Source organism: Mesorhizobium sp. M8A.F.Ca.ET.207.01.1.1 (assembly GCF_004794715.1).
GTDB lineage: Bacteria > Pseudomonadota > Alphaproteobacteria > Rhizobiales > Rhizobiaceae > Mesorhizobium.
Window position 1 is genome coordinate 506,247 of record NZ_SRUS01000001.1, and the last position, 108,588, is coordinate 614,834.

Genomic DNA, 108,588 nt, shown 5'->3' on the forward strand with positions numbered 1-108,588 from the left:
TTCGAAGACTTACAAGGACCTGCTGTATGGTGATGTGCATCAGCGGATCCGGGCTTTCCTCAGCATATCGCGGCACGACGACTTGTATTTCGCGCAAGATGTCTGCCTGAAATACGCACGGCACGACGATCCAGACGTGCGAAACATTTCCATCACTGGGTTGGGTCATGTCGCGCATCCATGGCGCTATCGACATAGGTTCCGTCCGGGAACTGGTAAGCGATCTTCGGCACGCCGGGCGCGACCACGGTTCCATCGAAGATATGTTTAGCGACATCATGATCTTGGTCGCGCAGCAGGGACGGCGAGCGGCCCTGATGTTCCACGCCTGCGCGTGAGATAAATCTTAAAATTTACGGCCATTGGCCGTACATTGTCGCCAGGAGACGAAGATGACTTCACCCGCTTTGAATACACCTCGCAGCCGCGTCCGTAGCGAGCGTTTGGAAGCGCGCCTCACGGCCGATCAGAAAAATCTTATCGAGCACGCAGCCGCACTTCAGGGCCGGACGGTGACGGATTTTGTGCTGACCAGCATCCAGGAAGCAGCCCGCCGAGCGATCGAGGAGCATCAGCGCCTCGATCTTTCCGTCCGCGATAGTCGCGCCTTCGTGGATGCTTTGATCAATCCGCAACCCGTGAATGATCGTCTGCGTGAGACGGTGCGCCACTATCGTCAAGCCACCGGTACCTAAAGGTGAGCAGTTCGGCCGAGGGGGCTCTTCGGGTCGAAGTGCTTGATCTGCAGCACGACAGGACATCTTTCGAGAGCGGCATAGAGGCGCTCGATCGGTATTTCAGGGTGCAGGCCGGGCAGGATGCGCGCAAGAACGTCGCGGCACCCTTTGTTCTTGTTTTGCCGGACGGGTCCGTGGCCGGGTATTACACGCTGTCCGCAACCGCCGTAGCCATCGGCGAATGGCCTGCCCAAACCGTTCGCAAGCTTCCCCGCTATCCGCTCATTCCGGCCACGTTGCTAGGACGCCTCGCTGTCGACAGGCGGCATCGGGGGCAGGGCTACGGCCGATATCTCCTGGCTGACGCTCTGTCCCGTTGCGTCAGGAGCGAGATTGCTTCGTTCGCGATTGTGGTCGATGCCAAGGACGAAAATGCACGCGGTTTTTATCAACGCGAGAGTTTTCTGCCATTCCCGGATCAGCCGATGAAGTTCTTCGGGCCAATGACCGACATCGCAGAGCTGTTCAAATGAGGAAGTGACTGTGATGGAAAGCGGGAACTCCAAAGAGCAAGAGCGGCTCACGCGGGAAGCATTGGCCGATGTGAATGCCGGCCGTGTGGTGGATCACGAAGCCGTTCGTGCATGGGCTGAAAGCCTTGGTACGGACTGCCCGGCCTCGACACCTTGCCCAAAGAGGCGATAGGCCTGACCCACCTCCCAGCAATCTTCCGCTTGCGATCAATCCGGCTTCGGCCTAAGTCACCGGCAACCCCCGGAGACATTTATGGCTGGCACATCCCAACACGGCAAGGCGTTCATCCGTCCCAAGACGAAGGCGCACCTGCTCATCATCGAAGCGCGGTTCCATGACGATCTGGCCGACGCCTTGCTCGACGGCGCCACCAACGCGCTGGACGAAGCCGGCGCCAGCTATGACGTCGTCACGGTTCCCGGTTCGCTCGAGATTCCGGCCGTCATCACCTTCGCGCTGGACGGCGCCGGCGAAGGCGGCACGCATTATGACGGCTTCGTCGCGCTCGGCACCGTCGTCCGCGGCGATACCTATCATTTCGATATCGTCGCCAATGAATCCAGCCGTGCGCTCATGGACCTGTCCGTGCAGGAGTCGGTCTGCATCGGCAACGGCATCCTGACCACCGAGAACGATGCGCAGGCGTGGACGCGGGCCAAGCGCTCGGAAGGCGACAAGGGTGGCTTTGCCGCGCGTGCGGCGCTGACCATGATCGCGCTGAAGGAACAATTGGGAGCGCGATCGTGAGCGAACCCGCTTCGCCAGGACAGCCCGCGGTGCGCCACGCCAACAAGCGCGGTGCTGCCCGTCTGGCCGCCGTGCAGGCGCTCTACCAGATGGATGTCGCCGGCAGTGGCGTGTTCGAGATCACCGCCGAGTACGAGGCGTTCCGCCTCGGCAAGGAAGTCGACGGTGCGCTCTACCGCGAGGCCGACGCGCAGTGGTTTCGCGCCATCCTGACCGGCGTCGTCGAGAACCAGAAGACCATTGATCCGATCATCCGCCAGGCGCTGACCGACGACTGGCCGCTGTCGCGCCTCGATTCCACGCTGCGTGCCATTCTGCGTGCGGGCGTCTACGAGCTAATGAAGCGCGATGACGTGCCGGTCGCGGTCATCGTCACCGAATATGTCGATATCGCCAAGGCCTTCTACGAGGAAGACGAGCCGAAGCTGGTCAATGCCGTGCTCGACCGTGTGTCACGCCGCGTGCGTGGCGAGGGTCGCGGCAAGGACGCTTCGTGACCGCCATCGCCGTCGAGGCGGGCAAAGAGGCGCGGCGCACCGCGCTGATCCTCGCCGCCTCGCAGGCGATCATCGGCTCGGCGGCCCCCATCGCCATCTCCATGGGCGCATTGGCGGGGCAATATCTGCTCGGCGCCGACAAATCCCTGGCGACGGCGCCCATCACCGGCTTCAACCTCGGCGTGGCGCTCGGTGCCTTGCCGGCTGCGGCCATTATCCGTTGGCTGGGGCAGCGCGGGGGCTTCATGACCGGAACCGTCGTCACAGCGCTCGGCGGGCTGGTCGCCACCTTGGCATTGTTTCATGGCAGCTTCTGGCTGTTCGCGTTCGCGCTGCTCGTCATCGGCGTCGGCGGCGCCTTCGTCCAGCAATTCCGTTTTGCCGCGGCCGACAACGCGCCGCCGGCGTTCAAGGCGCGCGCCATCTCCTTCGTGCTCGCCGGTGGCATCATCACCGCCATTCTCGGGCCGCAGATCGTCATCTTCACCCGCGAATTGTTCGCGCCTGTCATGTTTGCCGGCTCTTTCGCCTCGATCCTGCCGCTGGCGGCGGTCGGCGCCGTCATCCTGTCGTTCCTGCGCTTGCCGGCAAAGACCGCGAGCAAGGTGGACGTTGCCGACGGCGATGCCAGACCCCTTTCCGAAATCGTCACCAAGCCGCGTTTCGTCGCGGCGCTCTTCTGCGCGGTCGGCAGCTACGCGCTGATGAGCTTCGTCATGACCGGCGCGCCGCTTGCCATGGTCGGCTGCGGCCTGTCCGAGGACGATGCGACGCTGGGCATCTCCTGGCACGTCATGGCGATGTTCGGGCCCAGCTTCTTCACCGGCTCGCTGATCCATCGCTTCGGCGCCGAGCGCGTTGTCGCCACCGGCCTGCTGTTGCTGATCGGCTGTGCCGTCGTTGCCTTGTCGGGCCTGGCGCTGTGGCAATTCTGGACAGCGTTGATCCTGCTCGGTCTCGGCTGGAATTTCGCCTTCATCGGCGCCACCGCCATGGTGGCGGCCAGCTACCACCCTTCCGAAAAGGGCAAGGTGCAGGGCTTCCACGACTTTGTCCTGTTCGGCTCAGTCGCCTGCGCGTCACTGATGTCGGGCATGGTCTACAACGCCTGGGGCTGGACGATGCTCAACTGGATGATCTTTCCGGTCGCCGTGCTTTGCTTCGTGGCACTCGGCGCGCTGAAGATTACAAGCTTGCGGCCGGCTTGACGCCTATCCGTCAGCTATGCGTCCGGCGGCAAAACCTGAAGCACCCGCGCAATGAACATGTGGAACTCAGCCATATAGTTGCGCAGGAAGTCCTCGGTGGATTCAACCGTCACCTCGCCCTCATCCGTGATCAGCCCAGGCGTGAACTGGATATAGGCTTCGGGCGCGTTCATCTGCGGCGAGTTGCAGAAACTCAAAACGCTGCGCAGGCTTTGTTGCGCGACAGCGGTCGCGATGGCACCCGGCGATGTTCCAATGACGGCGGACGGTTTGCGCGCGAATGAATTCTTGCCGTAGGGGCGACTGGCCCAGTCGATTGCGTTCTTCAGTCCGCCAGGGATCGAGCGGTTGTACTCCGGGGTAACGAACAGCACGGCCTGGACCGAGGCGATCGCCTTTTTGAAAGCCTGGGCGGCGGGTGGGAAATTGGCGTCGTAGTCGTAACTGTAGAGCGGCAGATCCTTGAAGCCGATTTCCGTCATTTCGAGCTCGGGAGGGGCAAGTTGAACGAGAGCCTTCGCGAGCTTGCGGTTGATGGACTCCCGGGCGAGGCTGCCGATGAGATAACCGACCTTGTGTATGGCCATGACACGCTCTCCGTGTTTGCCCCCGCACCCCCGCGGCATTATCCACCCGATGGCGGCCGACCGCCAGCCCGCTGTTGCCGCCGGGCCGACATCGGCGCGTACGGAACAAAAATATTGCGTCGATCCCCTTTCTTATGAAACCGTGTGCCCCGACTGGCCGTTGAAGCCATGCTCATATGCGGCCACCGCATTCCGGTTCACAGCAAGGGATTCTCATAATGTTTTCAGTCAAGGTTCTGGCCAGCGCGGCAATCGCGCTCGCCATCACGGCGGCTTCCGCGAGCGCTCAGGTCGTCGTCTCCTCGAAGATCGACACCGAGGGTGGCGTGCTCGGCAACATTATCCAGCTCGTTCTCAACGCCAACAACATCAAGACCACGGATCGCATCCAGCTCGGCGGCACGCCGGTGGTTCGCAAGGCGATCACCGCCGGCGAGATCGACATCTATCCCGAATACACCGGCAATGCCGCTTTCTTCTTCGAGAAGGCCGATGATCCCGCGTGGAAGGATGCCGCCAAGGCCTATGAGACGGCCAAGAAGCTCGACTACGACGCCAACAAGATCGTCTGGCTGTCGCCGGCGCCGGCCAACAACACCTGGGCGATCGCCCTGCGCAAGGAAGTGACCGACGAGAACAAGCTCGTCACGCTCTCGGACTTCGGCAAATATGTCGCCGGCGGCGGCAAGGTGGTGCTGGCGGCCTCCGCCGAGTTCGTCAATTCGGCGGCAGCCCTTCCGGCCTTCCAGACCACCTATGGCTTCACGCTGAAGCCCGACCAGCTGATCACCCTCTCGGGTGGCGATACGGCCGCGACCATCGCGGCGGCCGCCAACCAGACCAGCGGCGCCAATGCCGCCATGGTCTACGGCACCGATGGCGGCATCGGACCATCGGGCCTCGTCGTGTTGACCGACGACAAGGGCGTGCAGCCGGTCTACCAGCCGGCGCCGATCATCCGCGAATCCGTGCTGAAGGAGCATCCGGAGATCGAGACGCTGCTGAAGCCGGTCTTCGCCAAGCTCGATCTCGTCACCCTGCAGGAGCTCAATGGACGCGTGCAGGTGGGCGGCGAGCCGGTCAAGGGCGTCGCCGAGGACTTTTTGAAGAAGAACGGGTTCTTGAAGTAATCAGCTTGAAAGTGACGCTGGTGCGAGGCGCCCCCCTCTGTCCTGCCGGACATCTCCCCCTCGAGGGGGGAGATTGGCGGCTCCTGCGTCCCGCTTCTTTCTGCAATTCCACCGGTTGGCGAAGACTCTCGCGACTTTCGATCTCCCCCCTTGAGGGGGAGATGGCCGGCAGGCCAGAGGGGGGCGCCTCGCGCCAACGCACCTTATGACCCTCCGCTTCGACAAGCTCGGCGTCGTCATCGCGGCGATCGCCGCTTATGCGGCTTTCGCCGCGCCCTTTGCCACGTTCCGCGCCAATCGCATCGTCCCCGGGCAGGCGCGTTCGATCCTTGACGCACTGCCGGCGACCACCGGACCACTGCTTCTGGCAATCGTGATCGTCGCGGCGCTCATCGCATTGTTGAGGACGCCGCTGGCGCTGCGCCTTGCCGCCAGCGTGGTCGCGCTTGTCGCGCTGGCCCTGCTCATCGGCGTCGCCGGCACATTCCTCACTCCGGCCGGCAATACCTTTGCCCGGATCTCGCCGGCCTCCGGCTTTTGGATTCTCATCTTCGCCTTCACGCTTTTGCTCGCCGACGTGCTGAACCGGCTCAACCTGCCGCCCTCGGCGCGCGTTGGCGTGCTTGTCGTTGCGGCGCTAGCCATCGGCTTGCTGCTGATGTCGGGACGCTGGGACAGCCTCTCGATCCTCAAGGAATATTCCAACCGCGCCGACAGCTTTTGGGCCGAAGGCTCCAAACATTTGACCCTGGCGCTCGGCTCGCTGCTTGCCGCGGTGATCGTCGGCCTGCCGCTCGGCATCCTGTGCCACCGCGTCGAAAGCCTGCGGGCTGGCGTCCTCAATGTTCTCAACATCATCCAGACCATCCCCTCGATCGCGCTGTTCGGCCTGCTGATCGCGCCGCTCGGCTGGGTCGCAACCCATGTGCCGGGCGCGGCCGCGCTCGGTATCAGGGGCATCGGCACCGCCCCCGCCTTCGTCGCGCTGTTTCTCTATTCGCTGCTGCCGGTGGTGGCCAACACCGTGGTCGGCCTCGCCGGCGTGCCGCGTGCCGCCAATGACGCGGCGCGGGGCATGGGCATGACCGATCGCCAGCGCCTGTTCGGTGTCGAGTTTCCGCTGGCCTTTCCGGTGATCCTGACCGGCATCCGCATTGTCCTGGTGCAGAACATCGGTCTTGCCACCATCGCCGCGCTGATCGGCGGCGGCGGTTTTGGCGTGTTCGTGTTCCAGGGCGTCGGTCAGACGGCGATGGACCTGGTGCTGCTCGGCGCGGTGCCGACCGTGGCGCTCGCCTTTGCCGCCGCCATCATCCTCGACGCGGTGATCGAAATGACCGCCACCAAGCGCAGGGTAGAAACGGCATGATCGAGATCGAAGGCATCACCAAGCGCTATGACGCGACGACGGTCGTCGACAACGTTTCAATGGTCATCGAGCCGCGCACCGTCGCCGTCATTGTCGGCACCTCGGGTTCCGGCAAGACGACGCTGCTGCGCATGATCAACCGGCTGGTCGAACCGACGTCAGGCGTCATCAAGCTCGACGGCGCCGACAATCGATCGGTGCCCGGTTACGAACTGCGCCGCAGCATCGGCTACGCCATCCAGGGGCACGGCCTGTTTCCGCATCGCACGGTGGCGCAGAATATCGCCACCGTGCCGGTGCTGCTTGGCTGGGACAAGGCGCGCATCAAGGCCCGCGTGGATGAACTGATGACGCTCTACCAGCTCGACCCCCAGGAGTTCGGGCCGCGCTATCCACACGAACTGTCCGGCGGTCAGCAGCAGCGCGTCGGTGTGGCTCGCGCGCTCGCCGCCGAGCCCAACGTGCTTTTGATGGACGAGCCGTTCGGCGCGCTCGACCCGATCATCCGCACCAAGGCGCAGGAGGATCTGCTGGCGATCCAGAAGCGCTTCGGCACCACCATCATCCTCGTCACCCATGACATGGAGGAGGCCGTGCATATGGGCGACAGGATCGCGGTGATGGATGCCGGCAAGCTCGTGCAATATGCAAGGCCGGCCGAGATCCTGGCGAGGCCGGCCAATGCCTTTGTCGAGACGCTGGTCGGCGCCAGCGAAAGGCCATTCAGGCTGCTGTCGCTCGGGCGGGTGCGCGATGCCGTGGAGCAGGGCGGGGCCGAAGGCGAGGCGATCCCCGGCGACGCCAGCCAGCGTGACGCGCTCGCGGAACTTCTCTGGTCCGGCAGGCCGGCGCTGCCGGTGAAGGGCGCCGACGGCAAGCCGATCGGCCGCGTCACCGTGGATGGCCTGGTCAAGCGGGCGGCGAGGCCGGCATGAAAGCCTGGCTGCCTCTGCTGCTCAGGCTTGCGCTGGTGGTGTTGCTCGTTGCCTTCATCACCAGCCCGGGCTGGTTCGAGCCGTTGCTTAAGCCGCTGACCGAAAACAACGCGCCCGCGATCTACAATCAAGGCAGCCTGCTGACGCTGACGCTGCTGCATCTGCGCACCGTGCTGATCGCGACCGTCGCGGCCACCATCGTCGCTGTGGCGCTTGCCATCCTGGTAACCCGGCCTGCCGGCGCTGAATTCCTGCCGCTGTCGCGCAGCTTGGTCAATATCGGCCAGACCTTTCCGCCGGTGGCGGTGCTGGCGCTCGCCGTGCCGGCCGTCGGCTTCGGCGAGAAGCCGACGTTGATCGCGCTGTTTCTCTATGGCCTGCTGCCGATCTTCGAGAACGCGCTGACCGGGCTGACGACGCTGCCGGCCAATGTCGTCGAGGCGGCGCGTGGCGCCGGCATGACCGGCTGGCAAAGGCTCACCAAGGTCGAACTGCCGCTCAGCGCGCCGATCATCCTTGGCGGCATCAGACTGTCGGTGGTGATCAGCCTCGCCACCGCCACCATCGGCTCCACGGTGGCCGCCAGGACGCTCGGCGAGGTGATCATCGCCGGCTTGCTGTCGAACAATCTCGCCTTCATTCTGCAGGGTGGCCTGATCGTCGCGGCGCTTGCCGTGCTGATCTATGACGGACTGTCGGCGGTCGAGCGCTACGCGGCGCGGCGCATGGGCAGGGAAGCGGACTGACCATGCCCGGTGGTCGGGATCGATTTCAATCGATCTAACCGCCGGGCGATCGCGACCCACACTCGCCCGCCTGGACCTTTTGGGCGAAAGCCGGGCAAAAATCGAACAATATCTTGACGTTCGCAGCCCTGTTTCGCATACACCGATGCGAAGAGGGGGATTCCATGCACGGGATTCCGTCTTTGTCTCAACGGCCCAGGGAGGGGTTCTTTTGGGCCAACAATCGAGGAAAACCCGGCAATGACCATAATTTCCGCCGTCATCGCCTGCGGCTTGCTGTCTGTCCTTTACGCCATATGGGCGACACGTTCGGTCCTTGCGGCCGATCAGGGCAACGCGCGCATGCAGGAAATCTCCGCCGCCATTCGCGAAGGCGCGCAGGCCTATCTGGCACGCCAGTACACCACCATCGCCATCGTCGGCGTGGTCGTGCTCGTGCTCGCCTGGTGGCTGCTGTCGATCACCGCCGCCATCGGCTTCCTGATCGGTGCCGTTCTGTCGGGCGCCGCCGGCTTCATCGGCATGCATGTTTCGGTGCGTGCCAACGTGCGCACCGCGCAAGCGGCTTCCAACAGCCTTGCCGCCGGCCTCGACATTGCCTTCAAGTCGGGCGCCATCACCGGCATGCTGGTGGCTGGCCTGGCCCTGCTTGGCGTTTCGATCTACTATCTCATCCTCACCCAGTTCCTCGGCCTCCAGCCAAACGACCGCATCGTCATCGACTCGCTGGTCTCGCTCGGCTTCGGCGCCTCGCTGATCTCGATCTTCGCCCGCCTCGGCGGCGGCATTTTCACCAAGGGTGCCGATGTCGGCGGCGATCTGGTCGGCAAGGTCGAAGCCGGTATTCCCGAGGATGATCCGCGCAACCCCGCCACCATCGCCGACAATGTCGGCGACAATGTCGGCGACTGCGCCGGCATGGCCGCCGACCTGTTCGAGACCTATGCGGTGACGGTTGTCGCCACCATGGTGCTGGGCGCCATCTTCTTTGGCGGCACCGCCATCCTTGGTGCGGCGATGCTCTATCCGCTCGCCATCTGCGGCGCCTGCATCCTGACCTCGATCGTCGGCACCTTCTTCGTCAAGCTCGGTTCCAACGGCTCGATCATGGGCGCGCTCTACAAGGGGCTGATCGTGACCGGCCTGCTGTCGGTCGTTGGCCTCGGCGTCGCCACTTCGGCCACGCTCGGCTGGGGCGAGGTCGGCACCGTCGCCGGCATCGTCATCACCGGCAAGAACCTGTTCATCTGCGGCCTCATCGGCCTCGTGGTGACCGGCCTTATCGTGGTGATCACCGAATACTACACCGGCACCAACAAGCGTCCGGTCAACTCGATTGCCCAGGCATCGGTGACCGGCCATGGCACCAACGTCATCCAGGGCCTCGCGGTCTCGCTGGAATCGACGGCGCTGCCGGCGATCGTCATCGTTGGTGGCATCATCGCCACCTACCAGCTCGGCGGCCTCTACGGCACGGCGATCGCCGTCACCACGATGCTCGGCCTCGCCGGCATGATCGTGGCGCTCGACGCCTTCGGCCCGGTCACCGACAATGCCGGCGGCATTGCCGAAATGGCCGGCCTGCCCAAGGAAGTGCGCCACTCCACCGACGCGCTCGACGCGGTCGGCAACACCACCAAGGCGGTGACCAAGGGCTACGCCATCGGTTCGGCCGGCCTCGGCGCATTGGTGCTGTTCGCCGCCTATTCGAACGACCTGAAGTTCTTTGCCGCCAATGGCGACAAGTATCCTTACTTCCAGGGCATGGGCGAAATCTCCTTCGATCTCTCCAACCCTTATGTCGTCGCCGGCCTGATCTTCGGCGGCCTCATTCCCTACCTGTTCGGCGGCATCGCCATGACGGCCGTCGGCCGCGCGGCCGGTGCCATCGTCGAGGAAGTGCGCAAGCAGTTCCGCGAGGATCCGGGCATCATGGCCGGCACCTCGAAGCCCAACTATGCGCGCGCCGTCGATCTCCTGACCAAGGCGGCGATCCGCGAGATGATCATCCCGTCGCTGCTGCCCGTGCTGGCGCCGCTCGTCGTCTATTTCGGCGTGCTGCTGATCTCGGGCTCGAAGGCGTCCGCCTTCGCCGCCCTTGGCGCTTCCTTGCTCGGCGTCATCGTCAATGGCCTGTTCGTCGCCATCTCGATGACCTCGGGCGGTGGCGCCTGGGACAACGCCAAGAAATCTTTCGAGGACGGGTTCACCGACAAGGACGGCGTCAAGCACCTCAAGGGTTCCGAGGCGCACAAGGCGTCGGTGACCGGCGACACCGTCGGCGATCCCTACAAGGACACCGCCGGCCCGGCGGTCAACCCGGCGATCAAGATCACCAACATCGTGGCCTTGCTGCTGCTGGCGGTGCTCGCGCACGGCTGAGCGGGAGCCCGGAAACTTGAAATAGCTCAACGCTTGAAATCAAGAACTCGCGAGGAGCGATCCTCGCGGGTTGGACGTTGCGACCGGCCTGATTTCCTTGATCCTGACGCCGTCGATCGGCGGCGGATCGATGGCAAGCCAGTCCGATGTCACTGTCTGCCGGTCGGGTGTCCCCGTCGTCATCCAGCCATCCGGCACCGCACGGTCGTCACCGCTCATGTCCAAGCCCCAAGCCTGGCCGGTTGATATGGGTTTGCCACATCCCTGACAAGCCGGCTCCTCATTGGGAAACAAAAACCCGTGAGATCGCTCCCACGGGTTTTCGGTCGCCTGAGACATTTCCGTTCCCCAAGGTCAGGGAAGCAGGATTCTAGGGAAGCAGGAATCTAGAAATCAGGGGGTGCCGCCGGGCATGCTGGGGGCCAGCTTGCTGGCGCCGTTGATGATCTGGCTGAGGAAGTTCTGGTCCTTGCCGCCGGTCGGCGTGGTGCGCGAGATGAAGTCGAAGATCTTGCCGTCCTTCAAGCCGTAATTGGCGATCTGGGTGACGCGGCCGTCCGCACCGAAATAGACCGCGAGCACTTTCTGGTCGACGAGCCTGGGCTTGTCGAAGGCGACATAGCGTTTGCGGGTTTGCGAAATGTAATAAAACGCCTCGTTGTCGAACGTCGCCGTCGTCGATGGTGTGCCAAGCGCCAGAAGCACCTGTTCGCGGCTGGAACCGACGGGCACCGAATCGACGGCCTGCTGGTCATAGACATACCCTTGCGTGAACGTTTCGCTCGGACTGAGGTCACCGATCATCTTGTTGGTGTGGCATGCCGAGAGCGCCGATATGACAACCAGCAGCGAGATCGCGCCGGCGGGCCTGGACGAGAAGGTCGACTTGAAATTCAGCGCGCGCAACAACAATTCTCCATTATATCGCCGCAACTTGCGCTGGGCCGCAAAACCGGTAAACCAGCTTGCTTGCCGATGCAACAAGGCCAATTCAACAAACGGTCCCCGGAGACCATCCCCATGTTCCAGCGCCTTTTTGGCCGCGAACGCCACGCCAACCGCGCCATCACTGACGCGCTTTACGCACAAATCGTGGCGGCGGCGCGGCAGACTGTTTTTTATTCCCATTGGAATGTGCCGGACACGCCGCTCGGCCGTTTCGAGATGCTTTCGCTGCACATGTTCCTGGTCCAGCACCGCTTGCGCGGCGAGGACGGCGTGGCCCAGGAGATCGCGCAGGTGCTGATCGACGAGTTCTTCCTCGATGTCGATCATTCGCTGCGGGAACTGGGCATTGGCGACGTCGGTGTGCCAAAACGCATGAAGAAACTGGCGAAGATGTTCTATGGCCGCACCGCCGCCTATGATGATGCGCTGGAACGAGGCGATCATGATGGTCTGACCGCGGCACTTGCCCGTAATGTCCGTCCCGACGCCGACGCCTGGTCGGAAGCATCGCGTTTGGCAGGGTATGTCGCCGACGCCAGCCGGCAACTGAATGCGCAGCCGACCGAATCGATCGTTGCCGGCACTGTGGCATTTCCAGGAGCCAACGGAGGCTGATCGATGAAACACGCCGATATGCAAAGTCCGGTATCCTTTTTCGCCAATGTCGCCCGGCTGCCACAGAAGGGGCTGCCCGTGGTGATCGAGGCCGACCCCGCGCAACGCGCCGCGCTCGCCGAGGCGCACGGGCTGCTGTCGGTCGAAGCCTATCGCGCCGAACTGCTCGTTGCGTCGTGGAAGCGCAATGGCGTCAAGCTCAGCGGCCGTGTCGAGGCAGACATCACCCAGGCCTGCATCGTCACGCTCGACCCCGTCCAGGCACATATCGATGAGCCGGTCGAGGCGCTGCTCTTGCCCGAGGACTCCAAGCTCGGACGGCAGGGATTCGATGGCGGCGGCGAAATTCTGCTCGACGCGGATGGGCCCGATAGCCCCGAGACATTTTCAGGCGACACCATCGATGTCGGGGCGCTTGCCGAACAGTTCTTCGGATTGGCGATCGACCCCTATCCGCGCAAGCCCGGCGCGTCGCTTGATGCCGGTGACGACACCGGATCGGCGGAGAATGAATTTCAGCAAAAACTGCGATCCTTGCTGGGAAAATCCTGAAAACCTCGCCCGCGACGGAAAAGTCGGTTGTGCGACAGCCTAAAACCGCTATTTTCGCCGAGCCTTTGCGATCACTAAAACGACTTGCCGCCTAACCGTGAGATGAATACCGCGTGATCAGGATTTCCATCGATGCCATGGGCGGCGATCACGGACCAACCGTGGTCATTCCAGCGCTCATGACGGTCGCGACCCGCCGTCCCGACATTCGCTTCGTCATCTACGGACGTGAGGAACTGGTGCGCCCCGAACTCGCCAAGTTCCCCAAATTGGCCGAGGTCAGCGAGTTCTTCCACTGCGAGATCGCGGTCAGGATGGACGACAAACCGAGCCAGGCGCTGCGCCACGGCCGCTGGAAATCGTCGATGTGGAAGGCGGTCGAGGCGGTCAAATCGGGCGCCGCGGATGCATGCATTTCCGCCGGCAACACCGGCGCGCTGATGGCGATGTCGAAATTCTGCCTGCGCACCATGGCCACCATCGAACGCCCGGCGATTGCGGCATTGTGGCCGACATTGCGTGGCGAAAGCGTGGTTCTGGATGTGGGCGCCACCATTGGCGCCGATGCGCACCAACTCATCGATTTTGCCATTCTCGGCACCGGCATGGCGCGTTCCGTATTCGGCATCGCCCGGCCCACGGTCGGCCTGCTCAATGTCGGCGTGGAAGAGATCAAGGGCCAGGAAGAGGTCAAGGAAGCGGGACGCATGTTGCGCGAAGCCAACATGGCCTCGATGAACTACCATGGCTTCGTCGAAGGCGACGACATCGGCAAGGGGACGGTCGACGTCGTGGTGACGGAAGGCTTCGCCGGCAACATCGCGCTGAAGACGGCTGAAGGCACCGCCCGCCAGATAGGCGGCTATCTGCGGGCCGCGATGAGCCGCACGCTGATGGCCAAGATCGGCTATGTCTTCGCCAAGGGCGCCTTCGACCGCCTGCGCGAAAAGATGGATGTCGGCCGCTCCAATGGCGGCGTGTTCCTGGGGCTGAACGGCATCGTCGTCAAAAGCCATGGCGGCGCCGATTCGGATGGTTTCGCCGCGGCGATCGAACTCGGCTACGACATGGTGCGCAACAATCTGCTCGACCGCATCGAGGCCGACCTCGATCTGTTCCATGCGCGCAACCCGCATGCCCTGACATCTAGGAAATCCGACGTCGTTACCGACGCAAAGGAATAGGAAAGAATTTTGATCAGATCAGTTGTGCGCGGCACGGGCTCCGCGCTGCCCCGCCGCATCATGAAGAATGCCGATTTTGAAGGCATGGTCGAGACCTCCGACGAGTGGATCGCCCAGCGCACCGGCATCCGCCAGCGCCATATCGCGGCTGACGACGAGACGACGGCTTCCCTGGGCGAGGCCGCGGCGCGCGCCGCCCTTGCCGATGCCGGATTGACCCCGGACGACGTCGATCTGATCGTGCTGGCGACTTCGACGCCAAACAACACCTTCCCCGCCACTGCCGTCGAAATCCAGAACCGGCTCGGTATGCACCACGGTTTTGCCTTTGACATGCAGGCGGTGTGCTCCGGCTTCGTCTATGCGGTGGTGACAGCCGACCTCTATATCCGCGGCGGCCTGGCAAAGCGCGTGCTGGTCATCGGCTCGGAAACCTTTTCGCGCATTCTCGACTGGAGTGATCGCTCGACCTGCGTGCTGTTTGGCGACGGCGCCGGTGCGCTGGTTCTGGAAGCGGGCGAGGGGGCCGGCACGATCGCCGACCGGGGCGTCCTGGCGGCCAGCCTGCGTTCCGACGGCGCGCACAAGGAGAAGCTTTTCGTCGACGGCGGGCCGTCGACCACGGGAACGGTCGGTCATTTGCGCATGGAAGGCCGCGAGGTCTTCAAGCACGCGGTCGGCATGATCACCGATGTCATCGAGGCGACCTTCTCGGCCGCTGGGATTACCGCCGAAGACCTTGATTGGTTCGTGCCTCACCAGGCCAATAAACGGATTATTGACGCTTCAGCCAAAAAGCTCGGGATAGCAGAGCAAAAGGTGGTGGTGACCGTCGATTTGCACGGTAACACCTCGGCTGCCTCCGTACCGCTGGCGCTGTCGGTGGCCGTCGCCGACGGCCGCATCAAGAAGGGTGACCTGGTGCTCCTGGAGGCGATGGGCGGCGGCTTCACCTGGGGCGCCGTTCTGGTTCGCTGGTAAGTGGAGAACGGTCCGGTTTCGGTCCTTGACCTTGCCGGATCAATTACTTAGGCTCTGCCGCTGTTGTGCCGATTTTACGTTTGAACTGATGGGACGGTCGCATGGGGGGAAAAACACTTACTCGCGCCGACCTGGCCGAGGCCGTCTACAGAAAGGTCGGCCTGTCGCGCACTGAGTCCGCCGAACTCGTCGAGGCCGTGCTGGACGAAATCTGTGAAGCGATCGTGCGCGGCGAGACAGTGAAGCTGTCGTCCTTCGCGACATTTCATGTCCGCTCCAAGAATGAGCGCATCGGACGCAATCCCAAGACCGGCGAGGAAGTTCCGATCCTGCCGCGCCGGGTGATGACCTTCAAATCGTCCAACGTGTTGAAGAACCGCATCTTGCGTTCTCACCAGAACAGCAAGGCCAAGGGCGGCAAATAGCCTTCATTGCCCGGTTGAAAACCGGCGCGGCGATGACGGCGGGCTTGAATATTGCTTCACAAACCGCTGAAATAAGGCCCGATTCGGCGGTATGGCCGGATTGGTGTTCTGGCGTATGATCTGTTCCGCGCTGGCGGAACAAGCTCTTCTCCTCGTTGGGCGCGATCTCGTCTGAAGACCGTTCCGGGCCACGCTCCAGCGTGAGGATTTCGCCCATGGACAAGAGCCCCGACGCCTTCCGCACCATCAGCGAGGTCGCGGAAGATCTCGACCTGCCGCAGCATGTGCTGCGTTTCTGGGAGACGCGCTTCAACCAGATCAAGCCGATGAAGCGCGGCGGCGGCCGCCGCTACTACCGGCCGCAGGATGTCGAACTGATCAAGGGCATCCGCCACATGCTCTATGACCAGGGCTACACCATCAAGGGCGTGCAGAAGCTGCTACGCGAAAACGGCAATCATTTCCTGGTCGCCATCGGCAATGGCGACATGGCCGCGGTCGAGGCGATCTCGCAACGCAAGCAGGCCGACCAGGTGCCCCTGACGCCGGCCGCACAGCCGCGCGGCGGAGATGACGAACTGGTTGGCCAGCCAAGGGTCAAGCCCAGCCGCCGCTTCTTCGGCCTGGGCAAGAGCGACGAGGAAGGTCCGGTCGCGCCGGACGCGTCGAAACTCTCGCGTGACAATCGCGCGCTGCTGCAGGAGGCGCTGTTCGACCTCCTGGAATGCAAGCGTCTGCTTGACCAGGTGCGCTGACCGCGAGCACCGGGTGCTTTGACGCCTCGAAACCGGAACCGGCGGTCGGGTGAGGCGTTACGTTTCCTTCTGCAAGACAAGGAAACGCATGATGGCTTCATTTTCGACCCTTTCGGACATCGACCTCGAAAGGCAGGTCGCGGCTCTCTCGAGGGAACTCGCGGCGTTGCGCAAGGCAGTGTCAAAGCGGGGTGGCGCTTATTATGAAGACAGCCGTGATGCTGCTCTTGATACATATTCGGATCTTGCGGAGCGCCTGCGAGATGCCATGCCGGCAATCCGCAGACAGGGCAGGGTGATCGAGAAATCGGCACGCGACCATCCGGCGGCCGCCGCTGCGGTCGGCCTTGTCGTGCTCGGTCTCGTCGCCAGCCTGCTGTTTAGCCGGCGCTGACTGCCACCCCAGGACAAGGAATCCGGAGAAATGGCGGCTCGCCTTTCCAGGCCGGCCGCCACTCTCATTCATATCAGCGATTTGTAGTGCCGCTCCGGCATCTGGCACGAAGCGCGTCGGCATAGAGGCGTACGGCCCGCTTGTGCTTCCGACGCAAGAATGCGGATTGATCGAGCCGCCACAGCCGCTCGATTTCCCCGGCGATCGCCGGGTTTGTCCATGTGCCATATCCGGCGGCCGAGTAGACGGTGACCTCGCCGGCATAGAGACGATCGTCGGTGACCAGAAAATCGATACGGATATAATCGAGGTCGCCGGCTATGCCGGGCGCGATCGAGATCGCCTGGCGGACATAGGCGACGAGCCGCGCATTGACAGGCAAGGCCTGGTCCTCCCCGGGATAGTCTGGATCGCGGCCGGGCAACGGATTGGCGTCGCGGTCGAACAGCAGCGAGCGCTTGGCGTGCTTATCCTCCACCCAGACATGGGATATAACCCCGCTGCAGAGATGGACCTTGATGTCGGTGGCGATCGTCCCGCCGCTGAGTGCCAGCAGCTCCTCCACGAAAACAGCCGGTACGACAGGCCAATAGGCCCATTCGCCATTGCGCCGGCCGTAGCGTTTTTTGAGCCAGCGGCTGGCCTTGCGCACGATGGCGGCGCGATCGGGTTCGCCGTTGGAGACAAAAATGTTCATGGCGCAGCCATGGTTTGCCTTGACCACGACGTCTCCGGTCAGCAGGTCAGGTGGTAGGTCGGCAGGGTCGCGCCCGGACCAGAGCGTCTTTGGCACGGCGACATCGCGGCAGGTTTCCCGGATATGAGCCTTGGCCGCGAGCTTGTCGGTCAGCGTCACGAATAGCGGGTTGCGATCGAGGATCTTTCGCCAGAGCAAAAGCTCGTTATAGCGCACGGGCGCGGCCGGATTGGGCAGATAGCCCAGTTTCATGACAAATCGTACGACAAGGACAGGATGGCGCAGCGTCAGCCACAATCGCGCGACCGACAGGACAATGCGGTCTGTCCGGGAAAGATCGGCCTTGGCCGTCATCGGGGATACCCTGGCCTTGTTGGCGAAGCCTGATCCGGCGCAGCGTGCCGGTTGGAAGTACCCCTTGCCGTATCGCGGTTTGGCGTCGCGTCAAAGGCACTTGCTTGTTGTCGCTACAGCTGGACCGTCGCCGCCATCCGGCAGTCGGATTAGCCCGGGTCGTCCGGGCCAGGCATTGCATGACCGGAGAAGACCGGCCTCGAACAGGAAGCCAAGACCGGTCTTCTCTGGCAGTCTGGTATGCTTAGTAGGTCTTCTTTGTCATCTTCTTCATGTGGTGATGATGGTGGTGGTGATGGTGGTGATAGCGATGGTGGTGGCGATGATGGTGATGGTGATGATGATGATGATGATGATGATGCTTTGCCATCGGGGCCGCGTCCGCTCTCGTCGCGCCGACCACCGGCACCGCGAAAGCGATTGCAGCTGCAAGCCCGAGGGCCGAGAGGAGGGACTTCTTCATTGGATCGTTTCCTTCTTTCGCAGGCAGGTATCAATCGGGCCGATATCCCGACCGCCGCGAATGGAATTACGCTCCTGAATTTTTTCGTCAGTATTTCCCGACTGTAGAATTTTGTTTCTGGACTGTTGCCGGGCAAGCCGGAGGGCCTGCACCGTTGCGAGGGCGCAGGCCGAAAGCCGTGTCGTCCGTTTTGGCCTACATAGGCGGGACCACACCTTTGTTTCCCACCACGACGCGGCTGGCACTCAGCGTGCCGTCAGCCTCGCGCTGAGCGGTAACGAAAACCGTCCCGCTTGGCTTGAGATCGGCCGCCGCGGCCGGCGCGAACGTGACGACGGGCGTACCGTCGGGTATCGAGATCTTCTTCGTCTGACCATTGTCATAGGTCAACGTCACCGCCCGCCCGTTTATCTCGGTGACGTCGGCGACGGTGCCGTTGGTCATGCGGCTGTTCGGCTCAAGGTCCCAGGGGCGGTCCCCCTCGCCAGTGCCTTTCAAGGCAGCCGGAAAGACCACCACTTCCAGCGCGCCGCTGCCGCCGTCGGCCTTGGAGACAGAGGCGATGCCGAGGAAATCGCCCTGCTTGATGTCGTTTACAGACGCTTTGGCAACGCCTGACAGCTTCCAGCCGTCTTTCAGCTTGATCGCGGAAGTATCGCCGTGACGGGTTTTCACGGTCAGCAGCGACGGCTCGAAACTGACCACCGTGCCGCGCACGCGCAATGCGTCCGCCGCCTGCGCGCTGGCCACACCGACGCCGGAAAGCATGGAAATCGTGCCGAGCACGAAGAGGGATGTCTTGAGGTTCATGGGGGTATCCTTTTGGGAAAGGCTGGCTGGAACGGGATGGTTTCACGCCGGCGACATCGAGATAACGACCGGATGAAGCGAAACTGCCGGGCAAAAGCCGCTCACGCGTTCAAAACAACTTGATCGGGACAGGACGAGGCAGCCGCATGGACATCCGCTTCACGATCCCGTGACGGTCGGTTTGGCGCTTGGCAAATCGCCGGCGAGAGGGCATCTTCCTGCTCGTCTCAGGCAACATCCCATTTTGATCAAACGCTTTCAGCCAACGGAGTTGCCAATGCCCAACAATGCAAAAAGCCACGCCCTCTCCGAACCATTAGCCAACGAGATCGGGCCCGGTTACAATACCCTCAGGGCAATGCGGGAAACGCGCGGATACAGCCTCGAAGCGCTTTCCCTGACCTGCGGCCTCTCAGTCGACGAGATCGAGGACATCGAGAGCGGCCGAACGGCCGATCCGGCGAAGCTGCGTCGTATTGCGTCCGCGCTTCGTCTGCCCCAGGACGCTCCCATTGCGTCCGCACCGACACTGGCCGCACAAGGCCGGCCCCAGGCATAGGTCGGCGGCAGGCTTGCCCAAGAAACCCGCCAAGCCCGCTTGGCGGGTTTCTTGTTGATGCCGGCATTCTCCGGCAGGCCGGGCTTGCCGATCTGCAAATCGCACGTGTTTATAGGTGCGACATCCAAATCCGCGCCGATCGCATCTGCCATGCAGCGGGAACCGTGAGTTTTTCGATATGAGCCTGGATTCCGTTGGTGCCTTCTTTGCTGCTCACGCGCCTGACATCGAGGTCATTGTCACGCAAGCAAGTTCGGCGACGGTGACGCTGGCGGCGGAGGCGCATGGCGTGTTGCCGGCGCAGATCGCCAAGACCATCTGCCTTCGCGTCGGCGAGCGCACCATGCTGGTCGTGACCAGCGGCATCGCCAGGCTGGACAACCGCAAGTTCAAGGACCAGTTCGGCGGCAAACCGCGCATGCTGGACGCGCAAGAGGTTGTCGCTGCCACGAGCCATCCGGTGGGCGGTGTCTGTCCGTTCGGCCTGCCGTCACCGCTGCCGGTCTATTGCGACGTCTCGCTGCGTGAATTCGTCGAGGTGGTACCCGCCGCCGGCGCCACCAACGCTGCGGTGCGCGTTGCACCGCAGCGCATGGTTGAGCTTACTGGCGCGCAATGGGTGGATGTGTGCCAAGGTTAGCGCCGGATCCAATCAGGAGCTGAGCTGGGCAAAACGGGCAATTCGAGAATTAGCTGATGCGGCAGGGCGGACTTTTGGGGGCAAGTCCTGCTTCGTAATGGTCGGAGTGGCCGGATTCGAACCGACGACCCCTTGACCCCCAGTCAAGTGCGCTACCGGGCTGCGCTACACTCCGGACCGGTCGCGATGTATCGTGATAACCCGGCTCGGGTCAACCGATTTCCGCGATAATTATCTTGCGGCGATCGCTGGTTTGAAAGAGGCCGGCAAGACCGGCTGTAGCAGCCGCTGGTGGCGGTATTCCAGGGCGATGGCGCCCCAGATCAGGCCGAGTAGCAGGTACATGTGGCGCCAGTGGTCGATGTCGATGAAGGTGCCGAGCCCGATATTGCCGATGAAGGCGACGTAGGCGCACAGCAGGTAGGGCTGCCACGGCCGGTCGCGCAGCAGAATGCGGAACCCGGCTGAAATCGTCCAGGCGACCAGCGTCAGGAACGAGACGAAGCCGAGCCAGCCATAATCCATCAGCATTTTCAGCCAGATGTCGTGTGTGTCCTCGCCGTAGATCGTGCCGAAGACCAGCGGCCCGATGCCGAACGGGTGCTCCATGGCCATCTGGAAACCGATCGAGTAGCGGGCGAAACGGCCGAGGCGGGCGGTGTCGTAGCTCTGTTCGAGATGGGCGCGGCTGGAGAACATCTCCGCCACCCCCGGCAATTGCAATATGACGATGATGGCGACGGCCAGCAGCGACAGGGCGGCGATGGTCATGATCACCACGCGAAGGCGGAACATGCCGCTGGCGCTCTGCAGGAACAGGCAGCCGGTGAGCAGGATGGCCGAGACCGCGAACATGCCCCAGGCGCCGCGCGAGAACGAGAAGAAAATACCGGCGCTGATGATCAGCAGCGGCACGGCCAGCAGCGGCATGCGCGTGACCGGTCCGGTCAACAGCAGATAGAGCAGGTAGATGCCGGGCAGCACCAGGAACGGCCCGAACACGTTCGGGTCCTGGAAGGCACCGGCGGCGCGGTCGTATTTGGTGAACATTTCCGCGCCGGGGAAGGCGTGGAAATAGCCTGCTATGCCAAGCAGCGACGTGGCCACGGCCGAGACGACATAGGCATTGAAGATCAGCCGGTAGAGGTTCGGCTGCGTTGCGGTGACCGATGCGAAGAACACCGCGCTGAAGGCGAGAAACAGCGACACGGCGAGATAGAGCGGCGTATAGGCGAGGTCCGCCATCTGCGTCATGGAGATCATGCCGCCGATGTTCATGGTCACCAGCGGCACCAGCAGCGGCATGGCCGCGCGCGAAATCCGCAGGCCGAACAGGGCCCAGATGGCGATAAGCGCGGCCATGTAAATTTCGTAAGGCGCCGGCTCGCTGATGACGAAGCCCGACAGAAGAATGCCGAGCACGACCGCGCTCGAGGAAATCAGCGTGATCAGCTTGGCGTTGATCGCCGCGCGCGGCAGATCATGGCTGATCGCGCTCAATAGGCGTTTTCCGTATTGAGCAGCCGGATCGGCGTCAGGAACAGGATCCGCAGATCGAACAGCAGCGACCAGTTCTCGATGTAATAGAGGTCATACTCCGTCCGCATGCGGATCTTTTCATTGGTGTCCATCTCGCCGCGCCAGCCATTGATCTGGGCCCAGCCGGTGACCCCTGGCTTGACCTTGTGGCGCGCGAAATAGCCATCGACCACCTCGTTGTAGAGCAAATTGTGTGACTGCGCGGCAATGGCGTGCGGGCGCGGACCGATGAGCGAGAGCGAGCCGAGCAGCGAGTTGAAGAATTGCGGCAGCTCGTCGATCGACGTCTTGCGGATGAAGCGGCCGACACGGGTGACGCGCGGATCGTTCTTGGTCACCGTCTGCTTGGCGGTCGGGTCCGACCTGTCAGTGTACATAGAGCGGAATTTGTAGACTTCGATCACCTCGTTGTTGAAGCCGTGCCGCTTCTGCTTGAACAGCACCGGCCCCTTGCTGTCGAGCTTGATGGCGATTGCGGTGGCAAGCATCACAGGTGAGAACGCGACGATGCCGATGAGGCTGAAGATGATGTCGAAGGCGCGCTTGGCGACCGAATCCCAGTCGTTGATCGGCTTGTCGAAGATATCGAGCATCGGCACCGAGCCGATGTAGGAATAGGCGCGCGGACGAAATTGCAACGCATTGGAATGCGCCGACAGTCGGATGTCGACCGGCAGCACCCACAGTTTCTTCAGCAATTGCAGCACGCGCGATTCGGCGGTCAGCGGCAACGACACGATCAGCATGTCGATGCGGGCGATGCGGGCGAATTCGATCAGTTCCGAAATGGTGCCGAGCTTGGGATAGCCGGCGACGAGGGCTGGCGAACGCTTGTCGTTGCGGTCATCGAAGATGCCGCAGATGCGGATGTCATTGTAAGGCTGCTTTTCCACCGAGCGGATGAGCACTTCCGCCGCCTTGCCGCCACCGACGATGACGGCGCGCCGTTCCATGCTGCCATCGCGCGCCCAGCGCCGGATCAGCTTCGACATCACCAGCCTGAGGCCGAAGAGGCAGACAAAGGCAACGACGAACCAGGTGCCGAACAGCAGGCGCGAATAGTCTTGCGACATCTTCATGACGAATGCCGTCAACGCCATCAGGGCGAAGGTCCCGGCCCAGACCAGCAGGATGCGCCCGAAATTGGCGATCGGCCGCATCAGGGATACGACCTGGTAGCAATCCGTGACATCGAGCAGCACCACGGCGAGGAACGACGCGGCGGCGATCGTCAGCGGATATTGCCAGGCCAGGTAATTGAAGAATCCGACATAGTAGAAATAGACGCAAAGCCCCGAGACCAGGAGCACCGCGAATTCGACCATGCGCAGCACGCCGCTGACCATGATCGGCGACATTGTATCGCGCCGGTATTGCGACGCGACCTGTCGGGCAACGTCGTTCATGCCGCCGGGCTTGTCGCCTTCGGCAGGGCCGTCGAATTTACGGACCGCTTCTGATGAAAAGCGGTGCGCGGGGTCGATCTCGTTCATGGAACAGTCCGCAAGCTTCCCCAGGGTGATTAGCAAAAGAGAGCTAAGAAACCCTTGAAACAACCCATGGCTTTGGAAGAGCTTGGGACTAGTTTGCCAGCGCGGCGAAATACGCCTTCTCGATTTCGGCGGCCATGACGTCGGCGCCGAAGCGCGCCCTGAGCGTGGATTCATCGGGCATCAATTTGCGATAGGCGGCGAGGTCGCCCAGCGCCTGGCTCATCTTATCGGCGAGTTCGGCCGGATCCGGCCGGATCAGGGCGGGGGAGCCTGAACCGAAAATCTCCGGTATGCCGCCGACCGAGGTCGCAATCATTGGTCTTGCCGCGGCAAGTGCCTCCAGCACGGTATAGGGCATGGCCTCGGCACGCGAGGGAACGACGACGAGCGCCGCCAGGACAAAGGCCTCCCGGGCCGGCATAGGCGGCAGGAAGCGGACATTGCCTTCAAGCCCCAGGCGCTTCACCTGCTCGTGGTAGCGGGGCAGGTCGTCGCCATCGCCGACCATCACGGCACTCGGTGCTCGGCCAAGCCGGGAAGCGACGGCGGCCAGCGCATCGATGAAGATATCTGGGCCCTTGAGGTCCCGCATCATGCCGATATAGAGCAAATCAGCCGCATCGGACCCGGCGGTCACCGTCTCGAATTCGGTGGCGCGAAGTCCATTGTAGACCAGCGTGTTCGGGATCGGCGGTTCGCCTACCTTCCTGCGATAGGTCCGCCGCTCGTAGTCGGAGACGAACAGCAGACTGTCGGTGAAGCGCGCCATGAGATACTCGAGCGCGAAGAACAGCTTTCCGGGGGCTGTGTTCTCGTCATAGTGGAGAGAGCCGCCATGCGGCGAATAGAGGCGGGCTACGCGAGACCTTGATACCCGCAACAATGAGCCGAACAGACGGGCATAGACGCCACCCTTGGCGCCGTGCCCGTGCAGCACGTCCGGCCGCAATTCCTTGATGATCCTGTAGGTGCGCCGCGCCGAGGTCACGTCGCCCGGGCCGACATGGCGCTGCATTGGCGTGCGATGGATGCCGAGCGCCAGCGTGCCCTTCATCTGCTCGAACAGGCGCTCCTCGAGTTCGCCGCCGGTGGTGGAGTCGCAAACGATGCCGACCATGTGGCCGGCGGCGACCTGCGCTTCCGTCAGGTCGCGCACGTGCCGGAAAATTCCTCCGACGGGTGAGCGAAAGCAGTGGACGATCCTGAGCTTGCCCGCCACGAGGTGTCTGTTCAGAACAGGCGTTCGCGGACGTAGACGGTATCTCCCGGCAGCAGCGGATCGGAAGTGACCACGCGGCCGGTTATCACCTTGCCGTTGATGTCGCGGGTGATGTCGACGCTCTCCTGGTTGGCGCGTGGCGTGAAGCCGCCGGCGATGGCGATGGCCTTCTGCACAGTCAGGCCGGGCACATAGGAATACTGGCCGGCGGCGCCCACTTCGCCCATGACGAAGATCGGACGGTAACGATCGATCTCGACCGAGACATCGGGGTCGCGCAGATAGCCCTGCCGCAGTTTGTCGGCGATCTCCTTTTCCATCTGCTGCGCGGTGTGGCCACGTGCCGGAATGGCGCCGACGAGTGGGAAGGAGATGTAGCCGGACTGGTCGACGCTATAGCTATTGGTCAGGCCCTCCTGCTCGAACACGGTGACGCGAACACGGTCGCCGGCGCCGAGACGATACGGCTGGTCGAGGACCTCGTGAAAGGCGGCCGGCGTCGGCCGATAGCTGGAGCAGCCCGCGAGCATCGACACGGCAAGCAGTGCGCGAAAGAGGGAAGCAGTGCTTTTCATGACCGGACAGGTACCTTCGACTGGCCGCTGCGGCGTCGCAGCAAACATCTGGGATCGGGTCCGTTATCATCCTGTTAGGGTTAATGGCCGGTAAAGGAGTGCGCCGATAGCCGTTCTTACGGGCAGGTTTTGCGATTTTATCGATTTTCTCGATCGCCCGCCAGTAAACCCTAATGGAAGCTTACCGTGATCTTAACGGCTGAGTTACCATAGTTGTTTACGGTGCGTCCCGACCCAGTTTCGGAGTAGGGATGCATGTCCGTTCAGTCCGCGGCCGCAGACGTCGACGTTGATCTCAGGCAGCTCTTCGCCAGCCTGGGGCGGAACTGGCTGCGGATTCTGGTCTTCGTTCTCGTGGTGACGGGACTTGCCTTCGCGGCCGCGTCGTTCGCGACCCGGCACTACAAGGCCCAGACCCAGGTGGAGATCGCCCCGCGAGAATCCGTCTACACGCGGCCCGCCAGCAGCAACCCGGACAGCGACAAGCCGATCCTCGATGAGCAAGGCGTTGCCACCCAGGTCCAGATAATTTCGTCCAACGAAATCCTCAAGCAGGTCGCCCAGAAACTCGGCCTGTCGCGATTGTCTGAGTTCGACGAGACGATCAACATGTCGTCCCTGAGCCGTGTGCTGATCCTGCTTGGCCTGAAGAACGACCCGATGGATGTTCCGGCCGACGAACGCGTGCTGAAGAAAATGCGCGAGAAGCTCAACGTCTACGGCGTTGAAAAGACTCGCATCATTGCCATCGAGTTCTCTTCGCAGGATCCGAAGCTTGCCGCCGCCATCCCGGATGCCATTGCCGCGGCTTATATTGCGGGGCAGGGCGCGGCCAAGAGCGAATCGAACACCGCCGCCGCGGACTTCCTGGCACCCGAGATCGCCGACCTGTCCAAGCAGGTCAGGGATGCCGAAGCCAAGGTCGCGGCTTACCGCGCCCAGTCGGACCTCCTGATGGGCGGTAACAATTCCACCTTGGCCACCCAGCAATTGGCCGAGTTGTCGACCGAGTTGTCGCGGGTGCGAGCCAACCGCGCCGCGGCCGAAGGCACGGCCGAGAGCGTGCGCAAGGCACTGCAAAATGGCGGATCGCTGGATTCACTGCCGGAAGTGCTGTCTTCCGATCTGATCCAGCGTTTGCGGGAACGGCAGGTCGAACTGCGCGCCAACATCGCCGATCTGTCGACGACGCTGCTCGACAATCATCCACGTATTCGCGCGGCCAAATCACAGCTGGCCGATCTCGATGCCCAGATCCGCAGCGAAGCCCAGAAGATCATGAAGGGCCTGGCGATGCAGGCCGATGCCGCCAAGTCGCGCGAAAACCAACTCGTCGCCGACGTCAACACGCTCAAGGCTGCTTCGGCACAGGCCGGCGAACAGCAGGTCGGTCTCGACGCGCTGCAGCGCGATGCCGCCGCCAAGCGCCAGCAACTCGAACTTTACCTGACCAATTATCGCGAGGCGGCGTCGCGTCAGGATCGCAACTATGTTCCGGTCGACGCTCGCATCGCCTCGCCGGCCTCGGTCCCCTCCGAACCGTACTTCCCCAAGGTCGGGCCGATCGTCGGCGCTGCCGCGGCGGCTTCCCTTCTGCTGGCGGCGGTGTTCACGCTGCTGCGGGAACTTTTCTCGGGCCGCGCCATGCGCCCGGCAAGCGGCGCGCGGCTTGAACCGATCGACGAGGTGGCAATGTCGCCAGCCGCTTATCAGGAGCCATCCAACCGCCTGGAGCCGGCGATCGCCGACGAATTCGCCAATCGCGCCTCCGAGGCATCACGGCCCGAAACGGTTGCGCAAACACCGGCGCAGCCGCAACCTGCCGCCGAGGTCGAGCCTGTCGCCAAAGCGGAGCCTGCCGCCGAGCCTGAATCCTTGGCGAAACCTGAACCCGTGGCCAAACCTGAACCTATGGCCGAGCCTGAACCCGTCGTGGAGGTTCGGCGACCGCGCTCCGTGCTCGGCGAGATCGACGTCGAGAAGGCCGCCGAGAAGCTGATCGCCAGCGGGGCGGCGCGCGCCATATTCGTTTCCCCCGAGGGCGACGAAGCGGCGGCGTCGGCGATCCTGGTGGCGCGCGAGGTTTCCGATGCCGGCCTGCGCGTCCTGCTGCTCGACCTCACGGCCTCGGGGGCTGCCTCGCGGCCGATGCTGGACAGCGGGCTTTTCCCCGGCATCACCAATCTGCTGGCGTCGCAGGCGCAGTTCAGCGACGTGATCCATGCCGACCTCTATTCCGACTGCCATGTCATCCCGGTGGGCACCGCCGATCCGGTGCGTGCCATGCGTGCCGCCGACCGGCTGCCGATCATCATGCAGTCGCTGACGACAGCCTATGATCTGGTGGTGGTCGAGTGCGGGCCGGCCGATGCGCAAGGCATCAGCCGTCTGGGCGGGGAGGCCACCGAGGTGTTCCTGTCGATGCTGGAGGCCGACGACGAGGTGACGCAGGCCGCGGTCAAGCTGATCGAGAGCGGCTATCCCGACCTGACGCTGGTGACGCCGCTCGGCCACGAGCCGCCAGGCAATCCGGTGCCAGGGCGGCGTTCAGCAGCCTGAAAGAGCCGCCGCTCAAAGGCACGCCTGGCCTATCCCAGTTCCAGCGTCGTCACGCCGAATATCCTGTTGGCGTCAAGCCTCGGCGGCGGGCCTTTGTACATGCGCGTGGTGGTGAAGGTCGGTGAGAAGCCTGCCGCCACCAGCGCCGCGATGAAGTCCACCTTGCTGGCCGGAACGTCGATGTGAAGGTCGCCTCCTTCGCAGGCGCCTGCCAGGTCTTCGAGCAATCCCAGTGCGGTCTGCATGTCGTCGGCGAAGAGCGGGCCGATCTTGAAGCCGCTGCGGCAGGATCGCGCTACCGCGTAGCCGGCCGTTCCCCGTGGCCCGATCGCTGCCACCGCGCGGTGCGGCGGCAGCAGCCATCGCTGCAGGAAAGAATGGCGGGAGGCGGGAAAGCAGAGCGTGTCATATCTCATGATGTCGGGTACCAATTGCGCGGTCACCATGCGAGGCCGTTTGGCGCCGAGGGTCAGGGCCGCAGGGCGCCCGCTGTAACGGATGGTCTCGTAGAGCGGCCTGAACCCTTTGCTCTCGTAGTTGGCTCGTTGCTCTTCGACGCCATCGAGCCCGATGGTGCGCCCGGCCAGCCTGTTCATGCCCGCGGTCCATGCCGCCTTGCCGTAACCCTTGCCGCGCATATCCGGCCGGCAGATGTAGAGACCGACGAAACCAAAATCGTGCCCATAGGCCACGGCCGAGATCCCGGCGACCATTTCGCCGCCGGCAAAGGCGCCGATGAAACCCATGGGATCCGCTGCCTGAAACATCGCCGCATCGTCAACGCCAGGGTTCCAGCCCTCCGCGGCCGCCCAGTCGATGAGGTCAGCCAATTCTCCCAGCGACAGCGTGCGGGTGATCGGTTTCATGGTGCTTACTCGGCAGCGACTGCTCCTGGAGAGAACGATTTCAGCATACCACGATAGGGTTTGGCGAGCGGGGTCGCATAAGCACCGCGCTTCGATGTCGCGAGGCCAAGAGCCACCAGGGCCTCGGCTTGCTTCAAAGCGGCTCCGACGCCGTCAACGACAGGCAGACCGAACTCGCTCTGCAACCTGTGGGCAAGATCCGCCATGCCGGCGCAGCCAAGCACGATGGCCTCGGCGCGATCCTCCTCCACGGCCCGGGCGATCTCATCGCGCAGCTTGCCAACCGCTCCCGATGCCGGGTCATCGAGTGCCAGCACCGGAATATCGGCGGCTCGCACGCGCGCCCGACCCGACATGCCATAGCGTTGCACCAACCCCTCGACAGGCACACGCGAGCGTTCGGTGGTGGTTACGACAGTGAAACGCTGGGCAATGAAGCAGGCCATGCTGAGGGCTGCCTCGCAAATGCCGATGACGGGAATGGCGGCCATGGCCCTGGCGGCATCAAGCCCGGTATCGTCGAAGCAGGCAATGATCGCGGCCTGCGCCCCGGCACGTTCGCCGGCGGCGATTTCCATTAGCAGGCCGGGCACCGCCAGTGCCTCGTCATAATAACCTTCGATCGAGGCCGGCCCCATGGACGACGTGACGGCGACGATTTCGGTCCAGACACCGGCGACACTGCGCGCGGCGGCCGCGATCGTCTCGGTCATGCTCGCCGTCGTGTTGGGATTTACCACCAGTATCCGCACGATCACGCCCTGGTCCGGCGGCGGCCGACATAGAGGATGGCGCCTAACGTTGCGACGATCACCAGGAAGGAAAACACGGTGGTCACCGTGCCCAGCGCGTAGAGCACCGGCGTGGTGACATTGGTGGTCATGCCGTAGATCTCGAGTGGCAGTGTGTTGAAGGTTCCCGAGGTCATCAGTGTGCGGGCGAACTCATCGTAGGACAGCGTGAAGCCGAACAGGCCGACGCCGATCAGGCTTGGCGCGATCATCGGCAGCACGACATGGGCGAAGGTCTGCCAGGACGAGGCGCCAAGGTCGCGAGCGGCTTCCTCATAGGCAGGCGAGAAGCGGTTGAAGACGGCGAACATGATGAGCACGCCGAACGGCAAGGTCCAGGTCAAATGCGCGCCGAAGGCTGACGTATACCAGGCTGGTCGGAAGCCGATCTGCTGAAAGACGACGCCGATGCCCAGCGAAATGATGATCGAGGGTACCACAAGGCTGGCGACCGCCAGGTAGAACAAAGCGGTGGCGCCGCGAAACTTCTGGCGGAAGGCCAGCCCCGCCAGCAGCGAGACGACGACAGTGACGATCATCACCATGAGGCCGAGAACCAGCGAGCGCTTGAAGCTGCCGCCGAAATCGCCGACCGCCTGACGCTCGAACAGATTGGCGAACCAGTGCAGTGATACGCCGTTGAGTGGAAAGGTGAGGCCGCCGGTCTCGCCCTGGAAGGAGAGAATCAGGATCGCCGACAGCGGGCCGTAGAGGAACAGCACGAACAGCGCGAAGAACACCGCCAGCGCGTAGAATTCAAGAGTGCGTTTTTCGTGGTTCACGTCACAGCTCCCTGCGGATGTCGACGATGCGCAGGATGCCGGCGACCATCAGCAGCACCAGCACCAGCAGCACCACGGCATTGGCGGCGGCGGCCGGATATTGCAGCAGCGACATCTGGTTCTTCATCATCAGCGCGACCGATGCGCTCTGGCCGCCCGACATCACCTGCACGGTGGAGAAATCGGCCATTACCAGGGTGACGACGAAGATGGTGCCGATCGCCATTCCGGGTTTGGCCAGCGGGATGATGACGTTCCACAGCACCTGCCAGCCCGAAGCGCCGGCATCGCGCGCGGCCTCGACCAGCGAACGGTCGATGCGCATCAGCGTGTTGAAGATCGGCGTCACCATGAACAGCGTGTAGAGGTGGACCATGGCCAGCACGACCGCGAATTCCGAATACAGCAGCCATTCGATGGGCTTCGGCACCAGCCCGAGATGCACGAGCGTCGAGTTGATCAGCCCGTTGCGGCCGAGCACTGGTATCCACGAGATCATGCGAATGATGTTCGAGGTCAGGAACGGCACGGTGCAGACCAGGAACAGCACCATCTGCATGGCGGTCGTTCGAATGTGGAAGGCGAGGAAATAAGCGACCCAGAAGCCGATGAACAGGGTCAGCCCCCAGACGATGAATGCGAATTTGATGGTGTTGAGATAGGTTTTCCAGGTGACCCAGGAGCCGAGAACGTCGGAATAATTGGTGGTGAGAAAGTCCGGGTACATTGTGGCGAAGTCGTAGTCCCAGAACGACACGACGACGATCATGATGATGGGCAGCAGCAAGAAAGCGCCGAGGATCAGCGCCAGAGGTGCCGACTGCAGATAGGGCGCGACGGCGCCGATGGAGAACCGGCGTCGTCGGGCTGGTTTCGCGGCGGCGATTGCGGGGCGTTCGAGCGCGACTGTCATCAATGCTCTCGGGTTTGGCGATACGGCCGGGCCGCGTTCCCCTTCTCCAGCCAGGGAGAAGGGGTAGAGGAGGGCGCTTGTTCCCTTTACGCCGCGATGAACTCGTTCCAGCGCTTCACCATGTAGCGATCCTCGTCCATGACCGAGTTCCAGCAGGCGACCTTGCCCATGCGCTCTTCGAAGGAGCCGCCGTCACGCACGGCGCCGGCCTTTTCCATGACGGTGCCGTCGGGCGCCTTGATCTCGCCCTTGGCCGGCTTGCCTTCGATCCAGTAGCCCCACTCGTCCTCGGACATGAACTTCTTGGCCGAGACCATGTTGGCCGAGTAGTAGCCCTGGCGGTTGAGATAGCCGCCGACCCAGCCGGACGTGTACCAGTTGATGTATTCATAGGCGGCGTCGAGCTCGGCGCCCTTGAGATGGGCGGCGAGGCCAAGGCCGCCGCCCCATGAGCGGTAGCCTTCCTTGAGCGGCTGGAAGCGGCAGGGAATGCCCTTGGAGCGCACGGCGGCCACCGCCGGCGACCACATGGATTGGATCACCACCTCGCCCGACGCCATCAGATTGACGCTCTCGTCGAAGGATTTCCAGAAGGCGCGGAACTGGCCGGCTTGCTTGGCCTTGATCAGGAAGTCGATCGTCTTGTCGATCTCGTCCTTGGTCATGTTACCCTTGTCGGCATATTTGATGTTGCCGGTAGCTTCCATGATCATCGCAGCGTCCATGATGCCGATGGACGGGATGTTGAGGATCGCGGTCTTGCCCTTGAAGGCCGGGTCCATGATGTCGGCCCAGGTGGTGATGTCGCGGCCAACGAGGTCGGGGCGGATGCCCAGCGTGTCGGCGTTGTAGATGGTCGGCACCATGGTGAACCAGTTGGTCGGTGCCTTGGCGAAGGTCTTGCTGTCTTGCGCCTCGACGAAGCCGACCGTGTGCGGCGCCGTGCCTTGGGCAATGACGCTGTCGGGCGTCAGCTTGCCGGTTTTGAACAGCGGCACCAGTTCGTCGTAATATTTCAGCTTGCTGACATCCATCGGCTGCAGCACGCCGCTCGGGAACACCTTCTTGCAGATCCAGTATTCGATGTCGGCGATGTCGTAGCTGTCGGGCTGGGTCACGGCGCGCTGGGCGGCGGCATCGGAATCGGTCGCGGTCATCTCCAGCGTGATGCCGAGATCGGCCTTGCACTTGTCGGCGATGGCATTGAGGTTCGACACGCCGGTACCGAACTGGCGTAGCGTGATGTTGGACTGCGCCCAGATGGTCGGAAAGCCTGTGATGACGCCGGAACCGGCGGCGAAGCCGACGGCAGCAGCCCCCGTCTTCAGCAGCGAGCGGCGCGAAATTCCCGTTTTTGTTTCAGTCGTCTTTGTCATGTTCATTCCCCTGTCTTGTTTTGGTTTGGTCATTGAGTGTTGAGTGAAGGCGGTCATCAATTGAGACGGCCAAGAACGACCGCGTCTTGCCGGTCCCAGGCGAGCGGCACGGCGTCGCCGACGGCGGCAGGCTTTGCGAAGAAATCCGAATCGTCGACGATCACCGTGAAGTCGTCGATGCCGGCGCCGTTGACCGACAACTTTACCGAATGGCCGCGATATTCGACGTTGGAAACGATGCCGGTGAAGCCGAGGCCGGGCGCAGGCGCGTCGCCGATGCGCACATGATCGGTGCGGATGGCGATATCGATCGGCGCGCCCGGCTCTCGGCCGTGACCGCAGGCGGCGAGCGAGCCGCCGCCATTGACGTCGAAGACGACCATGCCGTCATGCTCGCCGGTGACCCGGCCGGACATGACATTGTGGTCGCCCATGAAGCGCGCGACGAAGGCCGTGGCCGGCCGTTCGAACACGTCGCGCGGAGGCGCCGCCTGTTCGATACGGCCCTCATTCATCACCACGATCAGGTCCGCCAAGGCCATGGCCTCCTCCTGGCTGTGGGTGACGTGGACGAAGGTGATGCCGAGCGAGGTCTGCAGTTTCTTCAGCTCGGCGCGCATGCGGATCTTCAGGAACGGGTCGAGCGCCGACAGCGGCTCGTCGAGCAGCAGCGCTTCCGGATCGGTGATCAAAGCCCGGGCGAGCGCCACGCGCTGCTGCTGGCCGCCGGAAAGCTGCGCGGGCCGGCGCGTCGCATAGGCCTCCATCTGCATCAGCTTCAGCATGTCGAGCGCCTTGGCACGGCGCTGTTCCTTGTCGACGCCCTTCATCTTTAGGCTGAAAGCGACATTGTCGACGAGATCCAGATGCGGGAACAGTGCATAGGATTGGAACATCATTGCCGTGCCGCGTTTTGCCGGCGGCAGGTCGGTGACAACAATGTTGCCGAGCCGGACGTCGCCTGACGAGATGCTTTCGTGACCGGCGATCATGCGCAGCGTCGAGGTCTTGCCGCAGCCGGAGGGGCCGAGCAGGCAGCAATAGGTGCCCGCCGGTATCTTCAGGCTGATGTCCTCGACGGCGGTCGTCGTTCCATAGACTTTCGAAACGGACACGATGTCGATCTCGGCGGCTTTGGACATTCAGGCTTCCCCGTTTGGCGCATTAACCAAAGCATCATGCGTGCCAATCTGGGGATGTGGGACCAAGCGTTTGAATCGTTTAAAGAAATCAGGCTATTGCCTGCTGCCTATCATCTAGGCTACTTTGTGCATTGCACAAATTATGAGCTATCGCGCGCGATCTGCACAAAAATCGTATGCAATCTTTTTCGACTTCGTGTTCACTTTGCCTCTCGTGCACGGGCGAGGACTCGCGTTAAAAGAGGGCGGGAACCATCATCGCCATGAACATCACCGATCAGATCTATTCCGCCGCCGACAGCGCCAACCAGGATCGCGCCCAGGCGATCCGCGACAGCCTGCGCGACGCCATAGTCGACCGGAGGCTGGCGCCGGGCACCAAGCTGTCGGAAGGCGAGGTCGGCACGCTGTTCGACGTGTCGCGCACCGTCGCTCGCGCGGCGCTGCAGATGCTGTCTTTCGAAGGGCTGGTGCGAACCGAGCGCAATCGAGGCGCCTTCGTTGCCAATCCATCGCCCGAGGAAGCGCGCCAGGTGTTCGCCTCGCGCCGGCTGATCGAGCCGGGCATTGCCACTGCCGCCTGCGAGCGGGTCACATCAGCCGATATTGTCGCCTTCAGGGCGCAACTCGACGAGGAGGGCCGCTTCATCGCCGAGCGCGGTCCGACGGCGCGGCGTTCCGAAATCAAGGCGTCCGGCGATTTCCATCTGTTGCTCGCCTCGGTCGCCGGCAATGCCATCCTGCAGCGCTTCATGGAGGAACTGGTTGCGCGCTCGTCGCTTGTCATTGCGCTTTACGGGCGGTCTGGCGTATCGGCCTGCGGCCACACGGAGCACACGGGTATTGTCGGTGCGCTGGAAAGCCGCGACTCCGGGCTGGTGAGCCGCTTGATGCTGCACCACATCGACCACATCGAGGCTGATCTCGATCTGCGCGTCAGGGCAGGCCCAGCGCTCCGCGAGGCTCTCAATTTCTGAGGTCTAGTGTTCGTCTTCCGTGGGAAGGGGGGGCGTCTGTCCGGCTGCCTTGCGGCGCAGCATCTTGGCTAGCTTCCAGATCGTCGGGCTGTTCTTGACAAAGGCCTTCAGCCGCGCGCCCTGGCGAAGTGCCTGTCCCAGCGCACGGCCCTTGAGCGTCAGCGGAACCAGGATCTCGAAATGCTGCGTTTCGATATCGCACCACAGCCGCTTATAGGGCTCGTCTCCGACGGAGAAATCATAGACCGCGAACCCGCTCTGGCAGGCGTTCTGGATGTTGTCGAAGAACAGGAAGTCGCCCGGGCTGGTGTTGGCGAGTTCATCCTCGGCGATCGCCCCGAACTCGCAGATCAGGCGCCGGCCCGAGCGGCTCGATCCGGTGACGGCGCGCAACTTGCCGGCGACCTCCAGCCCATGCAGCACGAAGCAAGGCTTGTCCTCGGCAAGCGCTTGCGTAAACAGCCCCCGGAAGAAGGCGCGTGTCCGGTCGTCACCGAAGACGTTGGCAATGCCCATCTTGCGGAAGCGCTGTTCCTTCATCTCGAAGAACGCGTCGAGCAGCCTCTCCACCTCGTCGGCGCTGCGCGCCTCGATGCGCCGGTGGCTGCCGACGGCCTCGAACTTGCGCGTCTGCGAACGATGCTTCTTGCGTTTGCGCTTGCCGCTGGCACGCAGCAGCAGCGCATCGAATCCACCGCTGAGGTCGACGGCCAACGAAAGGTTGGGGCTGGCGAAATGATCGAGCGATGCCAGCGGATTGGCGATGCCGTCGAGATCGGGCAGCAATCTTTCCAGCGCGATGAGATCAACATCGGGCCGGGACCCGGCGATCGCCGCGAGCATTGAGCGGATGGCTGTGATGTCGCCGCTCGCCAGCCATTGCGGTTCGGCGGCGGCGAAATTGCCATTGGCGTGGCGGCCGCCCATGAACTGGGCGACCCGCAACGGGCCGCGCTTGACCACCTCCAGCGCCACTGCGAAAGCCGGCCTGCCCTCCAGTTCGAGCGTGGCGATGAGCAGATCGGGCTTGACCTCGGCGGCCCAGGTCAAGACCCATGCCGCACTTTGCGCCGGCGCATAGAGTGCCGAACGACAGAACGCCGCATACGCCGCGAGTCCTTCGGCGGCGGCAACTGAAACCGACAGCCCCGCGGTATGCCCGGGCAGTGCGCGTGATGAAGCCTGGATCGCCGCGAGCCGCTTGCCATCAAATGACGCGGTTGCGTCAACCATACCTCAATCCTTAAGGCGTACTGATCCCGATTTGGGGGGCGCTCGGGCGTATTCCGTGCTTGGATAGCCTAGGCGCAAAAGGTGAATGAATGATCGACGGTGGGGAGGCAATCCGGAAACTGGCGCTCAACGTCGCCCGCTATACCGGCCTCGCACCGCTGGCCAGGCCGTTTGTCGGCGGCATCGGCGCCATCCTGATGCTGCACCGCGTGACGGCGACACCCGAAAAGCCCGACAGCGTCAACCGGCACCTCAACATCGCGCCCAGTTTCCTCGATGCCGTGATCGCCGACATGAGAGCGGACGGCTATGCCTTCGTCTCGATGGACGAAGCCGTGGAGCGCATCAAGGCAGGCGGCAAGGGCGGCCGGTTCGCCACCATCACCGCCGACGATGCCTATCGCGACAACATGACCGAGGCCTTGCCGGTGCTGGAGAAGCATGGCGCGCCGCTCACCATCTATGTCGCTCCAGGGCTGATCGATGGCACCGCCCACCTTTGGTGGGATGTGGTCGAGGATATCGTCAATGCCTGCGATCGCCTGACCCTGACCACACCGAACGGCCCGACCGTGATCGATTGCGCGACCCCCGTCAGGAAACATCAGGCCATCGCCCGCCTGCATGCCTATTTTACCACCGAGGTCGGCGAGGAGGACCTGCGGAGCGTGCTGCGCGATCTGGCCGCTTCGAATGGGGTCGACGCGGACGCCCCACGCCTGCGCACGCTGATGAACTGGGATGAGATCCGTACCGTCGCCGCACATCCGCTGGTGACGATGGGCGCCCATACGGTCAACCACAGCAATCTGAAGCGGCTTTCCGAGGCCGATGCGCGGCGCGAGATCGGCGCCGTCAACGACATGCTGCGAACTGAGCTTGGCGAGGAACCCCGCCATTTCGCCTATCCCTACGGCTACGCCAGCGCCGTCGGTTGCCGCGAAGTGGGCTATGCGCGCGACGCCGGCTATGCTTCCGCCGTGACCACCCGCCACGGCGTGCTGCGCGCCGAACATTCCGGTTTCCTGCATGCCCTGCCGCGCATTTCGGTCAATGGCCGCTACCAGAGCCTGCACCATATCCGCACGATGCTGTCGGGCGTGACGACGCCGCTCGCCAACGCCGGCAAGATGCTCGTCACGATCTGACGGACTGCCCGGTCCGGGCTGGGCTCAGCGCTTGGCCCTCGGCTCCAGCATCAGCCATTTGATGATGCCCATCGCCGGCAGCACCCAGAGCAGACCGCTAAGCAGGAAGAACAGGAATTGCACCAGCGCGCCCGACTCCGACAGGCGGGCGACCGCGAAGATCGACGCGACCAGCGCGTAGATGATGACCAGCGCCAAAAGCAGGAACATTCCGATAAGCTTTTTCAGTCGAATGGGCATGGCTTGGCCTCGTTGATGGCTACCGCTTAGGCCGAACGCGGGACGCGCGCAACCTACCACATCAGGCGCGACGGCGTGCCGCGCTGCGCGGTCTTGCCAGCAGGAGTGCGATGGTTCACCAATCCGCGACATTCAACCTGCCGGGATATAGCCATGGCCGCCATCACCGCCGCCGCGCCCTATCAGGCCCGCGACCGCGACCTGCACAACCGGGTACTCGTGCGCGGCTGGCTGTACGTCGTGCTCCTGGTGCTGTTCGCGCTGGTGCTGGTTGGCGGCGCCACGCGGTTGACCGAATCCGGCCTGTCGATCACCGAATGGCAGCCGATCCATGGCGTCATCCCGCCGCTCAACGACGCCGAGTGGCAGGAGGAATTCCAACGCTACCAGCAGATCCCGCAATACACAGAGCTCAACAAGGGCATGAGCATCGAGGCGTTCAAGTCGATTTTCTGGTGGGAATGGGCGCATCGCCTGCTCGCGCGCAGTGTCGGCCTGGTCTTTGCCTTGCCGCTTCTGGTCTTCTGGGCGACGCGCCGCATCGAGCGCGGCCTTGGACCGAAGCTGGTCGGCATTCTGCTTCTCGGCGGGCTGCAGGGGGCCATCGGCTGGTGGATGGTGGCCTCCGGCCTGGTCGACCGCGTGTCGGTGAGCCAGTACAGGCTCGCCACGCACTTGACGCTGGCGGCCCTGATCTTCACCGCGACCATGGTTGTCGCGCGGGGTCTCGCTCCTCACTCCGAGCCTGCGGCCGATCGCTCGACGCAGAGATTGGCCGGTTTCATCGTGCTTCTGGCGCTGATCCAGATTTATCTCGGCGGTCTGGTGGCCGGTCTCGACGCCGGCATGAGCTACAACACCTGGCCGCTGATGGACGGCAGGATCGTTCCCGGCGATCTGCTCATCCTCGATCCGGCGTGGCGCAACGTCTTCGAGAACCCGAAGACGGTGCAGTTCATCCACCGGCTCGGCGCCTATACGGTCTTCGCCGTCGCGCTCTGGCACATGATCGCCACGCGTCGGCGGCTGCCAGGCTCGACGCATGCGCGACGCGCGACGCTGTTGTTCGTTCTGGTATTGGTGCAAGCTTCGATCGGTATCGGCACGCTGCTGATGCAGGTGCCCCTGCATATGGCGCTGACCCATCAGGCGTTTGCGCTTGTTGTGCTGGGCTTTGCCGCCGCCCATTGGCGCGGCACCAAGGGCGCCTATCCCTTGCCCAACGAGATTGCCGTCGGACGCTGAGTACGGCCGATCACATCCAGAACTCGTTGGACCGCGCCGTCTTCTCGCCGTCGAAATCCGCCTGACGCAATGCGGCGGCGGATGGCGTCGACTACCGGCCTTGGCAGCTTGTCGGCGTCCGCGGCGGTTACCACAGCTGTCCCTGAGGTCAAAAATGCGCCCGCACCGCGCGGATCGCCGCGGCAATAGACAATTCGCGGTTCTCCTCGACCGCATTGTCGTCCTCATGGTGCCAGGCAGCGGACAGGCAACCATAGGCGATGGCATGATCCAGTATCGCTGCGGGTGATTGTCCCAGCGTCCGGGCAAAGACCTCGGCCATATCTGCGATCCGCTCCGGGGCGAGGCAAAGTGCATCGCGGTCGAGCGGGTTGTAGAACATGTTGGCGGCATCGAAACCGGGATCACCGAGCACGCCCTTCGGATCGATCACCAGCCAGCCGCGCGGTCCCCGCAGGATGTTTTCGTGATGCAGATCGCCATGCAGCGGCCTGATGTCATGCGGATTGGCCAGCAACCGGTCAGCGATGGCGCCGGCCTCGACATAGAGGCCGTCATCGCCGATGACGCGATCGGTTGCGGCTTTCTTGAAAAGACTGGCGAACCGCTCCCTGAGTGGCTGAAGTTCGGGCGGGTAGGGGTGATCAGATGGCGAAAGCAATTTCGCCATCACATCCGCCGCGATGGCGGTCGCTGCATTGTCGCCTTGTTCGTCGAGAACCTGCGATAGAAGTGTGTCCCCGCCATATTCGAGCAGCATGGAATGCCCGTCACGGCCGAGAAGCCGCACCGCGCCTTCGCCGCGCCGCCAGGCAAGGAAATGCTCGCCGCGCAACTCGTCGGCAACGTCGTCGAACGGCTTAAGCGCCTTCACGATCGCCGGTGAGCCGTCCTCGCGCCGCACCTTCCAGATGCGGCTCGAGAATGTTTCGGCAATGAGTTCGGGATCGCTGACTTGCCAGCGCGCTGGAAAGGCCGGCGCGTCCGTCACAGGCCGAGCATCAGGTCCATGTTCTGGACGGCCGCGCCCGAGGCGCCCTTGCCGAGATTGTCGTAGACGGCCAGCAGCAGCGCCTGGGCTCTGCTGTCGTTGGCAAAGACATAGACCTTCATGCGGTTGGTGCCGTTGTAGATCTCCGGATCGATGTCCGGCACGCGCTCCAGATGCGCATAGGGCGCCACCTCGACCACACCGCCCTTTATCGCGGCGAAATGGTCCGAAATGGCGGCGTGAAGTTCGGCACCCGTCGGCACGCGGTCGAGGCCACCGAGCTGCAACGGCACCACCGTGATCATGCCTTGCGCGAAATTGCCCACCGCCGGCTGCATGATCGGATCATGCGACAGCTTCGCATAGGCCTTCAATTCCGGCACGTGCTTGTGCTGCAGGGTCAGGCCATAGGGCAGGAACTCCGAGGCGTCCTCGCCCTTGGCGACATAGTCTTCGATCATCGGGCGCCCGCCGCCCGAATAACCCGTAATGCCGTTGACCGCGATCGGGAAATTGGCCGGCAGCAAGCCTGCGGTGACCAGTGGCCTGAGCGTCGCGATCGGTCCCTGCGGCCAGCAGCCGGGATTGGCGACGCGCTTGGCCGTGGCGATCTTCTTCGCCTGCTCCTTGTCCAGTTCGGCGAAGCCATATTCCCAGCCTTCGGCCACGCGATGCGCGGTCGACGCATCGATCACCTTGGTGGTGTCGTTGGTGATCAGCGAGACGCTTTCCCTGGCTGCATCGTCTGGCAAACACAGGATGGCGATATCGGCGGCGTTGAGGAATTCGGCGCGCGCGGCCGTTTCCTTGCGACGCTCGACCGGAATGGAAATGATCTCCAGATCGCCGCGCTCGGCAAGCAGCGCCCGGATCTGGAGGCCGGTGGTGCCGTGCTCGCCGTCGATGAAGATTTTCGGTTTCATTGCCTGATCAAATTCCCTGATATACCAAGACTATATGCCGTTACCGTGGTTGACCGCGGCGCCATTGTGGTTGCCGGTGTTCAGCTCCTCGAGCCGTGCCTTTCGCTCGGCCAGCAGGCCGAGATACTGCATGGCCACCATCGAACCGGCGATCGCCGTTATATCGGCGTGATCATAGGCCGGCGCAACCTCCACGACATCGGCGCCGACGATATCGACCTGGTTGAGCTGACGCAGCGTCGACAGGATCTTCGCCGAGGACGGGCCGCCCGAAACTGGCGTGCCGGTTCCAGGCGCATAGGCCGGATCGAGGCAGTCGATATCGAAGGTCAGATAGGTCTTCTTGCCGCCGGTGCGATCGACGATGGCGTAGGCGATGTCGGAGGCGCGCATCTCCTCGATCTCATGGCCATAGAGAATCTTGATGCCGAACGTGTCGGGCGCATGGGTGCGGATGCCGATCTGGATCGAGCGGTCGGGATCGATGATGCCTTCCTTGACCGCTCGGCCGACGAAGGACCCGTGGTCGATGCGCTTGCCGTCATCGGGCCATGTGTCCTGGTGGGCGTCGAACTGCACCAAGGCCAGCGGTCCGTGGATGGCGGCATGCGCCTTGAGCAGAGGCCAGGTGACGAAATGGTCGCCGCCCAGCGTCAGCAGGAAGGCGCCCGATTTCAGGATCTTGGCCGCTTCGCGCTCGATCGTGCCGGGCGTCTTCTGATGGTTGCCCGAGTCGAGGAGGCAGTCGCCATAATCGACCACGGCGAGGTGCTCGAACAGATCGCGCGAAAACGGGTATTGCGGGTCGTTGTCGAGGATCGCCGAGGCGCGGCGGATCGCCTGCGGCCCGAACCGGGCACCCGGCCGGTTGGTGACGGCGGCGTCGAAGGGAATGCCCCACACCACCGCATCCGCGCCCTTCACGTCCTTGGTGTATTTGCGCCGCATGAAAGACAGCGCGCCCGAATAGGTCGGCTCAAGGGCGCCACCCGTTTTGGAGCGGGCGGTGAAGGCATGGTCGATGTTCTTGGTCGCCATTACGGGTCCTCGTTTTCATCGGGGTGCAACAACTACAGAACCGGCATGGAAGATGCCAGTCACAGCTTGGGGAGACGAAACCGCGCCGCCCGGGCGCCACGGCAAGACAGGATTTGTATCATCATGACGCAGACCGCGTTTCTTAATCCGTCGGATGCCGTGGTGTCGACCCACGCCGGCACGATCGCCGGCGATCGCTTCCAGGTTCTCGATTCGTGGCGCGGCATCTGCGCGTTGCTGGTGGCGCTGTTTCATTTCCCGACCGCATCAGTGATCTCGCAGAGCAGCTTTATCGGTTCGTCCTATCTTTTCGTCGACTTCTTCTTCGTCCTTTCCGGCTTCGTCATCGCCTCCAGCTATGCCAATCGGCTGGGCCGGCTGGAAGAGGTCGCCCGCTTTGCCCTGGTCCGTTTCGGCCGCATCTATCCGCTGCATCTGGTCATGCTTGCCGCCTTTGCCGCCTTCGAATTGTTGCGGCTGATGCTGCCGCAATTGCATGGCACGGGGGCCGCTCCCTTCACCGGCGGCTTCGACCTCAAGAGCCTGGCTGCCAATCTCCTTTTGCTGCAAGGTGTCGGCTTCGAGGATCGGTTGACGTGGAATGCGCCAAGCTGGAGCAGCTCGGCCGAGTTTTTCGCCTATCTCCTGTTTGCCGGCGTGGTCTTCATCGCCGGCGCACGCGCCTGGATATGGTTTGTCGCCGCCGCCGTCACCGCGCCGCTGTTCCTGCTCGGCTTCTCCACGCATCATATGGATGTGTCCTACGATTTCGGCTTCATCCGCTGCCTCTACGGCTTCTCGCTCGGCGCCCTGCTGGCCTGGTTTCAGCATGATTCCATTGCAGGGGCGCGACAGGTCCTGGTCGCAAACGGCCCGGGGGTGAGCTGGACTCTTGCCGAAATCGTCATGGTGGCCGTCATCGTTCTCTTTGTCTCGCTGGCGGGCGACGACGACGCCGGCATAGCCGCGCCCCTGGTGTTCGCCCTGGCGTTGTTTCTGTTCGCCCATGAAGGCGGCTGGATCAGCGCGTTGCTCAGGACACCCTTCATGCTGACGCTCGGCGCGCTGTCCTATTCGATCTACATGGTCCACATCTTCGTCCAGGCGCGCCTGATCAACGTCGCCGGGCTCGTCGAGCGCAAGCTCGGCCCCGGCTTGATTGGCGACATCGTGCTGCGTGGCGGGCCCGCGACAGGCTTTGGGCCCGGCTGGACAGGGACTGTAGCGATCGTCGTCATGCTCGCCGCCACCATCGCCGTGTCGTGGATCACATGGCGCCTGGTCGAAATGCCTGCAATGGCCTGGTTCTGCCGGCTCTCGAAGCGCATCTGAACCACATCGCCTGCCAACCGCTAGCCGGCTTCGTTCACTTGGATGTCACCGAGGTCGCCTATCCCCGGCTCGATCCGGCAAGGAGCGATTCTCGATGCGGACGATCTGGCTGAACCTTCTGCTTTCCACCGCGCTGGCGGCCGCCTCCGGCCAGGCCTTGGCCGGCGAAACACGCGCCAGGCAGATCCTCGACCGCTTCGAACATGCCAACCAGTGGCGCGACCATGTCATGGTGGCCGCGCACAGGGCCGGCAGCATGCAGGCCGGCAAGACGCTCTATGCGGAAAATTCGCTCGCGGCCGTCGAAGGCTCGATCGCGATCGGGGCCGAAATCGTCGAAGTCGACATCAGGCGCTCGAAGGACGGCGAGCTCATCGTCATGCATGACAGCTGGCTCGACCGTACGACGACCTGCAAGGGCGAAGTCATCAACTACACGCTGGCCGAATTGAAGAGATGCCGGCTGGTGATCGAGGGCACCCATGCCGTCACCAACGAGACCGTCTCGACATTGCGCGAAATGCTGATGACGACTAGGGACAGAATCCTCATCAATCTCGACAACAAGCTCGAAGTCGGCGACCTCCCGGGCATGATCGCGGTGGCTCGCGATCTCGGCATGGCCGAGCAGGTCATCGTCAAGGAAAACCTTTGGAACCAGAACAGGATCAGCACGGTGAAAGCCGCCATGGCCGCGGCCGGCGGTGGCTTCCAGTTCATGCCGATCATCGCCGATGACGCCGTGCATGATGCCGGCTTCGCCTCGACGGTCGACCACGCTTTCGCGCCGGGCGCGATCGAGTTGATCAACTGGCGGGCGGGCGCCGAGACGTTGACCGAAACCGGCGGGCCGCTGTTTAGCACGCGTATGCGCGCCGAGGCGGTGAGGGGCGATTGGCATATTTGGGCCGACACCTATGCCATCGTCAACAAGCCGGGCGGCTTCCTCGCCGGCGGCCGCGGCGACGAACTGGCGGTCCAGGCCAGCTCGCCGCGCGAAGCCTGGGGCTTCTGGGCCGATCGCGGCGCCACCATCATCCAGACCGACGAGCCGAAGGCGGCGATCGCCTGGCTGGCGGCGAACGGCTATCGTGTGCCTTATGCCGACGAGAAGCGGCCGGCCGAACCGACGCATACGGCCAGCATCAATTAGGGCTGAAGCTGCCGATCTCCCTCTCGTGACTGTTGCCCGGCAGGTCGGAGGGGCGCCGTCCCACAACCTGTCGATCACTGAAATCTGCGGCCCGAAAAACAAAGGCCGCCCGGAGGCGGCCTTTGATATCGAAAATTCGAAACGCTTAGCGCTTCGAGAACTGGAAGGAGCGACGGGCCTTGGCCTTGCCGTACTTCTTGCGCTCGACGACGCGGCTGTCGCGGGTCAGGAAGCCGCCCTTCTTGAGCACGGCGCGCAGCGCCGGCTCGTAGTAGGTCAGCGCCTTGGAGATGCCGTGACGAACGGCACCGGCCTGGCCGGAGAGGCCGCCACCGACGACGGTGGCGACAATGTCGTACTGGCCCGAACGGTTGGACGCGATGACCGGCTGGTTGAGGATCATCTGCAGGACCGGACGCGCGAAATAGGTCGCGAATTCCTTGTCGTTGACGACGATCTTGCCGGAACCCGGCTTCACCCAGACGCGCGCGATGGCGTTCTTGCGCTTGCCGGTGGCATAGGCGCGGCCCGACTTGTCGAGCTTCTGGACATGGACGGGGGCCGCGGCCTGGGTGTTCGTGTTCCCGGTGGCGGCGCCCAGTTCTGCGAGCGAGGAAAGCTCAGCCATCTTATGCGACCTTCTTGTTCTTGGAATTCAGCTTGGCCACGTCGAGGACTTCTGGCTGCTGGGCGACATGCGGATGCTCCGCGCCTGCATAGACGCGCAGGTTCTTCATCTGGCGACGGCCGAGCGGGCCACGCGGAACCATGCGCTCAACGGCCTTCTCGACGACACGCTCGGGGAAACGGCCCTCGAGCAGCTGGCGCGCGGTGCGCTCCTTGATGCCGCCGGGGTGGCCGGTGTGCCAGTAATAGACCTTGTCGGTGAACTTCTTGCCGGTGAACACCACCTTGTCGGCATTGATGACGATGACATTGTCGCCGTCGTCGACATGCGGGGTGAAGGTCGGCTTGTGCTTGCCGCGAAGATGATTGGCGATGACAGTGGCAAGACGGCCGACGACGAGACCCTCGGCGTCGATCAGGATCCACTTCTTCACCACATCCGCAGGCTTCTGCGAAAAGGTTGTCATGTTTTCTGCTCTCGGTTTTGACCTTCACGGGGAAGGCGTTTCTTGTTGCTTGGATTGGCGAAAGACGCTTGTCATCAGCCAATAACAAAACGGCGGCCTTTGTGGGCCGCTGCTTCGTGAGGGCTTATAGGCGAGGGCGGTGGGTGCGTCAAGTATCGGTGGTGATTGAAGATCCGGAAAAACCTTTTAATTTCAAAGAGTAGATGAAACGGTATTATTTTACCTCACTAGCACGCTCGATTTGATAGCTTATATCCCGCTCACCGCCGCCCGCTCACGGCGGCAAGGAGGAGCCTGATGCCGATGGCGACCATCAGGGCTCCGCTCAGCCTTTGCTGCCAAATAAGGAGCGAGCTTCGGCGCGCCAGCCAGTCGCCGATCGCGCCGGAGGTCAGCGCGACAGCGCCGAGAACGACCATTCCCGTCATCTTCATGGTCGCGCCGAGAACGATGAACTGAAGCGCAGGTGACCCGGCCGACGGGTGAACGAATTGCGGCAGAACCGCAAGCATGAAAGCGAGCGTCGTCGGGTTGGTGAGGTTGCAGACCAAGCCCTGCCGGAAAGCGGCCGGTATGCTGCTCTTGGTGGCAAAGACGCCGCCATCTTCGCCCTGCCGGCGCGCCAACAGGAATTTGATACCGATGGCGATCAGATAGACCGCGCCGACGACCTGAAGGATGCAGTAGAGAGATGGCGAGGACGTGACTAGCGAGGCCAGTCCCATTGCGAGCAACGGAATCTGGACGACGCCGGCCGATACACATCCCGCCGCAGTCGACAGGGCATGGCGCCAGCCTTGCCCCACGCCGCGGCTGATCACCAGCATCATGTCGGGACCGACGCCCGAAAGTTGATAGGTGAGCACGGCAGCGAGGAACGCAAGGTAGGTTGTCACGTCGGGCATGCGGCAGAACGATCTAGTCGGCCGGGCGTTCCACGCAAAGCACGAACCGGCCTGGCAGCTTATCCCCGCTTCGGCGGGATCGAATAGGTGCCTGTCGCATGCGCCACTGTCTGTCCATCGGGGCCGGCGACGATGTCGATATCGAACACCATCAGGCTCTTTCCTAGCTTCAGGATGCGGCAATGCCCGTCGATCGGCCCGGCCTCCGCCTTGCGCACGAAGTTGATGTTGAGGTTGGTGGTGACCGAGAGCGCATCCGGCCCTGCATGGCTGAGCACGCAGACATAACCGCCAATATCGGCCAGCGTGAACAGCGCGGGGCCGGACACCGTGCCGCCGGGGCGCAAATGCCGCTCGCCGGCATTGAGCCGCACGATACAGCCGCCGGGAAACACGTCGATCGCCTCATAGGCGGCGGAACTCTCATTGAGTTGCGGAAAGACGCTCTCCATCAACACGTTGATCTGCACTGCGGTCAGCACCGGCTTGAGATTGGTCTGGGCGGGCATGTCGGTCTCTCGTTCTGCGCATGCTTGTATGGGCGCAGCCGGGCGTTTCTGGCAACATATACATCGCCCTGGCGCAAGCGATGGGTGTTGGACGAAACCCGAACCGATATTAGATACTCTGCCAACACGATCGGAGTCGCGGAGACCTTAGCCATGGCCGAAATCCTTGCCATCAAGCCTGCTGCCGCCGAAGAGGGCCCGGTCACGACAAGGCTGGACAAGGGCGTGCTGCGCCTGACGCTTGCCAATCCGCCCGCCAACGCCTTGTCGCTGGCGGTCATGGCGGCGCTGACGGCGGAACTCGACCGCGCCAGGGCCGACAAGGCCGTTCGTGTCATCGTACTCTCGGCGGCCGGCAAGGTGTTCTGCGCCGGCCATGACCTCAAGGAAATGACCGCGCGGCGCGCCGACGCCGATCGCGGCAAGGCCTTCTTCGAAGAGACCTTTGCCGCTTGCGCCACGCTGATGCAGACGATCGTGCGCCACCCCCTGCCTGTCATCGCCGAGGTGGATGGCCTGGCGACAGCCGCCGGCCTGCAACTGGTCGCGAGCTGCGACCTGGCCATCGCCTCGCATGAGGCGACCTTCTGCACGCCGGGCGTCAACATCGGCCTGTTCTGTTCGACGCCGATGGTGGCGCTGTCGCGCAACGTCTCGCGCAAGCAGGCGATGGAGATGCTGTTGACCGGTGAGACGATCGATGCGGCAACGGCCAAGGAATTCGGCCTCGTCAACCGCGTCGTGCCGCGTGAGTACCTGAATCAGATTGTCACCAAATACGCGCAAACCATTGCGTCCAAATCGTCCTTGGTCGTGAAGACCGGCAAGGAAGCCTTTTACGCGCAGGCCGAAATGGGGCTGGCGGATGCCTATGCCTATACCGGCCGCGTCATGGTCGAGAACATGCTGGCGCGGGACGCGGAAGAGGGCATCGGCGCCTTCATCGGCAAGCGCAAGCCGGAATGGACGGACGAATAGGACGGGAGCATGGAACCGCGCATCTCCATCATCACCATCGCCACCGACGATCTCGATCGCGCGGTGCGTTTCTACGAGGCGATGGGCCTGAAACGTCATGCCGGGATCACCGATGGTGTCGCCTTCTTCCAGATGGGCGGCGCCATCCTCGGCCTGTTCCCGCGCGCCAGCGCCGAGGAGGATTCCGGCGTCGCCTTCACCGGGGCGCCGTCCGCCGTCTATCTCGCCTACAACACCCGCTCTGATGCCGAGGTCGACGAAGTGCTCGCCATGGCAGAAAAAGCCGGCGGCCGCATCATCAAGCCGGCTGGCCGCGCTTTCTGGGGCGGCTGGTACGGCTATTTTGCCGACGCCGACGGCCATGTCTGGGAAGTGGCGCACAATCCGGCCTTTCCAATCGCGGAAGACGGCACGATTTCGCTGCCCGAATGATGCAGCCCCGGCGATGCTGACCAAGTGATGGCCCACCGCAAGCAGCTGACGCGGCTGAAGGCACCCTATCTCAAACGCATCCTGCTCGACCCCGAGCGCGTGAACGATTGGGAAAAATACCCGTGGAACCTGCCGCTGTTTCGCGGCCACGCCTTCGAACTCGAATTCACCACGCCGATCACCATCATCGTTGGCGAGAACGGCACCGGCAAATCCACCTTGCTCGAGGCGATCGGGGCGCTGGCCGGTTACGACGAGGCCGGCGGCGGCAAGGGTTACCGGCCGGTCGACCATTCCAGCGCCATCGACAAGAGTGGCGCCGCGCTGGCGAACACGTTCCGTGGCCATTGGCTGCCGAAGGTCACCGCCGGCTGGTTCTTCCGCGCCGAATCCTTCTATTCCGTCGCCCGCTATCTCGATCAGGCGGCGCTGGAAGACCCGTTCGGGCCGCCTCCGCCTGACTTTCTCTCCTGGTCGCATGGCGAGGGGTTTATCCGTTTCTTCGAGGAACGCTGCCGCAGGCAAGGCATCTACATACTCGACGAGCCTGAAAGCGCGCTGTCGCCTTCGCGCCAGATCGAACTGCTCAAGATGCTGCGGCGCATGGACCAGTCGGGCACCGCGCAAGTGATCATGGCGACGCACTCGCCGCTGCTGATGGCCTGTCCCGGCGCGCGGCTGTTCCGCATCAGCAGGTTCGGGCTTGAGCCCGCCGACTTTCGCGATACGGACCACTTCCGCATGCTGCGCGATTTCAGCAATGACCCGGATGGTTTTTTCGCTGAGGCGTTGTATGAGGACGAGGCATGAATCACGATAGCTACGACAACACCTATATCGGCGGCATCCTCAATTCGGTGAAGACCATCGCCATGGTCGGCGCGTCCGCCAATGACGTCAGACCGAGCTATTTCGTGTTGAAATACTTGCTGGCCAAGGGGTTTTCGGTGTTCCCGATCAATCCTGGCCAGGCCGGCAAGGAAATCCTCGGCCGAATGACCTATGCCAGGCTGGCCGACATTCCAGAGCCGATCGACATGGTCGACATCTTTCGCGCGCCATCGGCTGTGCCGGGCATTGTGGAAGAGGTCTTGCAACTCGATCCGTTGCCCAAAGTCGTCTGGATGCAGCTTGGCGTGCGTCATGACGAGGCGGCCGCACGCGCGGAGGCAGCCGGAATCAAGGTGGTGATGAACCGCTGCCCCAAGATCGAATATGGCAAGCTCTCCGGCGAGATCGGCTGGACCGGTGTCAATTCCGGCGTGCTGTCGTCGAAGAAGCCGCTGATGCGCCAGGGCTTCCAGAGTTTTGGCGTCCGCCAGAAGTGAGGTGATCCGGGATCGCTTTTTGGCAAGAGATTCCAGTCCACTGCCGGCGCGCAAAATTTTTCCGGAAAGCGATTGAGTTTCCCGCGCGTTCATCGCGGATCGCACGCCGAAAGGTGTTTTCTTCTTTGCATTCCAGGCCGCGCTTCGCCAAGAATGCCCGGCGAATTTTGAGAAGGTTCTTGAGGGAGGTTTCAGTGACCCGTACGCCCGGTTTCAACACGCTCGCCGTCCATGCCGGCGCCAAGCCCGATCCGGCCACCGGCGCGCGCGCCACGCCGATCTACCAGACAACTTCCTTTGTCTTCGATGATGCCGACCACGCCGCTTCGCTGTTCGGGCTGAAAGCTTTCGGCAACATCTACACCCGCATCATGAACCCGACCCAGGCAGTGCTCGAAGAGCGTGTCGCGGCTCTCGAGGGCGGCACGGCTGCGCTTGCGGTTGCCTCCGGCCACGCCGCGCAGGTTATCGTCTTCCATAATCTGATGCAGCCGGGCGACAATTTCGTCGCCGCCAACAAGCTTTACGGCGGTTCGATCAACCAGTTCGGCCATGCCTTCAAGAATTATGGCTGGGAGGTGCGCTGGGCCGACACCAATGATCTCTCGACCTTCGAGAACCAGATCGACGACAGGACCAAGGCGATCTTCATCGAGAGCCTGGCCAATCCGGGCGGCACCTTCGTCGATATCGAGAAGATCGGCGACATCGCCCGCAAGCACGGCCTGCCATTGATCGTCGACAATACGCTGGCTTCGCCCTACCTCATCCGCCCGATCGAGCACGGCGCGGATATCGTCGTCCATTCGCTGACCAAGTTCATCGGCGGGCACGGCAATTCGATCGGTGGCGTCATTGTCGACGGCGGCACTTTCGACTGGTCGAAATCGGGCAAGTACCCGATGCTGTCGGAACCGCGCCCCGAATATGGCGGCCTCGTACTGCACGAGACCTTCGGCAATTTCGCTTTCGCCATCGCCGCCCGCGTGCTCGGCCTGCGCGACCTTGGCCCGGCAATCTCGCCGTTCAACGCCTTCCTCATCCTGACCGGCCTCGAAACCTTGCCGCTGCGCATGCAGCGCCACTGCGACAACGCGATCACGGTCGCCGGCTGGCTGTCCAACCATCCCAAGGTCGCCTGGGTGAATTATCCCGGTCTGCCTGGCGACAAGAACAACGCGCTGCAGAAGAAATATTCGCCGCTGGGCTCCGGCGCGGTGTTCACCTTCGGCCTCAAGGGCGGCTATGAGGCGGGCATCAAATTCGTCGAGGCGCTCGAACTCTTCTCGCATCTGGCCAATGTCGGCGACACCAAGTCGTTGGTCATCCACCCGGCATCGACCACGCACCGCCAGCTTTCCGACGAGCAGAAGGTCAAGGCCGGCGCTGGCCCGGACACGGTGCGGCTCTCCATCGGCATCGAGGATGTCACCGACATCGTCGCCGACCTCGAACAGGCACTCGCCAAGGTTTGATTGCCATGGCCGAGCCAAAATTCCTTGCCGTCGGCATCGATACTGTCGATGCCGAACACGGCGCGCCGGCGGCTGATCGCCTGATCTCGGGCGACCCGAAATTCCGCACCTGGAATGTCGAGGAGCGCGACGGCGGCCTCTATGCCGGCATATGGGAATCGACCCCCGGCAAATGGCGCATCGTCTATGACGAGTGGGAGTTCTGTCACATTCTCTCAGGCGTCTCGGTGATCGCGGAAGAGGGCGGCGAAGCGCGCACCGTGAAAGCCGGCGACAGCTTCGTGTTGAGGCCGGGCTTCAGGGGAAGCTGGGACGTGCTCGAAACGACTCGCAAGGAGTATGTGATCAAGCTTTGATCATCTCGCCGGGAACTGGGCGAGGCACGCGTCGGAGGCCTTGTCGTGGGCGGCCAGCAATTCGCTGTCCTGCGCATCGATATCCGCGTCCGATATCTCATCGCGATAATATTGCGTCAGGAGATCCATCCCTGTTTGCGTGACGCCTTGCGTCGGCAGCTCGCGGGCGAGGCAGCCGCACAGGCCAAGCGCACGGTCCGGCGAACCGGTCTTGCGGTTGGTCAGGATGAAATCCTGCACCGGACAGGCGTCGAGGAAGGCATCGAAGTCAAGTCTCTGTTGCTGCTGGTCGCCATGGTTGAAATAGGCCGGCTGCCACTGGCTTTTGCCGCTGGCGACGTCGCAGCCGGTGCCGGCATCCTCCGCATCCTTGACCAGCGCCTGCCACGGCTTCTCCCTGTCACCGGTCGGATAGACAAAGCTTTCGCCGAAAGAGGCCGCGTAGGTGTCGAGATCGGCCTGTGCAAGGCCGATCGTCTCGAACCGGTTGAACTGGCACTGGCATTCGCTGGTCACCCGTTCAGCCTCACCCTCTTCGGGCTGTTCGCTCGATTTGTTTTTCCGGCAGGCCGCGATAAAGGCAGTGCCGTCGAGCGAAGAAGCGGGAAATGTCGAGCTGTCGGCATAGCGCTCATCGTTCCAACTGGCCAGCGTCTGGTTGAGCTGCAGGTCGATAAAGCCTTTGCGCTTGAAGGCGCCGAGCCCGACCTTGGCCGGGTCCGTCAGCCTGGCGCCCGGAATGTCGCCCAGCACTTCGCGATAGCCGTCGCCCTCCAGCACGAACAGGAACAGCCCGCACTTGACCCCGTCGCAGGCAGGATCCTGCACATAGACATAGATCTCGGAAAATCCGTCGAGGTTGAAATCGACCTCATAGGCGCCGAACCTCTCCGCCGGCACTTTCGCGCCAATCTGGCGTTCGAGCAGCACGCTCGCCAGCTTCCTGGCGATGGCGTCACTGTTTTGCTGCGGGATATTCTCCGTCTGCTGGGCCACGGCGCCAGCCATGCAGCCGAGCAGAATCGTCACGGCGAGCGCGATCGCGCCTCTCGAAAACAATCTCATAGCAAGCCCCAGCCCACCATGGTCAGAAGCGCACGGAGAGCGCCTCCAGCCCATGGAAGTGGTAAGTGTCGCGGAAGCGGGGCTGTTCGGCAAGATGCAGTAGCGGGTACCGCTCGAACAAAGTCTTCAGCGAAACCTGCAGTTCGAGCCGGGCGAGTGGTGCGCCGATGCAGAAATGGATGCCGGCACCGAACGACACGTTCTTTTGGTCCGGTCGGCCGGACTGGAAGGCAAGGGGTTCGGCGAAGGCGTGCGGGTCATGATTGGCCATGCCGAGCAAAAGCCCGATCGTCTGGCCCGGCCGCACGACGATGCCGGGCGCGATTTCGATTTCCTCATAGGCATAGCGCATGAACATGTGCAGCGGCGCGTCGAAACGCAGGCATTCCTCGACCGTCGCCGCAGTCGTTTCCGGTGAGGTGAAGAAGCGGCGCGGGTCGCCGCCTTGCGCCAGGATGGAATAGACGGCATTGCCGGTCTGGTGCACGGTTGCTTCATGGCCGGCATTGAGCAGCAGGATGGCCGAGGAGACCAGTTCGTCCTCTGACAGTTTTTGGCCGTCTTCCTGGGCCGAGATCAGCAGCGACAGCAGGTCGTCGCCCGGGTTCCTGCGCCGCTCTGCAACATAGCCGCGCAGGAAGTTGGAGAACTCGTCCGCCGCGCGGTTGGCCGTGTGCTCGGTCTCGCGGCTGCGGCCATGGATGTACATGGCGACCATCTGATGTGACCAGTCGAGCAGTTGCGGTCCCATCTCGACCGGCACGCCGAGCATTTCGGCGATGATTGTGATCGGCAGGGGCGAAGCAAAGGCCGGCAGGAGGTCGACGGCCTTGCCTGGGTCGAAACGGTCGATCAATTCGTTGGCGAGCGCTTCGACACGCGGCCGCAACCGTTCGACCTGACGCGAGACGAAGGCACGGTTGACCAACGTCCTCAGCCGCGTGTGCACCGGCGGCTCCAGTTCCAGCATCGAATTGGCTTCGATGCCGTCGAATGCCTTGAGATGGGTTCTATCCTGACCGACACCCCGGCTGTCGGGAATGCCGGCCGGGTTCTGGCGGCCGAAGCGGCGGTCGCGCAGCAGTTTGTTGACGTCGCCGAAGCCGCCAAAGCACCAGAAGCCGAATTCTTCCCAGAAAAACGCATTCGATGCGTTGTGCAGGAAGCCGTAGGCCTCGTACGGATTGAGGAAGAAGGCCGGCTCGCGCGGGTCGAGCCTAAGCCGGCGAGTGGCTGGATCAAAGGCCAGATAGGAGAGCGTCGGTTTGGTCATGCCAGACCCATAGCGCGGCTTGCCAGTCCGGTTCCAGACCGTATGTTGCGTGCGGCAGCCCGATTGATTGAGCCAGCCAGTAGGGTCGCGGAAAGTCTGAACGGATGAATGTGATCGTTGTCGGCGCGGGTATCGCCGGTCTCTCCACGGCTTGGTCGCTGGTCAAGGCCGGCCACGGCGTGTCGATCGTCGAGCAGGGGCCGATCCCCAATCCGCTGGCGGCATCCGGCGACCACCACCGCATCATCCGCCGCGCCTACCGCGCTGGAACCGGATATGGGCGGCTGATCACCGAAGCCTATGAGGCCTGGGACGAAATGTGGGCTGATCTCGGCGAGAACCACCTCGATGCGCGCGGATTCGTCTGCGTTTCGCGCGAGCCCGGCGATGAAGCCGAGGAATATCGTGAGGGTCTGGAAGAGGGGAATTTCCCTTTCGAACTGCTGGAACCGGACGCGGCCGTCGAGCGCTGGCCGTTCTTCGAGGCTGGCTCGTTCCGCTATGCCTATTTCTCGACGGAAGGCGGCGCACTGCATTGCCGCAAGATAGCAGCCGGGCTGGCCACATGGCTGCGTGCCAACGGAGCCAACGTCTACGAGCACAGCAAGGTGACGGAGATCGATGCCGAGGCCGGCCATATCCTGCTGGAAAGTGGCGAGACGATGCAGGCCGACCGCATCGTGGTTACGGCCGGCGCCTGGGTTTTGAAACTGTTTCCGGAACTGGGCGGCGAACTGAGGACTTTTCGCACCGCTCTCGCCTATGTCGAGCCGCCTGCAGACCTGAAGGCGGCATGGGAGGCCGCGCCCATTATTCTCGATGTTGGCGGCAAGACCGACGGCTACATGATTCCGCTCACCCGTGGCACCGGCATGAAGTTCGGCTCGGGCCTGCACAAGGTGCAGACCAGCGACGCCGACTGGAGCCGGGATCCGGTGCCGGGCGAGGGCGAGGCGATCCGCAACCTGTTTTCGCCGCCGATCGCCCGCATCGCGGAGTACAAGGTGACCGAAGTGGTCACCTGCGCCTACACCTTCACCGATGACGAGAAATTCCTGGCGCATGAGACCGGCAAGTGCCTGGTCGTCTCGGCATGTTCCGGTCACGGCTACAAATTCGGCGCGGCAGTGGGGCGCCGTGTTGCCAAAGCCATTGGCGATGGCGATATCGCCGGTCTCAAGGCCTGGCTGCGGGCCGAGGTGGCCTAACCCTAGTTCTGGCAGTGCCTGGGAATATGCACGCGCCGCCAGCCGGACGAACCTTCGCGCACCAGCACGCGGCGCGCGACGGTCTGGTAGGAAGCGGGAACATCGATGACGCGCCTTTGCTCGGGCCGCACCAGCACCTCCTCGGCGATGCTGTCATATTGCGCCGGAATGACGACGCGGCGCGTGCGTTCGGGCTGGATCACCACCGTCTCGGCGACGCGTTCGTAGCGCGCCTTGTGCCAGACCTTGCACAGCACACGGCGGCCATGGATGACGCGCCATTCCCAGGAATAGCCGCCGCCATCGACCCTGACGGTGTGGTAGACGGTCCGGGTGATTGCCGGCACCACTTCATACCGAACCTGGGCCGGCACGGTCATCACCACGCGCTCCCGCGTGCCGTAGATCGGCGGATCATAGTCGACGACCTGCTGGCCGGGGGGGCTGATCATGACGTCCTCGTAGACCGTGTCATAGACGTCAGGTGTGCGGACGGGCTCGTAGCATTCGACGGCGCGGCCGCCGGCCGCCGTTTGCGAAATCGAGCCGAGCAGGGTCAGCCCGGCAATGGCGAAGCGTGCGGTTTTCCCAGACATGGCACTCCCCCGTTTGACTGCAGGCAAAAGTTCAACGCAGAATTGTAGGGGAAGCCGTTGCGGAGAAAAGCGGTTTCGGCGCATTTCGTTAAGCGACGAGGTTAAGAAACTGCTACCTGTCGGGGCTGGCTCGGTATTTCGGGCCGGCGCGGCATCAGCTGCTGCTAATCCTTGCCCGGAAGCTTGATTCGACTTACCCAGATGGCTAGGACGGGTCGGCCTTGCAGAAGGATGAGCCGGCATCCTATTTACATCTTGACGATCCAGAACCGATTCTGCCCGAGCTGCCAGCCTGTCCGGCGCCGGAATCCCACCGCGAGACAAGAGATATCGAATGAAGAACCCCGTCGAAACCTACATGAACCTCGTTCCGATGGTGGTCGAACAGACCAATCGCGGCGAGCGGGCCTATGACATTTTCTCGCGCCTCCTCAAGGAGCGCATCATTTTCATCACCGGTCCGGTCGAGGACGGCATGGCGACGCTGGTCTGCGCGCAGCTCCTGTTCCTCGAAGCCGAGAACCCGAAAAAGGAAATCAACCTCTACATCAACTCGCCGGGTGGCGTCGTCACCTCGGGCATGGCGATCTACGACACCATGCAGTTCATCAAGCCGGCCGTGTCGACGCTGTGCATCGGCCAGGCGGCCTCGATGGGCTCGCTGCTCCTGACCGCGGGCCACAAGGACATGCGTTTTGCCACGCCGAACGCACGCATCATGGTTCACCAGCCGTCCGGCGGCTTCCAGGGCCAGGCGTCGGATATCGAGCGTCATGCCCAGGACATCATCAAACTGAAGCGTCGCCTCAACGAGGTCTATGTCAAGCACACCGGCAAGAGCTATGACGAGATCGAGAAGACCCTCGACCGCGACCATTTCATGACCGCCGACGAGGCCAAGGATTTCGGCCTGATCGACAAGGTCATTTCGTCGCGCGAGGCGGCCGAGGGGGCGTTGGCATAAAGGCTGGGTGGCAGTTGGATGGCACCATCACGCGCTTTTGGCGTGTCTTGCGTCATTTCGGCCACAATTGGCTGTTCCCTCGGAGGTCGGGATTGCCTACGTTAAGGCTATGTTGATTTTCGACGGCTTAGCTTTGCGTGGGGAAGCTGCGAATCATTGCCACGTTTTCTGATTTGTGTTTCGTACGGAATACGTTGCGGGGAGCCGGAAGACTGGCGGCGGCGGATTCCCGCGATAAATAGAGTATGCGCCCTTTCAGCCAGACCATCGGCGGGCGGCCATGAAAGGACATGAAAATGAGCAAGGTCGGCAACAACAGCGGTGATTCCAAGAACACGCTTTATTGCTCGTTTTGCGGCAAAAGCCAGCACGAGGTGCGCAAGCTGATCGCCGGCCCAACGGTGTTCATCTGCGACGAGTGCGTCGAGCTGTGCATGGACATCATCCGCGAGGAGAACAAGACCTCGATGGTGAAGTCGCGCGAGGGCGTGCCGACCCCGCAGGAGATCCTCAAGGTTCTCGACGACTACGTCATCGGCCAGCCTTACGCCAAGCGCGTGCTGTCTGTGGCCGTGCACAACCACTACAAGCGCCTCGCGCATGCGGGCAAGAACAACGATGTCGAACTGGCCAAGTCCAACATCCTGCTGATTGGCCCGACCGGCTGCGGCAAGACGCTGCTGGCGCAGACGCTGGCCCGCATCATCGACGTGCCCTTCACCATGGCCGACGCCACGACGCTGACCGAGGCCGGTTACGTCGGCGAGGACGTCGAGAACATCATCCTCAAGCTGTTGCAGTCGGCCGACTACAATGTCGAGCGCGCCCAGCGCGGCATCGTCTACATCGACGAAATCGACAAGATTTCGCGCAAGTCCGACAATCCCTCGATCACCCGCGACGTGTCGGGCGAGGGCGTTCAGCAGGCGCTGTTGAAGATCATGGAAGGCACCGTCGCTTCCGTGCCGCCGCAGGGCGGCCGCAAGCACCCGCAGCAGGAGTTCCTGCAGGTCGACACCGCCAACATCCTGTTCATCTGCGGCGGCGCCTTTGCTGGCCTGGACAAGATCATCTCGGATCGCGGCAGGAAGACCTCGATCGGTTTTGGCGCCATCGTCGCGTCGCCGGAGGATCGCCGCACGGGTGACGTTTTCCGCCTGGTCGAGCCCGAGGATCTGTTGAAATTCGGCCTCATTCCGGAGTTCGTCGGTCGTCTGCCGGTCCTGGCGACGCTGGAGGATCTCGACGAGCCGGCATTGATCCAGATCCTGACCGAGCCGAAGAACGCGCTGGTCAAGCAGTATCAGCGCCTGTTCGAAATGGAAAATGTCGACCTGACCTTCCACGAGAACGCGCTTTCTGCGATCGCCAAGCGCGCCATCGAGCGCAAGACCGGCGCGCGCGGCCTCCGTTCGATCATGGAAGCGATCCTGCTCGACACGATGTTCGAACTGCCCGCGCTCGAAGGCGTGCGCGAGGTGGTGATCTCGGAAGAAGTGGTGACCGGCAGCGCCAGGCCGCTCTACATCTATTCCGAACAGAAGGAAAAGAAGGGCAATGTCAGCGCCTGATATGGCACTTGGCCCTATATTTTTGTGGAACGGCGCCCTTGCGGCGCCGTTTTGCTGTGACGGGTATACGGCCTGAGCGATGGAGTGGATTTGCGGACGATGTTAACTCTTGATCTTTGCCCCGCTTGCATCCACCTAACACCAGAAGGCCGAGGTGCCCGATTTCTGTGCTGTAAAACTCCCGTCACAAACGGTGGTAGGCGGAACGATCCCCGGTCGTTAATATAAGATTCGCGGTTGGCCTGATGGTGGCCGCGACATGAAAGGTTGGACAATGGCCAAAATATCCAAGGCTCCCAGCGACGGCGTCTTCGCAGTCCTCCCACTGCGCGACATCGTGGTGTTCCCGCACATGATCGTTCCGCTCTTCGTCGGGCGTGAAAAGTCGATCAAGGCGCTGGAAGAGGTGATGGGTCAGGAAAAGCAGATCCTGCTCGCCACCCAGATGAATGCCGCCGATGACGATCCCGAGCCCGATGCGATCTTCGACATCGGCACGCTCGCCAACGTGCTGCAATTGCTGAAGCTGCCCGACGGCACCGTCAAGGTTCTGGTCGAGGGCGCCTCGCGTGCGAAAATCGTCTCCTTCACCGACCGTCCCGACTTCCACGAGGCCAAAGCCACGGCGCTGGTCGAGCCGGAAGAGGAAGAGGTCGAGGTCGAGGCCCTGGCCCGCTCGGTCGTCACCGACTTCGAGAACTACGTCAAGCTGAACAAGAAGATCTCGCCCGAAGTGGTGGGCGCCGCCAGCCAGATCGACGACTATTCCAAGCTCGCCGACACGGTTGCCTCGCATCTCGCCATCAAGATTCCTGAAAAGCAGGAAATGCTGGCCACGCTTTCCGTCAAGGAGCGGCTGGAAAAGGCAATGGGCTTCATGGAAGCCGAAATCTCCGTCCTGCAGGTGGAGAAGCGCATCCGCTCGCGCGTCAAGCGCCAGATGGAGAAGACGCAGCGCGAATACTACCTCAACGAGCAGATGAAGGCGATCCAGAAGGAGCTCGGCGAGGGCGAGGACGGCCGCGACGAAGCCGCCGAGATCGAGGCGCGCATCAAGAAGACCAAGCTCTCCAAGGAGGCCCGCGAAAAGGCGGAAGCCGAGTTGAAGAAGCTGAGGACGATGTCGCCGATGTCGGCTGAATCGACCGTCGTGCGCAACTATCTCGATTGGCTGCTGTCGATACCGTGGGGCAAGAACTCCAAGGTCAAGCAGGACCTGGCCTACGCGCAGAACGTCCTCGACACCGATCACTTCGGCCTCGACAAGGTCAAGGACCGCATCGTCGAGTACCTTGCCGTGCAAAGCCGCCAGAAGAAGCTGAAGGGGCCGATCCTGTGCCTCGTCGGCCCTCCCGGCGTCGGCAAGACCTCGCTCGGCAAGTCGATAGCCAAGGCAACCGGCCGCGAATTCATCCGCATGGCGCTCGGCGGCGTGCGTGACGAGGCCGAGATCCGTGGCCACCGGCGCACCTATATCGGCTCGATGCCCGGCAAGGTCATCCAGTCGATGAAGAAGGCAAAGAAGTCCAACCCGCTCTTCCTGCTCGACGAGATCGACAAGATGGGCCAGGACTTCCGTGGCGACCCGTCATCGGCGCTACTCGAGGTGCTCGACCCCGAACAGAACTCGACGTTCATGGACCATTACCTCGAGGTCGAATACGACTTGTCGAGCGTGATGTTCGTGACGACGGCGAACACGCTGAACATCCCTGCGCCCTTGATGGACCGCATGGAGATCATCCGTATCGCCGGCTACACCGAGGACGAGAAGATCGAGATCGCCAAGCGGCACCTGATGCCGAAGGTGATCCGCGATCATGCGCTGCAGCCGAAGGAGTTCTCCGTCGGTGAGGACGCGATCCGCGCCATCATCCAGACCTACACCCGCGAAGCGGGCGTCAGAAGCCTGGAGCGCGAGCTGATGAAGCTCGGGCGCAAGGCGGTGACCGAGATCCTGAAGACGAAGAAGAAGACGGTGAGCATCACGGCGGCGAATCTCGCCGACTATCTCGGTGTTCAGCGCTACCGCTTCGGCCAGGTCGAGGCTGACGATCAGGTCGGTGTCGTCACCGGGCTTGCCTGGACGGAAGTCGGCGGCGAGCTGCTGACGGTCGAAGGTGTCATGATGCCCGGCAAGGGCCGCATGACGGTGACCGGCAATCTGCGCGACGTGATGAAGGAATCGATTTCGGCGGCGGCCTCCTATGTCCGTTCGCGCGCCATCGATTTCGGTATCGAGCCGCCGCTGTTCGACAAGCGCGACATCCACGTGCACTTGCCGGAAGGCGCCACGCCGAAAGACGGTCCGTCCGCGGGCGCGGCCATGGCCACGGCCATTGTGTCGGTGCTGACGGGTATTCCGGTGCGGGCCGATGTGGCGATGACTGGCGAGATAACGCTTCGCGGCCGCATCTTGCCGATCGGCGGCCTGAAGGAGAAGTTGCTCGCCGCACTGCGCGGCGGCATCAAGAAGGTGCTGATCCCGGAAGACAACGCCAAGGACCTGGCGGAGATTCCGGACAACGTGAAGAACGGCATGGAAATCATTCCGGTCTCACGCGTCGGTGAGGTGTTGCGCCACGCGCTGGTGCGGATGCCGGAGCCGATCGAATGGGTCGAACCGGTCAATCCGCCGGCCGCGACCGATAGTGCCGACGATGCCGGAAAGTCGCTTGCGCATTAGTTTTTTCTAAGGTTGCAGCGCACAAACAGAAAGCCGGGCCTCGCGCCCGGCTTTTTCATGTGAAAAACCCCGGAATTCCGGGCTTTTTCCGCTTTTTTCCTGCCTTTTCGACTTGGTTGCGGGAACGCTTCTTTCTAAAGTCCGTTTCCTGCCGGATGAGTCGTAAGTTCCGGTGTTCTCATGGAAGGGAATTTTTATGAACAAGAACGAACTGGTGTCCGCTGTCGCCGACGCCGCGAGCATTTCGAAGGGTGACGCGCAGTCGGCGGTCGATGCAGTGTTTTCTGTCATCTCCGGCGAACTGAAGAAGGGCGGCGATGTACGGCTTGTCGGCTTTGGCAATTTCACCGTGTCAAAGCGCGCTGCGTCCACCGGCCGCAACCCCCAGACCGGCGCCGAAGTGAAGATCCCGGCGCGCACCGTGCCGAAGTTCTCGGCCGGCAAAGGCCTCAAGGACGCCGTCAACTAAGCGCGTTTTATTTCAAAAAACCAGAAAAGCCGGGCTTGCCCGGCTTTTCATTTTTGGACACGTATCTCCCGATCGGAAGCTCCTCAAACTGTCGGGGCGTCGGCGCGCATCAGGCCCTCTTGCTTGAGATCGGCCCAGAGCGCTGCGGGGACTTTCGCATCCAGCAGCGACCGATTGCTCTCGACTTCGCCCGGGCGCTGACCGCCAGGGATGACTGAAACCACCGAAGAGTGCAACAGCGGGAACTGCAGGGCGGCTTCGATCAGCCTGATACCGTGGCGTTTGCAGACGGCCTCGATGCGCGTCACCTGGTCGATGACATCCTGCGGCGCTTCGGAATAGTTGTAATAGGCGCCGGGCTTCGGTCCGGTCGCCAGGATGCCGGAATTGTAGGGGCCGCCGAGAACGATGCCGATGCCGCGTTTTTGGCAAAGCGGCAGGAAAGACGTCAGCGCCTCCTGTTCCAGCAGCGTATAGCGCCCGGCAAGCAGGAACAGGTCGAAATCGCCGCGCCCGGCCAGGGCCTGCGCAACCTGCCACTCGTTGATGCCGCCGCCGAATGCCTTGATGACGCCCTGGTCGCGCAAGGCGAGCAGGCCATAATAGCCCGAGCGCATGAACTCATCGATGCGCTGGTCGGATGCCTCCTTGCTGCCATGGGTGAAGATGTCGACATCGTGCACGAACAGGATGTCGATGCGGTCGACGCCCAGCCGCTCCAGCGAGGCCTCGAACGAGCGCATGACACCGTCATAGCTGTAATCGTAGACCTCCTTGCGCGACGGCGTGTCGAAGAACTTGCCGATGCCGGTGCGCTCCTCGGGCGGGCAGGCGCGCATGATGCGGCCGACCTTGCTCGACAGCACATAGTCGTCGCGCTTCCTGGAGCGCAGGAACGGGTTAAGGCGCGTTTCCGACAGGCCGAGCCCATAGAGGGGCGCGGTGTCATAGTAGCGGCAGCCGGTCGCCCAGGCGGCCTCCAGCGTCGCATTGGCGTCCTCGTCGGAGACCGCGCGGTAAAGATTGCCGAGCGGCGCCGTGCCGAAGCCCAACTCCGTGAAGGTGATGCCGCCATTGCCGATGCGGTCGAAATTCCGTGTCTTCATATCCTGCCCGTTTGCCTTGCTGATTTGTCTGACATGACACTATCATGCTCGTGGCTCGGCAAAAGCGCCGCTGAGCGTTGGACACGCATTTTCGCGGTTGCTAGCATGAACGAAATCAAGCTGTTCCGGGGAAAAGCGTGATCGGGAATTGCCAATCATCTTCGATTGCCGGCACGGCGGTGGCGCCGCCGTGAACAACTCCGGCTCGCAGATGTTCAAGACCGCGCTCGACGAGCTTGGCGCTGTGTTGGCGCGCGTCGATGGCGACCGGATCGACGCCGCCTGCGGGATGCTGGCGGGCGCCAGACAGATTGTCGCCTATGGCTGCGGCCGTGAGGCCTTGCAGGTGAAGGGCTTCGCCATGCGGCTCTATCATCTGGGTCTGCCGGTTTCGGTCGTCGGCGACATGACCACGCCGCCGGTAGGGCAGGGCGATGTCTTGCTTGTCAGTTCCGGGCCTGGCGAAACCCCGACCGTACTCACTTTGATGCGCATCGCGCGTGAGGCAGGCGCGACCGTCCTACTCGTGACCGCCCAGGGGGGCGGCAGCGCCGCAAGCCTGGCCGATCTGACGTTGCTGGTGCCGGCGCGGACCATGGCCAACGACCAGGGATTGCAAAAGACGTCGGTGCTGCCGATGGGCTCGGTTTTCGAGGGTGCGTTGTTCCTGCTGTTCGAGATCATGGTGCTGAAACTCAGGGAATTGACCGCGGCCTCGCCTGAAGCCATGCGCGCCCGCCACACCAACATGGAATAGATCATGCGCTATGAACTGATGCTGCCGCACCAGATCCGCAAGGCGATCGCGCAGAATTGGCCGGTCGCACTGCCGCTCGGCGTGTTGGAATATCATGGCGAGCACATGGCTGTTGGCATGGACACACTGGCCGTCATCAAGACGCTGGAGCTGTTCGAAAAGGAGAGCGACATCGTCATCCTGCCGCCCTTCTACTATGGCGCGGCGAGCTATGCCGTGGCGCCGCCGGAAGGCAGCGGCTCGGTTCAGGTCGGCGGCAATCAACTGGCGCCGTTCGGCGAGGAGCTGTTCTACAGCCTGCTGCGTATCGGCTTTCGCAACATCCACGCCATCATTCATCACCAGACCGAGAATTTCGTCGCCGGCATGCCGACCGATCTCGCTTTCAAGACCGCCGGCAGACAGGCGATCTTCCGCTTCCTCGAGAAGCAGCGCGGCGAGGGCTGGTGGGGCTCCGACACCATGGCCGACTACTATGCCGGACATGCCGCGGGCGAGAATTTCTTCAACTGGGTGCAGGTGCATCCGCTGATGCCGGCCGCGATGAACGGCAAATATCCTTTCGACCATGCCGGCATCGGCGAGACATCGCTGATGCTGGCGCTATGTCCGGAGGCGGTGGATGCGGCGCACTTCGAGGACAACAAGAGCTGGTATACGGCGAGTGCCAAGGAGGCGTCAGTGGAGTTGGGGCAAAAGGGTGTCGCCATGATCATGGATCACCTCAGGGCGATCCTGAGGCGCTAACGCGGGTTCTTGCTTGTCCCCCTGTGGGAGAAGGAAAAACGCTACTTCACCGCACCAGCCGTCATGCCCATGATCAGGTAGCGCTCCAGCGCGATGCCGATGACGGCAAGCGGCGCGATGGCGGCGGTGGCAAGGGCCGCCATCGACCACCAGTTGATGCCTTGCGAGCCCGTCTGGCTGGCAACCATGACCGGGATTGTCTTGGCGTCCGTCGAGGTCAAAAGGGCGGCGAAGAAATACTCGTTCCAGCACAGCACCATCGCCAGGATGAAGGCTGCCACCATGCCTGGCAGCGCGATCGGCATGACGATGCGGAAAAAGGCGCCCCAGATCGACAGGCCGTCGACGAGGGCTGCTTCCTCCAGCTCGACGGGGATGGAATTGAACTGGTCACGCATGATCCAGATGACGATCGGCAGCACCATCAGCGTGTAGAGCAGAATCAGCCCGATACGCGTATCGAGCAGCCCGACTTCGCGGTAGAGCACCAGGAACGGCAAGGCCAGCACCACCGGCGGCAGGATCAACTGCGACAGGAAGAAGAAGGAGATGTCCTCGTTCTTGAACCAGGCGAAATGGTAGCGATAGCGGGTCAGGCCATAGGCGGCGAGGCTGCCGATAATGATCGCCAGGCTCGACGCCCCAACCGAGGTGATGACCGAATTCATGAAGCGCTTGAGGAACTCGTCACGCACGGTCGATGTCTGGAAGATCGAGTCCGGCGACAGGCCAAGCGATCGCCAGCCTTTCCAATCCGGCTGGAAGTCGACAAACGGGATCAGGTGGCCCTGGGTGACATCCACCGCCGTCTTGAACGATGTGGTGATGGTCCAATAAATCGGAAACAGGCAGATGAAGCCCCAGCAGGCGAGCGCGCCGTAAATGAAGACGCGGCTGGCGACGAAGCTCGCCGGCGAGCGGATTTCGGATGCGACGTAGTCGGTGGTCTGAACGCTCATCTTGCCCTAATTCACATTGCGCACGAAACGGCTGGCGAATTTCAACAGCCAGGTCACGAACACTACGATGATGACGAGATAGGCCATCGCCAGCATGGTGCCGTAGCCGACATTCGAGCGGTCGCGGTACTCGCGGTAGATGAAGCTCGACACCGAATCGGTGGCGCCGCCCGGACCGCCCGAGGTGACCGTGATGATGATGTCGGCAAGCTTCAGCTTGAAGATGATGCGCAGGATCACCGCCGTTACCGACACCGGCAGCATCAGTGGGAAAGTGACCTGCCAGAAGGTCTGCCAGGCCGTGGCGCCATCGACACGTGCCGCCTCCAGCACCTCGCGCGACATCGCCTGCAGCCCCGCCAGCAGCATGATCATCATGAATGGAATGAAGGTCCAGGCGTCCAGCAGCATGATCGAGATGCGCGCGGTGATCGGGTTCGAGAAGAAGGCCGGGTCTTCCCAGCCGAGATGGCGCGCCAGCGTCGCTGCCGGTCCAAAGCGATATTCCATCAGCGACTTGCCGATCATCCACGACACCGCGACGGGCGACAGCATCAGCGGCATCAGGAACACCACCCGGAAGAATTTTCGGGCACGGATCTGCGCGTTGAGCAGCAGCGCCAGGCCAAAGGCCACGACATATTCGACCAGCACCGCCAGCACGTAGAGGACCATGTTGAACAAGGCGTTGCGGTAGTAGGGATCGGCGAGCATCTGCCAGAAATTGTCGAGCCCGTTGAACCTGCGACCGCTAAAGGAGCTGAGATTCCAGTCGGTGAGCGCGATGTAGAAGCCGAACAGCGTCGGGAAGATCACCATGGCGATGGTGAACAAAAGAGCGGGCAGCAGGAACAGCGCGCGCTGGCCGTCCTCGCCGCGTGTCAGAACCTGGCCGATGCCGATCGCCACGCCCCACAGCACATAGGCGTAGACCACGGGCCGCCATGTCTCGAAGCCGATCGTATCGACCTCGGTCTTGTAGAGGATCTGCAGCACGATCGTTGCCAGCAGGCCGAGCGTGGCAATCGCCATCAGCGCCCAGCCCAAACGCCGGCGGCCTGGCGGGATCAGATCATGGGGGGCGGCGTCTGCCGGCCACCGGGTCGCGGTCGAAGTCTGGTCAGCCACAAATCTCGCCCGTTTGGAAGGGAAGGCTGTGGTCCGGCGTTGCCGCCGGACCACGGTTCAAAGGGCAGCTTACATGCCGAGCGAGGCCTTGTAGAGCTTGACCTGCTTGTCACGGCCGATCTGGTCGGTGAGCTTCTCCCAGGCGGCTGCGATGGCGTCGGCGCCTTCCTGCGCCTTCATCTTGCCGGCGAAGGTGTTGGCCAGGATATCCTCGGCGGCGCTGTAGTACTGGAAGATGCCGGGGATGCGCGGCTCGATTGCCGCGTTGGGATGGTTGTAGCTGTCGCCTTCCGACTTCAGGTACGAGGTGATGAAAGCCTCGTCGTAGCCGGCCGCCACCCATTCGGGAATGTCGAAATGGGAGTTGCGATAGGGCTGGAAGCCCGACGGATACATCGCCGTCCAGATCGACAGGTCCTTGCCGCCGAGATGGGCGGCCGCCGACCATGCCGCCTTCTTCTTCTTCTCGTCGCTATCGACGCGGGCCATGACATAGACGCCCCAGCCGAGATAGGCGCAGTTGGGCGAATAGTTCGGGCCGCTGGCGAGCTTCTCCCACTTGCCGGTCTTGGAGTTGTAGACGTCGTCGGAGCCCGGCAGGATCGAGAAGCCGGTGACGTCGCCGATAACCGAGCTATCGTTGGTCTTGACGTTCGAGCCGACGTCGCCCCACCAGGGGATCATCGAGCCGGTGCCGGCCAGGAACTGCTGGAAGGCGGTGGTGTTCGGATCGGCATTGATCTGGTCGGCGGGTTCCGACGGCAGGGCATCGATGACGTCCTGGATGGCGCGTACCCAGGCCGGATTGTTGACGCGCGGCTTCATCGTGTCGGCGTCGAACAGCCAGGCCTTGTCGTCGGGATGCTTGGCGTAGGCGGTGGCGCGGCTGCCGAGGAAGTAGAAGCCGAAACCGCCCCAGGGCTTGGGCGCGTCGAGATAGCCATAGACATCCTGGCCCTTGAACTTCTTGCCCTTGAGGAACTTGGTCACGGCCTGAACCTCTTGCCAGGTCTTCGGCACGCCCCATTCGCTCGTCGCTCCGCTATCCTTCCACTGCTTGGCGAGGTCGGCGTCTGCAAACACGTCGGTGCGGTAGTTGAAGTTGTGCGCGTCACCATCGATGGTGACCCGATACTGCTTGCCATCCCAGGTGCCGACGGGCGGCTTGAGGTAGTTGACGAGATCGTCGAAGTCGATCTGTTTCTTGACCCAGTCGGGCATCTCCGAAGTCAGGCCCTTGCCGCAGACGTCGCCCTCGAACGGCGCGCCCATCTCGATGATGTCGAAATCGACGGTGCCGGTGGCGATCGACTGCTGCAGCCGGGCGTTGTAGTCGGCCTGCGCCAGATCGATCCAGCTGATCTTGGCGCCGGTATAGGTCTCCCATGGCTTCAGGAAACCACGGAACAGCACATTGTGCAGGTTCTGGTTGTTGAGGCCCATGAAGGTGAGCTCGACGCCGGCGAACTCGCCTTCCTTGACATTGGCCTTGGTCGCCTCGAGGCAAAGCTCGCCGACCTTCTGGAAGTCGGCGTCGGTCGGCTGGCCTTTGCCAACCCCGGGGATCTGCAGGATTTTCGAGCGCAGTTCGCTTGCGGCGGAAGCCGGGCGCGTCAGGGCGCCAAGCCCGGCGCCGGATGCGGCCGCGATCGCGGCCATCGAGGCCGCGCCCTTCAATATGTCGCGCCTTGTAGCGCCGGCACGGACCAGTTTGTCGTAAAGACCTACTCGCATGGACTATTCCTCCCAGAACGTTAGTCGTGAATCGAAGTGCCAATCGTGCCGGGCGCTGGCCGTGTTCAGAAGCGAAACCAGGACCCCAACCTGCGTCGCCTCGCGTTCCGTTTTTTCGGATAGAGTACCGGCGTTCGGATTGGCGCTCGTCACTATTCTCACAACCAAACGCCGTGTCAACGAGGACGGGTTTTTATCTATAAGGGACCGACTTGCCCTGACCGGTCGCGTTGGTTAGCTTCTGCGCCTACGGCCAGTTGGAGCCGATGGGGGAACGATGGCTCAAGTCGCGATCAGCAATGTGGCCAAGGCGTTTGGAACCGTCAAGGTTCTGCACGAAGTCAGCGTCGACATTGCCGATGGCCAGTTCGTCGTGCTTGTCGGGCCGTCCGGTTGCGGCAAGTCCACGCTGCTCAGAATGGTGGCGGGGCTCGAGACCGTCTCCGGCGGCACGATCGCCATCGGCGATCGCGTCGTCAATCACCTGCCGCCCGCAAAGCGCGACATCGCCATGGTGTTCCAGAACTATGCGCTCTATCCGCACAAGACGGTCGAGCAGAACATGGCCTTCGCCCTCAAGCTGCGGAAAACCGACCCGGCCGTGGTGGCCGAGCGGGTCAAGCGCGCCGCCGACATCCTCGACCTCAGCCCCTATCTGAAGCGCTATCCGCGCCAGCTTTCCGGCGGCCAGCGTCAGCGCGTCGCCATGGGGCGTGCCATCGTGCGCAATCCACAGGTATTCCTGTTCGACGAGCCGCTTTCGAACCTCGACGCCAAGCTGCGCGTGCAGATGCGCACCGAGATCAAGGAACTGCACCAGCGGCTGAAGACCACCACCATCTATGTCACGCATGACCAGATCGAAGCCATGACGATGGCCGACAAGATCGTCGTCATGCGCGACGGCCGCATCGAACAGGTCGGCGCGCCGCTGGAGCTTTTCGACCGGCCGGCGAACCTTTTCGTTGCCGGTTTCATCGGCTCGCCCTCGATGAACCTGCTCAAGGGTACTGGGCGCAAGGACGGCGTCGACATTGCCGGAACGCTGTTCCCGGTCGCTCCGAACAACGCCGTCGAGGAGGGGCGCGCCGTCGTCTATGGCGTGCGCCCCGAGCATCTCGAGATCCATCCCGATGGCGTGCCGGCGAAGATTTCCGTGGTCGAGCCGACCGGCTCGGAAACCCTGGTCTTCCTGCGTTTTGGCGACGGTGAGATGGTGGCGCTGTTTCGCGAACGCCATGACTTCAAGCCCGGAGATACGCTGAAACTTCGGCCAAGGCTCGACCATATCCATCTGTTCGACGCCGAGACCGGGAAGCGTCTCTGATCTCAAACGCACTTCACGAGGACCATCATGCTCAAAGGGATCGATCCGTTGCTCAATGCCGACGTGCTCCAGGCATTGCGGGCAATGGGACATGGCGACGACCTGATCATCGCCGACACCAACTTCCCGTCCGATTCGGTCGCGCGCCAGACGGCGCTCGGTCGGGTGCTGCGCATCGATGCCTCGGCGGCGCAGGTGGTGAAGGCGGTGCTGTCGCTTTACCCGCTGGACACGTTCGTCGACGATTCGGCCGCCCGCATGGAGATCGTCGGCAAGCCGGACGAGATCCCAGCCGTGCAAAAGGAAGTGCAGAAGGAGATCGATGCCGCCGAGGGCAAGTCCTGGCCGATGGTGCCGGTCGAGCGTTACGCCTTCTACAAGCGCGCCAAGCAAGCTTATTGCGTCATCCAGACCGGCGAACGCCGATTCTATGGCTGCTTTGCCTTCCGCAAGGGCGTCGTGCCGCCGGATGCGGAGTAGCGGCATGGCCTCGGGCAAACCGATCGTCATCCTCGGTGTCTTCGTCGCCGATACGGCCTACAGGGCGCAGCGCCAGCCGCGCATGGGCGAAACGAACCTCGGCAACTCCTTCAAGCTGGGACCAGGCGGCAAGGGGTCGAACCAGGCGGTGGCGGCCGGCAGGTTGGGGGCCGACGTCACGTTCCTGACCCGGCTCGGGGTCGATGCCTTCGCCGACATGGCCAAGCGGACCTGGAAGGATGCCGGCGTGAAGAGCGCCGCCATCGATACGCCGGACAGCTATACCGGTGCCGCCTACATCTTCGTCGAGGAGGGAAGCGGCAACAACGCCATCATCGTCAGTCCCGGCGCCGCCATGCTGATCACGCCGGACGATATCGAAGCCAATGCCGAGCTGATCCGTGGTGCCGGTGTTTTCGTCACGCAGCTCGAACAGCCGATCGACGCCGCGCTGCGGGCGCTGGAGATCGCGCGCGGGGCAGGGGTGACGACCATTCTCAATCCGGCACCGGCGGCAAAGCTTCCCGACCGCGTCTACACGCTCTGCGACTATCTAACACCGAACGAGACCGAAACCGAGGAATTGACCGGGCTGAAAGTCTCCTCGGTCGATGAAGCGCGCGCCGCCGCCGGCAAGCTGCTGGAAAAGGGCGTTGGCACAGTCATCGTCACGCTCGGCGACAAGGGGGCGCTCCTGCACACGAAGGATCGCTCCGAGCATGTTTCCGCCATCAGCGCGGGGCCTGTGGTTGAGACGACGGGAGCTGGCGATGCGTTCAATGGCGGCCTTGCCGCGGCACTTTCGCGCGGCGTGGAGCCTCTGGAGGCGGTACGCTTCGCCTGCGCCGTTGCCGGCATTTCCGTGACCCGTCCAGGCACCGCACCGTCTATGCCGACAGTGCAGGAGGTCGAGGCGCTGCTGGCCAAGAGCTGAGGCAATTGCACGGGGCTCGCAGGCCACCCCCGGAGGCCGGACTGTTCGGCCTCCGATGTCTCGTGTTCGATGGGCGTTGAGAAGCTACTGCTTGATATAGCAACGCTTCCCGGCATCGGGAGCGGGATCGCCGAAAGATTCATTGTCGCATTCGACGCCATCCCGGAACACGTCCTGCGTGAACCGGCCGCGCGCGCCATACCTGACCACCTTGCGGCCATAGAAATCGCAGAATTCGCCTTCGTCGGCGCAGGCCACCCATCTCTCGCGGCGAGGCTCATCGTAACCGCCATCGGCTTCGCCACGACCGCGTAACACGATATAGCACGTCTTTTCGTGGCCGGGCGCAGGGTCGCCAAAAACGCGAGTTGAGCAGGGGACCGCGTCACGGTCGATAAAGCGCGATGTAGTGCGGCCCCCGTCACCAAAAACCACTTCAGCCGGAAATGGCAGTCGGCAAATGCCGCCCTCCCTTGCGCATCGCTGAAGCCGAGCAGCCGAAGCAGTGGCGGGAAAGATGGTGGAAGCAACCATTGTAAGGCCAGCAAGGCTTATGGCCGTGAACACCGTGCTCATCGAGGTGGTTGAGGCGATAGACACTGTAAGTCCTCCCGGGTCGTTCAGGCTGTATGGTTATGGTAGCCGGATTATCTCAGGCCAGGATATTTCAGAGGTGAATCAAGCGTTTTTTTAGGCGGAAGCGCAAGCCCCAAGCGGTTTGCCTGGCGCAAACGTCAGGCCAAGGGAGATATCTGTCAACGCAGGAGCCGAAACAAGCCGGCAGCCGACGTTCCGAGCTGACAGGAGACAAATCTCATCCGGCACCACGATCATGGCCGCAAGCCCATGCATGGCAGATCGAACCCAGATTTGAAAGGTTCTGGATCACATCCGCATACATGCATCTTTGACAGACAACGTCGACATTTCTACTAAGCCAAGGGTTTGTGTCCCTTGAGAGAAATGGCGCGAGTGACGGGGCTCGAACCCGCGACCTCCGGCGTGACAGGCCGGCACTCTAACCAACTGAGCTACACCCGCGCATTGACGAGCACGTGTCAGCCGTGTTCGTCGTTGGGGCGCTGGATAAGGGGTTCGCTACCGGGTGTCAAGCGCACCAAACCATCATAACGCCAAACAGGAGAAGGTTTTTTGACAGCCGGCATTTTGTTCGCAAATCCGGCCTGCGAACAGGGCGCCTCGCGCTCATTTGGCCTTGCGAAGCAAGTCCCGACCGCTTAAAGGTCCGGCCCGGAGCGGGCGATTAGCTCAGTTGGTAGAGCGCTTCGTTTACACCGAAGATGTCGGCGGTTCGAGCCCGTCATCGCCCACCATAGATTTCAAGCACTTAGCCGGAATGCAGTCCGTCACCGCCACGAAAACCGCCACGAAAACGTTTGTTGACGTGGCGGCTCCAAACCCAGGAAATGCGCGGTTTCCGTTCGTGACGGGCCTCATGGATTCTCCCTCAGGATGCCTTCTTCTTTGGCAGCCAGCCGGAAGCATCTGCGGACCTCCTGAGGGGTCGCTTGGTCAGCGAGCGCCGCCATGCAGGCTCTCACCGCGAGATCCCATTTCGGCCCCCGCTTGGTGAACGTCAGGAGGCGCTCGGAGGCACCTTCGATGTGATTGATGCCGGCGGTCATCCCGGGCTTGGTGTCTTTGATGTAAACCGGGGGTGAAAACCAGTGCAGCGCCATGGGGGGGAACATCCGGCATTTGGGATCAAGAAGAAAGGCTGCCGCTGTCGATTAGAATGCCGAGCGCTCGCAGGATCCTGATCCCCGTCCACAACCGCGGGCCGGCCGTCGAGCGGGCGATCAGCAGCCTTCCGACAGCCTCGGGCGGAGGCACGATGTCGGGGAACGCCTTCTCGGCGAAGAGGGCGAGTTCCTCAGCCCCTGTCACTCCGATCCCTCATCGGCCGGCGGCACTGGCACGCCGCCGTCGGCATGTTTGTCGCACCGAGTGATCAGCCAGCCACCATCCTGGACACGGAGAACGCCGGGTCTGCCGCAGACTTCGCAAGAGATAGCGGCGCTGGCTTCGGCGGCGCTGCAGGCGGCGTGAATCTGCGCCTCAGCGGAGGCCGTTACCCGTTTACTGAGACGGTAGTAAACACGCAGGCCGCCGAGCTTCTCCTTGACCTGCAGCAACATGAAATCGCCCTCTCGCCCTGCCGGGATCGCCTGCCTGACGGTGCCGAAGATGGCCTCCAGGATAGGGAACCAGCCGACGTCGCACTCGAATGGCTTGGTGACCAGATCGGGAAATTCCGCTCGGATCGCTTCGTGTTTCCGCTGGTGTTCCGTCTCCGCCGCCATCTTCAAATCTCCATCCCCCGGTGCGGTTGTAAAGTTTTCGCAAAAAGTTTACAGCGCACTCAAATCTCGACGATTAGGCCCGGGTCGAACGCCGAATTTTCGTTGTAGTAGCCCTTCGGATTGCAGACGATCCGCGTCTCTCCAACCGTGTAATCGAAGCAGTCATGGACATGGCCGTGGACCCATAGCCGCGGCCGGCCTGCTTCAATGACCTCCGAGAGGTCCGATGCGAACGCCGCGTTCAGGCCCGACCGCAAGAAGCGCGGATGGATCGACCCCGGGTGCGGCGCGTGATGGGTGACGACCACGGTCGGGTCGTCGAGCAGCGCCAGCGACCGCTCCAGATATCCGCGGCTCCGCTCGTGCAGCCGGAGCGCGTCCCGCGGCGTGAACTTCTCGTATTCGGGCAACCTTCGCCAAGCGATGGCCCCCCTGTAATCGTTGATCTGGCCTTCGGCGACCGCCATGGCCCAGTCCCGGTTCGGCCCGTCAGCCAAGAAATCGGTCCACAGCGTGCAGCCGATGAACCGGACCCCGCCGATGACGACGGCCTCGTTCTCGAGGAAATGCACGTCGGGATATTCCTCTGCCGCGACCCGGCCCCACTCAGTTCCTTCGAGGACGGTGTGCCCGTAATATTCGTGATTCCCCGCGACGCAGACGACGGGCATGGACGGGGCGATCGTGCGGCCTAGCCAGTGGATGCTGTTCGCCAAGCCCGTCGTCACATCCCCGGCGACGACGGCGACGTCGGCATCGGGGATGTCGAGATGCTTGTCCTCGAATTCGAGGTGCAGGTCGCTGATGATCCAGAGGTTCATAGCGACTGAATCCCCCTCGCGTTGTCGTCGAGCAGTTCCTGGTCCGTGATCATCCGCGACGTCAGCTGCTTGAACGTTCGCGGGCTGTAGCCCGTGTCCGGGCAGTCCACGCCGACGTCGCGGGAGCGGCCGAGGCCGGGTAGCCCGCCGTGGCAGTGGCCGTAAAGATGGTAAGCGCCCTTGCGAATGCCGGGCCACGTCCGCATGGCGTAGTGGCACAGCACGAGACGCTGGCCCTCGTCCGTCGTCTCAACCAGCGCGGCCGGCGGCTCGTCCCAAGCGAGACCAGCGATGACCGGATGAACCTTGTTGGCTTTGCCGTAGTCATGGTTGCCGAGGACAAGGCGCTTGCGACCCATGAGGCGCGCGAAGATGCTCCGCACGCGGTCTCCGTCATGTAGGCCGAAGCTGAAGTCGCCGAGGTGGTAGACGAGATCGTCCGGACGGACGACGGCGTTCCAGTTGCGGATCAGTGTCTCGTCCATCTCGCGGGCGTCGGCGAAAGGCCGGGCGCAGGCCGTCTCGGACAGCATCAGCTGATGGCCGAAATGGGTGTCGGCGGTGTAGTATTTGGTTGTGTAAGCCATGATGGATTCCTCTCGAAACGATAGCGGCGACGAACGCCCCCGGTGGGGGCGCGGCGGTCAGCGGGCTATTCGTGTCGAGGGCCTCATGGTCTGAACTCCTGTCTGCCAATTACCGTAGAGGCAGAGATCTAAGATTTTGCGATCGATACCGGGCTCGGGGCAGCGACGTCAAGCATCGTCACCCTCGAACTCCGGGCGGTCTCGGTCCTGCCAGTGCCGGACGGCAGCCTTCAGGATATGGTCCTCGACCTCCTCCTTGTAGGATTCGTATTGCGGCAACGGCACTCCGGCATGCGCAAGGACTCCTTCGCAGGTTTCCCGAAGCCGTTCTGGCCGGCCGCTTGCCAAGGCGACCGCCGGGGACTTCCACCAGCCTGGCAGCTTCGGGTTCGCCGCGAAGGCCCGCAGCACTTCCGTCAGCAGGCCACCGACAGCTTCGTCAGCGCGGGCGACCTGAGGCCAGCGGTCGGCAAGCTGGCCGACGAGGTGCTTCTCGACGAAGGCCACCATCAGATGCCCTGGAATGTTTGACCACTGGATGCGGTCGTTGAGTTCCAGCCTGAACGCCTCAGCCTCGGCTCGGGCCTCCGCGCCGAGCATGAAGCGCAGCGCAGGCTGGACGGCGGCGGGCATGGACGGAAGCAGCGGACCGTCGGACGGGCGGATGCGGTTGCGTTCCCATTTTGCCATCAGAGGTACTCCTCGATGCCGTCGAAGTGGCGGCCGAAAGATTTCAGGATGCCTTCGAGATCAGCCTCGGATACCGGGAACTTTCCCAGCTCCCAGGTGTCGCACCGTCCGGCTTCCATGAACCGCAGGGTCAGCATGACCGAACGGCTCCCGGTGAACCTGAGCTTCTGGATATGGGAACCGACGAGCGCGTCGACGTTGATCGCCGTGAGTGCGGGATCGACCGTGAAAACGATCTCCCTGCAGTCGGCGAAGGTGGTGATCGATGTCGCCGCGGCTGACCGTGCCACATCCTCGCTTTGGTCGTTGATGAACGCAGGAGCCTGGCGCTTGCGTTTGCCGAACCCGATGCGCTGCTGCCGGGCCTCGTCGGCCTCGCGCTCGATAGCCGTGTAGCCCGGCTGCCCCTGTTTGGCGGCGAGGTCTGGAACGTCGGCTTCCTCGGATACAAACCCCCATGCCGCATAGTCAGCGTCCCTTGAGCGGATCGCGTCGAGCAGCCTGGACCCCCGGAACTTCCGCGTGTGGTAGCCGTCGGACAGGGCGACCCCTGAGATGGCTTCGTTCAAGGCGATCAGCCAGAAATCCGCGATGCCGCGGTTCGTCATCACGAGGCGACGACCGAACTTCGTCGCGGCCCGGCGCCAAGTCCGGGACTCGACCCGGTAGCCGATGATGTCCTTGTTGCCGACGCGGACCGTGCTGTCGGAAGGCTTGAAGAACATCGGCACGCTGTGACGGGGCGGCGGGGCGAGATGCAGCACGAACTCAACCCGGGCCAGCGGATTGCCGCGCCCGCCCGGCTCGTGAGGGACGTATTCAAGCCGGAAGGCGCGGACATCGGCGAAGTCGGATTCGACCTTGTCCAGGAACCGGGCCCTCAGCTTGCCGACGTGGACCTTGCCGTTGGCTTCCTTGGGGAAACCAATCCATTCGGCAACCTCGTCGGGCGTGCCGGAGACGGTGATGGTGTTGTCGTCGCCGGGAACCCACTTCTGCTTCGCGGCCCGGAGCGCCAGCTGCTTGTAGAGGCGGGACGAGAACTTCGACCGCATCTTTGGCAACGCGGCCAGTTCGATATAGGCGTATTCCCGTTGGTTGCGCATCAGCACGCGCAGCGGCTCGGGAAGCCTGTAACGGATGATGTCGGAACCGGGAGCGACCTCGATCCAGCCTTCCAAAAGCTGGACGTCCTCGAACCGCCGCTCCGATGACCGGCCGTAGGATACCGTCGTCCGCTTGAGCCGCGCCAGCGACAGCCTGATGTCGGAACGTTCGACCCGGCTGCCGAGACACCGCACGGCCTCCGACATGTCAAACGAATGTGGCTCTGCGGACATCAGGCTGTCCTCGTCGTATGCCCGGGAGATCAGCATCTGATGCAGGCTCTCGTCATCGGCCGTCAGGTCGTCGAGGCCGATGACGACTACGCCTTCAAGCATCTCGGACGGCCTCGGAGATTCCGGGGCGATGACCTGCAGCTGCTTTTTCGAGGAGAAGGCCTTGTTTAGGTCTCCGCGTGTTTCCGGCTGGAAGAGCCCATCCATGGTCTTTTGGCTGACCCGGTACCCGACCGGAATTTTCGGTTGATGAAGCATTCGTTCCCCCTGTGCTCCATCAGATGTTTTGTCGGGGCCAAGCCCGCGTCAAGGGTTTCGTCCTATTTATTTCGGCTTATTTTGACAGATGAGACGAAATGATTTCGTCAACCATGCTGTTTTCGATGGGACGAAATAGCTAAAACCCTTGTGGAGCAAGGTTTCGTCTCATATGCGTACAGCATTGGATGCGACGGATTCATGGATTTTTCGTCCCATCGTTCGCCAAGGGGTGGGCGAAATCGCGGAAACCGGGACGAAGAGAATCCAATTGTTGACATGACTTGCGGAAACCGGGACGAAATGATTGTTGACGAAGGCTGACAAAGCCTGGGGAAATCGGAGTTTTCGGGATGCCGGATTCCGACGATACTAGCAGAGGGTTTGCGGGGGTGTCATTTTTGTCCTCCGGAGCATTAGGATTCGAACAGTCCGCTCTGAAGGCTCCAGGGCCTGAACGTAGCGGCTCCCCGCGAGGCATTGAGTCAACGTGCGCCTCCGGCCTGAAAGTAAGAAGAGCCGTGCCGCTTCGCGGATTTGGGGGGTTAGGCCGAGCAGGAGGGAAGGGCAGTGCCAGTCCTGCCACCGCCGCCAAGGATTCGAATCTGGATATGGCCGGGTTCCCGAAACCCATGGCCGTAGGCTCCAGGGCTCCCATCAGAGGTCGGCCGGCTCTGCACTAAGGTCTCCGACAACCCATGCCGAATGGCAGTTTGCGAAGCCTTGCCGGGCGTTTCCGCACTTTCATGATTTACGCGTAAATCACTGTTGTTTCGTGCAGCCGTCCGGATCAGCATGGATCATGGACAGGGGAACGAACATGCAGGACGTCGACGCGCTCTACGGACTTCTCACAAAACGGCCTCGCCGCAGGACGATACGGGAGGCTGCTCCTGATGACCGCCGCGCTTACCTGGCCGAAGCTGCGCGGAAGCACCGCAAACGGCAGCGGGAGGCCAAGAAACGGGGGTCGCCGGAGCCGACTGCTCCCATGGTCCGTGCCGCGCTTGCCGATGCGGCGCTGATGCTGCTGGCGACGGACGGGCCGGGGTCGGAGGAAATCCGGAACTGGCTCGGGAAAGCCTTCGCCGGCCGCGTCGGAGTTCCCGGCACGGTGACGGCAAAGGCAAGGTCGGGACGACTGAAGCCGAAGCTTCTCAAATTGAGTTGAGTTTGTCGCTTGCGTGGCCGCAGGCGAGATTGCGTCTCGTAGAGCGCGGCTCGTAGAGACGGGAAGGACGTGGGGAATGCCGAGGGCGGAGAATCTGACACCAGCGGGCCTGGCGAAAGCGAAGCGCATGGCAAAATACCGTGCGTGGCTCAAGAAACACGGCCGTCCGGAGGCTTCAAAGGTCGACATCGCCTTGGCCGCGTCGGCAGCGGCCTACGCCGATACCGTCAACCTAAGTCCTGCCGGGTCCGGCGATTTCCGCACGGCGCTGACGGCGATCATCCGAGGAACGGTCGACATCCTGGTCAAACGCGGATGCACCCGCGAGGAAGCCGTCCACACGGTCCGCTGGCGGGTGTCCAGAGAGAGCCGGAAGGACCTCGGGGAACTCGTCTCCGCCTCCCGTATGCCGAAGCGGCTGGGTGTTTCTCCATGACGCTCGTTGCCGCCTTCCCCCCGTTACTCCGCGATCTGGAATCAAAAAACGCGAAATGCTCGTAGATACAGGGGGACGATGGAAAAAAAATTCAGTCCGGGACGACCCGAGCGCTTTCGTCGAGGAATTCAATTCCACGCCGGAAGCCGCGTTAGGCAATCCGGAAAACCCTGCGCCCCGAACCCGTCACGCTCTCCGACCTTGTGAAACACCTGTGCATCAGCGATCGGAAGCTGGACTGCTGTTTTCCGACGGGACGTTCAGGTGCAGCCGGGATAAGATCGACATCGACGTTCCCCCGATGCCGAACCTGAATCCCTGCGCGAGGTGTCCGCCGATTAAGCTCGCCGTCGTCTCAGCCCTGGCGGTAGGTCGAATGCCCGGTCTCGCCGCGAGGGTGCTCCTTGGCCCATGCGACGACCTCCTCGGTCGGGACGACTAGCCGCTTCTGGCCCGTCGGCTCGTAGCAGTTCTTTCCGGACTTCGCGTAGAAGTCGCCGAATCCTTCAACGTTGATGCGGCCGCTTTTCCTGCGGAGATCGAATGTCGTCAGCGCGTATGTCAGAATGCCGCCATGCGTCGTCCGGACGGCCGCTGCAGATCCCTCCGGCTCGTTCCGGTAGTAGGTCTCGATGTCCTTCTCCGTCTGGTCTACGCAGGGCGACAGCGGCATATTCCGGCGGTGTTCGTCGAGCGCCTTCTTCACTTCGTCAGGGATACGCCTGAGGCGCGGCAACGGCAGTTTCATCTCGTCATCCGTCATGTGATTCCCGATTCCCGCGACCGTACACGAAGCGGGGCTCCGTCGCGCTCCCTGTTGCCGTAAAGCCTTCGGCAGCGCGGCCCTTTTCGCTTTCGGCCGGCGGCCCCACGATCTGTGAGGGAACGGTCGAATGGCACTGGGGGGAACACATGGACAAATCCGTAGACGAAGAGCCGCACGTCGTCCTGATCCACTGGGGCTTGATGCAGCAGAACATGATCGGCTTCCGCCTCGTCGGCGTTCACGCCGCCACGGGCATTCCGCGCGTCACCAGTCCGATCGTCGAGTTCGAGACGCTGACGATGACGGCCAAAACCGAATCCGGCCGCATCTACAGGCTGCACGGCCCCGCCGACCAGGACACCACCGTCAAGGCTATCCACGCGCACATCCGGCGATGGGGCCTGACAGTCCGCGATGTCGCGCTTGCCGACGTTTCCGACCTCGCGCTGGCGCTGCCGCAGAATCCGCAGGGGAGATGGCACTGATGTCCGGCAACATTTTCCGCGATCTCGGCTTGCCGAACGCCGACGTCCTGCTGGCGAAATCGGAACTCGGGCTGGGTATCCGCGATCTGATCAGCGAGAAAGGCCTCAGCGTCGAGGATGCTGCCGTCATAGCCGGGATGGAGCCGGCCGCGCTGCTCGGGGCCTTGGAGCGGCCGCACAGGTCGGGGTTGAGCATCGAGAGGTTCGACAAGATTTATGAGGCGCTGATTGAGGTGCCGGAGAGGAAGCCATGATCGGCCTGCTTTCAGAACTCCGCGCAACCACCGTGCTGTCGATCCTCGACACGATCCGGCAGCGCGGCCTGTCCGTCGAGTCCGCCGCCGAGATCGCCGACGTCGATGTCGGCGTGATGCGCGCGCTGGTCGAGAGACGGGATTTCAGGATGCTGGATGTCCATGCCCTGGGGCGGATCATGGAGGCGCTTGAGGCGGCGCCGGAAAGCGGGAGGAAGCTATGATGGAATACACGGACAGAACGCAACGGACGCGGAACTGCAGCTTGAATGGAAGCGCCTGCAGAGGCATCATTGCCGACGAGGCGAAGGATCGCCGGAAGCGCCGGATCGATGACGAGTGGCCTGTCTATCACAGGCTTCCGTGGTCCATCGGTTTCCTCGAGAAGGACGGCCAAGGCGGCTTCGACGTCGACCCCAACCGTCGGGAAAACCTGTGGGGCGAGTGGGTCGATCTCGCCGGCCAGATCATTGAGGCCGACAAGGCTGCGCGGGAGAAGCTGTGATGGTCATGCCAGCAAAACTACCGCCGTTCGCTAGCCAATACTGAAGAGGTCCTCGTCCTTGCTGGATAGCCGCTGGAAGGCGATGGATTTCAGTACCAAGGGTGCGCCATGGTCATAGATCATCGCAAATACGCGGTGGTCTCCCGGGATAAAAGACGCGCTCCGACTCTTCTTGGAACAGGAGCGAGCTCATGTTCATTTTAAGACGAGGCCTTCTAGGAAGTCCCGCCAATTCGTCAGCGAGCGCCTTCATCCTCTCCAGCGGCAGGGAAACGCTGGCGTGAAGAATGTCCTCGTCGGGCGAGTCGTCGTCGGGGTCTCTTCGTGAGAGCTCCCGCCAGGATTCACCTAGGATTGAGAGCGACCCAATCCGGTCGTCGTTGCTGCTATGAAGCGATACCTGTATTCGGTTGAACGATTTCGCGTAATCCTTATCGAAGCTCCTGCCTTGATAGTTTGGGTCGTTTTCTACTGCGAAGGAGACGATGGTGCTTCCGGCGAACCCATCCATGCTCGCCCACCCGGTCAGCGTCATGCCCTCGGGAGCCGGCTCCGCATGTATGGCTTTGAGATGACGATCACCGAAAGTTTTCTTCTCTTCCTTGTCTAGTGAATCCCATCCGCTTTCGGTCATCTTTGCCGACAGCGTTTTGAACGCTTCATCGTCGTCAATGTATTTGTCGGTGCTACTGAAGGCGGACCACCTTTCGAACCGATAGTCATCCATCTTCAGGTACAGAGATTGCCATGCGCGACAGTATCTTTCAGGTTTCGACGGACCTCCGCGCTGAATCTCGTCTGGATGCAGCCACCTTGCTCGTTCTTCCGGCATCTACTCCCCCAAGTCTGAGTTCCCATCGCGGCCAAATCCATAGCGTCCATGCCAGGATTCGGAAATCATCTGTCTGACGCACTGAGCGGGCCGCCGGCGGAAGGCTAGCGCGGCGGTATAGTGTCGTCAGTGAGCCAGGTCTGTTTGGGGATCGCTTCCAAGCCCGGGTAATCGAGCACCACCAGGCGGCCGATGGTCCTGCGGATGGACACGAACACACGTTCCTGCATGCCCATCGAGGTTAGGCCCGGTTCCTTGCACAGCGCGCCTTCAACATAGACGCGGGTTCCTGGCAACACCTCGTTCTCGACGAGATCATACAGCCGATCGTCATCCACGCTGACAGCGTGACGGGTAACGTCGGCGGAAACGAAGGCGGGTACCCACGTCGCCATTTCAAAACTCACGTTGATGAAGCCACTGCGCTTGACGGTGGCGGGCTTGGTGACGATGCCAATTAGCGTCATCTTGTTCACTGACCCGGCCATGGCCGCCTCTGCGGCTCGCTCGAAGTCGAGTTTCTTCCGCTGCTCCGGCGACAGGCGGCGGCTATTCGTTGACCTTCCGCTGGGAGGCGGCCAGTCGTCCCCGCGGGAATACGCCTCGACGATCTCGACTGCGTCTGCGCCTGCCCCGAAAGTTCTCTCGAAGTCACCCATGCCATCCTCCCCGCGTTGCTCTCTTGTAGGGGCATGCACCCGATGCCTCAAGTCTAGATTCATGACGCGAGCGTCCAGAAGTCTTTCGCCGAAACAATTGTTTCTCGCTTCGCAGCGCCAAAACGAGGTAAGCCTCGTGAAGGTTTAGGAGGGGCTTGATGGCTGTTTGCCCTGAACGGCCGAAGTCTGTACAGCGAACCGAAGCAGGGACCACCGCCGTGATCATAAGAATGCTAGCTGTCGCGGCCATGGTAGCCATATCAACCCCGTCGCTGGCGCAGCAGCGGCTCGAGTGCACGTTGTTCGGGGAGGACTATCCGGTAGATCGGTATCCGGACGGCCAGCACAAGACATGGTGGATCGACGGCGACAGGCTGAACCAGGGCGCGAAAGGCTCAGTTCGGATGACGGTCCCCGGCTTGGCGTTCAAGAAAATCCTGAAGAGAGATGCTGACATGATCGTAGCCGAGTGGGGCCACGAGATATCGAAGGGGGCGAGCTATCGCTTCGTCGTCGATCTCCGGTCGGGCGAGACGAAGGAAACGACCTTCGCCGACCACCAGATCATCGAAAACGTTGGCATCTGCAAGCTTGAAGGCGAAGTCTAGGTCGCCTTCTCGACTTTGGCTGCCTTCTTTTTCTTCAGCGAGTTCGCGACCATCTTCTTTATGCTCGTGTCGGCGTTTTTCCGGCGCACGTCCTCCACCGTGTATGCCGCGTCGAGAACCCCGCGAGGATCCCAGCGGCTGTAGTCCTTCGGCTCCAGTCCGTAGCGGCGGCGGAGATCGGCGGCCAGGTCGAGAGCATAGAGGCCGACATGACCGTACTGGAACCTGCGCTCGTCCCACACCTCGTCCCAATTCGGTGGCCCCGAATGCTCGGCGTACGCGACGATGGTGCTGTCGGCTGCGGCGATCTCGTTCGGCAGCGTCAGGATGCGATACATGAGGGCGGCATCGACCGTCCTCCAGTCGAGGTCGTCCGGGAAAGAGATCGACGGAGCGTCCACCTGCGGGGTCAGTTCGTCGTCGACGTATAGGCCCTGATCGTTGACCACATCTACGCACTGCAGCACGAACGGGTCCAGCATGCAGACGACCCGTGTGGCGACGTAGGTGCCGTGTCTGTCGCGCTCTTCCTGCGTGTCCTTCGCGACCGTCATCCGGTGCCCGACGTAGGTCACAAGCACGGTGCCGATCGTCGTCGCGACGGCCGTCAACAGGACCAGTTGCCAGTCTGTCATGGCTCATCCCTTGTCTTTGTGCCCAGCCTCAACCTGAGCACGGCGTAAGCGAGCATCCCTGCGACAATGCCGAGGGCGGCGAACTCAACGCCAGTTTCCAGCGACCACATGACAGCGCGGAATGGTATCCTCCAGGACGTCGCGGCTGCTGCTGGCGACGAGAAGGCCGCAACCAGCCAAGTTCCTGCCGCAGCCACGAAGAGCGCGATTCCCGCTGCAAGGACGAAGCCCGAGGCTCCGCGCACGAACCCTGGCCGCATCCGCTGCGCGAGATGGCCGGACGCGACGACGCTCACGAGTCCGACCGCGACGTTGAACGCGAAGAAGTTAGACGTCATCGTGGCTTCGAAGGCTTCCATGCGGATCCCCTCCCGATTATTTTGCCGGCGGGACCCTTGTAGCAGGCGCGTCCTTCTCAGACCATGGAGCAGGCAATGCGAAAGGGAGCGCGAAGAGTGGGTGTCAGCCGCAACGTCGTCCGCGGAATCGGACTCCCGAACGTGGATGTCCTTATCGTCAAAGCCGATGCCGTCGCCAACATCGCTACCAGCCCTTGTAAACGCGCGCGGTCTGTCCATCGCCGAGGCTGCCGAACTGGCGGGCATCGAGGCGGAGACGCTGCTTGGGATCGTCGCGCATGGGCGCGTGGACGGGATCTCGTTGGAGCGGCTGGACAGGGTTGTGGAGGCGCTGGAAGCGGCGCCGGGGGACGGGAGGAAGCCGTGATGGTGTACCGCAGGGATTTCCGGCTTCCATCAGGAGAGGTCATGACTCAGTTATCCACCGGCGTTGGGATGATCCACCCTGGCGGACGGTGTCGAACCACTACTCAGTTGGTCCCACGCTGGCGCTAGCAAACCGCAGATCGGTGAAGTTCACGTATCCCCAAACGTCGACATATAGCGCCAAACCTTTCTTGCTACGGCAGCACAATCCGACTGTCGAACGTCGAAAAGCAATTGCCACCCTCTTGGGGAAAGCGTGCGGTGCTCGAAATCTTGATGGGCGTCCCGGGTTTCATTCGGAAATGCGTCTGCGCATCGTCCGTGTCTCCATCGCCAGAGCGAGGAAGATAAAGCGCCTTGGTGCCATCGTCCGGCCCTACGGTCGCGAACCACGGAGTTTGGAGATTGAACTTGGCAGTCGCACCATCGACCCCGGTAAACGTTATCTGAGCGGTCGGTTCGTGTTCGAACTGATAGCTTGTGGTCAACAAGAAGCTGCTCACCTCGATCACTTTGCCTTCGATTCGATAATCGACGTGTACCCCGATGCGGCCAGAGGCGTTTAAGCCCATCCCTTCGCAGGGCACGAAGTTTGTGTCGACCCAGCTTTCCTGCTTCTCGGAGGCTTCTGAGCGAGGTGGCGAGCCCATGATTGCCAACGCAAACACAATTGCTCTCAACCATTCGATCCACCGAGATCGACTCCCAGGGCGAGACCTTTGACGCATGCGTTACCTCCTTCCATCCCGCAAGGGATTGAGGATCCAAGTTTTCGTAGTGGTCAATCATCAGCAAGTAATGATGAAAACACACATTGTACGCACCATAGCTCAATGCCTGACTTTTCCTATTGATATTTTAGCAGATTGGGATCAACAATGAAAAGGCGCTGGGGGGGCGGGTTGATGCGATTGTCAAGGTGTGTGATTGCGCTTTTGTTCATCGCAACATTGCCGCCAATAGCGAGCGCCGAAGACAAAACCTACGAACACTGGGCCGACAAGGTCACGCTCGGAAGCGACAGCTGCAGTAACTCGGGGACAGCCGGCATCGTCGTGGATGGCCCGGTCACAGTGACGTTGAACGGTGGACAATACAAGGTTAGCTGTAATGAGGTAATCTTCAAAATCGGCAGCCGGCTAGTGTTCGACGGACCGGTCGATTTTCAGATCGGAGAGCTGTCGGGCCCCTTGGCGATTTTCGCGGCACCTTCCGCACCGCAGCACGATTCGGATCCTATGCCTGAACCGCCGACTCGCGGCGCGAAGAAACGATCCGCTAATGGCAGGGATGCGCCTCGCGCACCCCTCTTTCCTTTTCAACGGTTCCCAGTGGCTTCCCGAATTGGTTCCACTGGCAAACCTGGAACGGCCGGACTCGAAGGCACCCCAGGCAGGAAAGGCGCCATCGGCTCCAAGGGCTCCAAGGGGCCAACCGTGATGCTGCATCTCAACAAGATCAATGCTGGCAGCTCCGTCTACGTCGAAGCCACCGGACAGCAAGGAGAGTTGGGCCATCCCGGTCAACTCGGCGGGCGCGCTGGCGTAGGGGGCGATGGTGGCCGTGGTGGGAAGGGGGCCGACGGAACCTACCGATTTGTGCCCGGTAGTGGCGGAGATGGCGGTCGAGGCGGCAACGGCGGCGTTGGCGGGTTAGGCGGCCATGGTGGTTCGGGGGGGGCAGGAGGCCCGGGCGGAGATATTCTTGTTTCCTTTACTGACCAAAGTTTTGTGTCGACCTCACAAGTGCCGATCAAACTTGTGAGTGAGGGCGGGTTGGGTGGGCTGGGTGGCGACGGTGGTCTAGGGGGCAACGGAGCGATGGGAGGCACTGGCGGTCACCCAGGTATCGGCGGCTCGGCCGAAAGAGCGGCAAGGGGCGTCATCAATGGCAAGCCAGGTGCCGCCGGTGCCGATGGACGTCACGGAACCACTGGGAGGAGGGGTGCGAGCGGTCGAGTCGGGGCCAAAGGAGATATAGGCCTTGTCCTCCAAGGAGAGGGGAATCTCGACATTCAAAGCATGCTTGACGGATTGCGCCTGACAAAAGAAGGTCTAAAAAATTAAGTAACGCGTAAGCACAGAAAGAAAAATCGGGAGGAATACGACGATGCGCAGTTATCTCTCTCATTTGTCGGTGGTACTCGGATCAACAGTCGCCGTCATGTTAACACTGGCAGACCGACCGGCTGCTTCGGCTGATCTTACGTGGTCTGGCAATGTTGAAGTAGATTATATTAATTGTGAGAAAAAGAATATTGGAAAGATTATTATTAGCGGTGAAGTTACCTTGGTTCACCCGCGGGACAAAGATCCATTTGGGGATGTTAAAAAGATATCGATCTTCTGTCCACTCCTCCAATTCGAGAAGGATAGCTCGCTGAGTTCCATAAGCATTCTGGATATTCGAATTAGCGATACGACTTCCGGCCCCGTCGTTATCACCAACACACGTGGCGCCACCCGGGGAAAAGACGGTGGCAATCCACCTTATACCGGAAACAATCCAGCTGAAGATATCTGGGTAAAGCGTGTAGGTGCTGATGGCGGCAAAGGCGGCTCCGGAGGCGACGGTCGAGACGGTAGCGGATGCGCCCTAATTAATGATCACGATTCGGACCCCGGCGGGCCAGGAGGGACTGGGCAGGGGGGGCAGCAGGGAGGTGACTTGAAGGTGGCGGGCGGGGAGCCGGGACAGAACGGGGTTTCTGCCGCCGACGTGATCCTGATCTCAACGAAATTTGCCAAAGGCACGACCATTGATATTACCGCAAATGGCGGCGATGGCGGCAATGGTGGGATGGGTGGCCGTGGGGCCGATGGCGGCCGTGGTGGCCAAGGTGGCTACGGCGGTCATGGTGGTGACGCCAGTAGTTGTCACACAGCTTCTCGAGGAGGCGACGGGGGCACTGGCGGAAAAGGCGGTGACGGTGGAAACGGCGGTGCTGGCGGCGACGGTGGCAATGGTGGCAATGGCGCAACGGTGACTGTCCTCAAGGAAGACGGCGGACCCGTCCCGCCGCTCGTTGCAACCTTCAATGGCGGCCGAGGAGGAAGGGGCGGACTGGGAGGGGAGCCAGGGGCAGGCGGACCGGGTGGCGAAGGCGGTATATTCGGGTGGGGCGGGGGCAGTCACAAGGGGCTGATCCCTGGCATCGAAGATCACGGCCAAGCCGGTACAGGCAACAATGGCGCGAACGGCGATCCTGGCAAACCCGGCCAGGCGGGGCCGCTTGGTCACAATGGCGACGACGGCTCGCTGGGCCATCTGGGAAAAGGCCTGAGCGGCAGCGTCACCAAAGACCAGCTAAAAGATCTTCTTCCGGCAATGAATTAGGAGTGACAGATGAAGAAAATTAGATTCGTCCTTCTTGTTCTGTCCATCACGCTGGGTGGCTTTTGTTCTACACAAGCCGCCAATCTTGCTGACATTCTGGATGGCATGCGCAAATCGCCATACGGGATCACGAGTGATCTGGCCATTGGTGACAGTGTTGACGCCATTGACCCGTCCAAACCCAAGGAGAGGTGTCTGGATAACCCGGACGGAAACGTCAAACAAGATACGCAGGGCGCCGTCCACTCCACATTATCGTTTAAATTCATAAAGGATATAAATGAGTTCCAGAATGAACTGAAAGTTGACTATAGTGCTGAAGCTTCGTCGTCCGCCAATCTAGGGAAAATTCTTGGCGGTAACTCAACAATAAAGAATTTCGGACATTTCGAGAACTTCCTAAAGAACGATTCTGAGACGGCTTTGATCATTATCGAGGCTGAGGCAGATCATGGACGTGATCTGATGCAGGATTTTACCATTCGGGATGAGTTTAAGAAGTATCTGAACGCGAAGGACTACAAGGAGTTCAGGAAGCATTGTGGAACGCATTTTGTGCGTGGCTGGACGAGAAAATCCAGTATCAGTGTAGTCTATGAGTTGTCCAATATAGACAGAGAAGCCAAAGTTGTGCTGAATAACACCTTCAGTTACAGTGGAGGCGCTAATTTCGACGTCAAGGTACTGTCGGGCGACGCGAAAGCAAGTGCATCTACAACTTTGGCCGATACCTTGGCATTGGCGCAACGCTTGGGAAAGGTAACGGCCACTGTCGACTCGGCTGGAGGTGGCGGCATAGCAACCAACTTGAAGGCGATCGTAAGCGCCGGCGATCCTACTAAGAAAGAGTTCATCGACACGCTGTTGACCAAAATGGCCGAAGCGTCGACCGACTTTACGTATGCCAACTCAGCCCCCGACACGTTTCTTTTCACCCCTTGGCCGCAGCTGGATTTCACAGTGCTTGATTTCAACGCGAACAACTATGAGAAGCTCGGCAAGATTTACAAGTACTTGCTCAGGGTTGATCAGCGGTTAGCGACTTACGAGGACTACAAGGCCAAGGACGTTCACCTTTGGGAGCAATATTTTCGGGTCAATCAGGAGGAGCTGTCCGCTCTGAGGAATCAGCTTGTTGTGGCATACTCGGACTGTCGCAATTCTGGAAGTTGTGATTTTGACGTTAAAAACGATGTGGATGGCCTAATTCTCGATGATGTTCTGGTCGGTGGTAAATTAGACACAAAATGCCTCTATGCGAATACGTATGCAGACCAGGTAAGTGGAAAGATCGTCGAATCTGGAAAGTTCATATCGTCAATCGTTGTTGTATGGGATAGTAAGATAAATTTCCTGCACAATGTGGACGTCGGATCCATGGCAATCAATGCCGTCACGCCGGAGTTCGATCTTGTCGATCTCAAGTTCGAACCCGAAAAGAGGCAGAGCTTGCGACCCGACCCCGACGGCAACAGTGGCCTGTTGTATTTGGACGTATACCGGCAGACCGTTGATCCCCGGGATGTGACCCAGGAAGGCAAACTGGCCGCAGACAAAGTGAGGGACATGCGAGATCGAATAGCGCAGACAGTGTTCGTTTCCCATTTGCGAACGCTGAACGGCATGTCCATCGAGGAGGTGTTGGGCCGGCCTGAGATGACGGACTGTCCTGCCTTTATCCCGGACCGGCATTGATCGCCGCCGTTTGGGATCTAGCATCGTGGCCGTCACCGCGCCCCGCTCTTTTGAATTGTGGCGTAGCCTGATTTGGGTTCATTCAATGTGGACGAAGGCTATCGACGAATGAACGATCTCTTTGGACTCTTAGCTGCGTCTTGTACGGTGGTTCTACTGGCTGTCTGCCCCGCTCTGTCCGCTGATGTGGTTTGGGAAGGTACCGTGAAAATCAGCCACTTTGAGTGCGGAGAGGAAGGAAACGATAAGATTGTCATACGGAACATGGTTACATTGGTTCACCCCGAGGACAAAGCTGTTGTCGATGAAGCAAAGAGAATATCAATCGTCTGTCCCTTTCTGCAATTCGACAACGGCAGCTCGCTGAACACCCTCAGCGCGCTAGATATTCGAATCGGCGATACGACATCCGGCCCCGTCGTTATCATCAACACACGTGGCGTACGGGGAAAGGATGGGGCCAATCCGCCCCATAAGGGAAACGATCCGGCTGAGGATATCTGGGCGAGGAAAGTAGGCGCTGAGGGTGAGGGTGGTGACGATGGACAGAACGGCCGAGACGGCAGTGGGTGTGACTTGGTTGGGGGGTACGATTCAGAGCCCGGCGGCAATGGTAGTGTCGGACTAGTAGGTCAAGACGGGGGTGAGTTGGGAGTGGCGCGCGGGGAGTCTGGTCAGGACGGTTCCTCTGCGGCTGATGTGATCCTGATATCGAGGAAATTTGGCGAAGAGACTACCATCGACATTACGGCAAACGGTGGCGATGGGGGCAATGGTGGAACAGGCGGGCGTGGAGCCGACGGCGGACGTGGTGGCCGGGGTGGAAACGGCGGACGAGGCGGCGAAGCTAGTGCATGCCATGCAGCGTCTCAGGGAGGCGACGGGAAACCCGGCGGGCCAGGCGGCAATGGTGGAGACGGCGGCACAGGTGGCGACGGTGGCAGTGGCGGAAACGGTGGCTCCGTCACGATCCTGGCAGAAGAAGGCGGACCAGTGCCCGAGGTGGTCGTTACCAGCCGCGGCGGCAGAGGCGGAAGAGGAGGTTTCGGCGGCGAGCCAGGAGCCGGGGGACCTGGTGGCGACGGCGGGCTATACGGCCCGGGTGGCCACGGCCACAAGGGACTGGTCCCCGGCATCGATGATCATAGCGAAGGCGGACCAGGTATCAACGGCGGGCAGGGCGACCCAGGGACATCGGGACTATCTGGTCTGGTCGGCCGCGACGGCTTTCGGGGTCGTATTGGCAGAGAGACAAGTGGCTTCGTTACCGCCGAGCAGCTCAAAGACCTGTCTCGAAAGTGACACGCGACGGACGACAAGAGCGAGCGAACATCAGAAGAAGGGCTTCTCGATCCCGGCGCAAAGCAAGCTGCTGTTTTCTTTTCTGATTACTCCACCAATCTTTTCGCTTGTTTCTTATCGCGCGCCGTCTGCTGTTGGGGTAGGTCAATGATGAAGCGATCAGTCAAACGGCGCTTCGGTCGACGGGTTCCCAAGGTCCCTCAATGAGAGTGGACCGGACGATGGAACGCCCGGTAGTCACCTTCATCTCTGGCCGAACCGGCGAAGACTCGCACACCTATCATCACCCAAGAGTCCGGAAGATCGTCGTGATCTCGGGGCGTGTCCGGGCGGCGATTGGGAGAGCGGGCATGGACTTCGCGAGCGAGCTGCGCAGAATGCGGCGGCTTGTGCAGCAATTCGTGGTAGGAGCGGTGTGCGCGGGGGCGCTGCGCCCTTTCGCCTTCCTGTCCGTTTCCCTATCTGCTGTGCATCAGTCCGTCGCCGGCTGTCTGGTTGACGTCGCGGTCGGGTCGGCCAATCCTGTTGGCGGTGTACAAGTCATTTGGATAGGTCATCTCGTACGTGTGGCACGCGGTGGTCTGAGCAAACCATCCGTTAACGCCCCTGTGCGATGACCGACCAAGGGTCGGGCGAGGGGATCAGCGGGATGAACACGGAACAGCGGCGAGAGCTGGCCAAGCTCAAGGGCCGGCTACAGGCGCTTCGGGAAGACATCGACCTCTTCGGCGAGGACCTCAGCAGCTTCGTAGACAAGCACGTCGCCGATGACGAGGACACCGTCGAGGCACTCGACGAGATCGTTTCCTCGCTCGGGGAGCACGTCACGAAGATCGACGAGCTGCTTGGCCAGGACGAAGGGCTTTGACCGACCACACTCCCAAGATCGACATCGAAGCGCTGACTGCGCAAATAGTTAGCCTCGCCGACCCCGGCGACCTTGATCCGGCGCTGATACGCGCCTCAGTCCAGCTTACGGTGGCAAGCGTCCTGGAGACGACCCTCGTATCGGCCGCTGAAGACGGACGGCCGGCCATCGAGGCAACGATCCTTGGCAGCCTGCGAGGCGCGATGCGGGATGCGATCCCCCAGATCGGATTCGAGTTTATTCCCCAGCTGCGGTCGGATCTCGAAGAACTGGCGGTGGAAATCCTCCGCATGGCCGACGTCGCCGAGCAACTGGGCCTCGGTCCCTTCGGGGAAAAGGATGCCGAGGCTGAACAGCTGACGGACGTGGTCCGGGAGATCGATAGCACTAAGTTCTGGCGGGTGACGGTCTGCTCAGATACGGCCAGCGGCAGACTGCTCAATCTGGCATGCGACATCCTGCGCGCCCGCTGCCTCCGATCCCTAGACTGAGGTCTCGTTTCCGTGGGTCCGAGTGCCACTCGTCCTCGCCGAGGCCACTGAATGGGGCTGCAAATCGCTCGTATTGTTGACAAGTCTGCTGAAACCGCCTGTTCGCGGCTTCCGGACCCAGCCACCAGGTTTTCGCCAGCGGCCGGCACGGTCGACCGAGAGCGCCTCCGATACTCGGCGGCAAACCATGTCGATCCGTTTGCGCTCAGTCAGCCGTAAACGGCCTGTCACGCCACGTCGTCCAGTGTCACTGCGGAAAACGCAACATGATCTTGATCGCGGCTCACGACCGGCACACGGCGACTGGCGATGGCGTTGCTCAATCCTGGGCCGCCTAGAGTTTAGTCGCTCCGTAAATCTCCACCCGCATCAGTGCCTTCTGCACGACCTCGGAAGCGTCCTTGCCCTTGATCGAATCCGTTTCGCCGGGAAGCGAAACCTTCGCTACGTACCTGTAGTCGCCACCCGGCATTTCGTTGATCACGATTCGGCAGCCATGTCTCTCCAGTACCCACGTTCCCGTAGCTTGAAGCTGCTTCAGGCCCTGATCCACAAGCCCAAAATTTTCATTCGGCATTCTTGTATCCTTGCAGCGGCGAATGCGGATTCGAGCTGAGGCAACCCCTAGTTCCCGGGAACTGCCGCCACGGCAACGGAAGGGATAGGGAGCGCTGGCCCGAGTTTGCCCGAAAGCTTTCCCTCGAAGTCCGGCAGCGTCGTCGGCGTTCCCGAGGTAAGCGCAATCACCGCGTCATCGAGCGTCGTAAAGATCGTCTGGTCGATCATCAGCCTCGCCTCGCCGTGCGCCTGATCTTCGTCGAAGCGGACGACGACCCAAACGATGTCGCAGTTCGATATGTGGCCCACCGATTCCATCTTCGACATGGAATCCAGGAACGGCCGGTCGATCACGACAACCATCTTCTTCCCCCACCGCCGCAGGGTCGGGACCTTGATCATTAACTGGGGCATGAGACGCTTCGGCCCGCTCGATCGGAAATCCGGGTGGCGCGCCTTGCCGGGCATCGGAATGCTGTTGCCCGTGAACGTCCGGATCACGGCCATGTCCGCCGACATGGCTCCGCCGCTGAAATAGACGGCCTGCATCTCGACCGCGCACCATTTTTCGGGGTCGTCGGGATGAACGAAGACGAGGTCGATCCGGCCCACGTCCTCCCTGCCGGATTCAGCCGCGGCCGCTTCCTCGCCGCTTTCCTCTGCTGCCTCCTCGGCCTCTTCCTCCTCCGCTTCCGCGGCAGCTTCGGCTTCCCCGGCGATCCCGGTCTTAGGCCTCTTCAGAAACGGGATCTCCTTCGCGAACAAGGGGGTCTCCGTTCCCAGCAGGACCTTGCCGATGTGGCGGACGATGGTGCCGTTTTCCAGGAAACGATTCGGGCAGGTCGCGGTGATCGGGCCGTACGTGATCTCGTCCCCGGCGGCCAACGCCGGATGGAAATTCCGGAGGGAGCAGACCCCGCCCTTCTTATTGCAGTGGAGCTTGCCGCTCTTCGGGCCCAGCGCCGGAACCTGCGCGAAGAACGGGCATGGGACGCTGGTGTTCTTGGTGCCTTCCAGCACCTTCATCCGGGCGCTGTCCATGACCCGGAAAAGCTCTCCGTACCATTCCGCGATGCCGTAGAACTGCTTCTTCTTCTCAGGCTTCGCAGCCGCAGCTTTCTTCGCCATCAGGCGACCGCAAGCGTTTCTTCGTCTGCGCCCCGCTCGATCTCTCGGTCCAGCTTCAGCAGCTGCTTGGCGACGGCACGGCCCAGCAGGGGCGGCACCGCGTTGCCGACCTGCACGTACTGGTCGGTGCGGCTTCCCGCGAACACGAAGGTGTCCGGGAAGGATTGAAGCCTTGCCGCTTCGCGGACCGAGATCGCCCGGTCCTGCTCGGGGTGGATGTAGGCTCCCCAGTGCACGTCGCATTTCGTCAAGATGGTGCAGGCAAGGTCGGTTTTCTTCGGTCGTCCGTATCGCTTGGTGTGGTCCGAACGCTTCGCCCGCTTCATCCCTTCGGGCAGCAGATTGAACGGAATGTCGCGCCACGAACCGCCGGCCGGGATATGCTTCATCCGCGCCTCGTTCATCGCCGACAACTTTGAGGCAGAATGGTTCGACAGCCGCTTCACACCCTTGCGCAGCTCTCGCTGGAAAGAATTCATTGGCAGGCTGCCGTATTTCTCAACGTCCAGGGACTGCCCGTTCCGCAGAACCGGGAGATCGCTGATCGCGTCCCACACGGTTACAAAAGGCTTCAGTCCTTCGCCATGCGTCGGAGCGGGGAAAATGATCGGCGCGCCGACCCTATTGGCGACGAAAAAGATGCGCCTGCGTTCCTGCGGCACCCCGTATTCCTCGGCTTTCAGGATTTTCCAGTCGACGACGTAGCCGAGAGCCCTCAGGTTCTCCTCAATCTCGCGGATGATGCCGCCGCCTGCGATGCTGGTCAGCCCCGTCACGTTCTCCATCACGAGCCAGCGCGGACGCAGGCCTTTCACGATGCGCAGGTATTCCCGGAACAGTCCCGCCCTTGGGTCGTCAACACCGCGGCCGTGGTTGTAGACGGAGTAGCCTTGGCAGGGCGGCCCGCCGACCAGCACGTCCAGCTCGCCCGGCTTCAGCCCCGTCGCGTTCAGGATGTCCTTGACCGTAATGTTCTGGATCGGGCCGCCGAGGAATCGCGCGCCCTCGTGGGTCGCAACGAAGGTTTTCCCCGCAGTGTCGTCGTAGTCGAGTCCTGCAAGCACATGGAAACCCGCTTGGCGGAATCCTTCGCTCAGGCCGCCGGCCCCACAAAAAAGGTCAACGACCGTACCGCTGTGCTGCATGTGTGGCTCCCGTCACGCAAAACGTCCCGCTTCGACAGATACAAAACGAGAACGTTTAAGAAACTGTGTCATAGCCGTGCCGCGTCAACAGCGAAAGAGCCAGATGTCAGCAGTTTCATCATTCCTGTCAGGATTCGACCCCCCGAATCCCTCCAACCCTCAATGATTCGGAACCGTAGCACACCCCTCAAAAATTGGAATTCACCTGAAATTCACCGGAATCCTTGCCGTTCCGCAGCCAGTCAACTGCCGCTTCAAGGACTCGTTCTATACCCGGCGCGTTCCGGCCACGCAGGCAGCATTCCCAAATCGTCAGGCTGCGCCAGCCGGCCGCCTCGACCGCGGCGGCGTTCCGGACGTCGCGGGCGCGCGTTCGCTCGATCTTCGGATGCCAGTAGGTTTCGTTTGACGACGGCAGCTTCGCCGCGCCGCAGTCATGTCCATGCCAGTAGCAGCCATGCGCCCAGATCACCGCCTTGTATTTCGGCAGCACCATGTCCGGCCGGCCGGGAAATCTATTCGAGTGCAAAGAGTAGCGAAAGCCGAGGGCGTGGAGTCCTTTGCGGACCGCCATCTCGGGCTTCGTGTCCGTGCTCCGGATCGCCGCCATCATGCGGGATCGGACTTCGGGGGTTACGGTATCGGTCAAAGCGGTTCCGGCCTCCACTGCGAGGCCGGAACATAAACGAATCCTACGGGATCAGGAACGTGGCGGCGGGACGCGCCTGATCAGCGGCCTCGGCGCGGGGACGGCCACGACCTCCTTGGCTCCGAGAGCCGCCGCCTTCTGCGCCAGGTTCGCCGCTGATCCTGGAGCGTGGTAGCACTCGATGCGCCGCGGGAGCATGGCGACCATGAAACCCGGCAGCACATGGCGGACAGCCTTGCCGTCGACGGTTTCCCAGTGCTCCCATAACCCCGATGGGCGTTGGCGCGGCTGCATCCGTCGGTCGTATTCGGCCTGTTTCGGGTTCATCCTCATCGCGCTTCCTCCTGCCTGAGGCGCACCAGCGCCCCGTGTCCAAATTTTTCCTCGACAATATCTATTGCCGTTCCGAGGTTGTGGTCCTTCAGCACGGTGATCGCGTCCCAGGTCGGGACGTTGCCCGCGGCTTTGCCGTAGGCCTTCACGGTCCACAGGGACTTGCCGACCAGTTGCGCGATCTCGGCCGCCGTCATGCCGCAGCGCCTGCGCGCGTACGACCATGCCTGCCGTCGCCTGCGGGCTTCGCATTCCGGCGTTGCTTTCCTGCCCATCACCCCGCCTGCCTTTCCGCCAGCATCGCAAGGACGCATTCATGCGACCTTTTGGCCTCTTCGTGAGCCTGCACATCCGGCCAATTCCCAGAATGCTCCGCCTGCCATTTCAGGTCGGCGACCATGAAGGCCAGGACCCTTTCGGCCAGCGTTAACGCCCACCATGACAGCGCGGCCCGCGCCCGGTCGACGACGTGACCCGGCCGCACCGCCGGCGACACGTAGACGACGTCGCCGACGGGGCCTGTCACGTATCCAGCGCGGATGTCCGCATGGTCGCGCGCCTCGTCAAGGTCGTCCTCGTTATACGGACAGATCGGCCCGCGGCCCGAGCCGATGTCGTCTATGTCGTAGACGCAGACGGAGGGGATGAAAAAGGCGTCGGCCACCCCGTCAATGTTTTCCTCGTCGAAGAGGACCACCTCGTTCCAAGAAACGCTCATCAGAACTTCCTCCCGGCCTGCGCGAGGGCGGCGTTGGCCTCGGCGGCCCATTTATTGGAAGCCTCAAAGCTTGCAGCCCGCTTCGCATCGGACTCTCTCTGTGCTGCCTCGTAGCGGTCAAAAAGGCGGTACAGGCCGTCCATGTCCTCCTGCGAGGGCAGCCGCGCGATGTTCTTCCACCAGCCAACGTGGTCGGCGAGGCTCATCGCCTTGTTCGTCATGTCCTGCCACGCCTTGTCAGCGGCTTCCTTTGCCAGGATGGCTTCCGCCCCGATCTTCGCAAGTTCCGTCATCGTTCCCCCCTTTCGCTAGCTTTCCCCGCCAGCTGAATAAAAGCATTCGCTGAGATCGGGAGTATTTCAACTCCAATTGAGCATCTTTTTATTGTCAACAATTGCCATGGTTACCAAGGTTGTTGACACGACCGCTCTTTGACAAGACGTTTGTCTGTTGCATGTAAACAAAATATTTTTCTACCATGCACACGGGAGGAGCGAATGCTTAAAGTAATCCTTAGGGCCATACGGCAAATCGTCGGCGGAATCCTTGCGGTTCCGGGTGACTTCCTGCGCTGGCTCACGGGCCAGCAAAGCACGCCGATGCCGCCGACGACCGATGCCTTCGCAGATGAAGTCGACAGCCAGGCCGCCGAACTACGCGAGCAGCTCGATGCTCCGGCTCCCGAGCCCACGATCGCCGTCAGGTCGCTCGGCGGACACGTCCACGGCTACGCGGCCGGCGACCGCGACTACAGGGATGCGTTCGACGTCGCCTCGATTCCCGAGAATGTCGCAACCGTGTTGCTGACGCTGGCACCCGGCCAGCTTGCCCGACTCGCCAGCGCCGGACCGGAACTCTGTGGCCGCTGGGCGCTGGGCGAAAAGACCGGGCTTGTTGGCGTGCCTCCGGTGAAGCGGGGATGGGTGCCGTCTGTGATCAGCGGGACGAAACCAGCCGGAGACCCTGCGCCTGGACTGGTTCCCGAAGGCGAAGCGCTGCCCGGCATGCGGCCTCGACGGGCAGCCTGATTTCCTAAACGACGTCGGCGAGGCTGCGCGAGTTCTTGACTCCTGATTTCCGCAGCCGGGACTGCCGCGTTGCTTCGTGTCCGACGGCGTATCCCGCCGTAAGGCAGACAGGGCAGGTTTCGATTTCGGAATCCTTGGAGAAGGCAAGCGCCTGGGCAACCTCTTCGACGTCGAAGCGGCCGGCACGGATGCGGGCGGCGACGTCGAACAGGCCTTTCACTCTCGTGTTCTCCATGCCGAAATCAAACATCGCGCAGCTTGTCAGCCATTGGGTCGGCAACTAGCAGGCAACTGACGAACACGGGCCTCCCTTGAACATGCCGGGGATGCGCTTGACCTCCATGGCGGTGACCGAGCCGTGGCCGAAGCCGAAATCAATATGGAAGTTCATCCGCGTCACGCCGAGCATCGCCTCGATCCGGAGCTTGATCCCGGCTCCCTCGGAATGCTGCAGGAGGACCGTTGAGAAGCGGGTGAACTGGACGTGGTCCTCGACCAGTCCAGTCGGCGAATTTGAATCGTAGTAGGTTCGGGTCAGCAGGTCCGGGACGATCATCTTGATGTCCTCGCGCTGCTTCAGGTGGACATCCGCGTCCGGCGCGGGACGGTCGGTCTTCGGGTCGTCGATGACGGCAACCGTGGACCCCTTCAGCATCAGCCTCAGTCCGCAGGCCTCCGCCAGGCGGTATAGCGCCCGCTCCAGATTCCCGCCAATCTAAAGGCGCAAGAATACTGCCGTTCTAGTTATAGGACAAAGGATTCAGTCCTTGGGGTGCGGAGGCTTCCCCTGCCGGCGGCGCTCCATCCACCATTCATAAGCTTCTTCGAGAACCTGTGCGTTCTTCTCGCGCAGCCGCTTCTCGACCACGGCCATTGCCTGTCTATTTCGGTGCGCCCGATACGCCCGAAGCGCATCCTCGGCTTCGGGGATTTCCTGAAGGAGGTCTTTGAATCTATCGTGCAAATCGTCACCCAATGTTTACCGAAATGCTCCGAATCAGGGTATCGCGCGAGGCAACCGAGCGGCGGAGCTTGGCGACTTCAGCTTCCAGTTCCTGGACGCGATATACCGCCGACCGGGCGACAGCGAGGGCCTCCGACGAAGAGCGCTGCGCGGCGATCAGCCGGGCGTGCCAGAGGCCGTTGGCCCGGCGCTCCCGTGCGTCCTTCAAATTTGCAAGGCCGGCCGCGTGTGCGTTGACGATGACGCTTGCCCCGACCGAGGCGAGCCCTGCGAACTGCATGGCGACCCCGCTGGCAGGACACGAAACCGGGCGGTGTTGATGATGTGACACGTGGCTTCTCCTTGGGCCAAACATGTAGCCGGCGGAGGGCATGGCGTCGACGCCTCCGGGCGAGGTTTCCGCAGGCATCCCTGGCAGGGATCTAATCCTGTACCAAAGATCCGATTCCCTGCACGAGATGCAGATGCGCGGGATTGTCGAGAAGGGTGACGTGGACGGGATTTCGTCGAGAGGCTGTATAAAGTGTGCGGGCGCTTGCGGCACATCAGCCAGGCGGGAAGCCGGCATGATTGTTGCCAAGATCACGGACCGGAGAACCCCTTCGCTCTGATCTTGCCCGGTGCTCCCAACATACGATCCGTCAAGCCGTTGAACCCGCCATCCTCCGAACTCCAGCAGCATCGGCTTCGGTTCATGACCTCCGCGTATCGGTAGAACTTAGCGAGATTTCGGCGGGGCAGCGGATCGTGTGTAAAGTGGCGGTGGAGCGCGATCTTCATTGCTTCCAGATCGAAATACAGAGCGAAGTATGCGCTGGGAAAAGGGCTTCGATCTGCTAGACCGCTCGTACAGCGCCAATGACCGCGCGAGCAGACTGTTAATCCCGTGACTTTTGTAGATCGCTGCGGCTGTTCTGATCGCTGCCTGCCGCAAGCGGTGATGCCCGGATTCGTCCGCCTCAGGGAATGCTCTTGCAAGGTTGACCGACCAGTAGATGGTCGGCGGAAGCAACAGGTCTGCCGACCGAGAATTCGGCATGTTTGTCAGGTCCGATTCGGTCGGCTCCGGACCGTTGCGCCATTCGTTTGCCGTGCGTTCGTCGAAGCCGCCGCAGCCAGGCTGCGTACGCTGCCAATTCATTTTCGCGGCCATCAGGTTCGGACCGGATCCAGTTCGATGATCCGCTTCCGCTTGGTCCCTGACAGCCTAAATCCGCGGACCGTGATGTCGAGCGCTTTGATGGCCTTGTCGAAGCCCATTGGCATATCCTCGTCTGCTGGGACAACGAGAAATTTCGCCGCATCGCTGGCAGCAGCGTGCGTCACCAACTGCCCGATCGCGGTGTAGAGCTGCTGCCTGCCGACGCCTGTTTTGATCTCGTAGACCTCGGTGATCCTCCCGGCCCGACTGACGTAGCAGTCGATCAGCTGGGTGTTGTAGACTTCCTCGTCCAGCTTGCGCGCCGCATGCCTTTCGGCGACGACCATGTCGACGATCTCGCCATGATAGGTCTCGTAGGCGAAGGTTCCGCCACGCCGGCCGCGCTTAGTTCCGGAGAATTCCTTGTCGTAACTCTCGGACTCCTCCAACCGTTTTCGGAACTCCGGCGTGTCCAGATCGCCCTTGGAAACGGCAAGTTTGAAATCCGCGACTTTCCTGACGTAGCGCGCCAGACGGCCAACGAAACCCACGTCGGACATGTTGCCGACTGGTATGGCTTTGCGGAACCGACCGTCTTCGCAAAGGACTTTGACCATGCGGATGTTCGCAGCGAGCAGGAAGGCCTGCTGTCCAATGCCGGGACGGCCGCCGCCGACCGCGCCATCGTGCATCAGGTGGATGTCGCCAGTCTCTTCGTCTTCGGCGAACGCCCCGGCGACCTGCCAGCCGTTGGTTTCAGAAGGAACGTTGATCTCGACCGCAATGAGCTGCATTTTTCGGTCGGGTTCGAAGACGCCAAAGGCGTTCCAGTATCTCGGGATCGTCGTATCCTCAGGAGTCTTGCTGATCGAAGCCCAAAGCTCGCCTTCGCCGGCTGAGAATAGTTCGCGGTCGCGGTTGCCGCCCTTGAAGCCGATCCTTCGCATCCCCTGCGTCGGCAGCGAATCCTTCACGATCTGCGCGAGCTTTTCCTGAGCAGCCTTCTTCGCTTTCGTCTCTTGAATCAGCCTGAGCATGTCGTCCCCCGTTTCCCAGACCTAAGCATTTCCATGCGGCGAACGCCACGTGGCCGACAGCGATCGCTGTTCTGGCTGGTCCCAGGCGGGCACTTGCCCACCAGTAGAGCACAAGCGCGGGTATTAAGTTCCCAAGCCTACGACGATCCCTCGCCAAATCCGCGCATGGACATGTTGGCATGGTCGATTGACTGGCTGCAGGAAGTTGCGCTACCCGGTCAGTAGCGAGGGAAAATCCAATGAACGTCAATAAAGACCTAGTCGATATCTTAGCTTCTATCGATGCGCTTGCGGAGCGGGGAGGGATTACCAGGAGTCGCGCATTTGCAGCCTGGTTCGCCATTAACTTCTTTTATCAAGACGAAGACGAAGCATTAGAGGCGGCAGCCAGTGATGGCGGGAATGACCAAGGGATCGACATCGCATTCGCTGACGAAAACAATCAAGAAATAGTCGTTATCCAAGCCTACTTCCCAGAAAAGCATGACAAGAAAACTCCGAAGAATAAATGGGATGCCATCACTTCGTCACTGCCATTTGTGAACGATCCGGGAAAGCTAGCGAAGACTCGTCCCGATCTGGCCGAGACGCTGACTAATTTGCGAGAAGCGCATCCGGATTACCCCGTGGCCGCCGGACTGATTTCAATGGGCTTGCGGTCGCCGGAAGTGGATGATTCCGTTGCCGCGCACCAAGACGACCCAAAAAACAGCGATATGAATTTCTTCTTTGTTCCCCAAGAGGATATTATCGCTAGATACAAGACCCTTGTTTCTACCGAGCGCGGAATCCCCGAAGGTGTCCTGAACTTCAGTGGTGGGCATATCGAGGATCACGGTGCATATGGCCGAGCCTGGTTTGGTTCTGTTAGTGCGGTGGAACTCCAGCGGCTGCACAAAGAACACCAAGACGATCTCTTTGCAGGAAATATTCGCCTGTTTTTGGGAGCTCGCAAGGGCGGAATAAACGAGCAGATTATCAAGACGGCAAAGGAATCGCCCGGCTCCTTTTGGGCGCTTAATAACGGCGTCACCATCGTCGCCGATACGGCCGTTCCGGTCCCTGGCAACGATGGCTCCACTGCACTTAAGCTCACCCGCTTCAGCATCGTCAATGGATGTCAGACCACGTCCAGCCTAGTTCAAGCCAAGGCACCAAAAGAGGCAAAGGTGTTGGCCCGCGTAATTGCGGCCAAGGCTTCAATTCGGACTGACATTGTTCGTTATAACAATTCCCAGAACGCAGTACGCATATGGTCCGTCCGGGCTGCTGACGACCTTCAGCAAACTTTGAGATCCGATTTCAAAGCCGTCCATATTGACTACGCGCCGAAGCAAGAAGGCTCGCGACGGAAGAAGGATTTGAAAACCATCGAGCTGGACAAGGTTACTCAGTTTCTCGCCTCGACCCAAAACGAATTCTTAATTCAGGCTATCGCCAACAAGGGAGAGCTGTTCGACCAGCCTTATCAGAAGCTCTTCTACAAGGGCGTCCCAGCAACTGAGGTGTATCTGAGCTGGCTGGTTGGAAATTTTGCTGACGCAGAACGTCAGTCGGTGCTGAAAGAGCTTGGCGAGGATGAAAATTCCGGCCTTCTAAGCGTGACCAGCGCCTATTGGATCATCTATTGCACGTACAAAATTTTGGAGAAGCTCACCACTTGGAAGTCCCCGCAAATCACCTTGGCAAAAATGCAGTCAGCAGAATTTCAGAACGCAGTCCGAAAGTACGTGAAGAAGGCGGTCGACATCTACTATGACGCGGCGCTCGATACCTATGATCGAGACGAGTATGGCTCATTCAAGAGCGCGCTACGGTCAACAAAATTCCTTCAGAAAATGGATGGCAAGATCAAGATTCGAGTCGTGAAAATCAGCGCCAAATCGCTCCCCGATCTTGTGGCAGTAGCCAAATCCATCAAGCTCTGAGACCCATAAGCGGTCAACTCGGACCAGTCATCAACATTAGCTTAGATGTTCTCGAAGCGTCGCTGCTCAGCGACGCGGGCATTGACAACATCCCGCGCTTCCAATCTCGGACGACCATCGGACCCGCACCGTCACGAAGAACGAGCGCGGGTTCATGGTCGGGTGGGACGAACCATGGAAGTGGGACGGCAACCGACCGATTGTGGGCTGTTACGCGGTTACCGGGATGACCCTCCGCTCGATCCGGAGGTACTTCGGCCTGGACTGATCAACGACTGAAATGATGTGAAGGCGGCCGGGAGCAACTCCCGGCCGTTTTTGTGGGATGCAAACCGCCCCCTGAACCTCCTCCCGATTGGGGAGGTTTCGTTAGATCTGCTTCTCACCTTGCGGAGACAAATCCTCCTTCAGGGAACTGAAGAGGGATGACATGAATCTAAAAGGCCTGCTGCCACAGGACAAACATGCACTGGAGCGCTGGCTGATCGACGTCGCCGTGGAGAACCTCCTCGACGTCCGTTACGACCTGCTGCTCCGATGCGGTATAGGCAGGATCGCCGCGAACAATGTTCGGCTCGAATATCCGAAGACTCTGGATGACGGCTGGGGCGATCCATTTCCTCGTCGCGACCACCTGCGGCACATCCTCGACTGGATCGTCGCCTCGGTCCAAGAGAACGCGCGCTGGCTCTCGAACGTCGATGCCTCGGGCCGGCCGCGCAAGCTGCTGAAGTGCTCGACATACGATGACCTCATGCGCGAGGCCGACAAGGCCATGGCGAAGAAACACGGGCAGCACTCGATGCGGCTAGGTCCCGATGATGAGCAGCCTGTCGCCGAGCTCAATGGCGGCTACCGTCTAGTTCGCCTGCTGACGCCGGAAGCGCTCGATCTGGAATCCTTCCGGATGCATCACTGCGTCGGGGACGGGGCCTACGACGGTGGACTCGCTGAGGGCGGCATCCGCATTTTTTCCCTACGCGATCCAAGGGGGCGGCCTGTCGTCACCATCGAGATCGACGGACGGCACGGCGAACGCTGGGAGATCGATCAGATCAGGGGCAAGCAAAACGGACCGCCGGACCCGCGCCACATGGCGATCCTGAAGCCTTATGCGACGGCTGCCAAATGGCATGGCAGACAGACCTACTGGCCTACGGTAGCCGACGTTGACGGGATCGAGCACGACATCGACAAAGTTCCAGTCGGAACGACGTTCAACAGGCTTGGCGGGGCGCGTTACTGGGGTGCGGCCGTTTCCTTCCCGACCGACCTGACGGTGCTTCATGACGCGGTCTTCGGCCATGGTGTGCCGACAATCCCGGAGCGCCTGACCGTTTATGGAAACCTGTATCTGGCCACGTCGCGGGAGAAGCCGATCGCGCTGCCCGAGAGCCTTCAGGTCGGCGGCTGGGTCATCGTCTGGGCCATTGACGAGATCGCCGGGCCGATTCCAGTGCACCTGGCTGGCAGGATCAAGACGTCGGCAGAGGTCCAGAAGATGAGCGGGCTGGCGACGTTCTACGGAGCCGAAGGTCTCGACAGCATAGTATTCCTCCATGGCTACGACGAGGATGAGGAACCGCGCCTGCCGCAGCTGAGGTGAACCTTAAGGAATGTCCTTAGGTTCCTGCATCCTTTGATCTCAAACGTCCATGCTCGGCGACCGCTTGGCCGGCGGGGGGGTGCGCCAGGGTCCGCGAGGTTCGCCATGAATTTCATGGTAATGTCGGGCGTCCGATAGGCGATTTTGTAGTAATTCGCGGTTGCGCTAGTGTCGCGGAATCGAGCTGGAGAGATTAATGGCTGACGCACTTTGGGATAATGAAATCAGCCGTTGGATCATCGGAAAAATTCCTGTCCTAGATGATCGCTCGCAGTACCGCGCTGATAATTCCGTCCGTTTTGCTCTTTGGGCTAAAGAGTTCCGAGAAGCGTCTCCACCTATCGCGTCATTTTGCGCGTTACATGCTGTCGAAGAGGCTGTTGCGGCCTTCATTTCGGCTGCTAAAACCTGTGGCCATAGGGAACGCGCGAAGATCGTGAATATTCACGATCACCTCAGCAAAGCGTTGGTGTCGATCTTTGCAGCACGCGCGAGTTTAGCGGCCAATCAGGGCCGATTGGCTATAGCGGTGCATCCAGACGGGCAATCCCTAGCCTATCGTCTCCCGAAGGGTGACGGGTATGCATACAACAGGCTCCACCTTAGCGTCTTTCACGTAGATTTTGACGGCACATCAGAAGCGGGCGACCGCAACCTTTTGGGCCAAGTCCCTCTGCTGGATGATATCGAGGCGGAGGTAAAGAGGGTAGCTGATGCCAGAAACGGGGTGCTTTATGCTTCTGATGCAGGAAGCCCTATTGGTTTCTTAGATCTGGAAACAGAGGTGAACAGAGCCACCAGTCTATGTTTAGGTCTGATATGGGGAAGTGTTGATCTTCATCTGGACCCCGCACAGGGAGGCGCTTTTGTTCAGATGATTTTGGACAAAATGATTGACTTGAATACGGCTCGTATAAAGCCAAAGAAATCTGATCTCAACTAGCCAGCGAGGTGCAACCACCACTGCCGTTCGGCCAGCATCTTTTACTCCCTCCCCTCTGATCTGCGGCATCAACGCGCTTGCCAATCCGCAATACCAAAAAGGCCATTCAGCCGTTTCATGCCGGGGACGGATTGAGCGGACGAAGCCCGTCATTTGGCCACGTGCAGATCCTCCCACTTTATCCTGAGGAAAGGCTTCGCCGTTCTGGGAAGCTTCGAGCGATCGACCATCCGGGATGAGACTTCAAAATCCGCGTTGATCTTCACGACGAGCAGCTTGCTGAAGTTACCTGACACCTTCACAGCAACCTGGTCCTTGGACTTGAACGGGGTGATGGTCTTGATCTCAACATGATCGTTGCCGAGCCTACCATCAGCACCTTGCGCATAGTTCTTGTTCAGCTTTATTCCGTAGGTGATGGCGCCGAAGAGCTCCCCAATGTCTCCGTACACATTGAGATGACGACCTGTCTCAACGTGGTAGCTTTCTGCAAGCGACAAGAGATCCTGAAAATACGGAATCAAAGATCTTATCGCATTCGGATACTTTGCTCGCCATTCCTGGTATCGAAGCTGTTCTTCCACGTCGGACCAGGAAACCCACTCTCCATCGTCATAGAAGGCCCGATCCGAGATATCATCTTCCATTTCACACCCCTTGGAAGTCCGTACTGTATCGGAAGCCGATCAGCAAGATGCGGTCAAGTATGAGCGCTTCGGACTCAATCGAGCTGTCCATTGCGTCTGCTCTCTATGACCGGATGGGGTCGAAAGCTGTCGTTCGTCTCGTTCATAAGAATGAGCAGGTCGCGCCAATGATCAGTCGTCAATCCGGCGGCAATAGCTCGAACCGACCCAAGCGGGCCAATGCTAGACATTCAGGGGACATCCGCCGTGTCAACTCGACATTCAGCGATCGAGAATCCTGGACACGTATCCCATCTGCCCTCTCCGTCTGATCTGCGCTTTATCGCAGTGATCACAGCAGGCCCGGAAATGCCTGGTCTTCGACTTGGTGCCGAACGCCCAATCCAGAATCCTGACCGAGAGGCTCGGACGTCGGGTGGATTTCGGTCCCTGAAAATATTCGGAGATTGCCGCCCTCATGCAGGACCGGGTTCTCATCAGTTCGCTGACCTGGTCGATCTGGTGAAAACGCTGCTCCAGCATCTGCTGCCGGTCAAACGTGGAAACCTGCGCTGACTCAACTGTCTTCTCGGCCATGAAACGCAGTCTCGAAATGTCGCGGCCGATACTCGAGCCATTTTGGAACATCACCGCCACGGAGGGCTTCCCATCCCTCCCGGCACGCCCGAATTCCTGTAGCTGGTCTTCAACCGAGGCCGATTGCTGCCAGTGGATCACGAGGCGCACGTTCGGGACATCGAGACCCATTCCAAAGGCGTTCGTGCAGATGATCTGGTCAACGGACGGCTTGCTTTGTCCAAGGAACCGCTTGACGAGTTCCTGGCGTTCCCACGCGTTGCCCAGCCTTGAATGGTAGAAGGGCACCTCCAATCCGAGATTGCGTAGTGCAGCCTGCAGTTCCTCGCCGACCTTCGTCGACGGCACGAATACCATGGCCTTCTGTCCTTGGAGCTGCGGCAATCGCAGAAGAGAGGCGATTTCCTCCGCACGTTTTTCGACCGAGCATCGCCACCGGAGCAACGCGATATTCGGTCTGTCGACGTCCCGAACGAAAACCTCGGCGTCCTCGATGCCCAGCGATGCCAGGATGCGCTGCTGCATCTCCCGCCCCGCGGTGGCGGTGAATGCCAAGACGGGCGGTGCGCCCAGCTTTTCGCGGACTTCCTTGAGGCGGCCGTATTCGCGTCGGAAGTCCCGGCCCCACTGATCGACGCAATGGGCTTCGTCGACGACAATAAATGATGGCTTCGTCTGCTTCAGCCGTGCCCGCTCGTCCTCGCTCCGGACGAAAAACCGCTCGGGAGCCAGATACAGCAATTTGATCGCGCCCCGTCCCAAAAGGGAGAACCGGGTTTGCTTCTCTTCGGCGCTCAAATCACTGTTTACGAAGGTGGCCGGAATTTTCTTGGCGAGTAGATCTGACACCTGCTCCGACATCAGAGTCTTGAGAGGGCTGACGACCACGGTCAGGCCGCGGCGGAGCACGGCAGGCAGTTGGAAGCAGAGGGTCTTGCCTGATCCAGTTGGGCTGACTACCAGGATCGATTTTCCGGATAGCGCCGCCAGCACGATCGGCAACTGGCCTTGCCGGAAGCGATCCAATCCGAACAGGCGGAGAGCCGGGCCGAGATTGCCTGCGCCTTCGGAAACCTGGCCATCGGTATCCAGCCAGCGGGCCAGCCGGACTGCCCATCTCTCGACAACCCGCCTTGCAAGGCCGCCGGCCAGATTCGGATGATGGGCGGCATGGCAGCCGTCGCAAAGGGTGACCAGATTCGAGAGCTCGTCCGTCCCGCCCATCGATCTGGGCAGCAGATGATGGATGTCGGCTTCCGACGATTTCACCGGGGTCGAGCACGAGACGCAGCGGTAGCTGTCGCGCTTGAGAACTTGAAGTCGTATCTCACGCCACGGATCGGTGGCAATCGGTTGATCCATTTCTGCTACGTCCAAGTCCCCGAAAACAACGGGAGTAGCAGAAGAGGTTTATGAAAGGCTGACCTAACGGCTTAATCGAACCCAATGTTCACTAATAAACGTCATTTCCGTTGCAATCCACGGCTTTCGACAATATTCGAAGACTCGTGACGGGGCTGGACAAGGCCCGTCATGAGGGTTCGGGCGGGCAACACTATGCGCAACAGCGATCCCAAGGGGCTCTATGCCGTCCTTGGCGTTTCACCATTGGCAATAGCCGAAGAAATCAAAAATGCATTCAGGCAGCGGGCCAAGGAGACGGTAGCACCAACGCTCGAGTTAACCGCGCTTGAAGTTGCCCCGCTCTCGCTCCGTTCTCCCCTTGTTGCAGTGTTTGGCGGAATTTACGCAGCAATATCCCAAGAACGCGGGGGCCGTCGGCCATCTCGGCTTGCCGGACGCGCCGCCTTGGTGACACTGTCGAGCGCTGCAGACAGGCCGAGCCTGGGATCGCCATCGGCGACGCTGAGCCTCCCCGTTAACGCTTCACCCTCTGGCGTCTTCATGCACTATCCTCCCTTCAAGGTATCTCGATACAACTCGACGACACAGGCGTAGGGACCATCGTTATAGCCCTCCCGTCGATGATGTTCCGACCGACCCTGCTGTGCCCGTCAGCCCGCACCGACCTGCACTGCCATCGAGTTGACGGCACTATCGAGGCTTGTTCCGAGAGATTGCTGCACCCGGACAGCAGCGCGGCGGCCAGGCGCGACGTGCTGACCATCAACACCTCGTCAGGATCGTCGAAGTTTGGATCTCCGGATTGCAGCTCGTCGGCGGCCTGACCATCTTCCGTCAGCCTGAGGGCGACCGTCACGGCCACGAGTCCCTCGTCAGTCAGTTTGTGACGCTTTTCGCTCGAGGGTCCGACGACGACATCAAATAGAGCGAGCGACAGCACCTCGTCGAAGACGTCGTATCCGTGCCGATCATGCCCAAACCGTCCAGGGATCTTGTCGAGAGCTGCGGTCAGACGCCGCCCAAAAGACCTGATCGCACCGCGTACATGGGCCTCAGCCTTCTCAAGTTCCATGCCCATATCTTGCGAAAGACGCGTCGCGACTGTCGCTACGGATATCGCGCCTTCGCTCGTCAACTACACGGGAATAGGGGTGCCGCCAGTGCCTGAATCCTTGGTCGCCACATGAATGTCTTAGGACTGACCACGCCTGCCTTAGGTCGGGGTGAGTTCACCTAACGGATCGACGCTTCACTGAATCGTTTAGCCGTGGCTTCAGGCATGCGATCGCCAACTTTTCGACAAGCGTCACTATAAGGCTGTCAGGTATCTCGACCCATTGGACAGATATCGTCTCTTTGATGAAGGCTCTACGTTCTAGCCGATTTGGAAACCGACCCTGGAATTCCTTCTGCAAAGCGTGGCCTTCATCGCCGGAAACGTGCTTCCTGCAAATCCGGTCCCGCAATCCGGATGATCCAGAAGCCTCGCCAATATAAATGATCTCGTCGTCGACAGAGAAAGCGTAAACGCCATTCGTGTCAGGTGGCAGGGCCTCTCCCACTAATACGCGGGTTGCTTGCAGCAGCGTGCTAAATAGCGCTCCCGCCATCGACACTGTAGTCTTGAAGATATTGGGTGAGAGGTCATTCATTTTTTGACGACAATTGAATGAGGGACATCGACAGTCCCAAAGGAAGGGCATAATCGCGGACAAAGCTGGAAACTGCTGATCCGAAACTCGCATTCTGGGTGACAAAGAAAAACTTCAACTCACCATTCTTGCTGCCTACAAGCGGAGGTAGCCCCGGCCGACACATCAGGTTTTCATCGGATTGGTACGTCCAAAAATGATGATAGATGGCCGAATAGGCCTCTTTGCCAACCACCCTGATCGTTTCCAACATTGCACCCTTGTCGAAATCTTTGATCTTCCTGAAGCCGTTCAAAATGGCGAAATAGTAAGTTGGATTCGCATCCCAGATTCTGCCTGCATCGTCGAAAAGGTCACCAACAGACAGCTTCGCAAGTCGCCGTCGTTCGTCAGAATCTGTCCCTTCATGACGAATAAAAGTGATGTCCTTGCCGTAGGTGGCCTTGCAGTGAGTTTTCACCAAAAGGTTCAAACCTTCGGAATAGGCGGGAGCCATGTCGTACCCGTCTTCAATCAGCCGCTCTCGCATGTATCGGACAATATCGAGCTGTTGGCCTTGGGAGCCTAACCATTGATT

At 61.6% G+C, this 108,588-nt stretch carries 123 protein-coding genes and 3 tRNA genes (1 of these 126 cut by a window edge); 61 read left to right on the top strand and 65 right to left on the bottom strand.

Going from position 1 to position 108,588, the window contains the following annotated elements; all coding sequences use genetic code 11:
* Positions 1 to 152 precede the first annotated feature (152 nt).
* Entirely contained in the window at positions 153 to 326 is a 174-nt protein-coding gene (locus EN850_RS36200) for a hypothetical protein (RefSeq protein ID WP_189343630.1), read from the bottom strand.
* A gap of 66 nt (positions 327 to 392) precedes the next feature.
* On the opposite strand from EN850_RS36200, the gene EN850_RS02455 reads away from it, so the two are divergent.
* From EN850_RS02455 to EN850_RS02475, 5 genes are all read left to right on the top strand, one after another.
* Positions 393 to 695: a DUF1778 domain-containing protein gene (locus EN850_RS02455; protein ID WP_127281067.1), complete on the top strand. Its 303-nt coding sequence runs from the start codon at positions 393 to 395 to the stop codon at positions 693 to 695.
* A 2-nt stretch (positions 696 to 697) separates the two neighbouring features.
* Complete coding sequence (locus EN850_RS02460; protein ID WP_135880051.1) at positions 698 to 1,210, top strand: GNAT family N-acetyltransferase; 513 nt, start codon at positions 698 to 700, stop codon at positions 1,208 to 1,210.
* A gap of 253 nt (positions 1,211 to 1,463) precedes the next feature.
* Complete coding sequence (gene ribH, locus EN850_RS02465; RefSeq protein WP_135880052.1) at positions 1,464 to 1,958, top strand: 6,7-dimethyl-8-ribityllumazine synthase; 495 nt, start codon at positions 1,464 to 1,466, stop codon at positions 1,956 to 1,958.
* Positions 1,955 to 2,455 carry a transcription antitermination factor NusB gene (gene nusB, locus EN850_RS02470; RefSeq protein WP_127281214.1) on the top strand — a complete coding sequence of 167 codons (501 nt, stop codon included), beginning with the start codon at positions 1,955 to 1,957 and terminating at the stop codon, positions 2,453 to 2,455. The genes ribH and nusB overlap by 4 nt, the downstream gene beginning before the upstream one ends.
* On the top strand, positions 2,452 to 3,663 hold the full coding sequence (locus EN850_RS02475; protein WP_136090531.1) for an MFS transporter: 1,212 nt from the start codon (positions 2,452 to 2,454) through the stop codon (positions 3,661 to 3,663). The genes nusB and EN850_RS02475 overlap by 4 nt, the downstream gene beginning before the upstream one ends.
* A 14-nt stretch (positions 3,664 to 3,677) precedes the next feature.
* Here the strand turns inward: EN850_RS02475 and EN850_RS02480 are convergent, their stop codons facing one another.
* Positions 3,678 to 4,250: an NADPH-dependent FMN reductase gene (locus EN850_RS02480; RefSeq protein ID WP_127279854.1), complete on the bottom strand. Its 573-nt coding sequence runs from the start codon at positions 4,248 to 4,250 to the stop codon at positions 3,678 to 3,680.
* Positions 4,251 to 4,468: 218 nt separating this feature from the next.
* On the opposite strand from EN850_RS02480, the gene EN850_RS02485 reads away from it, so the two are divergent.
* The 5 genes from EN850_RS02485 to EN850_RS02510 all read left to right on the top strand — a co-directional run bounded on the left by EN850_RS02485 (position 4,469) and on the right by EN850_RS02510 (position 10,812).
* Positions 4,469 to 5,380 (top strand): ABC transporter substrate-binding protein, encoded by a 912-nt coding sequence (locus tag EN850_RS02485; RefSeq protein WP_136090532.1) that lies wholly within the window; start codon positions 4,469 to 4,471, stop codon positions 5,378 to 5,380.
* A 205-nt stretch (positions 5,381 to 5,585) separates the two neighbouring features.
* Positions 5,586 to 6,749 (top strand): ABC transporter permease, encoded by a 1,164-nt coding sequence (locus tag EN850_RS02495; RefSeq protein WP_127869627.1) that lies wholly within the window; start codon positions 5,586 to 5,588, stop codon positions 6,747 to 6,749.
* A complete protein-coding gene (locus tag EN850_RS02500) occupies positions 6,746 to 7,684 on the top strand; it encodes an ABC transporter ATP-binding protein (protein WP_127869626.1) in 939 nt (312 codons plus the stop codon). The genes EN850_RS02495 and EN850_RS02500 overlap by 4 nt, the downstream gene beginning before the upstream one ends.
* A complete protein-coding gene (locus tag EN850_RS02505) occupies positions 7,681 to 8,430 on the top strand; it encodes an ABC transporter permease (RefSeq protein ID WP_127279858.1) in 750 nt (249 codons plus the stop codon). The genes EN850_RS02500 and EN850_RS02505 overlap by 4 nt, the downstream gene beginning before the upstream one ends.
* A 240-nt stretch (positions 8,431 to 8,670) precedes the next feature.
* Positions 8,671 to 10,812, top strand: a complete 2,142-nt coding sequence (locus tag EN850_RS02510; protein WP_127869624.1) for a sodium-translocating pyrophosphatase — start codon at positions 8,671 to 8,673, stop codon at positions 10,810 to 10,812.
* A 39-nt stretch (positions 10,813 to 10,851) separates the two neighbouring features.
* On the opposite strand, the gene EN850_RS37010 is transcribed toward EN850_RS02510, so the two are convergent.
* Entirely contained in the window at positions 10,852 to 11,031 is a 180-nt protein-coding gene (locus EN850_RS37010) for a hypothetical protein (protein ID WP_246689133.1), read from the bottom strand.
* Between the two features lie 174 nt (positions 11,032 to 11,205).
* Complete coding sequence (locus EN850_RS02520) at positions 11,206 to 11,718, bottom strand: outer membrane protein assembly factor BamE (protein WP_127276589.1); 513 nt, start codon at positions 11,716 to 11,718, stop codon at positions 11,206 to 11,208.
* A gap of 114 nt (positions 11,719 to 11,832) precedes the next feature.
* On the opposite strand from EN850_RS02520, the gene EN850_RS02525 reads away from it, so the two are divergent.
* The 7 genes from EN850_RS02525 to EN850_RS02555 all read left to right on the top strand — a co-directional run bounded on the left by EN850_RS02525 (position 11,833) and on the right by EN850_RS02555 (position 16,666).
* Positions 11,833 to 12,375 (top strand): ubiquinol-cytochrome C chaperone family protein, encoded by a 543-nt coding sequence (locus EN850_RS02525; protein WP_127276587.1) that lies wholly within the window; start codon positions 11,833 to 11,835, stop codon positions 12,373 to 12,375.
* A gap of 3 nt (positions 12,376 to 12,378) precedes the next feature.
* Positions 12,379 to 12,927 (top strand): DUF177 domain-containing protein, encoded by a 549-nt coding sequence (locus tag EN850_RS02530; protein WP_135880056.1) that lies wholly within the window; start codon positions 12,379 to 12,381, stop codon positions 12,925 to 12,927.
* 113 nt (positions 12,928 to 13,040) lie between these two features.
* Positions 13,041 to 14,111 carry a phosphate acyltransferase PlsX gene (plsX, locus tag EN850_RS02535; RefSeq protein WP_127869623.1) on the top strand — a complete coding sequence of 357 codons (1,071 nt, stop codon included), beginning with the start codon at positions 13,041 to 13,043 and terminating at the stop codon, positions 14,109 to 14,111.
* 9 nt (positions 14,112 to 14,120) lie between these two features.
* Positions 14,121 to 15,092 (top strand): beta-ketoacyl-ACP synthase III, encoded by a 972-nt coding sequence (locus tag EN850_RS02540; RefSeq protein ID WP_136090533.1) that lies wholly within the window; start codon positions 14,121 to 14,123, stop codon positions 15,090 to 15,092.
* A 101-nt stretch (positions 15,093 to 15,193) separates the two neighbouring features.
* Positions 15,194 to 15,517, top strand: coding sequence for an integration host factor subunit alpha (locus EN850_RS02545; protein ID WP_010915609.1), 324 nt, complete (start codon positions 15,194 to 15,196; stop codon positions 15,515 to 15,517).
* A 215-nt stretch (positions 15,518 to 15,732) separates the two neighbouring features.
* Complete coding sequence (locus EN850_RS02550; RefSeq protein WP_127280880.1) at positions 15,733 to 16,272, top strand: MerR family transcriptional regulator; 540 nt, start codon at positions 15,733 to 15,735, stop codon at positions 16,270 to 16,272.
* Positions 16,273 to 16,363: 91 nt separating this feature from the next.
* Positions 16,364 to 16,666, top strand: a complete 303-nt coding sequence (locus EN850_RS02555; protein WP_136090534.1) for a hypothetical protein — start codon at positions 16,364 to 16,366, stop codon at positions 16,664 to 16,666.
* Between the two features lie 73 nt (positions 16,667 to 16,739).
* Here EN850_RS02555 and EN850_RS02560 read toward each other — a convergent pair whose 3' ends face one another.
* The 3 genes from EN850_RS02560 to EN850_RS02570 all read right to left on the bottom strand — a co-directional run bounded on the left by EN850_RS02560 (position 16,740) and on the right by EN850_RS02570 (position 18,990).
* On the bottom strand, positions 16,740 to 17,717 hold the full coding sequence (locus EN850_RS02560) for an ATP-grasp fold amidoligase family protein (RefSeq protein WP_136090535.1): 978 nt from the start codon (positions 17,715 to 17,717) through the stop codon (positions 16,740 to 16,742).
* A gap of 244 nt (positions 17,718 to 17,961) precedes the next feature.
* Complete coding sequence (locus EN850_RS36205; RefSeq protein ID WP_189590946.1) at positions 17,962 to 18,180, bottom strand: hypothetical protein; 219 nt, start codon at positions 18,178 to 18,180, stop codon at positions 17,962 to 17,964.
* 195 nt (positions 18,181 to 18,375) lie between these two features.
* Positions 18,376 to 18,990, bottom strand: a complete 615-nt coding sequence (locus EN850_RS02570; RefSeq protein ID WP_136090536.1) for a hypothetical protein — start codon at positions 18,988 to 18,990, stop codon at positions 18,376 to 18,378.
* A 277-nt stretch (positions 18,991 to 19,267) separates the two neighbouring features.
* On the opposite strand from EN850_RS02570, the gene EN850_RS02575 reads away from it, so the two are divergent.
* Entirely contained in the window at positions 19,268 to 19,549 is a 282-nt protein-coding gene (locus EN850_RS02575) for a helix-turn-helix transcriptional regulator (RefSeq protein WP_136090537.1), read from the top strand.
* 178 nt (positions 19,550 to 19,727) lie between these two features.
* On the top strand, positions 19,728 to 20,189 hold the full coding sequence (locus EN850_RS02580; RefSeq protein WP_127869618.1) for a YbaK/EbsC family protein: 462 nt from the start codon (positions 19,728 to 19,730) through the stop codon (positions 20,187 to 20,189).
* Between the two features lie 98 nt (positions 20,190 to 20,287).
* On the opposite strand, the gene EN850_RS02585 is transcribed toward EN850_RS02580, so the two are convergent.
* The 5 genes from EN850_RS02585 to EN850_RS02605 form a co-directional block, all read right to left on the bottom strand.
* Positions 20,288 to 20,364, bottom strand: a tRNA-Pro gene (locus EN850_RS02585).
* 56 nt (positions 20,365 to 20,420) lie between these two features.
* Positions 20,421 to 21,689, bottom strand: a complete 1,269-nt coding sequence (locus tag EN850_RS02590) for an O-antigen ligase family protein (RefSeq protein ID WP_136090538.1) — start codon at positions 21,687 to 21,689, stop codon at positions 20,421 to 20,423.
* On the bottom strand, positions 21,686 to 23,221 hold the full coding sequence (locus EN850_RS02595; protein WP_127869616.1) for an undecaprenyl-phosphate glucose phosphotransferase: 1,536 nt from the start codon (positions 23,219 to 23,221) through the stop codon (positions 21,686 to 21,688). The genes EN850_RS02590 and EN850_RS02595 overlap by 4 nt, the downstream gene beginning before the upstream one ends.
* Before the next feature lie 88 nt (positions 23,222 to 23,309).
* Positions 23,310 to 24,440 (bottom strand): glycosyltransferase, encoded by a 1,131-nt coding sequence (locus EN850_RS02600; RefSeq protein ID WP_136090539.1) that lies wholly within the window; start codon positions 24,438 to 24,440, stop codon positions 23,310 to 23,312.
* Between the two features lie 11 nt (positions 24,441 to 24,451).
* Entirely contained in the window at positions 24,452 to 25,015 is a 564-nt protein-coding gene (locus tag EN850_RS02605; protein WP_127279587.1) for a polysaccharide biosynthesis/export family protein, read from the bottom strand.
* Between the two features lie 255 nt (positions 25,016 to 25,270).
* Between EN850_RS02605 and EN850_RS02610 the strand changes: the two genes are divergently transcribed.
* Complete coding sequence (locus tag EN850_RS02610) at positions 25,271 to 27,574, top strand: Wzz/FepE/Etk N-terminal domain-containing protein (RefSeq protein WP_136090540.1); 2,304 nt, start codon at positions 25,271 to 25,273, stop codon at positions 27,572 to 27,574.
* 29 nt (positions 27,575 to 27,603) lie between these two features.
* On the opposite strand, the gene EN850_RS02615 is transcribed toward EN850_RS02610, so the two are convergent.
* The 6 genes from EN850_RS02615 to EN850_RS02640 form a co-directional block, all read right to left on the bottom strand.
* Entirely contained in the window at positions 27,604 to 28,440 is an 837-nt protein-coding gene (locus EN850_RS02615) for a GNAT family N-acetyltransferase (protein WP_136090541.1), read from the bottom strand.
* A gap of 5 nt (positions 28,441 to 28,445) precedes the next feature.
* Positions 28,446 to 29,192 carry an aspartate/glutamate racemase family protein gene (locus tag EN850_RS02620; RefSeq protein WP_167531239.1) on the bottom strand — a complete coding sequence of 249 codons (747 nt, stop codon included), beginning with the start codon at positions 29,190 to 29,192 and terminating at the stop codon, positions 28,446 to 28,448.
* A 2-nt stretch (positions 29,193 to 29,194) separates the two neighbouring features.
* Complete coding sequence (locus EN850_RS02625) at positions 29,195 to 30,013, bottom strand: ABC transporter permease (protein WP_136090542.1); 819 nt, start codon at positions 30,011 to 30,013, stop codon at positions 29,195 to 29,197.
* Between the two features lies 1 nt (position 30,014).
* Positions 30,015 to 30,926, bottom strand: a complete 912-nt coding sequence (locus EN850_RS02630) for an ABC transporter permease (protein WP_135932242.1) — start codon at positions 30,924 to 30,926, stop codon at positions 30,015 to 30,017.
* An 86-nt stretch (positions 30,927 to 31,012) separates the two neighbouring features.
* Positions 31,013 to 32,302, bottom strand: a complete 1,290-nt coding sequence (locus EN850_RS02635; RefSeq protein ID WP_127279658.1) for a PotD/PotF family extracellular solute-binding protein — start codon at positions 32,300 to 32,302, stop codon at positions 31,013 to 31,015.
* A 56-nt stretch (positions 32,303 to 32,358) separates the two neighbouring features.
* Positions 32,359 to 33,444, bottom strand: a complete 1,086-nt coding sequence (locus EN850_RS02640; protein WP_136090543.1) for an ABC transporter ATP-binding protein — start codon at positions 33,442 to 33,444, stop codon at positions 32,359 to 32,361.
* Positions 33,445 to 33,707: 263 nt separating this feature from the next.
* Between EN850_RS02640 and EN850_RS02645 the strand changes: the two genes are divergently transcribed.
* A complete protein-coding gene (locus EN850_RS02645; RefSeq protein ID WP_136090544.1) occupies positions 33,708 to 34,421 on the top strand; it encodes a GntR family transcriptional regulator in 714 nt (237 codons plus the stop codon).
* Positions 34,422 to 34,424: 3 nt separating this feature from the next.
* Here the strand turns inward: EN850_RS02645 and EN850_RS02650 are convergent, their stop codons facing one another.
* Positions 34,425 to 35,654: a GNAT family N-acetyltransferase gene (locus EN850_RS02650; RefSeq protein WP_136090545.1), complete on the bottom strand. Its 1,230-nt coding sequence runs from the start codon at positions 35,652 to 35,654 to the stop codon at positions 34,425 to 34,427.
* Positions 35,655 to 35,743: 89 nt separating this feature from the next.
* Here EN850_RS02650 and EN850_RS02655 point away from each other — a divergent pair, with 89 nt between their 5' ends.
* A complete protein-coding gene (locus tag EN850_RS02655; protein ID WP_136090546.1) occupies positions 35,744 to 36,802 on the top strand; it encodes a polysaccharide deacetylase family protein in 1,059 nt (352 codons plus the stop codon).
* A gap of 24 nt (positions 36,803 to 36,826) precedes the next feature.
* Here EN850_RS02655 and EN850_RS02660 read toward each other — a convergent pair whose 3' ends face one another.
* Complete coding sequence (locus EN850_RS02660; RefSeq protein ID WP_027143610.1) at positions 36,827 to 37,042, bottom strand: DUF2842 domain-containing protein; 216 nt, start codon at positions 37,040 to 37,042, stop codon at positions 36,827 to 36,829.
* A gap of 153 nt (positions 37,043 to 37,195) precedes the next feature.
* Here EN850_RS02660 and EN850_RS02665 point away from each other — a divergent pair, with 153 nt between their 5' ends.
* A complete protein-coding gene (locus tag EN850_RS02665) occupies positions 37,196 to 38,287 on the top strand; it encodes a COX15/CtaA family protein (RefSeq protein WP_136090547.1) in 1,092 nt (363 codons plus the stop codon).
* A 148-nt stretch (positions 38,288 to 38,435) separates the two neighbouring features.
* Here EN850_RS02665 and EN850_RS02670 read toward each other — a convergent pair whose 3' ends face one another.
* From EN850_RS02670 to speB, 3 genes are read right to left on the bottom strand one after another with little or no spacing between them, the layout of a single operon-like run.
* Positions 38,436 to 39,278 carry an aminoglycoside phosphotransferase family protein gene (locus EN850_RS02670; RefSeq protein WP_136090548.1) on the bottom strand — a complete coding sequence of 281 codons (843 nt, stop codon included), beginning with the start codon at positions 39,276 to 39,278 and terminating at the stop codon, positions 38,436 to 38,438.
* Positions 39,275 to 40,201, bottom strand: a complete 927-nt coding sequence (argC, locus tag EN850_RS02675; RefSeq protein ID WP_136090549.1) for an N-acetyl-gamma-glutamyl-phosphate reductase — start codon at positions 40,199 to 40,201, stop codon at positions 39,275 to 39,277. Before argC ends, EN850_RS02670 begins: the two co-directional genes overlap by 4 nt.
* Before the next feature lie 30 nt (positions 40,202 to 40,231).
* Positions 40,232 to 41,239 (bottom strand): agmatinase, encoded by a 1,008-nt coding sequence (gene speB / locus EN850_RS02680; RefSeq protein WP_135928858.1) that lies wholly within the window; start codon positions 41,237 to 41,239, stop codon positions 40,232 to 40,234.
* Between the two features lie 123 nt (positions 41,240 to 41,362).
* On the opposite strand from speB, the gene EN850_RS02685 reads away from it, so the two are divergent.
* Together EN850_RS02685 and EN850_RS02690 are read left to right on the top strand one after the other, a co-directional pair.
* On the top strand, positions 41,363 to 42,571 hold the full coding sequence (locus EN850_RS02685) for an acyltransferase (RefSeq protein ID WP_136090550.1): 1,209 nt from the start codon (positions 41,363 to 41,365) through the stop codon (positions 42,569 to 42,571).
* Positions 42,572 to 42,665: 94 nt separating this feature from the next.
* Positions 42,666 to 43,724: a glycerophosphodiester phosphodiesterase family protein gene (locus tag EN850_RS02690; protein ID WP_136090551.1), complete on the top strand. Its 1,059-nt coding sequence runs from the start codon at positions 42,666 to 42,668 to the stop codon at positions 43,722 to 43,724.
* Positions 43,725 to 43,869: 145 nt separating this feature from the next.
* Here the strand turns inward: EN850_RS02690 and rpsI are convergent, their stop codons facing one another.
* From rpsI to EN850_RS02710, 4 genes are all read right to left on the bottom strand, one after another.
* Positions 43,870 to 44,352: a 30S ribosomal protein S9 gene (gene rpsI, locus EN850_RS02695; protein ID WP_136090552.1), complete on the bottom strand. Its 483-nt coding sequence runs from the start codon at positions 44,350 to 44,352 to the stop codon at positions 43,870 to 43,872.
* Position 44,353: 1 nt separating this feature from the next.
* On the bottom strand, positions 44,354 to 44,818 hold the full coding sequence (gene rplM / locus EN850_RS02700) for a 50S ribosomal protein L13 (protein ID WP_010915638.1): 465 nt from the start codon (positions 44,816 to 44,818) through the stop codon (positions 44,354 to 44,356).
* Positions 44,819 to 45,078: 260 nt separating this feature from the next.
* Entirely contained in the window at positions 45,079 to 45,723 is a 645-nt protein-coding gene (locus EN850_RS02705) for a LysE family translocator (RefSeq protein ID WP_136090553.1), read from the bottom strand.
* 59 nt (positions 45,724 to 45,782) lie between these two features.
* Positions 45,783 to 46,232 carry a PaaI family thioesterase gene (locus EN850_RS02710; RefSeq protein ID WP_135864088.1) on the bottom strand — a complete coding sequence of 150 codons (450 nt, stop codon included), beginning with the start codon at positions 46,230 to 46,232 and terminating at the stop codon, positions 45,783 to 45,785.
* 153 nt (positions 46,233 to 46,385) lie between these two features.
* Here EN850_RS02710 and EN850_RS02715 point away from each other — a divergent pair, with 153 nt between their 5' ends.
* The 6 genes from EN850_RS02715 (at position 46,386) to EN850_RS02740 (ending at position 50,801) form a co-directional block, all read left to right on the top strand.
* A complete protein-coding gene (locus EN850_RS02715; RefSeq protein ID WP_127869601.1) occupies positions 46,386 to 47,210 on the top strand; it encodes an enoyl-CoA hydratase in 825 nt (274 codons plus the stop codon).
* 9 nt (positions 47,211 to 47,219) lie between these two features.
* Positions 47,220 to 47,642 (top strand): VOC family protein, encoded by a 423-nt coding sequence (locus tag EN850_RS02720; protein ID WP_135918724.1) that lies wholly within the window; start codon positions 47,220 to 47,222, stop codon positions 47,640 to 47,642.
* 27 nt (positions 47,643 to 47,669) lie between these two features.
* Positions 47,670 to 48,452 (top strand): AAA family ATPase, encoded by a 783-nt coding sequence (locus tag EN850_RS02725; RefSeq protein ID WP_136090554.1) that lies wholly within the window; start codon positions 47,670 to 47,672, stop codon positions 48,450 to 48,452.
* Positions 48,449 to 48,970 carry a CoA-binding protein gene (locus EN850_RS02730; protein WP_135932253.1) on the top strand — a complete coding sequence of 174 codons (522 nt, stop codon included), beginning with the start codon at positions 48,449 to 48,451 and terminating at the stop codon, positions 48,968 to 48,970. The genes EN850_RS02725 and EN850_RS02730 overlap by 4 nt, the downstream gene beginning before the upstream one ends.
* Positions 48,971 to 49,164: 194 nt before the next feature.
* Positions 49,165 to 50,445: an O-acetylhomoserine aminocarboxypropyltransferase gene (locus EN850_RS02735; RefSeq protein WP_136090555.1), complete on the top strand. Its 1,281-nt coding sequence runs from the start codon at positions 49,165 to 49,167 to the stop codon at positions 50,443 to 50,445.
* A gap of 5 nt (positions 50,446 to 50,450) precedes the next feature.
* Positions 50,451 to 50,801 (top strand): cupin domain-containing protein, encoded by a 351-nt coding sequence (locus tag EN850_RS02740; protein ID WP_135880075.1) that lies wholly within the window; start codon positions 50,451 to 50,453, stop codon positions 50,799 to 50,801.
* On the opposite strand, the gene EN850_RS02745 is transcribed toward EN850_RS02740, so the two are convergent.
* Both EN850_RS02745 and EN850_RS02750 read right to left on the bottom strand, forming a co-directional pair.
* Positions 50,802 to 51,866 carry a hypothetical protein gene (locus EN850_RS02745; protein WP_135880076.1) on the bottom strand — a complete coding sequence of 355 codons (1,065 nt, stop codon included), beginning with the start codon at positions 51,864 to 51,866 and terminating at the stop codon, positions 50,802 to 50,804.
* Between the two features lie 22 nt (positions 51,867 to 51,888).
* Complete coding sequence (locus EN850_RS02750; RefSeq protein ID WP_136090556.1) at positions 51,889 to 53,139, bottom strand: cytochrome P450; 1,251 nt, start codon at positions 53,137 to 53,139, stop codon at positions 51,889 to 51,891.
* 104 nt (positions 53,140 to 53,243) lie between these two features.
* Here EN850_RS02750 and EN850_RS02755 point away from each other — a divergent pair, with 104 nt between their 5' ends.
* Complete coding sequence (locus EN850_RS02755; RefSeq protein ID WP_136090557.1) at positions 53,244 to 54,347, top strand: FAD-dependent oxidoreductase; 1,104 nt, start codon at positions 53,244 to 53,246, stop codon at positions 54,345 to 54,347.
* 2 nt (positions 54,348 to 54,349) lie between these two features.
* Here EN850_RS02755 and EN850_RS02760 read toward each other — a convergent pair whose 3' ends face one another.
* The gene (locus EN850_RS02760; protein ID WP_135932257.1) at positions 54,350 to 54,943 is read right to left on the bottom strand and encodes a hypothetical protein; all 594 of its coding nucleotides are present in this window, start codon (positions 54,941 to 54,943) and stop codon (positions 54,350 to 54,352) included.
* 334 nt (positions 54,944 to 55,277) lie between these two features.
* Here EN850_RS02760 and clpP point away from each other — a divergent pair, with 334 nt between their 5' ends.
* The 4 genes from clpP to EN850_RS02780 all read left to right on the top strand — a co-directional run bounded on the left by clpP (position 55,278) and on the right by EN850_RS02780 (position 60,633).
* Positions 55,278 to 55,907: an ATP-dependent Clp endopeptidase proteolytic subunit ClpP gene (gene clpP, locus EN850_RS02765; protein ID WP_027028064.1), complete on the top strand. Its 630-nt coding sequence runs from the start codon at positions 55,278 to 55,280 to the stop codon at positions 55,905 to 55,907.
* A 296-nt stretch (positions 55,908 to 56,203) separates the two neighbouring features.
* On the top strand, positions 56,204 to 57,478 hold the full coding sequence (clpX, locus tag EN850_RS02770; RefSeq protein ID WP_023759839.1) for an ATP-dependent Clp protease ATP-binding subunit ClpX: 1,275 nt from the start codon (positions 56,204 to 56,206) through the stop codon (positions 57,476 to 57,478).
* Positions 57,479 to 57,752: 274 nt separating this feature from the next.
* Positions 57,753 to 60,164: an endopeptidase La gene (gene lon, locus EN850_RS02775; protein WP_127869591.1), complete on the top strand. Its 2,412-nt coding sequence runs from the start codon at positions 57,753 to 57,755 to the stop codon at positions 60,162 to 60,164.
* Positions 60,165 to 60,360: 196 nt separating this feature from the next.
* A complete protein-coding gene (locus EN850_RS02780) occupies positions 60,361 to 60,633 on the top strand; it encodes an HU family DNA-binding protein (protein ID WP_015318196.1) in 273 nt (90 codons plus the stop codon).
* Between the two features lie 83 nt (positions 60,634 to 60,716).
* On the opposite strand, the gene EN850_RS02785 is transcribed toward EN850_RS02780, so the two are convergent.
* Positions 60,717 to 61,739 (bottom strand): aldo/keto reductase, encoded by a 1,023-nt coding sequence (locus tag EN850_RS02785; protein ID WP_136090558.1) that lies wholly within the window; start codon positions 61,737 to 61,739, stop codon positions 60,717 to 60,719.
* Between the two features lie 190 nt (positions 61,740 to 61,929).
* On the opposite strand from EN850_RS02785, the gene EN850_RS02790 reads away from it, so the two are divergent.
* Together EN850_RS02790 and EN850_RS02795 are read left to right on the top strand one after the other, a co-directional pair.
* The gene (locus EN850_RS02790; RefSeq protein ID WP_246689134.1) at positions 61,930 to 62,496 is read left to right on the top strand and encodes an SIS domain-containing protein; all 567 of its coding nucleotides are present in this window, start codon (positions 61,930 to 61,932) and stop codon (positions 62,494 to 62,496) included.
* A 3-nt stretch (positions 62,497 to 62,499) separates the two neighbouring features.
* Positions 62,500 to 63,243, top strand: coding sequence for a creatininase family protein (locus EN850_RS02795; protein WP_136090559.1), 744 nt, complete (start codon positions 62,500 to 62,502; stop codon positions 63,241 to 63,243).
* Positions 63,244 to 63,284: 41 nt separating this feature from the next.
* On the opposite strand, the gene EN850_RS02800 is transcribed toward EN850_RS02795, so the two are convergent.
* From EN850_RS02800 to EN850_RS02810, 3 genes are all read right to left on the bottom strand, one after another.
* The gene (locus tag EN850_RS02800; RefSeq protein WP_027143632.1) at positions 63,285 to 64,202 is read right to left on the bottom strand and encodes a carbohydrate ABC transporter permease; all 918 of its coding nucleotides are present in this window, start codon (positions 64,200 to 64,202) and stop codon (positions 63,285 to 63,287) included.
* A 6-nt stretch (positions 64,203 to 64,208) separates the two neighbouring features.
* Positions 64,209 to 65,330: a sugar ABC transporter permease gene (locus EN850_RS02805; protein WP_127869588.1), complete on the bottom strand. Its 1,122-nt coding sequence runs from the start codon at positions 65,328 to 65,330 to the stop codon at positions 64,209 to 64,211.
* Positions 65,331 to 65,399: 69 nt separating this feature from the next.
* Positions 65,400 to 67,064 (bottom strand): sugar ABC transporter substrate-binding protein, encoded by a 1,665-nt coding sequence (locus EN850_RS02810; RefSeq protein ID WP_127869587.1) that lies wholly within the window; start codon positions 67,062 to 67,064, stop codon positions 65,400 to 65,402.
* A gap of 277 nt (positions 67,065 to 67,341) precedes the next feature.
* Between EN850_RS02810 and ugpC the strand changes: the two genes are divergently transcribed.
* The 4 genes from ugpC (at position 67,342) to EN850_RS37830 (ending at position 70,120) form a co-directional block, all read left to right on the top strand.
* Positions 67,342 to 68,391 (top strand): sn-glycerol-3-phosphate ABC transporter ATP-binding protein UgpC, encoded by a 1,050-nt coding sequence (gene ugpC / locus EN850_RS02815; RefSeq protein ID WP_136090560.1) that lies wholly within the window; start codon positions 67,342 to 67,344, stop codon positions 68,389 to 68,391.
* 27 nt (positions 68,392 to 68,418) lie between these two features.
* Positions 68,419 to 68,871 carry an RbsD/FucU family protein gene (locus EN850_RS02820; protein WP_136090561.1) on the top strand — a complete coding sequence of 151 codons (453 nt, stop codon included), beginning with the start codon at positions 68,419 to 68,421 and terminating at the stop codon, positions 68,869 to 68,871.
* 4 nt (positions 68,872 to 68,875) lie between these two features.
* A complete protein-coding gene (gene rbsK / locus EN850_RS02825) occupies positions 68,876 to 69,805 on the top strand; it encodes a ribokinase (protein WP_136090562.1) in 930 nt (309 codons plus the stop codon).
* Positions 69,806 to 69,874: 69 nt separating this feature from the next.
* A complete protein-coding gene (locus EN850_RS37830; RefSeq protein WP_189590948.1) occupies positions 69,875 to 70,120 on the top strand; it encodes a hypothetical protein in 246 nt (81 codons plus the stop codon).
* Positions 70,121 to 70,769: 649 nt separating this feature from the next.
* Here the strand turns inward: EN850_RS37830 and EN850_RS02835 are convergent.
* Positions 70,770 to 70,846: transfer RNA gene (locus EN850_RS02835), tRNA-Asp, on the bottom strand.
* Between the two features lie 217 nt (positions 70,847 to 71,063).
* Between EN850_RS02835 and EN850_RS02840 the strand changes: the two genes are divergently transcribed.
* Positions 71,064 to 71,139 (top strand) — tRNA-Val (locus EN850_RS02840).
* A 120-nt stretch (positions 71,140 to 71,259) separates the two neighbouring features.
* Here EN850_RS02840 and EN850_RS02845 read toward each other — a convergent pair.
* The 7 genes from EN850_RS02845 to EN850_RS02875 form a co-directional block, all read right to left on the bottom strand.
* Positions 71,260 to 71,505 carry a DUF982 domain-containing protein gene (locus EN850_RS02845; RefSeq protein WP_136090563.1) on the bottom strand — a complete coding sequence of 82 codons (246 nt, stop codon included), beginning with the start codon at positions 71,503 to 71,505 and terminating at the stop codon, positions 71,260 to 71,262.
* Positions 71,506 to 71,530: 25 nt separating this feature from the next.
* Positions 71,531 to 71,713: a hypothetical protein gene (locus EN850_RS02850; RefSeq protein WP_136090564.1), complete on the bottom strand. Its 183-nt coding sequence runs from the start codon at positions 71,711 to 71,713 to the stop codon at positions 71,531 to 71,533.
* Positions 71,710 to 72,129 (bottom strand): hypothetical protein, encoded by a 420-nt coding sequence (locus EN850_RS02855; RefSeq protein ID WP_136090565.1) that lies wholly within the window; start codon positions 72,127 to 72,129, stop codon positions 71,710 to 71,712. Before EN850_RS02855 ends, EN850_RS02850 begins: the two co-directional genes overlap by 4 nt.
* Before the next feature lie 59 nt (positions 72,130 to 72,188).
* Positions 72,189 to 72,950 (bottom strand): metallophosphoesterase, encoded by a 762-nt coding sequence (locus EN850_RS02860; protein ID WP_136090566.1) that lies wholly within the window; start codon positions 72,948 to 72,950, stop codon positions 72,189 to 72,191.
* Complete coding sequence (locus EN850_RS02865) at positions 72,947 to 73,537, bottom strand: metallophosphoesterase (RefSeq protein ID WP_136090567.1); 591 nt, start codon at positions 73,535 to 73,537, stop codon at positions 72,947 to 72,949. The genes EN850_RS02860 and EN850_RS02865 overlap by 4 nt, the downstream gene beginning before the upstream one ends.
* Before the next feature lie 168 nt (positions 73,538 to 73,705).
* Entirely contained in the window at positions 73,706 to 74,227 is a 522-nt protein-coding gene (locus EN850_RS02870; protein ID WP_136090568.1) for a hypothetical protein, read from the bottom strand.
* Positions 74,227 to 75,825 (bottom strand): RepB family plasmid replication initiator protein, encoded by a 1,599-nt coding sequence (locus tag EN850_RS02875; protein WP_136090569.1) that lies wholly within the window; start codon positions 75,823 to 75,825, stop codon positions 74,227 to 74,229. The genes EN850_RS02870 and EN850_RS02875 overlap by 1 nt, the downstream gene beginning before the upstream one ends.
* Positions 75,826 to 76,645: 820 nt before the next feature.
* Between EN850_RS02875 and EN850_RS36215 the strand changes: the two genes are divergently transcribed.
* Entirely contained in the window at positions 76,646 to 76,996 is a 351-nt protein-coding gene (locus EN850_RS36215) for a hypothetical protein (protein ID WP_136090570.1), read from the top strand.
* Positions 76,997 to 77,072: 76 nt separating this feature from the next.
* Entirely contained in the window at positions 77,073 to 77,432 is a 360-nt protein-coding gene (locus EN850_RS02885; RefSeq protein ID WP_136090571.1) for a hypothetical protein, read from the top strand.
* A 355-nt stretch (positions 77,433 to 77,787) separates the two neighbouring features.
* Here EN850_RS02885 and EN850_RS02890 read toward each other — a convergent pair whose 3' ends face one another.
* Positions 77,788 to 78,195, bottom strand: a complete 408-nt coding sequence (locus EN850_RS02890) for a hypothetical protein (protein ID WP_246689135.1) — start codon at positions 78,193 to 78,195, stop codon at positions 77,788 to 77,790.
* A gap of 149 nt (positions 78,196 to 78,344) precedes the next feature.
* Here EN850_RS02890 and EN850_RS36220 point away from each other — a divergent pair, with 149 nt between their 5' ends.
* From EN850_RS36220 to EN850_RS02905, 4 genes are read left to right on the top strand one after another with little or no spacing between them, the layout of a single operon-like run.
* Positions 78,345 to 78,683 carry a hypothetical protein gene (locus tag EN850_RS36220; protein ID WP_189590959.1) on the top strand — a complete coding sequence of 113 codons (339 nt, stop codon included), beginning with the start codon at positions 78,345 to 78,347 and terminating at the stop codon, positions 78,681 to 78,683.
* Positions 78,683 to 78,937, top strand: a complete 255-nt coding sequence (locus EN850_RS36225; protein WP_189590961.1) for an XRE family transcriptional regulator — start codon at positions 78,683 to 78,685, stop codon at positions 78,935 to 78,937. The genes EN850_RS36220 and EN850_RS36225 overlap by 1 nt, the downstream gene beginning before the upstream one ends.
* Entirely contained in the window at positions 78,934 to 79,161 is a 228-nt protein-coding gene (locus tag EN850_RS02900; RefSeq protein ID WP_189590963.1) for a hypothetical protein, read from the top strand. Before EN850_RS36225 ends, EN850_RS02900 begins: the two co-directional genes overlap by 4 nt.
* Positions 79,161 to 79,442, top strand: coding sequence for a hypothetical protein (locus EN850_RS02905; protein WP_136090574.1), 282 nt, complete (start codon positions 79,161 to 79,163; stop codon positions 79,440 to 79,442). The genes EN850_RS02900 and EN850_RS02905 overlap by 1 nt, the downstream gene beginning before the upstream one ends.
* A gap of 112 nt (positions 79,443 to 79,554) precedes the next feature.
* On the opposite strand, the gene EN850_RS02910 is transcribed toward EN850_RS02905, so the two are convergent.
* Complete coding sequence (locus EN850_RS02910) at positions 79,555 to 80,274, bottom strand: hypothetical protein (RefSeq protein ID WP_136090575.1); 720 nt, start codon at positions 80,272 to 80,274, stop codon at positions 79,555 to 79,557.
* Between the two features lie 104 nt (positions 80,275 to 80,378).
* The gene (locus EN850_RS02915) at positions 80,379 to 80,933 is read right to left on the bottom strand and encodes a hypothetical protein (protein WP_136090576.1); all 555 of its coding nucleotides are present in this window, start codon (positions 80,931 to 80,933) and stop codon (positions 80,379 to 80,381) included.
* Between the two features lie 158 nt (positions 80,934 to 81,091).
* Here EN850_RS02915 and EN850_RS02920 point away from each other — a divergent pair, with 158 nt between their 5' ends.
* Positions 81,092 to 81,541 (top strand): hypothetical protein, encoded by a 450-nt coding sequence (locus EN850_RS02920; protein WP_136090577.1) that lies wholly within the window; start codon positions 81,092 to 81,094, stop codon positions 81,539 to 81,541.
* On the opposite strand, the gene EN850_RS02925 is transcribed toward EN850_RS02920, so the two are convergent.
* Both EN850_RS02925 and EN850_RS02930 read right to left on the bottom strand, forming a co-directional pair.
* Complete coding sequence (locus EN850_RS02925; RefSeq protein WP_136090578.1) at positions 81,538 to 82,176, bottom strand: hypothetical protein; 639 nt, start codon at positions 82,174 to 82,176, stop codon at positions 81,538 to 81,540. The two genes, EN850_RS02920 and EN850_RS02925, sit on opposite strands and share 4 nt — an antisense overlap.
* The gene (locus EN850_RS02930) at positions 82,173 to 82,535 is read right to left on the bottom strand and encodes a hypothetical protein (RefSeq protein ID WP_136090579.1); all 363 of its coding nucleotides are present in this window, start codon (positions 82,533 to 82,535) and stop codon (positions 82,173 to 82,175) included. The genes EN850_RS02925 and EN850_RS02930 overlap by 4 nt, the downstream gene beginning before the upstream one ends.
* A 145-nt stretch (positions 82,536 to 82,680) precedes the next feature.
* Here EN850_RS02930 and EN850_RS02935 point away from each other — a divergent pair, with 145 nt between their 5' ends.
* Complete coding sequence (locus tag EN850_RS02935) at positions 82,681 to 82,902, top strand: hypothetical protein (protein WP_136090580.1); 222 nt, start codon at positions 82,681 to 82,683, stop codon at positions 82,900 to 82,902.
* Positions 82,903 to 83,095: 193 nt separating this feature from the next.
* On the opposite strand, the gene EN850_RS02940 is transcribed toward EN850_RS02935, so the two are convergent.
* Positions 83,096 to 83,581, bottom strand: coding sequence for a hypothetical protein (locus EN850_RS02940; RefSeq protein ID WP_136090581.1), 486 nt, complete (start codon positions 83,579 to 83,581; stop codon positions 83,096 to 83,098).
* A 198-nt stretch (positions 83,582 to 83,779) separates the two neighbouring features.
* On the opposite strand from EN850_RS02940, the gene EN850_RS37670 reads away from it, so the two are divergent.
* The 6 genes from EN850_RS37670 to EN850_RS02970 all read left to right on the top strand — a co-directional run bounded on the left by EN850_RS37670 (position 83,780) and on the right by EN850_RS02970 (position 90,593).
* Positions 83,780 to 84,967: a hypothetical protein gene (locus tag EN850_RS37670; RefSeq protein ID WP_136090582.1), complete on the top strand. Its 1,188-nt coding sequence runs from the start codon at positions 83,780 to 83,782 to the stop codon at positions 84,965 to 84,967.
* A gap of 43 nt (positions 84,968 to 85,010) precedes the next feature.
* A complete protein-coding gene (locus tag EN850_RS37675) occupies positions 85,011 to 86,237 on the top strand; it encodes a hypothetical protein (protein ID WP_136090583.1) in 1,227 nt (408 codons plus the stop codon).
* 9 nt (positions 86,238 to 86,246) lie between these two features.
* Positions 86,247 to 87,932: a hypothetical protein gene (locus EN850_RS02955; RefSeq protein WP_136090584.1), complete on the top strand. Its 1,686-nt coding sequence runs from the start codon at positions 86,247 to 86,249 to the stop codon at positions 87,930 to 87,932.
* Between the two features lie 772 nt (positions 87,933 to 88,704).
* Positions 88,705 to 89,385 (top strand): hypothetical protein, encoded by a 681-nt coding sequence (locus EN850_RS36230; protein WP_189590965.1) that lies wholly within the window; start codon positions 88,705 to 88,707, stop codon positions 89,383 to 89,385.
* A 498-nt stretch (positions 89,386 to 89,883) separates the two neighbouring features.
* Positions 89,884 to 90,102, top strand: coding sequence for a hypothetical protein (locus EN850_RS02965; RefSeq protein WP_136090585.1), 219 nt, complete (start codon positions 89,884 to 89,886; stop codon positions 90,100 to 90,102).
* Positions 90,099 to 90,593, top strand: a complete 495-nt coding sequence (locus EN850_RS02970) for a hypothetical protein (RefSeq protein ID WP_136090586.1) — start codon at positions 90,099 to 90,101, stop codon at positions 90,591 to 90,593. Before EN850_RS02965 ends, EN850_RS02970 begins: the two co-directional genes overlap by 4 nt.
* A gap of 334 nt (positions 90,594 to 90,927) precedes the next feature.
* On the opposite strand, the gene EN850_RS02975 is transcribed toward EN850_RS02970, so the two are convergent.
* From EN850_RS02975 to EN850_RS03010, 8 genes are all read right to left on the bottom strand, one after another.
* The gene (locus EN850_RS02975; RefSeq protein WP_136090587.1) at positions 90,928 to 91,170 is read right to left on the bottom strand and encodes a hypothetical protein; all 243 of its coding nucleotides are present in this window, start codon (positions 91,168 to 91,170) and stop codon (positions 90,928 to 90,930) included.
* A 47-nt stretch (positions 91,171 to 91,217) separates the two neighbouring features.
* Positions 91,218 to 92,279, bottom strand: a complete 1,062-nt coding sequence (locus EN850_RS02980) for a NotI family restriction endonuclease (protein WP_136090588.1) — start codon at positions 92,277 to 92,279, stop codon at positions 91,218 to 91,220.
* Positions 92,279 to 93,424, bottom strand: a complete 1,146-nt coding sequence (locus tag EN850_RS02985) for a DNA cytosine methyltransferase (protein ID WP_136090589.1) — start codon at positions 93,422 to 93,424, stop codon at positions 92,279 to 92,281. The genes EN850_RS02980 and EN850_RS02985 overlap by 1 nt, the downstream gene beginning before the upstream one ends.
* A 187-nt stretch (positions 93,425 to 93,611) precedes the next feature.
* Entirely contained in the window at positions 93,612 to 94,073 is a 462-nt protein-coding gene (locus EN850_RS02990) for a very short patch repair endonuclease (RefSeq protein WP_136090590.1), read from the bottom strand.
* A 51-nt stretch (positions 94,074 to 94,124) separates the two neighbouring features.
* A complete protein-coding gene (locus EN850_RS02995; RefSeq protein WP_136090591.1) occupies positions 94,125 to 94,406 on the bottom strand; it encodes a hypothetical protein in 282 nt (93 codons plus the stop codon).
* Positions 94,403 to 94,603, bottom strand: coding sequence for a hypothetical protein (locus EN850_RS03000; RefSeq protein ID WP_136090592.1), 201 nt, complete (start codon positions 94,601 to 94,603; stop codon positions 94,403 to 94,405). The genes EN850_RS02995 and EN850_RS03000 overlap by 4 nt, the downstream gene beginning before the upstream one ends.
* 77 nt (positions 94,604 to 94,680) lie before the next feature.
* Positions 94,681 to 95,124, bottom strand: coding sequence for a hypothetical protein (locus EN850_RS03005; RefSeq protein WP_136090593.1), 444 nt, complete (start codon positions 95,122 to 95,124; stop codon positions 94,681 to 94,683).
* A complete protein-coding gene (locus EN850_RS03010) occupies positions 95,124 to 95,417 on the bottom strand; it encodes a hypothetical protein (RefSeq protein WP_136090594.1) in 294 nt (97 codons plus the stop codon). The genes EN850_RS03005 and EN850_RS03010 overlap by 1 nt, the downstream gene beginning before the upstream one ends.
* 204 nt (positions 95,418 to 95,621) lie before the next feature.
* Here EN850_RS03010 and EN850_RS03015 point away from each other — a divergent pair, with 204 nt between their 5' ends.
* Positions 95,622 to 96,152: a hypothetical protein gene (locus EN850_RS03015; protein ID WP_136090595.1), complete on the top strand. Its 531-nt coding sequence runs from the start codon at positions 95,622 to 95,624 to the stop codon at positions 96,150 to 96,152.
* Between the two features lie 4 nt (positions 96,153 to 96,156).
* On the opposite strand, the gene EN850_RS03020 is transcribed toward EN850_RS03015, so the two are convergent.
* The 5 genes from EN850_RS03020 to EN850_RS03035 form a co-directional block, all read right to left on the bottom strand.
* On the bottom strand, positions 96,157 to 96,387 hold the full coding sequence (locus EN850_RS03020; RefSeq protein ID WP_145973013.1) for a hypothetical protein: 231 nt from the start codon (positions 96,385 to 96,387) through the stop codon (positions 96,157 to 96,159).
* 45 nt (positions 96,388 to 96,432) lie between these two features.
* On the bottom strand, positions 96,433 to 96,807 hold the full coding sequence (locus tag EN850_RS03025) for a hypothetical protein (RefSeq protein WP_136090597.1): 375 nt from the start codon (positions 96,805 to 96,807) through the stop codon (positions 96,433 to 96,435).
* Between the two features lie 105 nt (positions 96,808 to 96,912).
* A complete protein-coding gene (locus EN850_RS36235) occupies positions 96,913 to 97,128 on the bottom strand; it encodes a hypothetical protein (RefSeq protein WP_189590967.1) in 216 nt (71 codons plus the stop codon).
* A complete protein-coding gene (locus EN850_RS03030; RefSeq protein WP_136090598.1) occupies positions 97,121 to 97,447 on the bottom strand; it encodes a hypothetical protein in 327 nt (108 codons plus the stop codon). Before EN850_RS03030 ends, EN850_RS36235 begins: the two co-directional genes overlap by 8 nt.
* A gap of 821 nt (positions 97,448 to 98,268) precedes the next feature.
* A complete protein-coding gene (locus EN850_RS03035; RefSeq protein ID WP_136090599.1) occupies positions 98,269 to 99,294 on the bottom strand; it encodes a hypothetical protein in 1,026 nt (341 codons plus the stop codon).
* A 239-nt stretch (positions 99,295 to 99,533) separates the two neighbouring features.
* Here EN850_RS03035 and EN850_RS03040 point away from each other — a divergent pair, with 239 nt between their 5' ends.
* The 3 genes from EN850_RS03040 to EN850_RS03050 all read left to right on the top strand — a co-directional run bounded on the left by EN850_RS03040 (position 99,534) and on the right by EN850_RS03050 (position 103,771).
* Positions 99,534 to 101,222 carry an AIPR family protein gene (locus EN850_RS03040; protein ID WP_136090600.1) on the top strand — a complete coding sequence of 563 codons (1,689 nt, stop codon included), beginning with the start codon at positions 99,534 to 99,536 and terminating at the stop codon, positions 101,220 to 101,222.
* Between the two features lie 430 nt (positions 101,223 to 101,652).
* The gene (locus EN850_RS03045; protein WP_136090601.1) at positions 101,653 to 102,828 is read left to right on the top strand and encodes a PcfJ domain-containing protein; all 1,176 of its coding nucleotides are present in this window, start codon (positions 101,653 to 101,655) and stop codon (positions 102,826 to 102,828) included.
* A 196-nt stretch (positions 102,829 to 103,024) separates the two neighbouring features.
* The gene (locus tag EN850_RS03050) at positions 103,025 to 103,771 is read left to right on the top strand and encodes a hypothetical protein (protein ID WP_136090602.1); all 747 of its coding nucleotides are present in this window, start codon (positions 103,025 to 103,027) and stop codon (positions 103,769 to 103,771) included.
* 149 nt (positions 103,772 to 103,920) lie between these two features.
* On the opposite strand, the gene EN850_RS03055 is transcribed toward EN850_RS03050, so the two are convergent.
* The 4 genes from EN850_RS03055 to EN850_RS03070 all read right to left on the bottom strand — a co-directional run.
* Complete coding sequence (locus EN850_RS03055) at positions 103,921 to 104,418, bottom strand: hypothetical protein (protein ID WP_136090603.1); 498 nt, start codon at positions 104,416 to 104,418, stop codon at positions 103,921 to 103,923.
* A gap of 261 nt (positions 104,419 to 104,679) precedes the next feature.
* Entirely contained in the window at positions 104,680 to 106,356 is a 1,677-nt protein-coding gene (locus EN850_RS03060; RefSeq protein WP_136090604.1) for a RecQ family ATP-dependent DNA helicase, read from the bottom strand.
* Positions 106,357 to 106,915: 559 nt separating this feature from the next.
* Positions 106,916 to 107,431, bottom strand: coding sequence for a hypothetical protein (locus EN850_RS03065; RefSeq protein WP_136090605.1), 516 nt, complete (start codon positions 107,429 to 107,431; stop codon positions 106,916 to 106,918).
* 572 nt (positions 107,432 to 108,003) lie between these two features.
* On the bottom strand, positions 108,004 to 108,588 hold the 3' portion of the coding sequence (locus EN850_RS03070; protein ID WP_136090606.1) for a hypothetical protein. 366 nt of this gene lie beyond the right edge of the window; only the last 585 of its 951 coding nucleotides appear in the window; its start codon lies beyond the right edge, outside the window — the gene reads right to left on this strand; its stop codon occupies positions 108,004 to 108,006.

What these genes read in the sequence shown, in the direction of transcription:
- EN850_RS02760 (WP_135932257.1), bottom strand. Translation starts at nt 54,943, where the DNA reads ATGTCTGGGAAAACCGCACGCTTCGCCATTGCCGGGCTGACCCTGCTC.
- EN850_RS02555 (WP_136090534.1), top strand. Translation starts at nt 16,364, where the DNA reads ATGGCTTCATTTTCGACCCTTTCGGACATCGACCTCGAAAGGCAGGTC.
- EN850_RS02685 (WP_136090550.1), top strand. Translation starts at nt 41,363, where the DNA reads ATGACGCAGACCGCGTTTCTTAATCCGTCGGATGCCGTGGTGTCGACC.
- clpX (WP_023759839.1), top strand. Translation starts at nt 56,204, where the DNA reads ATGAGCAAGGTCGGCAACAACAGCGGTGATTCCAAGAACACGCTTTAT.
- EN850_RS02920 (WP_136090577.1), top strand. Translation starts at nt 81,092, where the DNA reads ATGGCTGTTTGCCCTGAACGGCCGAAGTCTGTACAGCGAACCGAAGCA.
- EN850_RS02640 (WP_136090543.1), bottom strand. Translation starts at nt 33,444, where the DNA reads ATGTCCAAAGCCGCCGAGATCGACATCGTGTCCGTTTCGAAAGTCTAT.
- EN850_RS02715 (WP_127869601.1), top strand. Translation starts at nt 46,386, where the DNA reads ATGGCCGAAATCCTTGCCATCAAGCCTGCTGCCGCCGAAGAGGGCCCG.
- EN850_RS03020 (WP_145973013.1), bottom strand. Translation starts at nt 96,387, where the DNA reads ATGGAGAACACGAGAGTGAAAGGCCTGTTCGACGTCGCCGCCCGCATC.
- EN850_RS02660 (WP_027143610.1), bottom strand. Translation starts at nt 37,042, where the DNA reads ATGCCCATTCGACTGAAAAAGCTTATCGGAATGTTCCTGCTTTTGGCG.
- EN850_RS02605 (WP_127279587.1), bottom strand. Translation starts at nt 25,015, where the DNA reads ATGAAAAGCACTGCTTCCCTCTTTCGCGCACTGCTTGCCGTGTCGATG.
- EN850_RS02855 (WP_136090565.1), bottom strand. Translation starts at nt 72,129, where the DNA reads ATGGCGGCGGAGACGGAACACCAGCGGAAACACGAAGCGATCCGAGCG.
- EN850_RS02780 (WP_015318196.1), top strand. Translation starts at nt 60,361, where the DNA reads ATGAACAAGAACGAACTGGTGTCCGCTGTCGCCGACGCCGCGAGCATT.
- EN850_RS02595 (WP_127869616.1), bottom strand. Translation starts at nt 23,221, where the DNA reads ATGAACGAGATCGACCCCGCGCACCGCTTTTCATCAGAAGCGGTCCGT.
- EN850_RS02650 (WP_136090545.1), bottom strand. Translation starts at nt 35,654, where the DNA reads ATGGTTGACGCAACCGCGTCATTTGATGGCAAGCGGCTCGCGGCGATC.
- EN850_RS02645 (WP_136090544.1), top strand. Translation starts at nt 33,708, where the DNA reads ATGAACATCACCGATCAGATCTATTCCGCCGCCGACAGCGCCAACCAG.
- rbsK (WP_136090562.1), top strand. Translation starts at nt 68,876, where the DNA reads ATGGCCTCGGGCAAACCGATCGTCATCCTCGGTGTCTTCGTCGCCGAT.
- EN850_RS02905 (WP_136090574.1), top strand. Translation starts at nt 79,161, where the DNA reads ATGGAATACACGGACAGAACGCAACGGACGCGGAACTGCAGCTTGAAT.
- EN850_RS02480 (WP_127279854.1), bottom strand. Translation starts at nt 4,250, where the DNA reads ATGGCCATACACAAGGTCGGTTATCTCATCGGCAGCCTCGCCCGGGAG.
- EN850_RS02865 (WP_136090567.1), bottom strand. Translation starts at nt 73,537, where the DNA reads ATGGCTTACACAACCAAATACTACACCGCCGACACCCATTTCGGCCAT.
- EN850_RS02740 (WP_135880075.1), top strand. Translation starts at nt 50,451, where the DNA reads ATGGCCGAGCCAAAATTCCTTGCCGTCGGCATCGATACTGTCGATGCC.
- EN850_RS02575 (WP_136090537.1), top strand. Translation starts at nt 19,268, where the DNA reads ATGCCCAACAATGCAAAAAGCCACGCCCTCTCCGAACCATTAGCCAAC.
- EN850_RS02635 (WP_127279658.1), bottom strand. Translation starts at nt 32,302, where the DNA reads ATGACAAAGACGACTGAAACAAAAACGGGAATTTCGCGCCGCTCGCTG.
- EN850_RS37010 (WP_246689133.1), bottom strand. Translation starts at nt 11,031, where the DNA reads ATGAGCGGTGACGACCGTGCGGTGCCGGATGGCTGGATGACGACGGGG.
- EN850_RS02860 (WP_136090566.1), bottom strand. Translation starts at nt 72,950, where the DNA reads ATGAACCTCTGGATCATCAGCGACCTGCACCTCGAATTCGAGGACAAG.
- lon (WP_127869591.1), top strand. Translation starts at nt 57,753, where the DNA reads ATGGCCAAAATATCCAAGGCTCCCAGCGACGGCGTCTTCGCAGTCCTC.
- EN850_RS03045 (WP_136090601.1), top strand. Translation starts at nt 101,653, where the DNA reads ATGAATCTAAAAGGCCTGCTGCCACAGGACAAACATGCACTGGAGCGC.
- EN850_RS02795 (WP_136090559.1), top strand. Translation starts at nt 62,500, where the DNA reads ATGCGCTATGAACTGATGCTGCCGCACCAGATCCGCAAGGCGATCGCG.
- EN850_RS03055 (WP_136090603.1), bottom strand. Translation starts at nt 104,418, where the DNA reads ATGGAAGATGATATCTCGGATCGGGCCTTCTATGACGATGGAGAGTGG.
- EN850_RS37670 (WP_136090582.1), top strand. Translation starts at nt 83,780, where the DNA reads ATGAAAAGGCGCTGGGGGGGCGGGTTGATGCGATTGTCAAGGTGTGTG.
- EN850_RS02755 (WP_136090557.1), top strand. Translation starts at nt 53,244, where the DNA reads ATGAATGTGATCGTTGTCGGCGCGGGTATCGCCGGTCTCTCCACGGCT.
- EN850_RS02935 (WP_136090580.1), top strand. Translation starts at nt 82,681, where the DNA reads ATGTCCTTATCGTCAAAGCCGATGCCGTCGCCAACATCGCTACCAGCC.
- EN850_RS02500 (WP_127869626.1), top strand. Translation starts at nt 6,746, where the DNA reads ATGATCGAGATCGAAGGCATCACCAAGCGCTATGACGCGACGACGGTC.
- EN850_RS03000 (WP_136090592.1), bottom strand. Translation starts at nt 94,603, where the DNA reads ATGACGGCGGCCGAGATCGCGCAACTGGTCGGCAAGTCCCTGTGGACC.
- EN850_RS02985 (WP_136090589.1), bottom strand. Translation starts at nt 93,424, where the DNA reads ATGCAGCACAGCGGTACGGTCGTTGACCTTTTTTGTGGGGCCGGCGGC.
- EN850_RS02630 (WP_135932242.1), bottom strand. Translation starts at nt 30,926, where the DNA reads ATGACAGTCGCGCTCGAACGCCCCGCAATCGCCGCCGCGAAACCAGCC.
- EN850_RS02495 (WP_127869627.1), top strand. Translation starts at nt 5,586, where the DNA reads ATGACCCTCCGCTTCGACAAGCTCGGCGTCGTCATCGCGGCGATCGCC.
- EN850_RS02720 (WP_135918724.1), top strand. Translation starts at nt 47,220, where the DNA reads ATGGAACCGCGCATCTCCATCATCACCATCGCCACCGACGATCTCGAT.
- EN850_RS02455 (WP_127281067.1), top strand. Translation starts at nt 393, where the DNA reads ATGACTTCACCCGCTTTGAATACACCTCGCAGCCGCGTCCGTAGCGAG.
- EN850_RS02570 (WP_136090536.1), bottom strand. Translation starts at nt 18,990, where the DNA reads ATGAACCTCAAGACATCCCTCTTCGTGCTCGGCACGATTTCCATGCTT.
- EN850_RS02610 (WP_136090540.1), top strand. Translation starts at nt 25,271, where the DNA reads ATGTCCGTTCAGTCCGCGGCCGCAGACGTCGACGTTGATCTCAGGCAG.
- EN850_RS02615 (WP_136090541.1), bottom strand. Translation starts at nt 28,440, where the DNA reads ATGAAACCGATCACCCGCACGCTGTCGCTGGGAGAATTGGCTGACCTC.
- EN850_RS03035 (WP_136090599.1), bottom strand. Translation starts at nt 99,294, where the DNA reads ATGCTCAGGCTGATTCAAGAGACGAAAGCGAAGAAGGCTGCTCAGGAA.
- EN850_RS03040 (WP_136090600.1), top strand. Translation starts at nt 99,534, where the DNA reads ATGAACGTCAATAAAGACCTAGTCGATATCTTAGCTTCTATCGATGCG.
- EN850_RS02800 (WP_027143632.1), bottom strand. Translation starts at nt 64,202, where the DNA reads ATGAGCGTTCAGACCACCGACTACGTCGCATCCGAAATCCGCTCGCCG.
- EN850_RS36205 (WP_189590946.1), bottom strand. Translation starts at nt 18,180, where the DNA reads ATGAAGAAGTCCCTCCTCTCGGCCCTCGGGCTTGCAGCTGCAATCGCT.
- argC (WP_136090549.1), bottom strand. Translation starts at nt 40,201, where the DNA reads ATGAAACCGAAAATCTTCATCGACGGCGAGCACGGCACCACCGGCCTC.
- EN850_RS02530 (WP_135880056.1), top strand. Translation starts at nt 12,379, where the DNA reads ATGAAACACGCCGATATGCAAAGTCCGGTATCCTTTTTCGCCAATGTC.
- EN850_RS36230 (WP_189590965.1), top strand. Translation starts at nt 88,705, where the DNA reads ATGGTGGAACAGGCGGGCGTGGAGCCGACGGCGGACGTGGTGGCCGGG.
- EN850_RS02930 (WP_136090579.1), bottom strand. Translation starts at nt 82,535, where the DNA reads ATGGAAGCCTTCGAAGCCACGATGACGTCTAACTTCTTCGCGTTCAAC.
- EN850_RS02485 (WP_136090532.1), top strand. Translation starts at nt 4,469, where the DNA reads ATGTTTTCAGTCAAGGTTCTGGCCAGCGCGGCAATCGCGCTCGCCATC.
- EN850_RS02995 (WP_136090591.1), bottom strand. Translation starts at nt 94,406, where the DNA reads ATGAGGATGAACCCGAAACAGGCCGAATACGACCGACGGATGCAGCCG.
- clpP (WP_027028064.1), top strand. Translation starts at nt 55,278, where the DNA reads ATGAAGAACCCCGTCGAAACCTACATGAACCTCGTTCCGATGGTGGTC.
- EN850_RS03005 (WP_136090593.1), bottom strand. Translation starts at nt 95,124, where the DNA reads ATGAGCGTTTCTTGGAACGAGGTGGTCCTCTTCGACGAGGAAAACATT.
- EN850_RS02655 (WP_136090546.1), top strand. Translation starts at nt 35,744, where the DNA reads ATGATCGACGGTGGGGAGGCAATCCGGAAACTGGCGCTCAACGTCGCC.
- EN850_RS02580 (WP_127869618.1), top strand. Translation starts at nt 19,728, where the DNA reads ATGAGCCTGGATTCCGTTGGTGCCTTCTTTGCTGCTCACGCGCCTGAC.
- speB (WP_135928858.1), bottom strand. Translation starts at nt 41,239, where the DNA reads ATGGCGACCAAGAACATCGACCATGCCTTCACCGCCCGCTCCAAAACG.
- EN850_RS02725 (WP_136090554.1), top strand. Translation starts at nt 47,670, where the DNA reads ATGGCCCACCGCAAGCAGCTGACGCGGCTGAAGGCACCCTATCTCAAA.
- EN850_RS03010 (WP_136090594.1), bottom strand. Translation starts at nt 95,417, where the DNA reads ATGACGGAACTTGCGAAGATCGGGGCGGAAGCCATCCTGGCAAAGGAA.
- EN850_RS03025 (WP_136090597.1), bottom strand. Translation starts at nt 96,807, where the DNA reads ATGCTGAAGGGGTCCACGGTTGCCGTCATCGACGACCCGAAGACCGAC.
- EN850_RS02915 (WP_136090576.1), bottom strand. Translation starts at nt 80,933, where the DNA reads ATGGGTGACTTCGAGAGAACTTTCGGGGCAGGCGCAGACGCAGTCGAG.
- EN850_RS02560 (WP_136090535.1), bottom strand. Translation starts at nt 17,717, where the DNA reads ATGACGGCCAAGGCCGATCTTTCCCGGACAGACCGCATTGTCCTGTCG.
- EN850_RS36215 (WP_136090570.1), top strand. Translation starts at nt 76,646, where the DNA reads ATGCAGGACGTCGACGCGCTCTACGGACTTCTCACAAAACGGCCTCGC.
- EN850_RS02900 (WP_189590963.1), top strand. Translation starts at nt 78,934, where the DNA reads ATGATCGGCCTGCTTTCAGAACTCCGCGCAACCACCGTGCTGTCGATC.
- EN850_RS02845 (WP_136090563.1), bottom strand. Translation starts at nt 71,505, where the DNA reads ATGGCGCTGCACTGGTTTTCACCCCCGGTTTACATCAAAGACACCAAG.
- EN850_RS02505 (WP_127279858.1), top strand. Translation starts at nt 7,681, where the DNA reads ATGAAAGCCTGGCTGCCTCTGCTGCTCAGGCTTGCGCTGGTGGTGTTG.
- EN850_RS03065 (WP_136090605.1), bottom strand. Translation starts at nt 107,431, where the DNA reads ATGGAACTTGAGAAGGCTGAGGCCCATGTACGCGGTGCGATCAGGTCT.
- EN850_RS02890 (WP_246689135.1), bottom strand. Translation starts at nt 78,195, where the DNA reads ATGACGGATGACGAGATGAAACTGCCGTTGCCGCGCCTCAGGCGTATC.
- EN850_RS02925 (WP_136090578.1), bottom strand. Translation starts at nt 82,176, where the DNA reads ATGACAGACTGGCAACTGGTCCTGTTGACGGCCGTCGCGACGACGATC.
- EN850_RS02545 (WP_010915609.1), top strand. Translation starts at nt 15,194, where the DNA reads ATGGGGGGAAAAACACTTACTCGCGCCGACCTGGCCGAGGCCGTCTAC.
- EN850_RS02690 (WP_136090551.1), top strand. Translation starts at nt 42,666, where the DNA reads ATGCGGACGATCTGGCTGAACCTTCTGCTTTCCACCGCGCTGGCGGCC.
- EN850_RS36220 (WP_189590959.1), top strand. Translation starts at nt 78,345, where the DNA reads ATGGACAAATCCGTAGACGAAGAGCCGCACGTCGTCCTGATCCACTGG.
- EN850_RS37675 (WP_136090583.1), top strand. Translation starts at nt 85,011, where the DNA reads ATGCGCAGTTATCTCTCTCATTTGTCGGTGGTACTCGGATCAACAGTC.
- EN850_RS02510 (WP_127869624.1), top strand. Translation starts at nt 8,671, where the DNA reads ATGACCATAATTTCCGCCGTCATCGCCTGCGGCTTGCTGTCTGTCCTT.
- EN850_RS02980 (WP_136090588.1), bottom strand. Translation starts at nt 92,279, where the DNA reads ATGGCGAAGAAAGCTGCGGCTGCGAAGCCTGAGAAGAAGAAGCAGTTC.
- EN850_RS02750 (WP_136090556.1), bottom strand. Translation starts at nt 53,139, where the DNA reads ATGACCAAACCGACGCTCTCCTATCTGGCCTTTGATCCAGCCACTCGC.
- EN850_RS02550 (WP_127280880.1), top strand. Translation starts at nt 15,733, where the DNA reads ATGGACAAGAGCCCCGACGCCTTCCGCACCATCAGCGAGGTCGCGGAA.
- EN850_RS02705 (WP_136090553.1), bottom strand. Translation starts at nt 45,723, where the DNA reads ATGCCCGACGTGACAACCTACCTTGCGTTCCTCGCTGCCGTGCTCACC.
- EN850_RS02525 (WP_127276587.1), top strand. Translation starts at nt 11,833, where the DNA reads ATGTTCCAGCGCCTTTTTGGCCGCGAACGCCACGCCAACCGCGCCATC.
- ugpC (WP_136090560.1), top strand. Translation starts at nt 67,342, where the DNA reads ATGGCTCAAGTCGCGATCAGCAATGTGGCCAAGGCGTTTGGAACCGTC.
- EN850_RS02910 (WP_136090575.1), bottom strand. Translation starts at nt 80,274, where the DNA reads ATGCCGGAAGAACGAGCAAGGTGGCTGCATCCAGACGAGATTCAGCGC.
- EN850_RS02785 (WP_136090558.1), bottom strand. Translation starts at nt 61,739, where the DNA reads ATGAAGACACGGAATTTCGACCGCATCGGCAATGGCGGCATCACCTTC.
- rpsI (WP_136090552.1), bottom strand. Translation starts at nt 44,352, where the DNA reads ATGGCTGAGCTTTCCTCGCTCGCAGAACTGGGCGCCGCCACCGGGAAC.
- EN850_RS02820 (WP_136090561.1), top strand. Translation starts at nt 68,419, where the DNA reads ATGCTCAAAGGGATCGATCCGTTGCTCAATGCCGACGTGCTCCAGGCA.
- EN850_RS36225 (WP_189590961.1), top strand. Translation starts at nt 78,683, where the DNA reads ATGTCCGGCAACATTTTCCGCGATCTCGGCTTGCCGAACGCCGACGTC.
- EN850_RS37830 (WP_189590948.1), top strand. Translation starts at nt 69,875, where the DNA reads ATGGGCGTTGAGAAGCTACTGCTTGATATAGCAACGCTTCCCGGCATC.
- EN850_RS03050 (WP_136090602.1), top strand. Translation starts at nt 103,025, where the DNA reads ATGGCTGACGCACTTTGGGATAATGAAATCAGCCGTTGGATCATCGGA.
- EN850_RS03015 (WP_136090595.1), top strand. Translation starts at nt 95,622, where the DNA reads ATGCTTAAAGTAATCCTTAGGGCCATACGGCAAATCGTCGGCGGAATC.
- EN850_RS03060 (WP_136090604.1), bottom strand. Translation starts at nt 106,356, where the DNA reads ATGGATCAACCGATTGCCACCGATCCGTGGCGTGAGATACGACTTCAA.
- EN850_RS02975 (WP_136090587.1), bottom strand. Translation starts at nt 91,170, where the DNA reads ATGCCGAATGAAAATTTTGGGCTTGTGGATCAGGGCCTGAAGCAGCTT.
- rplM (WP_010915638.1), bottom strand. Translation starts at nt 44,818, where the DNA reads ATGACAACCTTTTCGCAGAAGCCTGCGGATGTGGTGAAGAAGTGGATC.
- EN850_RS02710 (WP_135864088.1), bottom strand. Translation starts at nt 46,232, where the DNA reads ATGCCCGCCCAGACCAATCTCAAGCCGGTGCTGACCGCAGTGCAGATC.
- EN850_RS02870 (WP_136090568.1), bottom strand. Translation starts at nt 74,227, where the DNA reads ATGGCAAAATGGGAACGCAACCGCATCCGCCCGTCCGACGGTCCGCTG.
- EN850_RS02955 (WP_136090584.1), top strand. Translation starts at nt 86,247, where the DNA reads ATGAAGAAAATTAGATTCGTCCTTCTTGTTCTGTCCATCACGCTGGGT.
- EN850_RS02875 (WP_136090569.1), bottom strand. Translation starts at nt 75,825, where the DNA reads ATGCTTCATCAACCGAAAATTCCGGTCGGGTACCGGGTCAGCCAAAAG.
- EN850_RS02965 (WP_136090585.1), top strand. Translation starts at nt 89,884, where the DNA reads ATGAACACGGAACAGCGGCGAGAGCTGGCCAAGCTCAAGGGCCGGCTA.
- EN850_RS02885 (WP_136090571.1), top strand. Translation starts at nt 77,073, where the DNA reads ATGCCGAGGGCGGAGAATCTGACACCAGCGGGCCTGGCGAAAGCGAAG.
- EN850_RS02810 (WP_127869587.1), bottom strand. Translation starts at nt 67,064, where the DNA reads ATGCGAGTAGGTCTTTACGACAAACTGGTCCGTGCCGGCGCTACAAGG.
- EN850_RS02730 (WP_135932253.1), top strand. Translation starts at nt 48,449, where the DNA reads ATGAATCACGATAGCTACGACAACACCTATATCGGCGGCATCCTCAAT.
- ribH (WP_135880052.1), top strand. Translation starts at nt 1,464, where the DNA reads ATGGCTGGCACATCCCAACACGGCAAGGCGTTCATCCGTCCCAAGACG.
- EN850_RS02745 (WP_135880076.1), bottom strand. Translation starts at nt 51,866, where the DNA reads ATGAGATTGTTTTCGAGAGGCGCGATCGCGCTCGCCGTGACGATTCTG.
- EN850_RS02665 (WP_136090547.1), top strand. Translation starts at nt 37,196, where the DNA reads ATGGCCGCCATCACCGCCGCCGCGCCCTATCAGGCCCGCGACCGCGAC.